Consider the following 112,277-nt stretch of genomic DNA (forward strand, 5'->3'; position numbering starts at 1 on the left):
GAGCACGGTCGCGGGGTCCGGCCAGGTCCCCGCCGGGGCGGACGAGGTGTGCGGAGGCGCGGAGGGGGCGCGATCCGGCTCGCGCATCGCGCCGGGGTCCGTCGCGGCCCCGGACGGCTGCTCCCCCCTGCTGCCGGCCAGCCGCCTCGCCCAGGCGCCTATGCCGCCGCGTCTGGGAGGCTCGCCGGGCAGGAAGGCGTGGCCCCGTCCGTGCGTGGCCCGCGGGTCGGTGCCGCCCTCCTGGAGCGGGTCATGGCCGGCCGGACCGTCGTACGCGCCGGGTGCGGGGCGGTGCTGCTGGTCGCCGGCGGGGAGGCCGGACGCCTCCGCGCGCGCGACCCGCAGATGTCCCTCGCCGTCGGGCGTGGTCGCCAGCGGGGGCGTGCGGGTGCCGTGCGCGAGCCGGAGCGTGGACTCCCCGAGCCGCAGCAGGGCGCCCGGCCCGAGCCTGACCGGCCGGTCGTGGACGTCCTCGCCGTCCAGCGAGGTGCCGTTGGTGGAGCCCAGGTCGGTGACGGACACCCGGCCGTCGTCGGCGACCGTCACCGCGCAGTGCAGCCGGGACACGTCGGGATCGTCGAGGGGTACGTCCGCCTCGGCGGACCGCCCGATCCTGATCCGGCCGCCGTGCAGCAGATGGACCCCGCCGGCATCCGGTCCCGCGACCACGTGCAGCTGCGCGGGGACGGCGTCGTCCACCGCCTCGTCCTCGCCCGGCACCTGGAGGGAGAGCACCGCGCCGTCCACCAGGGGCGGCTCGCCGAGGGCGCAGCGCTGCGGGTCGAGCCGCTCGCGCCCCGCGTACAGCACGGTGGCCCCGGTGCCCTGGGAGCCCTCGGGGCCCGAGACGGCCGCGGCGAGGCCCGAGGCCACGGCCGCGAGGGCCGTCCCCGCGGGGGCGGTCACGAGCACGTCACAGCCGCGCGCCGGGGTCTGGCCGCTACGCGGCGCGAGGACGGTCAGCCGGATCTGCATCGCCGTCAGCGGTCCCTTCTGCGCGGGGGTGCCCGGCAGGGGAAATGCCCTGTGATTCCCCCCACCCGGCACGGACGCGTCGTCCCGTACAGGTCATCACGGAGCGTGAGGCTCCCGACCCCACGGTTCCGTGCTCCAGGCATCCTCGCACCTGCCGCTGACAACACGCCCGGCGGTGGCCGCCAAGTGATCTTGATTGGCCGAGTGTGCGTGCATAAGTGCCTGCTTGGTCCTGTCGCGAGAGTGCTGCACACTCGTTCGGCAACCAACTCTTCCGTGGTGACGTCTTCCGGCGAACACGGGGCAGAAGGTCCCGGGACGACCCGGCCGGTGCCCCGTACGGCGGCACTAGAGTGGGCCGGAACATCCGGCGGGCCCCGGGGGACCGCGAGCACAACGATCAGCAGGGAGCGCGTGACGTGCGGCCAGTCGGCAGCAAGTACCTGCTCGAGGAGCCGCTCGGACGCGGCGCCACGGGCACCGTCTGGCGAGCCCGCCAGCGGGAGACCGCGGGCGCCGAGGCGGCCGTCGCCGGGCAGCCCGGCGAGACCGTCGCGATCAAGGTGCTCAAGGAGGAGCTCGCCAACGACGCGGACGTCGTGATGCGGTTCCTGCGCGAGCGCTCCGTGCTGCTGCGGCTCACCCACGCGAACATCGTCCGCACCCGGGACCTGGTCGTCGAGGGGGATCTCCTCGCCCTGGTGATGGACCTGATCGACGGTCCCGATCTGCACCGGTACCTCCGTGAGAACGGTCCGCTCAGCCCGGTCGCCGCGTCGCTGCTCACCGCGCAGATCGCCGACGCGCTGGCCGCGAGCCACGCCGACGGGGTCGTGCACCGTGATCTCAAGCCCGCCAACGTGCTCCTGGACGAGCGCAACGGCGAGATGCGCCCGATGCTCACCGACTTCGGCATCGCGCGGCTGGCGGACTCCCCGGGCCTGACCCGGACCCACGAGTTCGTCGGCACGCCCGCGTACGTGGCGCCCGAGTCCGCCGAGGGCCGCCCGCAGACCTCCGCCGTGGACGTCTACGGCGCGGGCATCCTGCTGTACGAGCTTGTCACGGGCCGCCCGCCCTTCGCGGGGGGCACCGCGCTCGAGGTCCTGCACCGGCACCTCAGCGAGGAGCCCAGGCGCCCCGGCAACGTCCCCGAACCCCTCTGGACGGTCATCGAGCGCTGCCTGCGCAAGGACCCCGACCAGCGGCCCAGCGCGGTCAACCTCGCCCGGGCCCTGCGTACGGTCGGCTCCGGCATCGGCGTGCACGCGAACTCCGCGCAGATCGCGGCGGCCGAGGGCGTGGGCGCCCTGCTCGCGCCCGACCCGGCGCCCGCCGCCGTCCCCGACACCCCGGGCGCGGCCGACCCGACGCAGGTCCTGCCGAGCAACGCGGGCTCGTACGACCCCGCGGCCCCGACCAGCGTGATGCGGCAGACCCCCGGCGGGGGCGGCCAGGCCGACCCGACCGCGATGATGCCGCCCGTGCCGTCCGGCCAGCCCCGTCCGGACGAGCCGCACCCCTGGCAGTCCCAGCTCCGGGCGGCGCGTGACCGCAACGAGCAGACGCAGGTCCAGTACCTCGACCCCAGCCAGGACCCGCTGCGCCGCCGCCCCCAGCGCCAGCAGCCGCAGCAGGACCGTCAGCAGCCTCCGCGGCAGCAGCCGCAGCAGCAGCGTGCCCAGCAGTACCCGCCGCAGCAGCAGCCCCAGCGCTACCAGCCGCAGCAGCAGCGGCCCCAGCAGCCGCCGCAGCGCCAGCAGTACGCGCCTCCGCAGCAGCCCCCGCCCCAGGCGCCGGCACCCCGCCAGCCCAGGCAGCGCAGCGCCAACCCGATGCGCATCCCGGGCCTCGGGTGCCTCAAGGGCTGCCTCTTCTCCGTGGTGCTCCTGATCGTCGCGGCCTGGCTCGTCTGGGAACTGACGCCGCTTCAGGACTGGATCGCCCAGGGGCAGAGCTTCTGGGACGCCATAGGGGACGGCATCGACAAGGTCACCGGCTGGTTCGAGGACCTCGGCGGCAGCGGTTCGGGCGGCACGACCGGTCAGTAACGACCTCAACTCTGTTTCTTTGTCGACTTCCACGGGCCCAATTCGCCCGCGGAAGCGCAGGTTGGCACCGTCCGGGGCACGCAGCACCCCGTTCGCCGCGTAACTTTGTCGACCGGGGGTCAACGCCAGCCGCTGAGGGAGCAGTCTTGGCACGGAATATCGGCAGCCGGTACACCGCCCACCAGATCCTGGGGCGCGGCAGCGCCGGCACGGTGTGGCTCGGAGAGGGGCCGGAGGGCCCGGTCGCCATCAAGCTGCTCCGCGAGGACCTCGCGTCCGACCAGGAGCTCGTGGGCCGCTTCGTGCAGGAACGCACCGCGCTGCTCGGGCTCGGCCACGCACATGTCGTCGCCGTGCGCGACCTCGTGGTGGACGGCACCGACCTGGCGCTCGTGATGGACCTCGTACGGGGCACCGACCTGCGCACCCGTCTCGACCGTGAGCGCCGTCTCGCGCCGGAGGCCGCCGTGGCGATCGTCGCGGACGTCGCCGACGGCCTGGCCGCCGCGCACCGGGCCGGAGTGGTCCACCGCGACGTCAAGCCGGAGAACATCCTGCTCGACATGGAGGGCCCGCTCGGCCCGGGCGGATCGCATCCCGCACTCCTCACCGACTTCGGCGTCGCCAAGCTGATCGACACCCCCCGGCGCACCAGGACCACCAAGATCATCGGTACGCCGGACTACCTGGCCCCCGAGATCGTCGAGGGGCTTCCCCCGCGCGCCGCCGTGGACATCTACGCCCTCGCGACCGTCCTCTACGAGCTGCTCGCGGGCTTCACCCCGTTCGGCGGCGGCCACCCCGGCGCGGTGCTGCGCCGCCACGTCACCGAGACGGTCGTCCCGCTCCCCGGCATCCCCGAGGAGCTCTGGCAGCTCCTGGTGCAGTGCCTGGCCAAGGCCCCGGCCTCCAGACTCCGCGCCTCCGAGCTCGCGGCCCGCCTGCGGGAGCTGCTGCCGCTCCTGGCCGGGATACCTCCGCTCGACGTCGACGAGCCGGGCGGCGGAGACGAACCGCAGGGCTACGACGAGCGGCAGTACGGCCTCGCCCCCGAGGAGGAGCCCCGCCGCCGCGGCGCGGTCCCGCTGGTGCCGGGGGCGGCTCCGGACTCCAACCGGGACACCCACACGAGCATGCGCGTCCCCGCCCCCGACGAGCTCTCCGGCGGTGCCCTCGGCACGGCACGGGCTCCCCGGGCCCCGGGCCGCCCGCGTCCGGGCTCGGCGCGGAACCGGTCGGCGGCCGTGCGTAAGCGCAGGGTCACGCTGGGCGTGGCGGCGGTCGCGCTGTGCGCGGCGATAGGGGTGGGCGGCTGGTTCGCCGCGAGCGGCGACGACCCGGGCCAGGCCCCCGAGGACACCCGGAACTCGGCGCCGACGGCCCCCTGAGGGCTGCCCGGCGCGAGCCGCGGACCGGGGGAGGGACAGGTTCACTCGTCCAGCCGTTACGCTGGACCCGTGGCAGTCGTCGATATTTCCGAAGAGCTGAAGTCCCTCTCCTCGACCATGGGGTCGATCGAGGCCGTCCTGGACCTCGATGCGCTGAGGGCCGACATCGCCGCGCTCGAGGAGCAGGCGGCGGCCCCGTCCCTCTGGGACGACCCGGAGGCGGCACAGAAGATCACCAGCAAGCTTTCGCACCTCCAGGCGGAGGTCCGCAAGGCCGAGGCCCTGCGGAGCCGTATCGACGATCTCGGAGTCCTCTTCGAGCTCGCCGAGGACGAGGGCGATGCCGACACGATGGCCGAGGCCGAGACGGAGCTCGAATCCGTCCGCAAGGCCCTCGACGAGATGGAGGTCCGCACCCTCCTCTCCGGCGAGTACGACGCGCGTGAGGCCCTGGTGACCATCCGGGCCGAGGCCGGCGGCGTCGACGCGGCGGACTTCGCCGAGAAGCTCCAGCGCATGTACCTCCGCTGGGCCGAGCGGCACAACTACAAGACCGAGGTCTACGAGACGGCGTACGCGGAGGAGGCCGGCATCAAGTCGACCACCTTCGCCGTCGAGGTCCCGTACGCCTACGGCACCCTCTCCGTGGAGCAGGGCACGCACCGCCTGGTGCGCATCTCCCCGTTCGACAACCAGGGCCGGCGCCAGACCTCCTTCGCGGGTGTCGAGGTGCTGCCGGTCGTCGAGCAGACCGACCACGTCGAGATCGACGAGTCGGAGCTCCGGGTGGACGTGTACCGCTCCTCGGGTCCCGGCGGCCAGGGCGTCAACACCACCGACTCCGCGGTGCGCCTGACCCACCTGCCGACCGGCATCGTCGTCTCCTGCCAGAACGAGCGCTCGCAGATCCAGAACAAGGCGTCCGCGATGAATGTCCTCCAGGCGAAGCTCCTCGAGCGCCGCCGTCAGGAGGAGCAGGCCAAGATGAACGCGCTCAAGGGCGACGGCGGCAACTCCTGGGGCAACCAGATGCGTTCGTACGTCCTGCACCCGTACCAGATGGTCAAGGACCTGCGCACGGAGTTCGAACTCGGCAATCCCGAGGCGGTCTTCGGCGGAGAGATCGACGGTTTCATCGAGGCGGGTATCCGCTGGCGCAAGCAGAGCGAGAAGTAGTACTCGCGGCAGGCTTCCGAAGGCCCGGACAGGATTTCCTGTCCGGGCCTTCGGCTTCCCACCGTGGGTCGGCAACAGGGGAGTTGGGGGGAATGTGTGGCGAATGCGTCACAGTCGTGATTCCGAATAGCCGTCAAGAACGCCCATAGCGGCGCGAATACCGCTGGAACGTCCTTGACGTGGTCGGTGTCTCTGGACAGGGTGCTAGGGCAGCACACGTATGTCTGGGACAGGTGTGAACGGGGGGCGGGATGACCACGGTGATGCGTGGCCCTGCGAGACGTGCGACCGCGCATGCCCCCGCAGGGCCGAGGACCGCATATGGCTGCTCCATCGACGAGACAGCTACTGGGGGTAGCAACAGATGACGAAGAAGACGCGGATCCGCGTCGCGCGGATAGCCGCCGGCGCGGTTATCGCAGCGGGTGCCTCGCTGACGGCCGCGGGTGCGGCCCAGGCGTCCGGCCTGAACCTCGGTTTCGGTGTGGACTCCGCCGATTCCAGCAGCAGCAAGAGCCAGTCCGGCGACGACGTCCTCGGCGGCCTGCTCGGCGGCGGTGACAGTGGTGCCGGTGGTGTGGACGGCGGCGGTGACAGCGGTGCCGGCGGCGTCGACAGCGGCGGTACGACCGACGGTGGCACGACGGATGGTGGTGCGACTGACGGCGGTGCCACTGACGGTGGTGCGACTGACGGCGGTGCCACGGATGGTGGTGCGACTGACGGCGGTGCCACGGATGGTGGTGCGACTGACGGCGGTGCCACGGATGGTGGTGCGACCGACGGCGGCGCGACGGACGGTGGCACCGATGGTGGTGCGACCGACGGCGGCACCGACGGTGGTTCGACCGATGGTGGTGCGACCGACGGTGGGTCCACGGGCGGCACGGGCTCCACGGGTGGCGGCGAGGACCCGTCCTACCCCGACACCGACGACAACACCGACACGGACAGTGTCGGCAACCAGCCGGTCGAGCAGGGCAAGGGCAAGGACGAGCTCGCCGAGACCGGTGCGGCCGAGACCACGTTCCTGCTGCTCGGCGCCGCCACGATGATCGCGGGCGGCATCGGCTTCCGCATCCTGCCGCGCCTGGCGGGCGGCGGCCGCACGGCGGCCTGACGCCTCTGAGCGCACGCTGAAGGGCCCGGGAGAGCCTTCATGGCCTTCCCGGGCCCTTACCGCGTCCGGACCGCTCAAGCGGCCGTACGCGCACGCCTCGGGGCATGCTGAGCCCGGGGAATCGCTCCCGGCTCAGACGGCCTGGTGCGCGAGCAGGGCCAGGGCGGCCACCAGGACCACCATCAGAGCTATCAGCATCGCCGGGCTGAGCCCCGCGAACATGCCCTGCTCCTGCATGCGCTCCCGGCTCGCACGGCAGACATGGCAGCGGCCCTCACTCACGGGCGCCGCGCAGTTCGCGCACACCAGTCGGTCATAGGTCATGCGCAGTCCTCCTCCCGCGCGGCGGAGCCGCAATTCACGTTCTCTCCGCACAACGCTCAGGGAAACGCAACCGTTCCCTCTACCACTGTGCCAGCTCGGGGCGATTTCGGCGCGGCCCGCCGGACAAGGTCCGGCACGCCCCGTTTCGTTCCCTGTCGCGTTCCGTCACAAATCCCTCATTGACGGACGCCGACTGCACGCGCTCACCCGGGTCGCGTATGGTCACGCTCACCTACCCCCGGCCGACCGTGGTGCATCCGTGATCCGATTCGACAACGTCTCCAAGACCTACCCGAAGCAGAGCCGCCCAGCTCTCCGGGACGTCTCACTCGACATCGAGAAGGGTGAGTTCGTCTTCCTGGTGGGCTCCTCCGGCTCCGGCAAGTCCACCTTCATGCGGCTCATCCTCCGCGAGGAGCGCGCCAGCACGGGCATGGTCCACGTGCTCGGCAAGGACCTCGCGCGGCTGTCCAACTGGAAGGTGCCGCAGATGCGCCGCCAGTTGGGCACCGTGTTCCAGGACTTCCGTCTCCTGCCGAACAAGACCGTCGCGGAGAACGTGGCCTTCGCGCAGGAGGTCATCGGCAAGCCGCGCGGTGAGATCCGCAAGGCGGTGCCCCAGGTCCTCGACCTCGTCGGGCTCGGGGGCAAGGAGGACCGGATGCCCGGTGAGCTCTCCGGTGGTGAGCAGCAACGTGTCGCGATCGCCCGCGCGTTCGTCAACCGGCCCATGCTGCTGATCGCGGACGAGCCGACCGGAAACCTGGACCCGCAGACCTCCGTGGGCATCATGAAGCTGCTGGACCGGATCAACCGGACCGGCACCACCGTGATCATGGCGACCCACGACCAGAACATCGTCGACCAGATGCGCAAGCGCGTCATCGAGCTCGAGCAGGGCCGTCTGGTGCGTGACCAGGCACGAGGCGTCTACGGCTACCAGCACTGAGAGGGCCCGGCGGCTCGGCCCGCCGGCCCTCCGCGCCTCTGCACGAGCATCGAGTACTGAAAGGACGCCATGCGCGCCCAGTTCGTCCTGTCGGAGATCGGGGTCGGTCTTCGTCGCAACCTCACGATGACCTTCGCCGTCGTGGTCTCCGTCGCCCTCTCGCTCGCCCTGTTCGGCGGTGCGCTGCTGATGCGCGAGCAGGTCAGCTCGATGAAGACCTACTGGTACGACAAGGTCAACGTCTCGATCTTCCTCTGCAACAAGAACGACGCCAAGGACGTTCCCAAGTGCGCCAAGGGCGCCGTCACGGCCGAGCAGAAGAAGGAGATCAAGGCCGACCTCGAGAAGATGGAGGCCGTGCAGAAGCCGGTCCTCTTCGAGACGGTCGACGAGGCGTACAAGCACTACCAGGAGCAGTTCGGCGACTCGCCGATGGCCGGGAACATCACGCCGGACCAGATGCAGGAGTCGTTCCGGGTCAAGCTGAAGGACCCGCAGAAGTACAAGGTGGTCGCGACGGCCTTCGCGGGCCGTGACGGGGTGCAGTCCGTGCAGGACCAGCGGAGCATCCTCGACAACCTCTTCGGGTTGATGAACGGCATGAACGTCGCCGCGCTCTTCCTGATGGGGCTGATGCTGGTCATTGCGCTGATGCTCATCGTGAACACCGTCCGGGTGTCGGCGTTCAGCCGGAGGCGCGAGACGGGCATCATGCGGCTGGTGGGGGCCTCCGGTTTCTACATCCAGACCCCGTTCATCATGGAGGCCGCCTTCGCGGGGCTGATCGGCGGTGTGCTCGCCTGCGTCCTGCTGATAGCCGCCCGGTACTTCCTGATCGACGCCGGACTCGCGCTCCAGGAGAAGCTGAACCTGATCGACTTCATCGGCTGGGAGGCGGTGCTGACGAAGCTTCCGCTCGTCCTGGCGATCGGCCTGCTGATGCCCGCCGTTGCCGCTCTGTTCGCTCTGCGCAAGTACCTGAAGGTGTGACGAGCGCCCCGTCGCGCTTACGGCCAACGGGCCGTGAGCGGACGGGGCGTTGTCCTACACTCGGCCCCATGACGGGCCATACGCACCATTTGAAACCCCGCGGTTCTCGCCGCGGGGCGGCCCTGACGTTGGTGTTCGCGGGCGTGCTCGCCACCGCGGCCGCCACCGGCTCCCTGCCCCGGGACGAGAGCGGCGGCACCGAGATAAGGGCCCGTTCGGTGTCCTCCACCGTCGGTTCCGTGGACCGCGAGGAGATCGCCACCGCGGCCGCCGACGCCGAGGCCGACGGCAAGTCCGGGACCGAGGCCGCCGAGGAGGTCGTCAGCCGCAGCGGCGACCGCTGGGGGGCGGTCTACGACGAGCGGGAGTACGAGGAGCTCGAGCAGGCGCTCGGAGGCTCGTACACCGGTGTGGGGATCTCCGCCCGCCGCTCGGCACGCGGCGAGGTCGTCGTGACCGGGGTCAGGGCCGGGAGTCCCGCCGCGCGGGCGGGCGTGCGCAAGGGCGATCAGCTGCACAGCGTCGACGGCCGCCGCGTCGAGGGGCGCCCGGTCGCCGATGTGGTCGCGCTGCTGCGCGGCGACCGCGCCAAGGCGGCCGAGGGGTCCGCGGTGGTCCTCGGGCTGAGCCGGGGCGGTCACCCCTGGACCACGACCCTGCACCGCGCGCGGCTCAGCACCGACCCCGTCTCCGTCCGGCGCCTCGGCCGGGACGAGTCGTCCGCCGTACTGATCAAGGTCGCCGCCTTCACCCGGGGCACCGGCACCGCGGTCCGTGACGCGGTCGACCGCGCACCCGGGGACGCGGGCATCCTGCTGGACCTCCGGGCCAACTCGGGCGGTCTGGTCACCGAGGCCGTCACCGCCTCCTCCGCCTTCCTCGACGGCGGCCTCGTCGCCACCTACGACGTGCACGGGAAGCAGCGCGCCCTCTACGCCGACCCCGGCGGAGACACCGAGCGGCCGGTGGTCGTCCTGGTCGACGGGGGAACGATGAGCGCCGCCGAGCTCCTCACCGGCGCCCTGCAGGACCGCGGCCGGGCAGTGACCGTGGGGTCACGTACCTTCGGCAAGGGCTCCGTCCAGATGCCGAGCAGGCTTCCGGGCGGTTCGGTGGCCGAGCTGACCGTGGGGCACTACAGGACGCCGGCCGGGCGCAGCGTCGAGGGAAGCGGCATCACGCCGGACGTCGGGGCGGGTTCCGAGGCCCTGCGACGGGGCGAGTCGGTATTGAGTGGCCTCGGGGGTGGGTCGTAGTGCGAAAATGACCGCACTATGGCCAAGGAAAAAGACACCGGGCGCAAGATGATCGCCCAGAACAAGAAGGCGCGGCACGACTACCACGTGCTCGACACCTACGAGTGCGGTCTCGTGCTCATGGGCACGGAGGTCAAGTCGCTGCGGATGGGCAGGGCGTCGCTGGTCGACGGCTTCGTCCAGATCGACAACGGCGAGGCGTGGCTGCACAGCATCCACGTCCCCGAGTACGCGCAGGGCACGTGGACCAACCACTCCGCCAAGCGCAAGCGCAAGCTGCTCCTGCACCGGGCGGAGATCGACAAGCTGGAGTCCAAGTCCCAGGAGACCGGCCATACCATCGTGCCGCTCGCCCTGTACTTCAAGGACGGCCGGGTCAAGGTCGAGATCGCGCTCGCGAAGGGCAAGAAGGAGTACGACAAGCGCCAGACGCTGCGCGAGAAGCAGGACACGCGGGAGACGAACCGCGCGATCTCGGCGGCCCGCCGGCGCCAGCGCCACGCCTGACACGTGGCTCCCCCGGGAGCCCACGGGAATACAGTGGCATCGGCGTGCGTCGTTCACGTACGATGGGCCCTGCACCTCACAGCGGGTGCGCGCATTGAAAAATCAACATGGGGATGATCGGTTTCGACAGCGGATGTCGAAGCAGGGGAAGCGAGTCGAGGAAGCGGCAATGATCTCGTAAACCATATGTCGCAACCAATAATCGCCAATTCCAAGCGCGATTCCTCCGCCTTCGCCCTTGCTGCCTAATTAGCAGCTAGCGAAGACTCTGCGGAGTGTCAGCCCGGGGGTGATCCCGACCCGGATCCTGGCATCAACAAGGGATCTAAACTTCTGAGCCCGGTCACGGGGTTCTGAAGGAAATCAAACAGTGACTGGGCCTGTCGGAGGCTTGTTCGCGTGACCTCCGGGGCCGAGAAAAGCGTAGCGAACTGCACTCGGAGAAGCCCTGGTTCCGCACCGTTGGACGCGGGTTCGATTCCCGCCATCTCCACAATTCCCATGTGAACGAGGACCCCGTTGCCACCGGCAGCGGGGTCCTCGTTCGTGTGCTTGCCCGCCAGGCGCGGTTCCGCGTCGGGCGGGCGCTCTCCGGCAGGGCGTGGCCAAAACTTTTCCCGGCTTCCGTCGACCGGGCGCCGTGCGTGTCGGTGACGCGGCTCCCCCGTACGCGGGGCGGATTCCCCGGATCGCCAACTCGGCGCTCTCTAGCACCGTTTCGTCACCGATGCGTCACCATTGGTGAACAACAGGTGATACCGGAGTCGGTGCCGCCGCCGTGCGCTACATTCAGTGCCTCGGGTGCACGGTGGCGAGCGAAGCCCGGCCGGGGTGGGGGCCCTGTCCGACAGCTGTATTCCAGCCATTCGCGCGCACCCGTCTCATTGAGTGGGGGAAGTGCGAACACCTGTGGAAAATTGGCGCGAAGGTACCCGAACAGGGCACACGCATGAGCCGAACGACGTCACCGTCCAGCTGGACGGGCTGGGGCGTCAGCTGTCCGAACTACCGGTCGAACCCGGCCCCCCGGATCCGTCCGACGGTCCGGTCTTCGTCGACGAGAGCGGTCGCCGCAGCAAGACGTACCGGCGTGTCGGCTGGGTGCTCGCGGCGATCTGCGCCGTGTACGCGGTGACCCTCGTGGTCGCCGTCCTCGGCGGGAACTCCGCCGCTCCCTGGCTTCCGCTCTCCGGCCAGGAGGAGAAGAAGCACGCGGAGGACGTCGAGGTACGGCCCGCGCCGAGCGACGGCGTGGTGTCCGAAGCCCCCGGGGCGACACCCGGCGCCACCGCATCGGTCTCCGCCGGCGCGACGGTCCGGCCCTCGGGCACGGCGTCCGCCTCCGTCTCCGCGAAGCCAGGCGCGAGCGCCTCGGCCTCGGCCGCCGGCAAGCCGGCCCGGGGGAACTCCTCCTCCGCCCCGGCGCCGAACCCTCCGGTCACCGTGCCGACGACCGGCGAGCCGCCGGTGACCTCCAGTCCCGAGCCGCCCGTGGAGGAGTCCTCTCCGGCGTCCCCGGAACCTTCGGAATCCCCGGTGCAACCACAAGAAGGCGCTCAGTAGATGACAACCCCCGTCGTACGGGGCAGGCACAACCGGAAGAAGAAGCGGACCGCCCGGCGCAGGCTTCCCATGCGCTACCTGCTTCCCTCGCTCCTCCTTGTGGCCCTGCTCGCCATGCTCATGCTGCGCGGTTACGTGCACAGCGAGATCCTCGCCGACCACCGCGTCCAGGCTCCGGCCCCCACCGACCAGGTGCCGGACGAGATCCTCGAAGGCGGTCCGGTCATCGACGCCCGCAAGGCGGGTGAGGACGCCAAGACCCTCCGGATACCTGACCGCAAGATCGTCCTGACGTTCGACGACGGCCCCGACCCGGTCTGGACCCCGCGGGTCCTGGACGAGCTGAAGAAGTACCACGCCCACGGCGTCTTCTTCGTCACGGGCACCATGGCCTCGCGCTATCCGGCGCTGGTGAAGCGGATGGTCGACGAGGGCCACGAGGTGGGGCTGCACACCTTCAACCATCCCGACCTCTCGTTCCAGTCCACCAGTCGCATCGACTGGGAGCTCTCCCAGAACCAGCTGGTGCTGGCGGGTGCCGCCGGCGTCCGCACGTCGCTGTTCCGGCCGCCCTACTCCTCGTTCTCCGACGCCATGGACAACGAGTCCTGGCCGGTCACGCAGTACATCGGCAGCCGCGGCTACCTCACCGTCGTGAACAACACCGACAGCGAGGACTGGAAGCGGCCCGGAGTCCACGCGATCATCGAGCGGGCCACGCCGAAGCACGGCAAGGGCGCCATCATCCTGATGCACGACTCCGGAGGCGACCGGTCCCAGACCGTGACCGCCCTGGGGAGGTTCCTGCCGAAGATGCAGGAGCGGGGCTACGACTTCACCAACCTGACCTCGGCGCTCGGAGCGCCCAGCGCGCACACCCCCGCCACCGGCCTCGCGCTCTGGAAGGGCAAGGCCTTCATCGGGGCGGTGAAGATCTCCGAGAACATCACCGGGGTCCTGGTGGTCGGCCTCGCCGCCATCGGTGTCCTGGTCATGGTGCGATTCGGTCTGATGCTGCTGCTGTCCTTCCTGCACGCCAGGAAGGTGCGCCGTAAGAACTTCAGCTGGGGTGAGCCCTTCACCCGCCCCGTCTCGGTCCTCGTACCCGCGTACAACGAGCGGGAGTGCATCGAGGCCACCGTGCGTTCGCTGGTGGCCAGCGACTACCCCATCGAGGTCATCGTCATCGACGACGGCTCGACGGACGGTACGGCCGACCTCGTCGAGGCGATGTGGATCCCCAACGTCCGCGTCGTGCGGCAGCGCAACGCGGGCAAGCCCGCGGCACTCAACAACGGCATCGCGAACGCCCGTTACGACATCGTCGTGATGATGGACGGTGACACGGTCTTCGAGCCGTCCACGGTGCGGGAGCTCGTCCAGCCGTTCGCGGACCACCGGGTCGGCGCGGTCGCGGGCAACGCCAAGGTCGGCAACCGGGACTCGCTGATCGGCGCGTGGCAGCACATCGAGTACGTGATGGGCTTCAACCTCGACCGGCGCATGTACGACCTCCTGGGCTGCATGCCCACCATCCCCGGTGCCGTGGGCGCCTTCCGCCGGGACGCGCTGGACCGGATCGGCGGCATGAGCGAGGACACCCTCGCCGAGGACACCGACGTCACCATGGCGCTGCACCGCGACGGCTGGCGTGTGGTCTACGCGGAGAACGCCCGCGCCTGGACCGAGGCACCCGAGTCGGTGCAGCAGCTGTGGTCGCAGCGGTACCGGTGGTCGTACGGCACGATGCAGGCCATCTGGAAGCACCGCCGCGCCGTCGTCGAGAAGGGCCCCTCGGGCCGGTTCGGCCGGGTGGGACTGCCCTTCGTCTCCCTCTTCATGGTGGTCGCGCCGCTGCTGGCGCCGCTCATCGACGTGTTCCTGCTGTACGGACTGGTCTTCGGCCCGACCGGCAAGACGGTCGCCGCCTGGTTCGGCGTCCTGCTGGTCCAGGCGGTGTGCGCCGCCTACGCCTTCCGGCTGGACCGGGAGCGCATGACCCACCTGATCTCCCTGCCGCTCCAGCAGGTCCTCTACCGGCAGCTGATGTACGTCGTGCTGCTCCAGTCGTGGATCACCGCTCTCACCGGCGGCCGGCTGCGCTGGCAGAAGCTGCGCCGTACCGGCGTGGTGGAGGCGCCCGGCGGTACCCAGACCCGGCGCAAGGACACGGACAGGGACCGGAGGCCGGTGGCATGACATCTCAGGACCGGACACGCCGGTACGACACCGGGTACGACGGACACGACGACGCCTCCTGGCAGTCCTCCGGCACCACGTGGGCGCCCCCGCCCCAGCAGGGCGGGGCGTTCCCCGAGGCCGCCCCCGCGTACACCGCCGCCCCGCCCGCACCCCGCACCCCGGCCGCCCCCGTCCCCGCCCCGTCGGGCGGCGACGGGCGGGCCACCGGTGCCGGTGCCGGTTCCACCACCGGCGCGGCGTCCCCCGCCAGGCCGGGCCGGGACCGCTACCTCGACCTGCTCAGGGCCGTGGCGCTGGTCCGGGTCGTCTGCTTCCACCTCTTCGGATGGGGATGGCTGACCGTCGTCTTCCCGTCCATGGGCGTGATGTTCGCCCTGGCGGGGTCGCTGATGGCGCGTTCGCTGAGCCGCCCGGCCGGGAGCGTCGTCCGCGGACGGCTGCGCAGGCTGCTGCCGCCGATGTGGCTGTTCGCCCTGATCGTCGTGCCGGCGATGTTCGCCCTGAGCTGGAAGCCCGTGCGGGAGGAGGGGCTGTGGTGGTTCATCAAGCTGGGCAGCTACATCCTCCCGCTGGGATCCCCGCCCTACCCCGAGGAGAGCGGATCCGCCGGGGGCTGGCTGGAACTGTCCTGGGCGGACCAGGCCGCGGGGCCGCTCTGGTACATCCGGGCGTACCTCTGGTTCGTCCTCGCCTCGCCCCTGCTGCTGAAGGCGTTCCGCAGGCTGCCGTGGGTGACGATGCTCGCCCCGGTGGCGCTGACCGCCGTGATCGGCACCGGTCTGGTGACGGTGCCCGGCACGTTCGGTGAGGGCCTCGTCGACTTCGCGGTGTTCGGGGCCTGCTGGGTCCTGGGCTTCGCCCACCACGACGGCCTGCTGAAGCAGATCCCGCGCTACCTCGCGGTCTCGTCCGCCGCGATCGTCATGGGCTTCGGCCTGTGGTGGGCCTCCGGGCACCTCACCGCGGAGGGCTGGAACCTGGACGAGATCCCGCTCGCCCAGGCCACCTGGTCCCTCGGCTTCTGCGCGATCCTCCTGGTCTACTCGCCGTCCTGGCAGAAGCTCCCAGGCCGGTTCGCCGCGTGGGACAGCCTGGTCACGCTGGCCAACAACAGGGCCGTGACGATCTACCTCTGGCACAACCTGCTGCTGATGGCCTCCGCCCACCTCGTGGACCAGCTCTGGGCCGTCCCGTGGTTCGGGGACACCTTCGGGACGTACATAGAGCGCTCGTACGAGGTGCTGGTCCTGATAGCGGTCTGGCCGCTGATAGGGCTCGCGATCATGGCGTTCGGCTGGGTCGAGGACGTCGCGGCCAAGCGGCGCCCCCGCCTGTGGCCGAACGGCGCGGACCGCGGGCGCCGGGCCTGACGGCCCCCCGGGGTGCGGTGAGCCGGGCTCACCGCACCCCCTCGCACCGAGTGAGAGCAAGGTTGCGCACCGGTCACCTCACGGCACCGCGTCGAAACGCGGACTCCCTAGCGTCGGCATGACAACACCCCGACCCGTGTGGAGGCGCGTGATGGCCGGTCGTTGGATCGAGCAGTGGGACCCGGAGGACGAGACCTTCTGGCGTGAGACGGGCGAGAAGGTCGCCCGCAGGAACCTGTGGTTCTCCGTCCTCTCGGAGCACATCGGATTCTCCATCTGGTCCCTGTGGTCCGTGATGGTCCTCTTCATGGGCCCGGAGTACGGGGTCGACCCGGCGGGGAAGTTCTTCCTCATCTCCACCGCCACTCTGGTCGGGGCCATCGCGCGGGTTCCCTACACCTTCGCGGTCGCGCTGTTCGGCGGGCGCAACTGGACCATCTTCAGCGCGCTGTCGCTCCTGGTGCCGACCATCGCCGCGTTCTGGGTGATGGAGCCGGGCACCTCGTACGGCACCTTCCTCGCCGTCGCCGCGCTCACCGGGATCGGGGGCGGCAACTTCGCCTCCTCGATGACCAACATCAACGCCTTCTTCCCGCTGCGCAAGAAGGGCTGGGCCCTCGGGCTCAACGCCGGCGGCGGCAACATCGGCGTACCGGTCGTCCAGCTCATCGGCCTGCTGGTCATCGGCACCGCCGGTGCGACCCACCCGCGGATCCTGCTCGGGGCGTACATCCCGCTGATCCTGGTGGCGGCACTCGGCGCGCTGACGCGGATGGACAACCTCCGGCCCGTGCAGAACGACACCGGGGCAGCGCTCCAGGCCGTCCGTGAACCGCACACCTGGCTGATGTCGGTGCTCTACATCGGCACCTTCGGCTCGTTCATCGGCTACAGCTTCGCCTTCGGCCTCGTCCTGCAGACGCAGTTCGGCCGCACCCCGCTCCAGGCGGCCTCGCTCACCTTCATCGGCCCCCTCCTCGGGTCCCTGATCCGGCCCGCCGGCGGCCTGCTCGCCGACCGGTACGGCGGTGCGCGGATCACCCTGTGGACCTTCGCGGCGATGGCGGCGGCGACCGGGGTCGTCGTCTACGCCTCCGGCATCGAGTCGCTGCCCGTGTTCCTCGTCGGCTTCATCGCCCTCTTCGTGCTGACCGGACTGGGCAACGGCTCCACCTTCAAGATGATCCCGGGCATCTTCCACGCCCAGGGAATCGCGAAGGGACTGCGTGGCGAGGAGGCCGCCGCCTACGGCCGACGCCTCTCCGGAGCCTCCATGGGGCTCATCGGGGCGATCGGCGCCCTGGGCGGCCTCGCGATCAACCTCGCGTTCCGCCAGTCCTTCGCGGCCTCGGGTACGGGAACGGCGGCCTTCTGGTGCTTCCTCGCCTTCTACGCCGTCTGCTTCGGCCTCACCTGGGCGGTATACCTTCGGCGTACGGAACAGGTGGCCGCGAAGCCGCAGCTCAGCTACGCCGAGGTGTGAGCACGGACACAGGGTGTCGCAGGACGTAACGGGCGGGAAATACGGGAGAACCGAGACTGTCACGAGGCGTTGACAGTCTCGGTCCTCCGCATCATCGAGCAACAGCGGGACGAGAGCCGGGTATCACGCCATGCACGACGACGACGCACAGCACGGGCCCCTGGCGGGCTTCACGGTCGGGGTGACCGCAGCCCGTCGCGCGGAGGAGCTGGCAACGCTCCTCACGCGCCGCGGTGCCTCGGTGCTGCACGCCCCCGCCCTGCGGATCGTGCCGCTCGCGGACGACAGCGAACTCCTCGCCGCCACCAAGGAACTGATCGACGACGCCCCCGACATCGTGATCGCGACGACGGCGATCGGCTTCAGGGGCTGGGTGGAGGCCGCCGACGGCTGGGGCATCGGCGACGGACTCCTCGACCTGCTCCGGGGAGTCGAACTCCTGGCCCGCGGCCCCAAGGTCAAGGGCGCCATCAGGGCGGCCGGACTCACCGAGGCATGGTCGCCCCAGTCGGAGTCGATGGCCGAGGTCATGGACCGGCTGCTGGAGGAGGGGGTGTCCGGCCGCCGGGTCGCCCTCCAGTTGCACGGTGAGCCGCTGCCCGGCTTCGTGGAGTCGCTCCGGGCGGCCGGCGCCGAGGTCGTCGGCGTACCCGTCTACCGGTGGATGGAGCCGGAGGACATCGCCCCGCTCGACCGCATGCTCGATATCACGGTCGCCCGGGGCCTGGACGCCGTCACCTTCACCAGTGCCCCCGCCGTGGCCTCCTACCTGAACAGGGCGGAGGCCCGCGGGATGCTCCCCGAGGTGCTGGACGCCCTGAGCCACGACGTCCTGAGCGCCTGCGTGGGGCCGGTCACCGCCCTGCCCCTCCAGGCCAAGGGGATCGACACCGTCCAGCCGGAGCGCTTCCGGCTCGGCCCGCTCGTCCAGGTGCTCTGCTCCCAACTGCCCGCCCGTGCCCGCACGCTGCCCGTCGCCGGCCACACGGTCGAGATCCGGGGCCACGCGGTGCTGGTGGACGGGGCGCTGCGCCCGGTGCCCCCGGCCGGTATGGCGCTGCTGCACACCCTGGCCCGTAGGCCGGGCTGGGTCGTCTCCCGCGCCGATCTGCTGCGGGCCCTGCCCGGCAGCGGCACGGACGAGCACGCCGTGGAGACCGCGATGGCCCGGCTGCGCACCTCCCTGGGGGCTCCGCGACTGATCCAGACGGTCGTCAAGCGGGGGTACCGGCTGGCGCTGGACCCCTCCGCGGACTCCAAGTACGACGGTTCCTGACGGCCGGTCCCGGACGCCCCCGCGTGGCCGGGACCCGGCCCCGGTACGGTGCCGGGATGATCGACGACAGCCATCCCCTGGCCGAAGGGGTCCGTCTCAGGCCCGCCGCTCTCGGTGACGCCGCCTCGTTCGCGGTGACCCTGACCCGCAGCCGCGCGTACATGCGGCGCTGGGACCCCGTGCGGCCCGAGGCCTTCTACACCACGGAGGGCCAGACCCGGAGGCTGACCGGACTCCTGGCCGACCGGGACGCGGGGCGCGCCATGCCCTGGGTGCTGGCCGACGAGGAGGACCTGGTCGTGGGGGCGATGACCCTCGCCTCCATCGAACGCGGCGCGTTCCACAACGCCCGGCTCGGCTACTGGATCGATGTGGACCGGGCCGGCCGGGGCCTGGCCACCGCGGCCGTCAACCGAGTCTGCGAACTGGCGCGTGACGGGCTGGGACTGCACCGGATCGCCGCCGGGACCGTCGTCGACAACGCGGCCTCCCAACGGGTCCTGGCCAAGGCGGGGTTCGAGCTCTACGGCACCGCGCCGCGCTATCTGCACATCAACGGCGCCTGGCGCGACCACCGGATGTTCCAGCGGATCCTGCACGACGGTCCTCCGGAGAGCTGAACCACCGTACGGCACCCGCCGGGAGGGGTTCCCGGGCGGGCGGGATGTGGGCACTCTGGGGGGTGACTCTCCTCCCTGGGGGTGACACGCCATGACGGCGGGCACAGAGGGCACGGCGGGCACCGAGGGCGCCTCCAGGCGGTTCGACTCCGGCAGGCTCTGCCTGGATCTGATCGCGACCGCCCCGGCGACGCCCGGCGGGCGCGAGCGGCTGGACTCACCCGCACACCTCGCCGACTGGCTGGTCACCTCCGGGCTGGTCCCGCGCGGGACCGGTCTCGGGGCGGTGGACGTGACCTGGGTGGCGCGCTTCAGACGCCTGCGGGCGCTGCTGGACCGGCTGATGGGGGCCCAGCTCGCGGGCCGCAGGGCCGACGACGCACTGGCACGGGTCAACACACTGGCGGCGGGGGCCCCGCCGGGCCTGCGGGCCGTCCGAGGGCAGGGCGGGACACTCGTACGCGCGCTGAGCGCCGACCCCGCGTGCGGGGCCCTGCTCGCGGCGGTCGCCCGGGACGCGGTTGACCTCCTGACGGACCCGGACGCGCGGGCCGGGCTGCGCCGCTGCGAGGGGGACGAGTGCAGCCGGCTCTACCTGGACACGTCACGGGGCTCGCGCCGCCGCTGGTGCTCCAGCGAGGTCTGCGGCAACCGGGAACGGGTGGCCCGGCACCGGCGCCGCACGAAGGCCGCGCCGTGATCCGGAGTGACGCCGGCGGTCCCGGAACGCCTTCCGTGAAAGGAAGTTGCCCCGAATCTGAATGAACCACGCCCCGCTTACGTACCGATGGCCACAGAGCTCGACAAGGTCTCGACCGGGAGGTGCGGGTGCGTAAGGATGCGGCCGTGGCCGATGACCGTCCGCGCAGGGCACGGCATCGTGGTGTGCCTTCGCGTCCTCACTCCGCGGTCCCCGAAGAGGAGTTGATGCGGGCGCTCTACCGCGAACACGCCGGCCCCCTGCTCGCCTACGTGCTCCGTCTGGTCGCCGGCGACCGCCAGCGGGCCGAGGACGTGGTGCAGGAGACGCTCATCCGCGCCTGGAAGAACGCCGGTTCGCTCAACCGGGCCACCGGCTCCGTCCGACCCTGGCTGGTGACGGTCGCCCGGCGCATCGTCATCGACAACCACCGCAGCCGGCAGGCCCGGCCGCGCGAGGTCGATCCGTCGCCGCTGGAGGTCATTCCCGCGGAGGACGAGATAGACAAGGCACTGTGGCTGATGACGCTGTCGGCGGCGCTCGACGATTTGAGCCCCGCCCACCGGGAAGCATTGGTCGAGACGTACTTCCGGGGCCGTACGGTCAACGAGGCGGCAGAGGTCCTGGGCATCCCCAGCGGCACCGTACGGTCCCGGGTGTTCTACGCGCTGCGCTCGATGAAGCTCGCACTCGAGGAGAGGGGGATCACGGCGTGAACGACGACGAATGGGAAGCGTTCGGACACCGGCCGGCCGGTCCCCGTGTACCGGCGGACCCCCCGGGGCGGCCCCCCGGATTCCCGCCCGGGGAACCGGGGCACGACGGTGCCGCCGGCTACGCGCTGGGCATCCTCGACGACGCCGAGGCGAGGGCCTTCGAGGCGCACCTCGACGGCTGCGCGCGGTGCGCCGCCCACCTGGACGAGTTCGCCGGGATGGAGCCCCTACTCGCGGCGCTGGCCGGGACGCCGGAGGCGGTACCGCGCGCCCCGGTCACTCCCGCGCCACGGATGCTCGACGGGCTGGTGGACGAGGTCGCCCGGAAGCGGTCCCGGCGGCGCAGGCGCGCCCGTTACCTGGTCGCGGCCGCGGCGGTCCTGGTGATCGGCGGCCCGGTGGCCGCGGTCACCGCCACGGGCGGTGACGAGAGCGGCCGGCGGACCGAGGCGGCCGACCCGCATCCCACCAGCCCCGCCGAGGACGCGTTCTTCCACCACATGGAGGAGAAGCGACAGGCCACCGACCCCGTGACCCGGGTGGACGCCACGGTCGGTCTGGAGGCCAAGACCTGGGGTACGCACACGGTGCTGGAGCTGAAGAACGTCAGCGGCCCGCGCAAGTGCAGTCTGGTCGCCGTGTCGAAGGCGGGCGACGAGGAGGTCGTCACCTCCTGGTCGGTGCCGAAGTGGGGCTACGGCATCCAGGGCTCCGCCCACGAGAGCGGGCAGCACCCGCTGTACGTCCACGGCGGCACGGCGATGGCGCGCGGGGAGATCGACCACTTCGAGGTCCGCACCTTCGACGGCGAGCGGCTGGTGGAGATCGACGCGTAAACGCGACCTGGGCGGCAGGTGCGCCCGGGCCCTCCTTTCGCGTACGGTTGACGGCTGCCCGATGCACGTCAGAAGGGGGCCTCGGTGGCCGCGCAGGATGCCGCTGTCGATTCGTTGCGGGACCGGGAGATCGGTGCCGAGCAAGAACATCTGGACCGGGTCTACCGCCGTCTCGAAGAGAAGATCGACGAGGCGGAATTTCTCATGCGGGACGCCGGCAAACGGGGCCAGGTAGGCACCCCGGGCGCGCTCGCCGAACGGGATGCCCAGGTCTTCCGCGCCGGGGTGCATCTCAACCGTCTGAACAACGAGTTCGAGGACTTCCTCTTCGGGCGGATCGACCTGCTTCGGGGCAAGGACGGCGAACGCGGCCCGGACGGCGCCTTCACCTCCGTCGAGGCGGCCGACGACGCGGTGGGGGAGGACAGCACCGCGCAGATCGCGGAGACGCTCCACATCGGCCGTATCGGAGTCCTCGACTCCGACTACGCGCCGCTGGTCATCGACTGGCGGGCACCGGCGGCCGCGCCGTTCTACCGTTCGACGCCCAAGGAGCCCGGCCGGGTCGTCCGACGCCGGGTCATCCGCTCCAAGGGCCGCAGGGTCCTCGGGGTCGAGGACGACCTCATGCGCCCGGAGCTGACCGCCTTCCTCGACGGCGCCGCGCTGCCCGTCATCGGTGACGGGGCGCTGATGGCCGCGCTCGGCCAGGCCCGCAGCCACACCATGCGCGACATCGTCTCGTCGATCCAGGCCGAGCAGGACCTGGTGATCAGGGCGCCCGCCGCCTCCGTCACCGAGGTCTCCGGCGGACCCGGCACCGGCAAGACGGCGGTGGCGCTGCACCGGGCCGCCTATCTGCTGTACCAGGACCGCCGGCGCTACTCGGGCGGCATCCTCGTCGTCTCGCCGACCCCGCTCCTGGTCGCCTACACCGAAGGGGTGCTGCCGTCGCTCGGCGAGGAGGGCCAGGTCGCGATCCGCGCCGTCGGCTCGCTCTCCGACGAGGCCGCAGGACCGGAGGGGGCGACCGTCTACGACGAGCCCGCCGTCGCCCGGATCAAGGGTTCGTCCCGGATGCTCCAGGTGCTGCGCAAGGCCTCCCGGGGCGCCCTCGAACAGTCCGCGCCCAGGCCCGCCGCCCAGGCGGGGCAGCTCGCCCTCGGGGAGGAGGAGGCCGGTGGGCCGGGCACGCCCACCCGGCTGCGTGTGGTCGCCTTCGGGGCCCGGCTGGAGCTGGAGGCCGACGAGCTCCGGCGGATCCGGCACAACGTCCTCGGCGGTACGGCCCCGGTCAACCTGCTGCGCCCGCGCGCCCGCAAGCTCCTCCTGGACGCCCTGTGGAACAAGTCGTCGGGCCGGGGGCGCTACACCGATCCCGAACTGGCGGCGGAGCTGCGCTCGTCGTTCGACGAGGACGTGTCCACCGAGACCCCCTTCCTCACCTTCCTGGACGCCTGGTGGCCTGAGCTGACCCCGCGCCAGGTGCTGGTGGCCATGGCCGACGAGCGGCGCCTCGGCAAGTGGTCCCGCCGGATCCTCAACCAGGGTGAGGTGCGCCGCCTCGCCCGTTCGCTGAGACGGCTGGACGCGGCGGGCGGCGGCCCGCTCTCCGTCCACGACGTGGCGCTTCTGGACGAGCTCCAGACGCTGCTGGGCAGCCCGGCACGTCCGAAGAAGAAGCGCGAGTACGACCCGCTGGACCAGCTCACGGGGCTGGAGGAGCTGATGCCGCAGCGCGAGGAGACGCAGCGCGAGCGGGCCGAGCGGCTGGCCGCGGAGCGCACCGAGTACGCGCACGTCATCGTCGACGAGGCGCAGGACCTGACGCCGATGCAGTGGCGGATGGTCGGACGCCGTGGTCGGCACGCGACCTGGACGATCGTCGGGGACGCCGCCCAGTCCTCCTGGTCCGATCCGGACGAGGCGGCCGCGGCCCGCGACGAGGCGCTCGGCAACCGGCCGCGGCGCCGGTTCACCCTCACCGTGAACTACCGCAACCCGGCCGAGATCGCCGAGCTGGCGGCCAAGGTGCTGGCGCTGGCCATGCCGGGGATGGAGTCCCCGTCGGCGGTGCGTTCGACGGGTGTGGTGCCGCGCTTCGAGCGGGTGCGGGACGGCGATCTCGCCTCGACCGTGCGGGAGGAGGCCCGCAGGCTGCTGGCGGAGGTCGACGGCACCGTCGGTGTGGTCGTCGCGATGAACCGCAGGGCCGAGGCGGCCGCCTGGCTGGCGGAGCTCGGGGACCGGGTCGTCGCGCTGGGCAGCCTGGAGGCGAAGGGGCTGGAGTACGACGCCACGGTGGTGGTCTCTCCCGCGGAGATCGCCGACGAGTCCCCGGCCGGGCTGCGCGTGCTGTACGTGGCTCTCACCCGTGCGACGCAACAGCTCACCGTCGTCTCCGGCGAGCGCGACATGCCGGACGAGGACGGGGTTCCGGACCTGCTGCGGGACTGAGACCGCGGAAGGCGGCCGCGCGTGCGGAGGACTTCTCCGAGTCAACACGTCGCACAGGAATCACTTCTCCGGGGTGTTTGTTAGCCTGGTGGCGGCACCGGTTCGATCCAAGCCCCCGGGCCCAACCTTCGTCGCTACGAGCGACCACTTGCCGCGAGGCGAGCATGGCGGGCCGGTGCCACCTGAGTGAGAAGACAGACCCGCGTCACCTGCTGGTGGCGCGGGTCTGTTTCTGTTTCCCCGGGTGCCCCGTCCGTGCCCGCACGGGGCACCCGGGACGTGGCCGGTTCGGGCCCGTCGGTTCGCACAGCCGTTTTCACAGCCTTCCGGGGTTACGTACAACCGCCACTTCTCGTATGGTGGAAAAAAGTTTCCGAAAGGTGGCAGTCATTACCTGCTACCGGCCGGTAGGTGCGACCATCGGAACGCACGTACGGGGCCCCCGGGCCATCCGCGTGCGGCAACGAAGCTCAGGAAAGCGAAGGACTCGGCCATGGCAACGGCGCCCAGCGTCTCGTACTCGATGACGGTCAGGCTGGAGGTGCCCGCGAGCGGCACAGCGGTCTCCCAGCTCACCACGGCCGTGGAGTCCTCCGGTGGCTCGGTCACCGGCCTCGACGTGACCGCTTCCGGCCACGAGAAGCTGCGGATCGACGTCACGATCGCGGCCTCCTCCACCTCGCACGCGGACGAGATCGTCGAGGGGCTGCGCGACATCGAGGGCGTCATCCTCGGCAAGGTCTCCGACCGTACGTTCCTGATGCACCTCGGCGGCAAGATCGAGATGGCGTCCAAGCACCCCATCCGCAGCCGTGACGACCTCTCGATGATCTACACCCCCGGTGTGGCGCGCGTCTGCATGGCCATCGCCGAGAACCCCGAGGACGCGCGCCGTCTGACCATCAAGCGGAACTCCGTCGCCGTGGTGACCGACGGCTCCGCGGTGCTCGGCCTGGGCAACATCGGCCCGATGGCCTCGCTGCCCGTCATGGAGGGCAAGGCGGCCCTCTTCAAGCGCTTCGCGGGCATCGACGCCTGGCCGATCTGCCTGGACACCCAGGACACCGACGCCATCGTGGAGATCGTCAAGGCGATCGCCCCCGGCTTCGCGGGCATCAACCTGGAGGACATCTCCGCGCCCCGCTGCTTCGAGATCGAGGCGCGACTGCGCGAGGCCCTGGACATCCCCGTCTTCCACGACGACCAGCACGGCACCGCCATCGTCGTCCTCGCCGCCCTGACCAACGCCCTGCGCGTGGTCGGCAAGGGGATCGGCGACGTACGGGTCGTCATGTCCGGAGCCGGCGCCGCCGGCACGGCCATCCTCAAGCTGCTCATCGCCGCCGGCGTGAAGCACACGGTCGTGGCCGACATCCACGGTGTGGTGCACGCCGGCCGCGAGGACCTGGTGGACGCCACCCCGGACTCCCCGCTGCGCTGGATCGCCGACAACACCAACCCGGAGGGTGTCACCGGCACCCTCAAGCAGGCCGTCGTCGACGCCGACGTGTTCATCGGCGTGTCCGCCCCCAACGTCCTGGACGGTGACGACGTGGCGGCCATGGCGGAGGGCGCCATCGTGTTCGCGCTCGCGAATCCGGACCCCGAGGTGGACCCGGCGATCGCCCGCGAGACGGCTGCCGTCGTGGCCACCGGCCGCTCCGACTTCCCGAACCAGATCAACAACGTGCTGGTCTTCCCGGGTGTCTTCCGCGGTCTGCTGGACGCCCAGTCCCGCACCGTCAACACGGAGATGATGCTCGCCGCCGCGCGCGCCCTGGCCGACGTCGTCGCCGAGGACGAGGTGAACGCCAACTACATCATCCCCTCGGTCTTCAACGACAAGGTCGCCGGAGCGGTCGCGGGCGCCGTCCGCGAGGCGGCCAAGGCGGCCGGGGTCGCCGAGGCCGCGGGCGACCCGGCGTAGCATCCCGCACCGCGCCGTCGGCGGGGGCCGGCCACGGCTCCCGCCGACGGCGCCCCCGCCCGCGTACGGGCGTGTCCGTACGGCTTCGTACGGCGCGTCGCGGGTCGCGGCGTCCCAAACGCCCCTTTAGGGTGGGCGGGCAGCGAGCCCCGCAGGCCCTGCATCCGCTGCGTACCGCTCCGACAAGTCGACGGAACGTCATCACGGCCACGTGGTGGTGGTTTTCGTATGACGTCGGGGGGTCCGGATTGGCGTTAGCGCCGCAGGTGGGGGCAGGATGCGTATTCGGGCGCGAGGGTCTGACATCAGACCCGGGTCCGGGGACTGTCAGAGGGCCCTGGCAGCATCGGCTTCGATCTCACGCCTCACAGGCAAGAAGAACACGGGAGTACAAACATGAACCGCAGTGAGCTGGTGGCCGCCCTGGCCGACCGTGCCGAGGTGACCCGCAAGGACGCCGACGCCGTTCTGGCCGCCCTCGCCGAGACCGTCGGCGAGATCGTCGCCAAGGGCGACGAGAAGGTCACCATCCCCGGCTTCCTGACCTTCGAGCGCACCCACCGTGCCGCTCGCACCGCTCGTAACCCGCAGACCGGCGACCCGATCAACATCCCGGCCGGCTACAGCGTGAAGGTCTCCGCGGGCTCGAAGCTCAAGGAAGCCGCCAAGGGCAAGTAAGTCCCCCGAGGCGTCAGGAAGGGCGGCCGTCCCCCACCGGGGCGGCCGCCCTTCGGCGTACCCGGGCACCCGTACGGGGCGTTCACCGTTCCGCACAGCGGCCGTGCGGGCGTTGAGAGGCTGGCTGCGGCCTTCGCGGCGCGCTGCCCGGCCCCCGGGAGGCGCGGCGCCTCGTTCGGCCCTGTACGGGCGTTCTGCGGCCCGTGCCCCGGTTGCCGGTCCCGTGCCCTCACGCGTCCGGCCCGGAAGGCGGGCGGTGACGTGCGGTCACCGGGCGGGGGAGCGGGGAGCGACCACGGCACAAGACCGCCGCCCCGGCGTCCGTACGGTGTGTACGGGGCCGGGGCGGCGGTCTTCACGGGTGGTGCGGGTGCGCAGTGCTGTGTGCGGCAGCGCTGTGCGCGCCGGGGCGCGTACGCCTCAGACGAGCGAGCCGCCCGGCAGCTCGACCTTCGCGCCGAGCTTCTCGAGCTTCTCCATGAAGTTCTCGTATCCGCGGTTGATCAGGTCGATGCCGTGCACCCGGGACGTGCCCTGGGCGGCCAGGGCGGCGATCAGGTACGAGAACCCGCCGCGCAGGTCGGGGATGACCAGATCCGCGCCCTGGAGCTTCGTCGGACCGGACACGACCGCCGAGTGGAGGAAGTTCCGCTGGCCGAAGCGGCAGTCCGAGCCCCCGAGGCACTCGCGGTACAGCTGGATGTGCGCACCCATCTGATTGAGCGCCGAGGTGAAGCCGAGCCGGGACTCGTAGACCGTCTCGTGGACGATCGAGAGACCGGCGGCCTGCGTCAGGGCCACGACCAGCGGCTGCTGCCAGTCGGTCTGGAAGCCGGGGTGGACGTCCGTCTCCAGGGCGATCGCGTTGAGCGCGCCGCCCGGGTGCCAGAAGCGGATGCCCTCGTCGTCGATCTCGAAGGCGCCGCCCACCTTGCGGTAGGTGTTGAGGAAGGTCATCATCGAGCGCTGCTGCGCGCCGCGCACGTAGATGTTGCCCTCGGTCGCCAGGGCCGCGGAGGCCCAGGAGGCGGCCTCCAGCCGGTCCGGGATGGCCCGGTGGGTGTAACCGTCGAGCTTGTCGACACCGGTGATCCGGATGGTCCGGTCGGTGTCCATCGAGATGATCGCGCCCATCTTCTGCAGGACGCAGATGAGGTCCTCGATCTCCGGCTCGACGGCGGCGTTGGACAGCTCCGTGACGCCCTCGGCGAGAACTGCGGTCAGCAGCACCTGCTCGGTGGAACCCACCGACGGGTACGGCAGACGGATCTTGGTGCCGCGCAGGCGCTGCGGGGCCTCCAGGTACTGGCCGTCGGCGCGCTTCTCGATGGTCGCGCCGAACTGGCGGAGCACCTCGAAGTGGAAGTCGATCGGCCGGCCGCCGATGTCGCAGCCGCCGAGACCCGGGATGAAGGCGTGCCCGAGCCGGTGCAGCAGGGGGCCGCAGAACAGGATCGGGATGCGCGACGAGCCCGCGTGGGCATCGATGTCGGCGACGTTCGCGCTCTCGACGTGCGACGGGTCGAGGATGAGTTCGCCCGGCTCGTCGCCGGGCCGGACGGTCACGCCGTGCAGCTGCAGGAGCCCGCGGACGACCCGCACGTCGCGGATGTCGGGCACGTTGCGCAGTCGGCTGGGCCCGCTGCCGAGCAGCGCGGCGACCATTGCCTTCGGCACCAGGTTCTTGGCGCCTCGGACGCGGATCTCGCCCTCCAGCGGGGTTCCGCCGTGGACAAGCAGGACATCGTCTGTGCCGGTCATGTATCTCGCGTTCCGGAGTGGTCGGGCAGGGGGCCATCAAAAGGGTAATGGGCTCCGGCACCCCTTCAGTAGGCCGCCCGGCGCGGGACGGACAACCTGAACGCGGCCCGATACGTTCCGCTCGCCCCGCCTTGCGGAGGGTCACCGTCCCGCCCGGCCCTTCCGGACCCCTGCGGGCGTGCGCTCCCCGCGTGCCCGGCGCGCCTCCGTACGCCCTGAGCTGCGGACGCGCCCCCGCGGCGAGGAGACCGGGCGCCCGGTCCCCGCGGAGGGCGGGAATGCGGGATCATCTGTGCCATGACGGAGGTGTCCTCGCTCACAGGACGGCTGCTCGTGGCCGCGCCCGCCCTGGCGGATCCGAATTTCGACCGTGCGGTGGTGCTGCTCCTCGACCACGACGAGGAGGGCTCGCTCGGCGTGGTCCTGAACCGCCCGACCCCGGTCGGCGTCGCGGACATCCTGGCCTCCTGGGCCGGGCTGACCGGTGAACCGGACGTCGTCTTCCAGGGCGGCCCGGTCTCCCTGGACTCCGCCCTCGCGCTCGCGGTGATCCCCGGGGACGAAGGCCCCCTGGGGTGGCGAAGGGTCCACGGGGCGATCGGCCTGGTCGACCTCGAAGCCCCTCCCGAGCTGCTCGGAGCCGCCCTGGCCTCGCTGCGGATCTTTGCCGGATACGCCGGCTGGGGGCCCGGCCAGCTGGAGACCGAGCTCACCGACGGCGCCTGGTACGTGGTGGAGTCGGAGCCGGGCGACGTCTCCTCGCCGCACCCCGAGAATCTCTGGCGCGCGGTTCTGCGCAGGCAGCGGAGCGAGCTGGCGATGATCGCCACGTATCCGGACGACCCTTCGCTGAACTGATGCACGGAGCTTTCAGTACGCTTGGCAGTTATGAGCACTCTTGAGCCCGAGCGCGGGGCAGGTACGGGGACCCTCGTAGAGCCGACGCCGCAGGTGTCGAACGGCGACGGCGACCACGAGCGCTACGCCCACTACGTCCAGAAGGACAAGATCATGGCGAGTGCCCTCGAGGGCACTCCCGTGGTCGCACTGTGCGGCAAGGTCTGGGTCCCGGGGCGCGACCCCAAGAAGTACCCGGTCTGTCCCATGTGCAAAGAGATCTACGAGTCCATGGGCGCCGGAGGCGACAAGGACAAGGGCAAGGGCAAGGACGGCGGCAAGAAGTAGCCCGCCCGGCACCCTTTTACCTCTCCCCGTTTCCCGCCTGACCTGACCTGACCACGGCCCCCGGGGCACGCCACGACGCGTGCCCCGGGGGCCGTCCGCATGTCCGGGCGGGGTCCCACAGGTGCGCGTCGCGCGGGCCGCTCCGCGTGGTCACAGAGTGGTAGAGACCACTTGTCGGAGCGCGGACGCCCCCTTAGTCTCCTGCAAGTTGTGCAGAACGAAACGTCCGTTGCAAGGAATGCAACGATTGACCGGTAGGGGTCCCGGATGAAGCTTTCTGCCCGAATCGCCGCTCCGGCCGCGGCACTTGTGCTGGCGGGAATCACCGCCACCGCGTGCGCGCCGCAGACCTCCGACACCAGTTCCAAGGGGGACGGCAAGACCGGCACGCTCCGCGTCTGGCTGTTCCAGGAGGTCGGCAACAAGCCCAAGGAGAAGGTCGTCGACGCCGCGGTGGCCGAGTTCGAGAAGGCCCACGAGGGGGCCGAGGTCGAGGTCGAGTACATACCCGTCGACACCCGGGCCCAGCGCGTCAAGGCCGCCTTCAACGACCCGAAGAGCGCCCCCGACGTCATCGAGTACGGCAACACCGACACCGCCGGATACGTCAAGGACGGCGGACTGGCCGACGTCACCGAGGAGTTCGGGGCCTGGGACGAGGCGAAGGACACCGACCCGACCGCCAAGCAGTCCGTGACGGTGGACGGCCGGATCTACGGGGCGCCCCTCTTCGTCGGCGTGCGCGCCCTGTACTACCGCACCGACGTCTTCGAGGAGCTCGGCATCGAGCCGCCCAAGTCCCAGGGCGAACTGATCACCACCGCGAAGAAGATCCACAAGGAGAGGAAGGACCTCTACGGCCTCGCCGTCGGAGGCGCCTACACCTACGGGGCGATGCCCTTCATCTGGGCCAACGGCGGCGAACTCGCCGGCGAGACCGGGGTCACCTACAAGTCCGCCGTCAACAGCCCCAAGGCCCGCAAGGGCATCGAGGCCTACACCTCGCTCTTCGGCGACGACAACTGCCCGGCCGCCAAGTGCGCCTCCATGGGCGGCAACGCGACCGTCACGGCCTTCGCCTCCGGGAAGGCCGCCATGGCCATCGGCGGCGACTTCAGCCACGCGGCGGTCGAGGCGGGCTCGGTGAAGGGCAGGTACGCGGTCGTGCCGCTGCCCGGGGTCGCCGAGGGCTCGATCGCCCCCGCCTTCGCCGGAGGCAACAACATCGGTGTCCTCAAGAGCAGTTCGCACCGCACCCTCGCCGTCGACCTCATGAAGTCACTGGCCGGCAAGAAGACGCAGGCCGCGATGTTCGACGCCATGGGATTCCTGCCCACGTACACGGACGTCCTGGACAACGCCGCGAAGAAGGAGCCCTTCGTCGGCCCCTTCGTCCGGACGCTCGACGCGGGAGCCAAGTTCGTCCCCGCCTCCCCGGCCTGGGGCCAGATCGACGCCTCGCTGGTGCTTCCGACCATGTTCCAGGAGATCGTCAGCGGCCGTAAGGACGTGGCCGCCGCCTCGGACGACGCGGCGAAGAAGATGGACGCGGCGTTCGCCGAAGCGGGCTGACCGATGACCGCGGACACCACACTGCACAAGGCCCCCGCAAGTGCCGGGGCGGGCGGGGAGCGCCCCCGCCCGCCCCGCCGCCGGCCGGCGTCACCCGCACGGCGCTCCGGCTGGACACCCTGGCTCTACCTGCTCCCCGCGCTCGTCCTCCTCGGCGGACTGCTCGTCTACCCGATCTATCAACTGGGCCTGATCTCCTTCCTGGAGTACACCCAGGCCCAGGTCAGCGGCGGCGAACCGACCACCTTCCAGGGCTTCGGCAACTACGCCACGCTCTTCGGGGACAGCCAGTTCTGGCAGGTCCTCCTCTCGACGGTGCTCTTCGCCGCGGCCTGCGTCCTCGCCACCCTCCTCGTCGGCTGCGCCCTGGCCGTCCTGCTCACCCGCATCCGCGCCCTGCCCCGGCTCGCGCTGATGCTGGCCGCACTCGGCGCCTGGGCGACACCGGCGATCACCGGATCGACCGTCTGGGTCTTCCTCTTCGACCCGGACTTCGGCCCTATCAACAAGGTGCTGGGGCTCGGCGACTTCTCCTGGACCTACGGGCGCTGGAGCGCCTTCGCCCTGGTCCTCCTCGAAGTGCTCTGGTGCTCGTTCCCGTTCGTGATGGTGACCGTGTACGCCGGCATCAGGGCGATCCCCGCGGAGGTGCTGGAGGCCGCCTCGCTCGACGGCGCCTCCCAGTGGCGGATCTGGCGGTCGGTCATGGCACCGATGCTCCGGCCGATCCTCACCGTCGTCACCATCCAGTCGGTCATCTGGGACTTCAAGGTCTTCACCCAGATCTACGTCATGACCGGCGGCGGTGGCATCGCCGGACAGAACCTGGTGCTCAACGTGTACGCGTACCAGAAGGCGTTCGCCTCCTCGCAGTACAGCCTCGGATCGGCCATCGGCATCGTGATGCTGCTGATCCTGCTGGCCGTGACGCTGGTGTACCTGCGCCTGGTGCGGCGGCAGGGGGAGGAACTGTGAGCCCACGCACGCTTCTGCGCGTCCGGCGGCCCGGACGGCTCGCGGCCGAGGCGGCCGCCCTGCTGATCGCCGTCGTCGTCGCCTTCCCGCTGTACTGGATGGTGCTCTCGGCCTTCAAGCCGACGGGCGAGATCCAGTCCACCGAGGCCCGGCCCTGGACCCTCGCACCGTCCCTCGACTCGTTCCGCAGGGTCTTCGAACAACAGGACTTCGGGCGCTACTTCCTGAACAGCCTGGCCGTCGCGGGCACCGTGGTCGTCGTCTCCGCCCTGATCGCCTTCCTCGCCGCGACCGCCGTGACGAGGTTCCGCTTCCGCTTCCGCACCACGCTGCTGATCATGTTCCTGGTGGCGCAGATGGTGCCGGTGGAGGCGCTGACCATCCCGCTGTTCTTCCTGATGCGCGACGTCGGCCAGCTGAACACCCTGGGTTCGCTGATCCTCCCGCACCTCGCCTTCTCGCTGCCGTTCGCGATCTGGATGCTGCGCGGCTTCGTCAAGGCCGTACCGGAGGCCCTGGAGGAGGCCGCGTACATCGACGGGGCGAGCCGCACGCGCTTCCTGTGGCAGATCCTCTTCCCGCTCGTCTTCCCGGGCCTCGTGGCGACCAGCGTGTTCTCCTTCATCTCGACGTGGAACGACTTCCTGTTCGCGAAGTCGTTCATCATCAGCGACACCTCCCAGTCGACGCTTCCGATGGCGCTGCTGGTCTTCTTCAAACCCGACGAGAACGACTGGGGAGGGATCATGGCGGCCTCGACGGTGATGACCATTCCCGTGCTGGTCTTCTTCGTCCTCGTACAGCGGCGCCTGGTCTCCGGACTCGGCGGCGCGGTGAAGGACTGACATGCACGACCTGATTCCGGCACCCGCACGCGTGGAGGGCGAAGGCCGCCGCGGCTTCGTCCTCGACGAGGCCACCACCCTCACGGCGGGACCCGGCACCGAAGGCACGGAGCGGTGGCTCCGCAGCACCCTCGGGGCCGCCTTCGGCCTGCGGCTCGCTCCCGGGGCCGTGGACGCCGAAGGCGCCGCGAGCGACCCGAACACCGTCGAACTGCGCGTCGACCCCTCGCTGGAGCCCGAGGGCTACCGGCTGGTCGTCTCGCCCGCGTGGGGCGTACGCATCACCGGAGGGAGCGCGGCCGGTGTGTTCTGGGGCGCGCAGACGCTCCGTCAGCTCCTCGGGCCCGAGGCCTTCCGCCGCGCTCCCGTCGGCGTTTCGGGGCCCAGGGGCCTCGCCGCCATGGAGATCGAGGACGGTCCCCGCTTCGGCTGGCGCGGGATGATGCTGGACGTGGCCCGGCACTTCACGCCCAAGGAGGGCGTGCTGCGCATGCTCGACCTGCTGGCCGCCCACAAGCTGAACGTCTTCCACTTCCACCTCACCGACGACCAGGGCTGGCGGGTGGAGATCGAACGCCACCCCCGGCTCACCGAGGTCGGCTCCTGGCGTGCTCGCTCCAAGCACGGCCACCGTGCCTCCGAGCTCTGGGACGAGACCCCGCACGGAGGCTTCTACACCAAGGACGACATCCGGGAGATCGTCGCCTACGCCGCCGAGCGGCACATCCGGGTGGTCCCCGAGATCGACATCCCGGGCCACTCGCAGGCGGCGATCAGCGCCTATCCGGAACTGGGCAACACCGACGTCGTCGACACCTCCGCGCTCTCCGTGTGGGACACCTGGGGCGTCAACCCGAACGTACTCGCGCCCACCGACAACACCCTGCGGTTCTTCGAAGGGGTCTTCGAGGAACTGCTCGAACTCTTCCCCGCGGACACGTCGCCCTTCTTCCACATCGGCGGCGACGAATGCCCCAAGGACCAGTGGAGGCAGTCCCCGACGGCGCAGGCGCGCATCGCGGAGTTCGGTCTGGCGGACGAGGACGAGCTCCAGTCCTGGTTCATCCGGCACTTCGACCGCTGGTTCGCCGACCGCGGACGCCGGGTCATCGGCTGGGACGAGATCCTGGAGGGCGGCCTCGCCGAGGGAGCGGCCGTGACCTCGTGGCGCGGTTACGGGGGCGGGATCGCCGCCGCCGAGGCCGGGCACGACGTGGTGATGTGCCCGCTGCAGCAGGTGTACCTGGACTACCGCCAGGCCGACGGGCCGGACGAGCCGATGCCCATCGCGTACGTCCGCACCCTGGAGGACGTCTACCGCTTCGAGCCCGTGCCCCCGGGCCTCTCCGAGGAGGCGGCCCGTCATGTGATGGGGACCCAGGCCAACGTCTGGACCGAGGTCATGCAGAACCAGGACCGCGTCGACTACCAGGTCTTCCCCCGCCTCGCCGCCTTCGCCGAGGTCGCCTGGTCCCGTCTCCCGGCCCCCAGGGAAAGGGACTTCGCCGGGTTCGAGCGCAGGATGACCGCCCACTACGCCCGCCTCGACGCCCTGGGCGTCGCCTACCGGCCGCCCACGGGCCCGAAGCCGTGGCAACGCCGCCCCGGTGTCCTGGGCCGCCCGATGGAGGGGCCGCCCCCGATCGCGTGACCGGTGCTCCGGAGTCCGGCCGGGGGAGATGAGTAAGTCGTACGAATCTCCTGAAGGGTGGCAATTCGTACGTGCGGCAGATGCGCTGCCAAAGGCGACTTTTCCCCTGGCCGGGGACGGAAGCACCCTTCGCGGACCCTCGCGACGGGCAGCCCGGAAGATGTGCCAGAGTTGCCACGTCCCGGCCGTGAGCACGTACCGTACGGCGGACAGGCGGGACTGCCGGGACACCGGGAAGGGGCAGCTGGGTTGACCACGCACGCACCGCAGGCCATGCGGTCGGTGATGCTGCCGGCCTCGCTCGACGAGGCCGTGGCGGCTCTCCGCGCCATGCCCGCCGCCGTACCGGTGGCCGGCGGCACGGACCTGATGTCGGCGGTCAACAAGGGCCTGCTGAGGCCCTCGGGGCTGGTCGGCCTCAGCCGGATCAGCGAACTGCGCGGCTGGCACTACCAGGACGGCCACGCCCTGCTCGGGGCGGGCCTCACCCACGCGCGCATGGGCCGCCCCGACTTCGCCGCGCTGATCCCCGCGCTGGCCGCGTCCGCCCGGGCCGCGGGTCCGCCCCAGATCCGTAACGCCGGAACCCTCGGCGGCAACATCGCCGGCGCCGCCCCCACGGGCGACACCCTGCCGGTCCTGGCCGCGCTGGAGGCCGAGCTGGTCATCGCGGGCGCCGAAGGGGCGCGCCGTGAGATGCCCGTCTCGCACCTCCTCGCGGGCCGCGAGATGCTCGAACCCGCGGAGCTGATCGCCTTCGTCCGGGTGCCCCTCCTGCACGCCCCGCAGGTCTTCCTCAAGGCGACCGGGCGCACCGGTCCCGGCCGGGCCACCGCCTCCGTCGCGATCGTCCTGGACCCGGCCCGGCGCGGGGTGCGCTGCGCGGTCGGCGCGATCGCGCCGATGCCGCTGCGGCCGCTGGAGGCCGAACGCTGGATCGCCTCACTGATCGACTGGGACGGTGAGCGGGGCCTGGCCCCCGACGCGCTGGCCGCCTTCGGCGAGTACGTCGCGGCCGCCTGCATCCCGGACCAGGCACCACCGGACGACGGCGGAGAGGCTCCTCCGCTCTCGCCCGCCGTACTCCACCTGCGGCGCACCGTCGCCGCGCTCGCCCGACGCGCACTGGGGAGGGCACTGTCGTGACCAACGAGGAGAACCCGGAGCACGGTCGGCAGCCCGACCCGTACGCCGGCTGGGAGCCGACCCCGCAGGGCGGCGAGTACGACGCCGAGGCGACCGCCTTCGTCCACCTGCCCCCGGAGGACCTCGCGGGCCTCGGGAACGACCCGCTGGCCGCCCCGGGCCACAGCTACGTCCCGCCGATGATCCTGCCGCTGACCCCGGCGGCGGGACTCGACCCCGCGGCGACGGGTAGCTGGGTCGTGCAGACGCAGGGGCAGCAGGAGCGCGCCGCCCACCGGCAGGAGGACGCCCCGGAGGCGGTCCACTGGCCGGACCCGAACCAGCCGCAGGACCCTTACCAGCAGCCGTACCCGGACACCTCGCAGTACGCGCAGACGTCGTCCACGACCGCCCAGTGGAACTTCACCGCCGCCGTCCCGCCCGAGCCCGAGCCGGTGCCGGAACCGGCTGGACACACCGGCCAGTGGACGATCCCGGTGGCCGACGGCGACCTCCCGGACGAGTCCGGCGAGTTCTCAGCCTCGGCGATGGCCTCGTCCTGGTACACGGAGACGCCCCCGGCCACGCTGCCGGGCGGAGCCCCCGCCCCCTGGGCGGCCCCGGAACCGGAGACCGGGCCGGCCGCCGAGGAGACCCCCGGGACCCCCGGCACCCCGGCCGAGCCGGAGGAGGCGCCGGTCGCTCCGGCCGCTCCCTCCCCGGCCGTCCACTCCTCACCAGTCCACTCCTCGGTCGTCCACTCGGAGCCCGAGGAGGACCGCCGGGCCCCGGAGGCGGCCGACGCCCCCGACGCCCCCGACGACCTTCACGCCGAGCCCGACGGCACCGACCCGGAGCGCCCCGAGACTCCGGCCTCCGAGACGACCCCCTCGGAGGACCCCGCCACCGGGGAGCCCGCGCCGGAGGCCGGTACGGCCGAACCGCATGAGGCCGACGCCGCGCACCTCCCCGGGCACGCCGACGAGCCCGCCCCGACCGCCCTGCCCGGCGGCCCCAGCGAGCACCCCTCCGCCTCGTACGTCCTGCACGTCAACGGCGTGGACCGGCCCGTGAGCGACGCCTGGATCGGGGAGTCGCTGCTCTACGTGCTCCGCGAGCGGCTCGGGCTCGCCGGGGCCAAGGACGGCTGCTCGCAGGGCGAGTGCGGCGCCTGCAACGTCCAGGTCGACGGCCGCCTCGTGGCGTCCTGCCTGGTCCCCGCCGCGACGACCGCCGGCAGCGAGGTCCGTACCGTAGAGGGACTCGCGGTCGACGGTGAACCCTCCGACGTCCAGCGGGCCCTGGCCGAGTGCGGCGCCGTCCAGTGCGGCTTCTGCATCCCCGGCATGGCCATGACCGTGCACGACCTCCTGGAGGGCAACCACGCCCCCAGCGAGCTGGAGACCCGCCAGGCCCTGTGCGGCAACCTCTGCCGGTGTTCCGGCTACCGGGGTGTGCTAAACGCCGTACGCGAGGTCGTGGCGGGCCGGGAGGCCACCGCGGAGGCGGCGCTCACCGCCACCGACGACGCCGAGCCGCGCATCCCGCACCAGGCCGCCCCGGGCGCGGGCAGCGCCCAGGCAGACGAGGGAGACGTCCGGTGAGCACCGTGCCGTCCCCCGCACGACCGGTCACCCCCACCAGCAGCCGCAGCGCGGCGTACGACAAGGAGGCGGCGTGACCAGCGACGCAGCCACCGCGACCAGCACCCCCCTCGCGCCGGCGCCGCCCGAGGCCACCGGCCCGGACCAGGAGCGGCCCGCGCTCGGACTGGGCACCTCGCTGCCGCCCGCCGACGCCCGCGCGAAGACCGAGGGCACCTTCCCCTACGCCGCCGACCTGTGGGCCGAGGGCCTGCTGTGGGCCGCGCTGCTGCGCTCGCCGCACCCGCACGCGCGCATCCTGTCCATCGACACGACGGCCGCCGCCGGCATGCCCGGCGTCCGCGCCGTCGTCACCCACGAGGACATCCCCGGGGACGGCGCCTACGGCCGCGGGGTCGTCGACCGCCCCGTCTTCGCCTCCGACCTCGTACGTCACCACGGGGAGGCCATCGCCGCGGTCGCCGCCGACCACCCCGACACCGCCCGGCTGGCCGCCGCGGCGATCATCGTCGACTACGAGGTCCTCGAACCGGTCACCGACCCGGAGAAGGCCTTCGCCGCCGAACCCCTGCACCCCGACGGCAACCTGATCCGCCACATCCCGCTCCGCTACGGCGACCCGGACACCGTGGGCGAGGTCATCGTCGAGGGCCTGTACCGCATCGGCCGCCAGGACCCCGCCCCGATCGGCGCCGAGGCCGGCCTCGCCGTCCCCCGGCCCGACGGCGGCGTCGAGCTGTACACCGCCTCCACCGACCCGCACACCGACCGGGACCTGGCCGCCGCCTGCTTCGGACTGGACCCCGAGCGGGTCAAGGTGGTCGTCACCGGCGTCCCCGGAGCGACGGGCGACCGGGAGGACCCGGGCTTCCAGATCCCGCTCGGCCTGCTCGCCCTGCGCACCGGCTGCCCCGTCAAGCTGGCGGCCACCCGCGAGGAGTCCTTCCTCGGGCACGCCCACCGCCACCCCACACTGCTGCGCTACCGCCACCACGCGGACACGGACGGCAGGCTGGTCAAGGTCGAGGCGCAGATCCTCCTCGACGCGGGCGCGTACGCCGACGCCTCGTCCGAATCCCTCGCCGCGGCCGTGGCCTTCGCCTGCGGCCCGTACGTCGTCCCGCACGCCTTCATCGAGGGCTGGGCGGTCCGCACCAACAACCCGCCCTCGGGGCACGTGCGAGGCGAGGGTGCCCTGCAGGTCTGCGCCGCCTACGAGGGCCAGATGGACAAGCTCGCCGCCAAGCTGGACATCGACCCGGTCGAGCTCAGGCTGCGCAACGCCATCGCCACGGGCGACATACTCCCCACCGGACAGACCGTCACCTGCCCCGCCCCCGTCGCCGAACTCCTCGACTCACTCAGGGACTTCCCCCTCCCGGTGCTCCCCAAGGACGCTCCGGAGGACGACTGGCTGCTCCCCGGCGGTCTGGAAGGCGCCGGGGAACCCGGGGCGGTCCGCAGGGGCGTGGGCTACGCCCTGGGCATGGTCCACATGCTCGGCGCCGAGGGCGCGGACGAGGTCTCCACGGCCACGGTCCGGGTCCACGACGGTGTGGCCACGGTCATCTGCGCGGCCGTCGAGACCGGCCAGGGCTTCACCACCCTCGCCCGCCAGATCGTCCAGGAGACCCTGGGCGTCGAAGAGGTGCACGTGGCGGCGGTCGACACCGACCAGCCCCCCGCCGGCCCCGCCACGCACGGGCGCCACACCTGGGTCTCGGGCGGCGCGATCGAGCGGGCCGCGAAGATGGTCCGTACCCAGCTCCTCCAGCCCCTGGCCCACAAGTTCGGCATGTCCACCGAGCTCCTCCAGATCGCCGACGGCAAGATCACCTCGTACGACGGGGTGCTCTCCACAACCGTCACCGAGGCGATGGACGGCAAGGAACTCTGGGCCACCGCCCAGTGCCGCCCGCACCCCACCGAGCCGCTGGACGAGGCGGGGCAGGGCGACGCGTTCGTCGGCCTGGCCTTCTGCGCGATCCGCGCGGTCGTCGACGTCGACATCGAACTCGGGTCCGTCCGCGTGGTCGAGATGGCCGTCGCCCAGGACGTCGGCCGCGTCCTCAACCCCGCCCAGCTGGCGACCCGTATCGAGGCGGGCGTCACCCAGGGCGTCGGCGCGGCCCTGACGGAGAACCTCCGTACCGCCCGCGGGATCGTCCGCCACCCGGACTTCACCGGGTACGCCCTGCCGACCGCCCTGGACGCCCCGGACATCCGGATCGTCAAGCTCGTCGAGGAACGCGACGTGGTCGCCCCCTTCGGCGCCAAGGCGGCCTCCGCGGTCCCGGTGGTCACCTCTCCCGCGGCGGTGGCCTCCGCGGTACGCGCCGCCACGGGCCGCCCCGTCAACCGCCTCCCGATCCGCCCGCAGGCGGCGGTGGCGGCGACGCCGAAGGGCTGAGGGGCCTCGGCCGCCGGTAGACGGATCGAGGCAACGCCGAGGCGCCGGGCGGATGTTCCGCGCCGGCGCCTCGGGCGCGGCTCTCCGCGCTCTCATCTCGCGGCGAGGCTACTCACAGGCTGCAGACTGCTCGACGGCCTTGGTGTAGTCGACGATCAGGCGCTTCATGACCGTCTGGTCGTCGGTTCCGGAGTCGGAGACCTGAACCACCGCGTAGAGGTTCTGTTCAGGGTGCTCCGGCGACGTGCAGGAAGAGGTCTTGCCGACGCCGGCCTTCCCGGTGTAGACGAAGCGCCCGTCGTCCGACAACGTTCCGCCGTCCATGCCGGCGTATCCCTCCGAGACCATCGCCGTGGTGTCCCTTTCGTTCCACCATGATTGGGTGAGGCTCAGGGCAGCCTTGCCGTCCACGGTCACGTCGCAGCGTGTCGCTCCGCCGCTCAGCCTCGACTTTGCCGACGCGATGGAGTCACCACCCGGCAGCACGGCCTTCACCAGTGCAGGGTCCACGGGGGTTCCGCACAGCGAAGTGGGCACGGTGTACGCCTTCTCGGGCGTGTCGTCGCCGGAGCACGCCGACAGGCTGGACGTGAGAACGACGGTGACCGACAGGGAGACCAGCGTGCCAGTGAACCGGTGACGTCGGAGAGATGCACGGGCAGACAACGTGAGCAGCCTTTCGAGGTTCGGACAGGGAGCGACGCGGCGGGACGCCGTCCTTGGACAGTCGATCAGATGTCCGTCTTCAGGTGTGGAGACATGTGCGCGGTGTTGACGCCTGCTGCGCGGAAGCCCTCCTGGGCGGCAGCGCGCGCCTTCTCATCGAGGCTGTCGTCCATCACGTCATCACGGTGGTGCGCCTTCGCCGCGTTCTCCACGGCCGACTCGGTGTACCCCGAGTTCTGGTCGTTGCCGCTCTCCCAGTACTCGCCCATGACCGGGCCCGCGTCGTCCTTGGCGTGCCCCTCTGCATCCTGGAAGAGGGCTTCGAGGACCATGCTGCTCACGGTCCCCGCCACGCCGCCTGCAACTGCACCGCCCACAGGGCTGGCGATGAACGACGTACCGACGCCGATGCCCGTCCCGATCCCTCCGGAGATCGCGTTCTTCCACTGCCCCACGGACTGGTCGAACTCCTTGTCGGACTCCTCGGCGGGCCCGGCGACCGCCTCCTGGCGGCCGATGGCGAGCGTGCCGGACACTTCGCCAGAACCGTGAGCAACCTGCTCGATGGTGAACTGCGTGTCATTGGAGTACCGCTGATCGGCTGCCAGATCCGGGTTCAGGTGGTAGTCCATGAGGTTCGCCATGTAGGCCTTGTTGGCCACCTCCACGGCGGCATACCCCTCGGGGTTCTGTCCCACAGTCAGCAACAGGGCGTTCACATCACGGTGGTTGAGCGTGGCGGAGCTGCCGGCGACGGGGAACAGCTTGTTCGTGTCCTCGTCCTGGTCGTCGGTCATGGCCCGGTTGATGTCCGGCAGGTACTCCGATGTGATCTGCCCGATGCTGTCGGACATGTAGTTGTACTTCGTGAGCCGTTCGTTGTCGTCCGAGACGGAGGCCACGAGCGATTCGAACAGCTTGGTCTGCCCCTCGTTGTGCGCGGGCGTGTCCGCCGTCGGCAGCTCGCCCGCAGGGTGCCCGGTCGTGGCGGCCTCCAGAGCGAGGGCGAGATTGTTGCGGCCGGTGATGTCGTCGTCGCCCTTGAGGTTCGTCTCCTGCGGCCACTCCCGCTCCTCGAAGAGGTACTGGAAGTTGGAGAGTGGGACCTTCCCGTTCTTGCCGTTGCCGTCCGTGTCGCGCTCGAAGGGGGAGTCGTCCTTGGAGACATACTCCTCGTTGAAGAAGTCGGTCGCCGCGTCAGGGCTGTTGGACAGACCCTTGAGGTAGCCGGTCAGCGGGTCGTCTCCGCTGTCGTCACCGATCCTGTTGAGCCACGGGTCCATGCCCATGTGCTGCCACGCCATGTTGGCGTGCTCGCCGTTGCCGGTGAGCTTGCGTTCCGTCTCCATGAGCTTGGTGCCGTAGCTCTTGAGGAACTGGTCGTCGTAGTCGCCGGTCCGCATCAGGTTGCTCATGACCTGGAAGCCCATGGGGCCGCCGCCGTCCCGTCCGATGGGCTGGTCGCCGAGCTTGATCATGTTGCCCTTCCAGCTCGTCATGTCGGCGGAGTCGCTCTGCGTGGCGGTGGCGAGCGTCATCCCGAGATTGCGCTGGAGGTCGTCGAACTTGTCGACCCGTTCCTGGCCGAGGGAGGGGTTCATGGCTGGGTCGTTGATGCCCTGCCAGAACTCGAGGGTCTTCTTGGGGCCGAGCTGCGTGGCGAACCGCTCGGAGAACAGCGGATCGTCCTTGTACTTCTCCAGGCCGTTGTTGATCCTGTCGAAGTCGGCGGGCGTGAGGTCCTCGGGATTCTTCGCCGCGATCTTGGCGAGGTCCTCAGCCGCCTGGACCGCTTCCGCCGCAGAGTCGCGGTCCTTGTAGTTGGCGTCCGAGAAGCCCATTCTGGCCTGGTCGGCTATCGCGGTCAGCACCTTGCTCGCCGACTCGTCGCTCTCCGAGGCGTTCTTGAGGATCGCCTGTACCTCGTCGCGCAGCGCGGTGACATCGCTCTCGCTGTGGTCCGGCACGGTGGTGCCCCGGGCCGCCCGGTCAGGGTGGATGTTCATGGTGACGGTGAAACCGCCGCCGCCCGTGCTGGTGACGGTCAGATTCTTCTTCTGACCCCGGCTGATGGCGGCCTCGAGATCCTTCTTGTACTGGCGCAGCTCGTCCCGAGTGTCCGTGAGGATCTTGTGAATGGTGTTGGCCTGTGTGTGGGCATCTCCGAACTCGCCGGCTGTCTTGCCGACGAATTCCTTGGTGACCTGGGCGTTCAGACCGGTCCAGTCGGCCGAGTTGGCGGCCTTGTGCAGCCCGTCCTCGGCTTGCCTCTTCAGTTCGACGAGGTGCCGTACGAGCAGGCCCCAGTCCGAGACGGCCTCGTCGAGCGTGGTGAAGTTGGCGAAGCGCAGCGCGTTGAGATCCATGAGGTGTCGTTTCTCCTGTATGACTCTGTGGTCGCGCCGTTACTTCTTGGGCTCGTACGCCGGGTTCTTCTTGCCCGGATCACCGACCCGTTCGTCGAATCCGGCATCCAGGGCGTCGATGCTGCTCACCGCCCGGTGGATGTAGGCCTCGTCGCCGGCATGCACCTTTTTGGTGACCTGCATGTGGTTGGAGATGTGGGCACATGCGTCCATGAGCGACTTCAGCTGCTCGTCCCACCGGGTCGACACATGCTTGAGCCCGCCGCCCAGCGCGAAGCCCTGACCACTCAGATCACCGGCGGCCTTGTCGCTGCTGGGAACGGCCACCCGGGCCTTGTTCCAGAGGTCGTTGTAGAGGCCGTGGGCCTGGCTACCGATCTTCGCCAGATCGCTGTGCCCCACCTTGAGATCACCCGTCTGCCCAGGCAGAGCCGCAGAGCCCCCGCCTCCGGGGTCGAGTTGGTTCAACTGCATTCCGGTCGACCGCCGGTCGGCGGCCTGCGTCTTCAGTTGCTCCCACTCGTCCCATGCCATGGGTGACCCTTCCCCCGTCTGCTTGTCCTGCGCCGGCGTGCCCCGGTGGGCGTCCAGGCCCGCAGGCCAAGCTAGCAACCCCTCAGGATGTCTTCTTGGGCGGAGCCCGAACCCGGAGCCCTGGTGTGTGCATCTTGTGGAGAACTCGGCGGAATCGTCGGGGCGAGGTTGAACGATCCCGCATGCGGTCCGCCAGGGAACCGGCCCATCGGGACCGGACGCGTCCGTACGATCCTCGGTGAGGTGAGAGAGCCGACAACGACGGGAGACTGCTCATGCAATGGCCGGCCCGACAGGAGTTCGACCGTGTCGCCGGACGACAGCAGAGCTGGGGGGCGGGCCTGCTTGTGGTGTCCGCAGCCCTTTTCCTCTGGTTGGGGTACTTGCTGATGATCCCGTTCACGGTCCACGACTATCAAGATGAAATCGCCTGCGAGGCGCCGGTGTTCTACGACAGCGAGAGCACCTCGTACAGCCAGGGTGCGGGGAAGCTTTGCAGCGCCGAGCGGGACTGGCCGGAACTCCTCGGGCTCGGACTTCTTGCCGTGCCGCCGGCTGTCGCGGGCGCGGCACTGTTCACGAGCGGGAGCGCACGCAAGCGGGCGAGTTCCCATGTCTTCCGAATCCTCGAGATGCAGGAGTCCCAGGAGCGCGCCCGGCAGAGGGCTCAGCCGAAACCCTGAGTGTGGGGCCCAAGTACGAGGCGCCCGGCGATCGAGACGGGGAACTGGCCGGTGCGGCCCCCGGCACGAGGATGACAGCCACCCCCGCACATCGGGGGTGGCCGTTGCCTTCCGCTGGAGACCGTGACCGGATTCGAACCGGTGTAACTCGAGTTGCAGTCGAGCCCCTGAGCCTCTCGGGCACACGGTCGGGGTGTGTCGCTGGGGTGTGTCGCTGGGGTGTGTCGCTTCCCCCTGTGCTCACGACCGTACGGCCCGGACCCGGCGACGCCAACAGATCTCCGACCGTCGCAATACGACTGCCATACGCCGTTCATGAACGGCGCGCGCGTTCCACGGTTCCTAAACTAATGAGCAGGAGTGAGTCCTGGGCCCATACCTCGTCACTGTGGACGTCCCGGACGGTGACCTCGGCGCTCGGCCCCCGAGTCTCGGGCCCCGAGCGCCGAATGTGGCCTGTCACTCGTTCGGGGCGTCGGGGGAGGCCTGCGGGCCGACGCTTGAGCTTCGGGCTTCGAGGGCTGAGACACGAGGGCCGAGGTTCGAGCGGTGTTGTTCATCCGGGAGGTAGGTAAAGGCTTTTGGGAAACCTCCCCTCCCTCCCGCCCCGTCACGGCCAGCAAGTATGACTAATCGTGATCGAGTTGCAGCAGAGAGTCGCCGCTGTCTACGGTGCCCACAACGAGACGACCCCGACACGGTGTTAGCCGCACCGGCCGGGGTCTGACCCAAGATCGCTTACCCAAGAAGGACGATCTCGTGGCTACCCAGCAGATTAGCTCCGCCCGGCCCGCTCCCGCAGGCTCGCGCCCGTACCGCAAGGCGCACACCGGCTACGGCAAGCGGACCATCCCGGCCCAAAGCCCTTCCGGTGCAGGCGCCTTCGCCTATCTGCCCGAGCGCGAACGCTACGTTGCCGGGTACATCGACCACCTGCCCGACGGCGCCGCGATGGACATCAAGTCGCTGGCCAAGGACCTGCCCCTGTACGGCCAGATGGCCATCGGCAGCGCGCTGCGCGCCCTCGCCGTGGCCGGGCACCTCCGCCGGGTCCGCTGCCGGGTCGAAGGGGACGGCCAGTGGCGGTGGGTAACGCTCACCTACTGGTCCCGCATCGCCCACGACAACGAGTGGTGGGCCGCCGGACTCGCAGGCGAGCAGGCACCCGACCCGGCCGCCGAATCGGCGGACGTACCCCAGCAGCGCACACCGGCCGTACTCCAGCAGCGCACACCGGCCGTGCCTCAGCAGCGCACACCGGAGCTCCCCAGCCACGAGCCGCACATGCCTCAGGTGCCGCAGGCCGAGCCGAGCGCGGAGGCTCCGGCTGTCGCGCCCCCGTCCCTCGCCTACCTCGCCCTCGCCGGACTCGGCCGCAGCGAACCCCGCCTGGCGCTCTCCGCCGCCGACTGCGCCGCGCTGGAACCGCTCGCCGCCGCCTGGTTCGCGCGGGGCGTCAGCGCCGACTACCTGACCTCGGCGCTCACCGCCGGCCTGCCCGAACGCATCGGATCACCCATCGGCCTGGTACGCCGCCGCCTCACCGACAAGATGCCGCCCCACCTGCCCGCAGCACCCGCACCGAGCCAGGGTGGCCTCCCCGGCAGCCCCGCCCGAAGCGTCCTGGTCGAGTGCACCGACTGCGGACGCCCCGGACCGGCCGAAGCGCTCCCGGACGGCCTGTGCCGTCCCTGTACGACCGCGAACCAGCCGGCGGAACCGTCAGGGGGTGCCGCAGCCCCGGCGGAGGTCGAACGCGACGTCCCTGCCCTCGTCGCGAGCCTCCGGAACCTGATGCGCACCCCCTGAGCGGTCCGGCGTCGGCCACGCGCGGGAATCCGCCGGGGCGAGTTGCGCGATCACCAGCCCGTACAGCAGCTTGGTCGTCGATGCTGGAGTCGAGGATCTGGATGCCCCAGCCGGGATGGTGAGGTGCGGGCGGTCCAGAGCTCGAACTCCAATGCCGTGTCAGGCAAGGTTCGTCCTGTGCTGATCGTTGAGTTGGTGCCTGGTAGCGTCCCTCTCTTCGGCTGGGGCAGCCTGCTGGAGTCCTGACGGGACGCATGGTGAATTCTCCGGATGACAGTCTTCTTGGCGCTGCGACAACGCGGGTCGCGAAGGTCTTCGGCGGTATGACGGCACAAGCCGGTGAGGCCGGATGCGGCCGGTGTTTCGATGAGGGCGAGGTCGAGCTGCTGCGGACTCCTGACGTCCCGCTCCCCGCGGACCTCGTCCGCAGGGTCGCGCGGAAGGATCCCTTCCACTGGGACGACCGGTCCGCGATCATCCGTCGGGTTCTGCCGCAACTCGTCGTGGTACTCGCCGAGGGCGAGACCGAGTCCGACCTCATGGCCCGTGGACTGGCCGCGGCGGGTTGGTCGCACTGGCCCCGCGAGCAGGCTGGGGCTGTGACCGGATTCCTGGACGCATGGTGGACGCAGACCCTGAGGACGAAGTCGCCGCCCACTTCAGCGAGTGCGGTGTTCGAGAGCTGTGTGACCGCGAGTTCCTCGGTCGCCCCGTGGCTCGCCCGCTGGGAGGCTGAGATGTGCCCGATCGCCCGCCGTCACCTGGCAGACAGCCTGGACCGGTGGCGGGAGGAGTTGACGTCCGACGACTCGCCCTTCACATGGTGGTGGGGCACAGAGGCGGAAGAGCAGGCCGCCTGGCAGGAAGTGAAGCGGTGGCTGGCCGTTCAGGCTCGGGCGATGTGAGCCCGGAAGGGCTGGTGCCTGACCGCAGCCATGGACTCCGAACCGCCCGATTCAGGCGATATTCGGCCTGGTGGCATCTGTGCGAAAGCACGGCCGGGGGCGGCGCCCGCACCGGGTGGGTGCCGTCGCCGCCCCTCTGCGGCGGCTCGCGGACGTACGACCAAGGTCTCACCACCCATACCTCCACCGACAGGGTTCATCCGTGGTTTAGGCCCTTACCCTGAATCCCATGTCTGCCCTGGAACCCCGTGACGCCGAGGTCACCGCCGCCCTCGTCGAGACCACCGTCGAAGAACCGGCGGAAGGCGTTCTGGGCCGTACCTACCGGGCGCTCAGCGTCGGCATCGTCTCCGTAGTCCTGCTCATCGCGTTCGAGGCGACCGCGGTCGGCACCGCCATGCCCGTGGCCGCCAGGGAACTGCACGGCATCCCGCTCTACGCGTTCGCCTTCTCCGCGTACTTCACCACCAGCCTCTTCGCCATGGTCCTCTCCGGGCAGTGGGCCGACCGGCGGGGGCCGCTCGCCCCGCTCGCCACGGGTATCGGCGCCTTCGGTGCGGGGCTGCTGCTCTCCGGCACGGCGGCGAACATGCTGGTGTTCATCCTGGGCCGGGCCGTCCAGGGCATCGGCGGCGGGCTCGTGATCGTCGCGCTGTACGTGGTGATCGGGCGGGCCTACCCGGAGCGGATCCGGCCGAGCATCATGGCCGCGTTCTCGGCCGCATGGATCGTCCCGTCGGTCGTCGGCCCGCTCGCCTCGGGGACCGTGACGGAGCACCTCGGCTGGCGCTGGGTCTTCGTCGGCATTCCGGTCCTGATCCTTCTGCCGCTGGGCCTCGCGCTGCCCGCCATCCGCCGGATGGCGGGCGGACCCACGGACGCCTCGGCGGCGGCGGAACCGTTCGACATGCGCCGCCTCCGGCTCGCCCTCGGTATCTCGGCGGGCGCCGGGCTGCTCCAGTACGCGGGGCAGGAGCTGAGGTGGCTGTCGCTGGCGCCGGCGCTGGCGGGTGCCGCGCTGCTGGTCCCCGCCGTACGCGGGCTCCTTCCGCGAGGGACCATGCGCGCGGCGCGGGGCCTGCCCGCGGTGATCCTGCTGCGGGGGATCGCCGCCGGTTCCTTCATCGTCGCGGAGTCGTTCGTACCGCTGATGCTGGTCACCCAGCGCGGGCTCTCCCCGACACTGGCCGGGCTCTCCCTCGCCGCCGGCGGTCTGACCTGGGCGCTCGGCTCGTACGTACTGGCCCGGCCGCGGCTGGAGCCCCACAAGGGGGCCCTCATGGTGGCCGGGATGGTCCTGGTGACGCTCGCGATCGTCGCCGCCCCGAGCGTCCTGATCGAGGCCGTACCGGCGTGGACCCTGGCCCTGATCTGGGCGGTCGGCTGCTTCGGGATGGGCATCGTGATCGCCTCCACCAGCGTGCTGCTGCTGAAGCTGTCGGCGCCGGAGGAGGCGGGAGCCAACTCCGCCTCCCTCCAGATCGCCGACGGACTGTCCAACGTGCTGCTGCTCGCGGCGGGTGGGGCCGCCTTCGCCGCGCTCGGCGGCGGCGCGGTGGGCGCGGCCGCGCACGGGGCGGTGGGCGGCGGTACGGCCGCCGCCCACCCGGGCGCGTTCACGGTGGTCTTCCTGCCGATGGCGGCGGTGGCCGCGGTGGGGGTGTGGGTCGCCACCCGGGTACGGGCGGCCCCCTGATCGCCGCCGGTTCACGCGGCTGAGCCCCGCAGGCCCACGAGCGTTGGTCGCGCCCCGGGCGCCGCTCACCCCGGGGCCAGGCGGCTGAGGCGCTCCCACGCCCGGTAGTGCTCCTCCTGCGCCCGCCGCAACTCCATGACCTGGTCGAAGGACTGGCTGCCGACGATCAGCCGCCGGGGCGGGTCCGGCATCGACGCCACTTCCATGACGACCGGGGCGGCGGTCTCCGGCGCGGGTGACACGGCGTCGCCCCACATGGCCTCCATCTCGGTGCGCAGCGGCTGGTATCGCTCCTGCGGTTCGGTGGCCGTGGTGCCGGTGGTGAAGAGGCCGGTGTCGTAGCCGCCCATCTGCAGGACGGTGACCTTGACGCCGAACCGTTCCACCTCCATGGCCAGCGCCTCGCTGACCGAGTCGAGCGCGGCCTTGCCCGCGCCGTAGAAGCCGACGGTGGCCATGCCGCCGCCGCTGCCCATCGAGGTCACCTGGAGCAGGCGCCCTCCGTCCCGGGCGGCTCGCAGATGGGGCAGGACGGCCTGCGCGACCCACACGGCGCCGAAGAAGTTCACGTCCATATGGGCCCGGATCTGCTCCTCGCCGGCCTCCTCGACCATGCCGTAGAGCATTCCGCCGGCGTTGTTGACGACCACGTCCAGCCCGCCGAACGCGGCTGCCGCGCGCTCCACGCCGTCGAACACCTGCCGGCGGTCGGAGACGTCCAAGGAGAGCGCGACCAGGTGGTCCGGGTACTTCTCCGCCAGGTCCTCCAGGGAACTGACGTCGCGGGCGGCCGCCACCACCCGGTCGCCACCCGCCAGGGCGGCCTCGGCGAAGGCCCTGCCGAGCCCGCGGGAAGCGCCGGTGATGAACCAGACTCGTGCGTCGGTCATGTCTTCTCACTCCCAGTAAAGGAGACGGTTCGTCTCGTTTCGGGAAGAGTACGGCGCCGTCGACGGCTTGGCAATACGGTGCGTCTCGTTTCGCTAGAGTGGTCCCATGCGAACCGAGAAGGGGCCGGACCACTCCCGGCGCAAGGAACGGTCCCGGCAGGCGATCCTCGCGGCGACCCGCGCCCTGGTCGCGGAGGAGGCGTACGAGAAGGTCACCGTCGAGGGCATCGCGGCCCGCGCGGGTGTCGGCAAGCAGACGATCTACCGGCGGTGGCCCACCAAGAGCGCGGTCGTCTTCGCCGCCCTCCTGGATCTCAGCCAGGACGCGGACACCTCCTCACTCGCGCTCCCGGACACCGGCGACATCTCGGCCGACCTCAAGCTCGTCCTGCGCGCCACGGTCGAGGAATTCAACGACCCGTCCTTCGACCGGCTGGTCCGCGCCCTCAACACGGAGATCGCGAACGACGCCGAGCTGGCGGCCGAGTACCGCGAGAAGCTCGACCGGCCGCTGGAGGACGCAAAGAGGGCGCGCCTGCGCAGCGCCCAGCAGGCTGGTCAGCTCGCTCCGGACGCCGACCTGGGCCTCGTTCTGGCGATGCTCTACGCGCCCCTCTTCCAGCGCTGGCTGCACCGCACAGGCCCGCTGACCGCCGATTACGCCGACGCCCTCGTCGACGCCACCCTCAGGGCCTTCGCCCCCTGAACCGGGAGCCGTCGAAGGCCCCGCGTCTCCCGGCCGGCCTCCGCTGTGAGGCCGGTCTCAGCGCCGGGGTCGCCACGGTTGGTCGTACCGGGTTCCGCTCCGCACGCCGGTAGGGTGGCCCGGTTGTCGTATCGCGTGCGGGCCGCTTCCGGGCCGCACGGCCAGCGCCCCACGTACCCGAGTGCCCCGAACCGGAGACCGTGACTACTACCGCCTCCCACCACCTCTCACCCGCCTTTCCCGGCCGCGCCCCCTGGGGTACGGCCGGCAAGCTGCGAGCCTGGCAGCAGGGCGCGATGGACAGGTACATCCAGGACCAGCCGCGCGACTTCCTCGCCGTCGCGACCCCCGGCGCGGGGAAGACCACCTTCGCGCTGACCCTCGCCTCATGGCTGCTGCACCACCACGTGGTGCAGCAGGTCACCGTCGTGGCGCCGACCGAGCACCTCAAGAAGCAGTGGGCGGAGGCGGCCGCCCGCATAGGGATCAAGCTCGACCCGGACTACAGCGCCGGACCGCTGAGCAAGGAGTACCACGGCGTCGCGGTCACCTACGCCGGTGTCGGCGTACGCCCCATGCTGCACCGCAACCGCTGCGAGCAGCGCAAGACCCTGGTGATCCTCGACGAGATCCACCACGCCGGTGACTCCAAGTCCTGGGGCGAGGCATGCCAGGAGGCATTCGACCCGGCCACCAGGCGCCTCGCGCTCACCGGCACCCCGTTCCGCTCCGACACCAACCCGATCCCCTTCGTCGCGTACGAGGAGGGCAACGACGGCATCCGCCGCTCCTCGGCCGACTACACCTACGGCTACGGCAACGCCCTCGCCGACGGTGTCGTCCGCCCGGTGATCTTCCTCAGCTACAGCGGCAACATGCGCTGGCGCACCAAGGCCGGGGACGAGATCGCCGCACGGCTCGGTGAGCCGATGACCAAGGACGCCATCGGGCAGGCCTGGCGCACCGCGCTCTCACCCACCGGGGACTGGATCCCCAACGTGCTGGCCGCCGCCGACAAGCGGCTGACCGAGGTGCGCAAGGGCATCCCCGACGCGGGCGGGCTGGTCATCGCCACCGACCAGGAGTCGGCGCGCGCCTACGCCAAGATCCTCAAGTCGGTCACCGGCGAGAAGCCGACCGTGGTCCTCTCCGACGAGAAGGCCGCGTCCAAGAACATCGACGCCTTCAGCCACGACACCTCGCGCTGGATGGTCGCCGTCCGCATGGTGTCGGAGGGCGTCGACGTCCCGCGCCTCGCGGTCGGCGTCTACGCCACGACGATCTCCACCCCGCTCTTCTTCGCCCAGGCCGTCGGACGTTTCGTACGGTCACGCAGGCGCGGCGAGACCGCCTCGGTGTTCCTGCCGACCATCCCCATGCTGCTCGACTTCGCCAACGAGATGGAGGTCGAGCGCGACCACGTCCTCGACAAGCCGAAGAAGGGCAGCGACGAGGAGAACCCCTTCGCCGAGGAGGACCAGCTCCTCGCCGACGCCGAGAAGCTGGAGGACGAGGAGACCGAGGACCAGCTGCCCTTCGAGGCGCTGGAGTCCGACGCCGTCTTCGACCGGGTGCTCTACGACGGCGCCGAGTTCGGCATGCAGGCCCACCCGGGCAGCGAGGAGGAGCAGGACTACCTCGGCATCCCCGGCCTCCTCGAACCCGACCAGGTGCAGCTGCTGCTCCAGAAGCGGCAGACCAGGCAGATCGCGCACAGCAGGCAGAAGCCGGCCGAGGAGGCCGACCTGCTGGAGAAGCCGGCCGAGGGGCGGCCCGTCGTCACCCACAAGAAGCTGCTTGAGCTGCGCAAGCAGCTCAACACCATGGTGTCGGCGTACACCCACCAGAGCGGCAAGCCGCACGGGGTGATCCACAACGAACTGCGCCGGGTGTGCGGCGGCCCGCCCAGCGCCGAGGCGACGGCCGGGCAGATCCAGGACCGGATCAAGAAGGTCCAGGAGTGGGCGACCCGGATGAGGTGAGGCGGACGCCACGGACGGCCCCGGTGCGCGGACGGTGAGATTCGTCCGTGCACCGGGGCCTCGCTGTCATCCGGCCAGGGCGTCCGGGACCTCGGAAGGCAGCTTCGCCTGCGCGGCGCAGCCGAGTTCGTCGGCCATGGCTCGGGACGCCGCAGTGAGGACGGTCATCTGGTCCTTGTCTGTACTGTCGGGTGCGACCTGGCTTTTCGTCACGGTGATTTTCGCCCTTATGTACGGAGTGGTCTTCTCCTCGTCCCCCTTCGTGGGGCAGGAGAAGACCAGCGTGGCCCCGCCGCCTTGGTGCGTGACCGCGAACCGGCCCAGAGGGTAGACCGACAGGTCGTCCGTGGGCACCTTCTTCGGATCCGCATGGCTGGTCCTCGCTTCGAAGTCGATGGTGAGCACCGGGAAGTCGCTGTCGATTTTGTACGGCTGGCACTGGTTGCGGTCGCCCAGGTCGTCGTGGAGACGCTTCGCGGCGAGCGGAAGGGAGAACGCGTTCGGATCTCCGTTCGCCTGGGAGCCGTCCAGCTCCGTGAAACGGTCCGCCCCGCTGATGCGCTCCAACGCGGACGCTCCTGAGGCCCCCAAGGCTCCGTCGCAGATCTGAGACGGAGCGAGTCCCTCCGCCTCCTCGGAGCCGGTGTCGCTGCATCCGGAGACCACGGTGACGACCAGCGCTCCACAAAGGGCCAAACGAACCGTAGCCCCCATGGAGGCGAAGTCCTTCATGTGCATGACCTTCCGTCGCATGATCAGCCCTTGAACGGGGCACGCCCGCGGTAGTCGTTCTGACTCGATCCCAGGTCGTACCCGTTCTCGATGTCCTGCGTCCAGTCCTTGAAGTCCGTCGAATCTCCCAGCTCGGGGTTCTCCTTCAGGTACGCCTCGTAAGTACTGCCGAGCTGTTCGGTCCCCTTGTTGTAGAACTCCTGACTCGTCGCCTGCGACTTCTCCGTGGCGTCCTGCTCAGCGTCCTCGATACTCTTGTCGACCTCGTGGCCGATGAACGTATTCACCATGTCACCGACGGTGTCAGCTGCCATGGGGGCTACGACCAGTGCGGCGGCAGTGGAACCGGGCAGAGGGATGGCTGCGATTCCGCCTCCGACGACCACCCCGGCGCCCAGCTTGACCCAGTCTCCGGAGCGCCCGAGAGACTTGTTGGCCTGTTCGGCGTCATCCTTGTACGTCGTTTCGGCCTGCTGCACGCGTGAGTGGTCCAGGATGCCGCGTGCCTCGGCACCCGTCGTCATGGCGTCGTGAGCGTTGTCGATGTTCCTTTCGCTCGTTGCCGGGAACGCGTCCAGCGCGCTGAGGGTGTAAAGGTGCTGCGCAGCTGAGACAACTCCATGGGATGTCTCGTTCTGGCCCAGCACGCTCAGGAAGTTGACAGCGCCCTCGTTGCCGAAGTTCGCCCGCCCGGCGTACTTCGCGGGGTAGGCGGAGTCGTCCAGGGCGTGGTTGCCGATTCCCGACAGGCTGTAGTCGATGTCGTCGATATACGCCGCGCCCATCTTGCCGAGGCTGTCGGCCAGCTCGGACTGCTTGTGCAGCATTTCCGGGCCCTTCTCGCTCCCGTACAGATAGGCCACCTGCTCCATGACCCCTGCCGTAGCAGCAGTACGGTGGTCTCCGCTGCCTGGATGCAGGGGGTCTTTGCCGGTCATCGGGTCGGCGTCGTACGCGTAACCGGTAGTGGCGGACTCCAGGGCGTGGCCGAGTGAGTCCTTGCCGGCGTTGAACTTGTCGTCGCCGTCACCCGTAGGATCCGCCAGCCAGATACGGTCCTGGGTGAGGTACTTGAGGTGCTCGTTGACCTCGCCGTCCTTGTTGACGGAGTCACCCGCTCCCTCCGGCTGGGCAAAGAACTGGGTAGAAGCCTCCGGGTTGTGCCCCAGAGCCTGCATGAAGCCGGTCATCGGGTCGCGGCCTCGGTCGTTCTTGTCCCAGAAGTTGAGGTCGCCCTGGTTCCAGTTGTTGACCCAGGGACTCATGTCCTCGACGTTGCGTTCCTTGTCGTACGCGATGAGTTTGTCGCCGTAGGAGTTGAGGAACTGATCGTCGTAGTCGCCGAAGCGCATGAGGTTGCTCATGACACCGAAGCCGGTGGGGTCGTTGGCATCGTCGATACCGAGCCGGTCCGGACCCAGCTCCACCATCTTCTTTTCCCAGCCCTGCATCTTGTCGCTGTCGGAGAGAGTGGCGGTGCCGAGGGTGATGCCGAGGTTCTTCTGCAGTTGCTTGGCCTGCTCGTAGAACTTCGGGTCCCTGCCCATGCCCTGGTACGGGTCGGCGACTCCCGCGTAGAAGTCGAGAACCTTCTTCGGCTCCACCTGGGTGGCGAATCGCTCGGCGAAGAGCGGGTCGTTCTTGTAGGCGGCCAAGGTGGTGTTCAGGGAGTTGAGCTCGGTGAGCGTGACGTCGTGGGGATCCTTCTTGAGGATCTTGGCGGCCTTCTCCGCCTCCTCCACGGCCTTGGCCGCTGAGTCCCGGTCCGCGTAGCTGGCGTCGGAGAAGCCGTACTTCGCCTGGTCGACCAGGAGTGTGAGCACCTTGGCGGCCGAGGTGTCGCTCTCCGTGGCCTTCTTCAAGATGTTCTGTATCTCGTCCCGGTAGGCATCGACATCCTGCTGGGTGTGCTCGGGCACCGTGGTGCCCTTCGCTGCCCGGTCGGGGTGGATGTTCATCGTGACGGTGAAGGAGCCCTCGCCGGTGTCCCGCACGGTGAGGTTCTTCTGGAGCCCGCGGTCTATGGCCGCGTTCAGCTGGGTGCGATAGCTGACCAGTTCACCACGGGTGTCAGTGACGATCTTCTTGATCGTCTCGGCCTGGGTGTAGGCATCGGCGAACTCGCCCGCTGTCTTGTCCACGAAAGCACGGGTGACGGTGGCATTCTCTCCGGCCCAGTTCGCCTTGTCGGACTTGGCCTTCAGGTCGTCCTTGGCGTCTTCCTGAAGAACCTTCAGTTTTGCGACCATCTGTTCCCAGTCGGTGATCGCCGCATCGAGATCCGAGAAGTTCGCGAAGCGCAGGGAGTCGAGATCCATCAGTTCCCGGACCTCTCGTCGAAGCCCTTGTCGAGTGTGTCGATGTTGCTGACCACCGTGGCTATGTACGCCTCGTCGCCGGCGTGGGCGCCCTTGGTGTAGTCCAAGTGGTTCGAAATGTGGGCGCAGGCGTCCAGCAGGGAGCGGACCTGGTCGATCCAGCGTGAGGCCACGTGGTCGAGGGCACCGCCCAAGGCGAACGTTTCCGTCTTCAGGGTTCCGGCTGCCTTCTGGGTGGAGGCGCGGGCGTGGTCACCGGCCTTCTCGAGGTCGCCGTACATCCGGTAGGCGACGTTGCCGATGGACGCCAGATCCTTCTGATTGACCTTCAGGTCGCCTTGAGGTGTGGGCCCGCCTCCGGCCTCCGGCGGCACCTGGTTCAACCGCATGTGCGCGGATCGCCTCTCCGCTGCTTCGGATTTCAGCTGTTCCCACTCATCCCATGCCATTCAAGGCCACCCTCCCCGTGATGTGCCGAGCCGTGTCGCGCCGGTCGTACGACAGTCGTACATCAACCGGGGTGAGACAGGCTAAGCGTCGGGGTCGTGGTCGGCGATTGTGGCTCATTCGATGCGGTGTTCGCCCGGGGTGTGAGCTACGGCGGCAAGGGTGTGCACCCCTAGATGTGGGTCCCGGCGCGCGTCGCCCGCTGGGGCGTGAGCGTGAGGGCCTAGCGCCCCCGGGCGAGAATTTTTTCGCGACCGTTCTTCACGATGGGTTAACAGCCGTTCACGAAAGTTCTACGGAGCGTTGCGCGGAGTCACCCGACGTGAACGCGCGTAGATGTTCGCGTTCCGGACGGTCTGCCGCTGACCGGCGGTTATGTGGCGCGCGTTCGGAGGGAGACCGGATTCTGGACGAGGTCTTCCGCTCAGCGAACCCTCTCGCTAATGTCCCCGAAACATGAACGCCCCGTGGCAATGTGGCCGCGGAGCGCAGCCGGTGCCATGGCCAGTCGGCGGCCTCTCGGTGCGTCGCGCCGTGGGACCGGCGCCGACGGACCCGCCAGAGACAACCGCCCCGCTTCACCACGAGGGAGAGGGCGTCGTGACCGCGGAGACTTCCCAGACGCTCGACAGAGGACTGCGCGTCCTCAAGTTGCTCGCCGATACCGATCACGGCCTGACCGTCACCGAGTTGTCCAACAAACTCGGGGTCAACCGCACCGTCGTCTACCGCCTGCTCGCCACCCTGGAACAGCACGCCCTCGTCCGGCGTGACCTGGGCGGCCGGGCGCGGGTGGGGCTCGGCGTCCTGCGGCTGGGCCGACAGGTGCATCCCCTCGTCAGGGAGGCGGCGCTGCCCGCGCTGCGTTCCCTGGCCGAGGACATAGGGGCCACCGCCCACCTCACCCTCGTCGACGGGTCGGAAGCGCTCGCGGTCGCCGTGGTCGAGCCGACCTGGACCGACTACCACGTGGCCTACCGGGCCGGTTTCCGCCACTCCCTGGACCGGGGCGCAGCGGGCCGTGCGATCCTCACCGCCAGGCAGAAGACGGTCGACCACCCGGGCTACACCCTCACCCAGGGCGAACTCGAAGCCGGTGCCTGCGGGGCGGCCGCCCCGCTCGTCGGGGTGTCGGGTGTCGAGGGAAGTGTCGGCGTCGTCATGCTCGCCGACGCCGTGCCGGAGCGGGTCGGGCCCCGGGTCCTCGACGCGGCCCGTGAGGTCGCCGACGCGCTGCGTTAGACCGGTAAGGGCGGTCAGGGCGCGGTCCGGGCGGACCGCGCCGGCGGTTAGATTGGGCGGGTGGCCATTCGTCTCTCCCGCCCCCGCTTCCTCGCCGTCTGCGCGCTGCCCGTCGTCGCGCTCTGCGCCACGGCCGCCTTCGCGCCGCTGCCGTTCACCGTGGCGCAGCCGGGCACCACGGCGGACGTGCTCGGGGACGACAAGGGCAGGCCGGTCATCACGATCAAGGGCGCCCCGACCCGCCCCACCGACGGTGAGCTGCGGATGACGACCATCCTGGCGACGAGCCCGACGGCCGACGTCGGCATCGGGGACATCGTCGACAGCTGGTTCCGCACGGACCGGGCGGTCATGCCACGCGACTCGGTCTACCCGACCGGCGACTCCGAGACGGAGATCGAGCAGCACAACCTCCAGGACATGGCGAAGTCGCAGAACGCGGCCGTCGACGCCGCGCTCGGGTACCTGGACCGGAAGCCCGGCTCGGTGGACGTCACCCTCCACCTCGCCGACGTCGGCGGGCCCAGCGCGGGACTCTTCTTCTCCCTGGGCATCATCGACAAGCTGGACGGCAACGGCTCCGGCGGTGACCTGACCGGCGGCCGCACCGTCGCCGGGACGGGCACGATCGACGCCGACGGCACCGTCGGCGCGGTCGGCGGTGTCTCCCTCAAGACCCAGGCCGCCCGGCGCGACGGCGCCACCGTCTTCCTCGTACCCAAGGCCGAGTGCAGGCAGGCGGAGGCCGAGCGTCCCGAAGGGCTGCGGCTGATCCCCGTCACGACACTGAAGAGCGCGGTGTCCTCGCTGCGGGCTCTGGACGAGGGCGGCAAGGTCCCGAGCTGCTGACATCGGAGCCCGGTGCGTCCATCCCCCGCCAGGCGGGGAGGGCCGACGGGATCGGAACGTCGCGGGGCGGAAGACCGCTGGTCCACCAGGCCTGACAACGCCGGGGCCCGCACCGCGTGCTGCGGTGCGGGCCCCGGCGAGGGTCGTTGAGGGGGTGCGCTCAGTTCTCCTGGATGAATCCTTCCTGCACCAGCCAGTCCAGGGCGACCTCGTGCGGGTCCTCCCCGTCCACGTCCACCTTGGAGTTGAGCTCCTGGGCGAGCGGGGTGGTCAGCTTCTTGGTCACCGGGGCCAGCAGTTCGGCGATCTCGGGGTACTTCTCGAGCGTCGCCGTGTGGATCAGGGGAGCGGCGTTGTAGTTGGGGAAGAACTGCTTGTCGTCCTCCAGGACGTCGAGGTTCATCGCCTTGATCCGGCCGTCCGTGGTGTACACCTCGCCCAGCAGGCAGCCGCCCGAGTTCACCTGGGTGTAGATGATCCCCGCGTCCATCTTCTTGATGTTCGCGGCAGGCAGGTTCATCCCGTAGTGCTTCTGCATGCCGGGAAGCCCGTCGTCACGCGAGGCGAACTCGTTCTCCACGCAGACGGTCACCGCCTTCGGGTCCTTCTTCGCCAGCGCGGCGACGTCGGACAGGTTCTTCAGGTGGTACTTGGCGTTGTTCTTCTTGCTGATCGCGAGGGCGTAGGTGTTGTCGAGCGTGGACGGCGGCAGCCAGGTCACCCCGTTGCCCTTGTCCTCGTCGCGTACCGCCTTCCACTGGTCGTACGGGTCGACGATCGGCTTGGCGTGGCCCAGGTAGGTGATCCAGGCCGTGCCCGTGTAGTCGTAGAGCGCGTCGGCGTCGCCCTTGACGACCGCCTCACGCGCGCTGATCGAACCCGGCAGGTTCGTCCGGTCCAGTACCTCCGCGCCGGCGGCCTTGAAGACCAGTCCCATGATCTGGCCGAGGATGATGTTCTCGCTGAAATTCTTCGAGGTCACCGTCAGCGAGGCACCCTTGAGGGGCTGCCCCTTGCCGATGGACCCCGGTTCCACTTCGTCCACCATCGGTGAACCGCTCTTCAGCCCGCACCCCGTGAGCAGGAGGGCGAGCGCGGCCACCGATGCGAGGCCCGTGCGTATCCTCATGCTTCCTCCAGCCCGCGCGGCGTCAGCCACAGTTCGACCAGCGAGGCCAGCCAGTCCACCAGCAGCGCCAGTACCACCGTCAGGACGGATCCCAGGATCAGCACGGGCATGCGCTGGGTCTGGATCCCCGAGGTGATGAGGTCGCCGAGCCCGCCGCCGCCGCCGAAGGTGGCCAGCGTCGCGGTGCCCACGTTCAGTACGAGGGCCGTACGGACGCCGGCCAGGATCAGCGGGACCGCGAGCGGCAGCTCGACCCTGGTGAGTGTGCCCATCGGGGACATGCCGATGCCCTTGGACGCCTCGACGAGCGTCGGCTCGATCGCGTTCAGGCCGGCGACCGTGTTGGAGAGCACCGGCAGGACGGCGTAGATCACCATGCCGGTGATGGCCGTCGAAGGCCCGATGCCCAGCCAGATGACCAGCAGGGCCAGCAGGCCGATCGCGGGGGTGGCCTGGCCGATGTTGGCGATGGCGGTGACGACCGGGGCGGCCTTGCTGATCCCGCGGCGGGTCAGCGCGATGCCCAGCGGGATCGCGATGATCAGCACCCAGAAGGTGGAGATCGCGGTCAGCCTGACGTGCTGCCACCAGCGGACCTGCACGTTGTCGCCCGCCAGTGAGTTCTCCGCGATCGAGTCCAGCTCGACGTTGGAGATCCACAGGTACGTCACCACGAGCACGACCGCGCAGACGGCCGGTACGACGACGAGCTTCTTCCAGGTGATGCGGCGGGCCGGTGCGGACGGCGAGGTGGGTTCCGTCTCCTCGTCGCGGAAGGCCTTGCCGCCCACATCGTGCTCGCCCGGTGGCCGTTCCCCCTTGGGAGGAGCCTGATGACTGGGGGTCACAGTCCGCCGTCACCCCCCTCCAGCTCGTGCTCCGTGCGGTGGGCGCGCAGCGTCTCCAGGTCGTGCTCGTGCTCCATCGCGGTGAGCCGGTCGGCCTCCAGGAGCTCGTGCACGGAGTCCATCAGGGTCTGCATGTCGACGACGCCGATGAACTCACCGCGCCGCCCCGTCACGGCGACCCGGCCGCCGCTGTCGGTGAGCACGGCCTCCAGCGCGTCGTGCAGCGTCGCGTCGGCGGTCACCGTGTCGTGCACCAGCTGTCCTGCCCTGGCCAGCGAGCCCTTGGCACGCATCAGGTCTCCGCGCCGCAGCCACTTGTAGGGGCGGTTGTTGCGGTCCAGCATCAGCAGCTCGTTCTGCCGGCCGTCCCGCAGCTTGTCGAAGATCGACTGGAGAGGGTCCTCGACCGTCACCGTGGGGAACTCGGCGATGCCGACGTCCCGTACCCGGGTGAGGTTGAGCCGCTTCAGCGCCGCGCCCGCACCGACGAATCCGGAGACGAAGTCGTCCGTCGGGTTGGTGAGGATCGCCTCGGGGGTGTCGAACTGCGCGATGTGGGACCGCTCCCGGAGCACCGCGATGCGGTCGCCGAGCTTGATGGCCTCGTCGAAGTCATGGGTGACGAAGACGATCGTCTTGTGCAGCTCGTGCTGGAGCCGGATCAGTTCGTCCTGGAGGTGGTCACGCGTGATCGGGTCGACGGCGCCGAACGGTTCGTCCATCAGCAGCACCGGCGGGTCCGCGGCCAGCGCCCGCGCCACACCGACGCGCTGCTGCTGGCCTCCGGAGAGCTGGCGCGGGTAGCGGCCGTGGAACTCCCGGGGGTCGAGCCCGACCAGGTCGAGCATCTCCTCGACGCGGTCCTTCACCCCGGACTTCGACCAGCCGGTCATCTTCGGCACCAGGGCGATGTTCTCCGCGACCGTCATGTGCGGGAAGAGACCGGAGGACTGGATGGCGTAGCCGATCTTCCGGCGGAGCTTCACCGGATCCATGTCGGTGACGTCCTCGTCGTTGATCCTGATCCGCCCGGAGGTCGGCTCGATCAGCCGGTTGATCATCTTCAGGGTGGTGGACTTCCCGCAGCCCGAGGGGCCGACGAGGATGACCGTCTCACCTGCCTTGATGTCCATGGACACGTCGTCCACGGCGGGGGAGGGGCTGCCCGGGTAGGACTTGGTGAGGTTCTCCAGCTGGATGGTCGCGCCGGAGGTGCTGGCCGGGCGGGCCGGGGTGGCGTCCGCGGGCGTGGTGACGGTCTCAGGCACGGATCCCCCTGGGGATGGTGAGCCGCCCGAGCAGTACGTACGCGGCGTCGAAGAGCAGAGCGAGAATGACGATGCCGACGGTGCCGGCGAGGACCTGGTTGATGGCGTTGGCGCTTCCGAGTGAGGCGAGGCCCCGGAAGATCTCGTTTCCGAGTCCGGGGCCCGAGGCGTAGGCGGCGATCGCGGCGATGCCCATCAGCATCTGGGTGGAGACCCGGATGCCGGTGAGAATGGGCGGCCATGCGAGGGGAAGTTCGACTTTCAGAAGCCGACGGGTACGGGACATGCCGATGCCCTTCGCCGCGTCGACGAGGGCGGGGTCGACCCCGCGCAGCCCGACGATGCAGTTGCGGACGATGGGCAGCAGCCCGTAGAGGGTCAGGATGATCACGGTGGGCGGGACCCCCAGACCGACCAGGGGGATCAGCAGACCGATCGCGGCGAGCGACGGAATGGTGAGGATCGCCGAGGTCGACGTGATCGCGAGCGACCCGCCCCAGTTGCTGCGGTAGCTGACCACGCCGATCAGAACGCCGAGCAGGGTCGCGATGACCATGCACTGGAAGACGGCGCTGGCGTGTTGATACGTGTCAGTGAGCAGTTGTTGGTGGCGGGTGCCCAAATACTCCCAGAAGTTCACATGGTGCTCCGTAGGCTCAGTCGGTGTCCCCTGCAGCCTGCTCAACCAGCGGGATAATACGCAGGGGCACCGGGTTTTCCATGACGATCGCCGTGGAGGCCCGGACAATCCCATCAAAGCCGACCACCAGGTCGATCACCCGCTGGAGATCGGCGTTGGAGCGGGCCACGAGCCTGCAGAGCATGTCCCCGTGGCCGGTCGTGGTGTGCAGCTCCAGCACCTCCGGTACGCCACTCAAGTGGGCCCGTACGTCAGAGCCTTGGCCCTGCTTGATCTCCAGCGTGGCGAACGCGGTGACCGGGTAGCCGAGGGCGGCCGGGTCCACGTCGGGTCCGAGGCCCCGGATGACGCCATTGGACTGAAGACGGTCGAGCCGGGCCTGCACCGTGCCGCGCGCCACACCGAGCCTCCGTGACGCCTCGAGTACACCGATACGGGGCTCCCGGGCCAGCAGCACGATGAGCCGGCCGTCGAGTCGATCGATCGCCATGGTCCGCCCCCTGATGGTCAGCCTGTACAGATAGCCCGCTCATCCTCGCGTCTCACTGGACAGATTGACCAGGGCATCAGCGAACTGTTGCGCACCTTGCGAAGCGGCGGGAACCTTCGGACATGACTGAGACTGTGCACACCACCCCCGACACCGCCCGGCAGGCCGACCCCTTCCCGGTCAAGGGAATGGACGCGGTGGTCTTCGCGGTGGGCAACGCCAAGCAGGCGGCGCACTACTACTCGACCGCCTTCGGCATGAAGCTCGTCGCCTACTCCGGACCGGAGAACGGCAGCCGGGAGACCGCGAGCTACGTCCTGACGAACGGCTCGGCCCGCTTCGTCCTCACGTCCGTCATCAAGGCGTCCACCGAGTGGGGCACCTTCCTCGCCGACCACGTGCACGCCCACGGCGACGGCGTGGTCGACCTGGCCATCGAGGTCCCCGACGCACGCGCCGCCTACGCCTACGCGGTCGAGCACGGCGCCCGGGGCATCACCGAGCCCCACGAGGTCAAGGACGAGAACGGCACCGTCGTCCTCGCGGCCATCGCCACCTACGGCAAGACCCGGCACACGCTCGTCGAGCGCGGCGGCTACGACGGCCCCTACCTCCCCGGCTACGTCGCGGCGGACCCGATCGTCGAGCCGCCGGCCAAGCGCACCTTCCAGGCGGTCGACCACTGCGTCGGCAACGTCGAGCTCGGCCGGATGAACGAGTGGGTGGCCTTCTACAACAAGGTCATGGGCTTCACCAACATGAAGGAGTTCGTCGGCGACGACATCGCCACCGAGTACTCCGCCCTGATGTCGAAGGTCGTCGCCGACGGCACGCTCAAGGTGAAGTTCCCGATCAACGAGCCGGCGATCGCGAAGAAGAAGTCGCAGATCGACGAGTACCTGGAGTTCTACGGCGAGGCAGGCGTCCAGCACATCGCCCTCGCCACGAACGACATCGTCGCCTCCGTCCGGGCCATGCGGGCCGCGGGTGTGCAGTTCCTGGACACCCCGGACTCCTACTACGACACCCTGGGCGAGTGGGCGGGAGAGACCCGGGTGCCCGTGGAGGTCCTGCGCGAGCAGAAGATCCTCGTCGACCGTGACGAGGACGGCTACCTGCTGCAGATCTTCACCAAGCCGGTCCAGGACCGGCCGACGGTCTTCTTCGAGATGATCGAGCGCCACGGCTCGATGGGCTTCGGCAAGGGCAACTTCAAGGCCCTGTTCGAGGCGATCGAGCGCGAGCAGGAGAAGCGCGGAAACCTCTGACGGATCCCGTGGCCGGGTGACCCCGGCCCCGCGGGCACGTGCTCCCCGGCCGCCGCTGCGCCGGCCCTACGGGCGGACGACGCGGAACTCAGTACACCTGTGCCGGGGAGCCCCGTACCGAACGCGGGAGGACCGCCCGAAGCCCCGGGCGGTCCTCCCGCGTTCTGCTGTCGTCGGTTCCGTCACCCCTGAGGACTCGCCGAAGCCCCCGTCCGTGGCGCGCCGGCGGACGGGGAGGCGGACCGCGAGGGCTTCGGGGCGGGCGAGGCGTCCGCCGCCGGCTCGTCCTCGGCCTCCGGCGACGGCGACGGCGCGGGAGCGGACGGCGCCGCCGTGGGCTCGGGGGCCGGGTCCTGGGAGGGCGGCAGGATCTGAGCCGGTCCCCCCTCCGCGGGCTCGCCCAGCGCGTCCAGCGCCTCCCGTGCCAGCGGGGCCGCCAGCGGCGAGAAGCGCGGGTCGGTGCGGAGCGCGTCCTGGAGGTGCCCGCGGGCCGGGCCGTCCTGGCCGAGGGAGCTCTCGATCACGCCCAGGTGGTAGGAGTACGAGGCGTTCCGTACGCCGGTCTCCACCGCCCGTTCCGCGTACTGCATCGCCTCCTCGCTGTGGCCGGCCCGGTGCAGGGACCAGGCCAGGGTGTCGGCGACCGCCGCGCTGCGGCGCTGCCCCTCCCACGCGGTGCGCATGAGGTCCACCGCCGCCTCCGGGTCGCCGTGGTCGGCCTCGAAGCGGGCCTCGGTCAGCGACTCGTCCACCCCGGAGGTCCTCGCCTGCGTCAGGAGGCCGCGGAGCCGGGTGTACTGCGTGCGGGCGTCACCGTCCAGGTCGAGCGACTCGTAGAGCTCGCCCAGTTCGAGCACGTACGCGGGGCGCGGCAGCTTCGTCGTCACCGTCCGGTAGTCCACCAGCGCCTCGTCCGCCCGGTCCAGGGCGACCAGGGCGCGTGCCCGGCCCGCGAGGGAGGTGAGGCTGGAGCGGTCGGTGCGCAGGGCCGCGTCGTACTGGGCGAGCGCCTCCTCCGGCTCCCCGCGCTCGGCGGCCAGCATGCCCAGCCGGTTCAGCGCCTCGGCCTTCTCGGTGGGGGTGGCGGCCCGGTCGGCCGCCTCCTGGGCCGTGGCGAGGGCGTCCTCGCGCCAGCCCTGGTTGCGGTACACCTCGGAGGTCCTGGCCAGGGCGGGGACGCCCTTGCGCAGGGAGGCGAACTTCTCCGCGGCCTTGGCGGCCGACGCGTACTCGCCGAGTCCCTCGTAGGCGTCGATCAGCACCGGGTAGGCCGTCCAGTTCTTCGGCTGCCGGGCACGGACCGTCTCGCCCCACCTCTTGGCCGCGAGGAAGTCGTTACGGGCGTTGGCGAGTGTCGCGAGCCCCACCCAGGCCCCGGTGTTGCCGCGCTCGCCGGGCTGTGCGGCCAGCGAGCGCTGGAGCGCCTGCTCGGCCCGGGTGTAGTAGGAGGCGTCCGCCGAACGCCGCCCCCACTCGACGTACGCGGTGCCGAGCACCGCCCAGGACGGGGCGTCCGCCGGATGCGTCTCCACCCACTTCTGCCGGTCGCCGATGAGCGCGGTCAGGTCCGACAGGGACGCCGGCGAACCTGCCGCCGCGGCCGCCTCGGCCCGCGCGACGGGCCCCGCCACGGGCGGTGCGGCCTTCTCGGCCTCGTCCGGTACGGCGATGACCGCGCCGGCCACGAGCACGGCGCCCGCCACCGCGCCGAACGCCGCCCGGCGCAGCGTGGTGCGCATCGGCGCGGGGGGCGGGGGGACGGCCGTCGCACCCTGGGGCGGCAGGGTGGAGGGGAGAGGCTCCGGGATCTGCTGCGACTTGGCATCCATGGCCATCACTCTGCGTCAGTACGAAGATCACATCGTGGTGCCGGAAGGGTGACGCAGACGGGTTCACACCATTGGCCCCGGGTGACAGGCTTGGATCATGGATGATCTTCTCGAACGACTGCGCGCCGGACTCCCGGCCGAGGCGCTGATCACGGACCCCGACGTCACCGCCTCGTACGCCCACGACATGGCGAGCTTCTGCGAGGCCGGCACCCCCGCCGTCGTGGTGCTCCCGCGCACGGTCGAAGAGGTCCAGCACGTGATGCGGACCGCCACCGCCCTCCGGGTCCCGGTCGTGCCCCAGGGCGCGCGGACCGGTCTCTCGGGTGCCGCGAACGCCTCCGACGGCTGCATCGTGCTCTCGCTGGTGAAGATGGACCGCATCCTGGAGATCAACCCGGTCGACCGCATCGCGGTCGTCGAACCGGGCGTCGTCAACGCCACGCTCTCGCGCGCGGTGAACGAGCATGGCCTCTACTACCCGCCCGACCCGTCGAGCTGGGAGATGTGCACGATCGGCGGCAACATCGGCACGGCCTCCGGCGGCCTGTGCTGCGTGAAGTACGGGGTGACCGCCGAGTACGTCCTCGGCCTGGAGGTCGTCCTGGCCGACGGGCGGCTGCTGAACACCGGACGGCGCACCGCGAAGGGCGTCGCCGGCTACGACCTCACCCGTCTCTTCGTCGGCTCCGAGGGCAGCCTCGGCATCGTTGTCAAAGCCGTCCTCGCCCTGCGCCCGCAGCCGCCCCAGCAGCTCGTGCTCGCCGCCGAGTTCCCCTCCGCGGCCGCCGCCTGCGACGCGGTGTGCAAGATCATGGAGCGTGGGCACACCCCGTCACTCCTCGAACTGATGGACCGTACGACCGTCCGTGCCGTCAACGCGATGGCGTCCATGGGCCTCCCCGAGTCCACGGAGGCGCTGCTCCTCTGCGCCTTCGACACACCCGATCCGTCCGCCGACCTCGCCGCGGTCGGAGAGCTCTGCACCGCGGCCGGGGCGACCGAGGTGGTGCCCGCCGAGGACGCCGCCGAGTCCGAACTCCTGCTGCAGGCGCGCCGGCTGTCGCTCCCCGCACTGGAGACCGTCCGGTCCGCCACGATGATCGACGACGTGTGCGTGCCCCGCTCCCGGCTCGGCGCGATGATCGAGGGGACCGCCGCCATCGCGGAGAAGTTCGGGCTGACCATCGGTGTCTGCGCCCACGCGGGCGACGGCAACACCCACCCCGTCGTCTGCTTCGACCACACCGACGCCGACGAGTCCCGCAGGGCGCGCGAGTCCTTCGACGAGATCATGGCGCTCGGCCTCGAACTGGGCGGCACCATCACCGGCGAACACGGGGTCGGTGTCCTGAAGAAGGAATGGCTCTCCCGCGAACTGGGCGAGGTGGGCGTCGAGGTGCAGCGCGGCATCAAGGCCGCCTTCGACCCCCTCGGACTCCTCAACCCCGGCAAGCTCTTCTGACGTCCGCACGCAACGGCTCAGCCCTCGCCGTCCTGCTGTTCCTCCTGCGACCAGGGGTCGCTCAGCCACAGGTCGTCGGCCGGCAGAGGGGTGAGCAGTTGCGCGAGGGCGTCCTCCAGCCCGAGCAGCGTGCTCTCGGTCCCCGGCGGGACGATCCGCAGGGTGCGCTCCGTCCACGCCGACACCGCGACCGACGGCAGTTCCAGCAGCGCGTTGCCGTCCGGTGAGGTGAGGGCGACACAGATGACGCCCCGGTCGTCGACCTTGGCCGGCCAGATCCGCACGTCCCCGTGTCCGCACGGCCTGAACACCCCTTCCACCAGCAGCTCCCGGGCGAACGTCCAGTGCACGGGCGTCTCCGAGCCGATGTGGAAGGTGACGTGCACGGCGTACGGGTCGTCGGTGAAGTACGACAGCCGGGCGGGCACCGGGACGGACCGCTCGGGCGACAGGACCAGCTTGACTTCCAGCTCGCGTTCCACGGCGTTCTGCATGCGGGTGCACGACCTTCCGATACTCGTAGGGGCCGGTCCCTCGACCGGTCCGCACAAGGAGAGAGCGCCCTCCCCGACGTCTATGACGCGACTTCCCAGAAAATCTTCTCCGGACCCTGAAAGTGGTCCAAACGTCAGGACAGGCCCGGGGGCGCTCGGAGGTCTGATAGATGTGGACCCTTGTATTGAGGCCCGCCGGCCTGAGGCCACGAAGAGATACGGGACCACGGTGATGAGCGCCCCAACCCCGGCACCCGGTGACGAAAGCCCCCGCGAGGGTTACTACCCCGACCCGTCCATCCCCGGATACGTCCGGTACTGGAACGGCGCCTCGTGGGTCCCCGGCACGAGCCGGCCCGCGCCCCAGCAGGAGGGGACGACCCCCGCTCCGGTGTCCGGTACCGCCCAGGGACAGGCACCGTCGTCCGGCGCCGCCCCCTCCTCCGCCCCGGCCGCGGTGTCCCGCACCGCTCCGGTGGACGAGACCGGGCCGATGTACCTCGACGAGGTCGACGAGACGGGTCGCGGCGACGAGGACCACATGGCCCCCGGCCGCTCCCTGCCCGCCTCCGCCTGGCAGGCGGACACCTCCCGGCAGACCGGCTTCGGCGGCGAACGCGACAACCGGGTCTCGTGGGGCGGCGGCCCTGACCCCCGTACGCCCGAGCCCCGCGGACAGGCCCCCGCCGTTGCCGGCCGGCCCGACGGCTCCCCGGCGGACGCCGGACGCCCCGCCGCCCATGACCCCGCGCGCGGCGCACTGCCCGGCATGCGCGGCGGCGACGAGGTTCCCGGCGGCACGGCCTCCGCCCGTACCGGGGACGGCTCCACCGGCCGCCCCCCGTCCGAAGGCACCGTCACGATCCGGGCGGTCGGCCCCGGCGGTGAGGCGCGGACCCCGAAGCCGCGCGACGAGGCCTCCGCACTCGGCGAAGGCACCATGGCGATCCGCGCCGTACAGCCCGGCTCCACCGCACAGCCGCCCGCACGCACCGCACCCGCCCCCCAGCCCCAGGCGCCCGCACCCGTCCCGCCGCGGTCCCAGGCCCCCGCGCCGCACACACCTCTGACGCCCGGTCCGGGCGGAGGATCCGCCTCCTGGCCGCAGCAGGCCCACCAACTGCCCGCCCCCGCGCCGCGTACCGGTCCCGCGCAGGCACGGCCCCCGCAGCCGGGCGCGGGACCCGAGCAGCAGCCCGTGGTGCCCTGGAAGCCGCCGGTCGACGATCCCTTCCAGCAGCTCGCCCGGTCCCAGGCGTCCGCCAGACCCGCCGGGCTCGGCAAGCGGTTCGCCGCCCGGCTGGTGGACACCGTCGTCCTCGGGGCGCTCGTCGGCGCGGTCGCCGTGCCCCTGGTCACCCGGGCGACGGAACACATCGACCGGAAGATCGACGCCGCGAAGCTGTCGGGGGAGACCGTCACGGTCTGGCTCCTGGACTCCACCACGGCCTCCCTCCTCGGCGGTGTCCTCGCCGCCTTCCTGGTCCTCGGCCTCCTCCTGGAGGCGCTGCCCACCGCCAAGTGGGGCCGCACACTGGGGAAGAAGCTCCTCGGCATCGAGGTCCGGGACATCGAGTCCCACGACTCACCCGGCATGGGCGCCGCGCTGCGCCGCTGGCTGGTCTACGGGGTGCTCGGCCTGCTGCTCGTCGGAGTCGTCGGCGTGCTCTGGTGCCTGATCGACCGTCCGTGGCGTCAGTGCTGGCACGACAAGGCCGCGCGCACCTTCGTCGCAGGGTGAGACCGGTCTGCCGGCAGGCGTGCTGACGCCCCGTACGCCCGTGTGCTGACGCCCCGTCCCCCGAAGGGACCTCAGCCGTTGCGGGCCCCGGCGGGCCGGGGTGCACTGCCCCCATGAGCAACGTGCCGCCGCCCCCGCCGCCCGACGACGACCCCTTCTCGAAGCGGCCGCCCCAGGGCGGTTCCCCTCACGACAGCGGACCGCCGCCTCCGCCGCCGCCGGGCGACCCGTACGGCGGCGGGGGCCCCTACGGCGGTGCGGATCCTCTGGCGGGCATGCCGCCGCTGGCCGAACCCGGCAAGCGGATCCTGGCGCGGCTGATCGACTTCCTCATCATCTCGATCCCGCTGTACCTGATCTCGCTGCCCTTCGGCGGGGCGGTCGACGTCACCGCGGAGGACGGGGAGGACTTCGGCAACGCCGTCGGCGACGCCTACAGCGGGCACCAGCTGGTCTGGTCGCTCATCGGGCTGGTCGTCTACGTCGCCTACGACACCTACTTCACCCACAAGGACGGCCGGACGCCCGGCAAGCGACTGCTGAAGATGCGCGTCGCGATGCTCAACGACGGGTCGGTCCCCGACACCAGCTCGTCGCTGATGCGCGCCGTCGTGCTCTGGGTCCCGGCGCTGCTCTGCTGCCCCTGTCTGTGGTGGCTCATCAACATCGTGCTGATGTTCACGGACAAGCCCTACCGGCAGGGGCTGCAGGACAAGGCGGGCAAGACGGTGGTCGTCTCCGTCCCGGACGTTCAGCGACGCGAGGTCTGACCGCCGACGCGCTCCCGGCGGGCGGCGCGCTCCATGTCCTCGGCCGTGCGGTGCGCCCGGACCGCGATCGTGGGTGCCGCCGTCGTCGGGGCGGCGGCCGCCCGGCCCGGCAGGGCCAGTGCCACCAGCAGTCCCAGGACCATCGAGACGGCGCAGACGACCACGACGCCTGGGCCCGATTCCACGCCGAGGAGCAGCAGCAGGACCAGAGCGGAGACGACGACGGTGGCCGAACCGGAGAAGTACTGTGCGGCAGTCGGACGCGGCATGGCGATTTCCGTCCTCGGGGCGTCAGTTGGGGAGTCTCTCGACACGTTCGCACTGTCGGTCGACTCTACGACGGTGGATGCCCGGGAGGAACGATTAGTAAGCGTGACCTAACCCACGGTACCGGTGCACGGGGGGCGCACGGAGTCACGCGGATGCCCGGCGGGGTCTTCGGCGCGCCGGTCGGAGGCCGCAGTTCCGCCGACAAGGTGTCCGGATATCGGAATTCGGCTCCCGCATAGTGCACTTGGCCTGTGCAAGTCAAGGTCTGTCTTTTCTCTCACAACTCCGATCGAATGTCGTCACTTGTGACGCGTTCAATCGCGCGCGGCCCCATACCCACCACCCGGCCGCGGACGCGAACGCCGGGGAGGACTGCATCAAGTGACCACTCAGAGACGGGCGCTACGCGCCACCGCGGTAGCCGTGGCGCTGGCCGCCACCGCCGCGACGGCGTCCACCTTCGCCACGGCCCAGGCGGATGACAAGGCACCGGGATCCGGGGCCTCCGTCGTCGACCGGCGCGACCCCGCGCCGGTCAAGGCGCAGGAGCACGACCTGGAAGGCCCCTTCAGCAAGGAGCAGGACGCCCAGCGGCAGGCCGCCCTGGAGCAGGTCCTGTCCGGGGACAAGAAGGTGACCACCCGCGGCGGCTCCAAGGTCGTACAGCTCGGCAGGAGCAAGTACGTCGAGCTCGGCCGCGAGAAGACCGACAAGATCTTCACCATCCTCGTGGAGTTCGGCGACAAGGTCGACGACACCACGATGTTCGACCCCGACGGAGACGGCCCGAAGCCGCCCGTCAAGAAGTACGGCGGGACGCCCGGCCCGCTGCACAACCAGATAGCCGAGCCCGACCCGGCGAAGGACAACAGCACCGCCTGGCAGGCCGACTACAACCAGGCGCACTTCCAGGACCTCTACTTCGGTGAGGGCAAGGGCAAGGAATCGCTCAAGACCTACTACGAGAAGACGTCCTCCGGGCGCTACTCGGTCGACGGCGAGGTCTCGGACTGGGTCAAGGTCCCCTACAACGAGGCGCGTTACGGCTCCAACTACTGCGGCTCCACCAACTGCGCCAACGTCTGGGACACCGTCCGCGACGGCGTCAACGCCTGGGTCGCCGACCAGAAGGCCAAGGGCCGCACCCTGGACCAGATCAAGGCCGACCTCGCCCAGTACGACCAGTGGGACCGTTACGACTACGACGGTGACGGCAACTTCAACGAGCCCGACGGCTACATCGACCACTTCCAGCTGGTCCACGCCGGCGAGGACGAGTCCGCGGGCGGCGGCGTCGAGGGCACCAACGCCATCTGGGCACACCGCTGGTACGCCTACGGCACCAACGCCGGAGCGACGGGCCCCGAGGGCAACAAGGCGGGCGGCGCCGAGATCGGCGACACCGGCATGTGGGTGGGTGACTACACCGCGCAGCCCGAGAACGGCGGCCTGGGCGTCTTCGCCCACGAGTACGCCCACGACCTCGGCCTCCCGGACCTCTACGACACCTCCGGTGGCGGCGAGAACTCCGTAGGCTTCTGGTCCCTGATGTCGGCCGGTTCCTGGCTCGGCACCGGCGACGGCCAGATAGGCAACCTCCCGGGCGACATGACCGCCTGGGACAAGCTCCAGCTGGGCTGGCTCGACTACGCCACGGCCAAGGCCGCGACGAACTCGGTCCACAAGCTGGGTGTCTCGGAGTACAACACCAAGGACAAGCAGGCGCTGGTCGTCGAGCTTCCCGACAAGGAAGTCACCACCACGGTGACGAAGCCCGCTCAGGGCTCGAAGCAGTGGTGGAGCGACATGGGTGACGACCTGTCGAACACCCTGACCCGCTCGGTCGACCTGACCGGCAAGACGTCTGCCTCGCTGGACCTGTCCGGCTGGTACGACATCGAGGCCGACTACGACTACCTCTACACCGAGGTGTCCACCAACGGCGGCACCAGCTGGACCGCGCTCGACGGCACCGCCGACGGCAAGGCCATCCCGCGCGACGCCAGCGACAAGCCGGCCCTGACCGACGTCTCCGGCGCGTACAAGAAGCTCTCGTACCCGCTGGACGCCTACGCCGGCCAGAAGATCGACCTCCGCTTCCGCTACCAGACGGACGGCGGCGCGGGCGGCAAGGGCTTCACCGCCGACGCCATCACCGTCACCGCCGACGGCGCGGTCCTCTTCTCGGACGACGCCGAGGGTGACGACAACGGCTGGACCAGCAAGGGCTTCTCGCGCATCGCGGAGTCGTTCACCAACGACTACCCGCAGTACTACATCGCCGAGAACCGCCAGTACGTCTCGTACGACAAGACCCTCGAGGTCGGCCCGTACAACTTCGGCTTCACCACCACCCGCCCCGACTGGGTCGAGCACTACTCGTACCAGAACGGTCTGATGGTGTGGCTCTGGGACACCTCCCAGAAGGACAACAACACCTCGGTCCACCCGGGCCAGGGTCTGATCCTTCCGGTGGACTCGCACGCCAAGCCGCTGAAGTGGACGAACGGCTCGCTCCTGCGCAACAAGATCCAGCCGTTCGACGCGCCGTTCAGCTGGTACCCGAACAAGGGATTCACGCTGCACAACGCGGACGTGGCGCTGAAGATCAAGCCCTCGCTGGGAGTCCCGGTCTTCGACGACCGCAAGGGAACCTACTGGTACGAGGAGAACCCGACCGGAAGCGTCAAGGTTGCTGACACCAACACCCGGATCACCATCGTCAACGAGCCGCTCAGCGGCTCGACGATGACCGTGAAGGTCGGCCCCTCGGGCAAGTAGTCCGAAAAACGCCTGGTCAAACCATGATCGGCCGTCGCCCTCTAGCGGGGTGGCGGCCGGTCGTGTTTAGGTGCGTCCTACCGATCCTTATTGACACGAAGTCTTACGGGGGAGCGCGAAGCATGGCAGGCGGAGGTTTCTGCAGGTTGCCGGGCGGCACCGTGGTCGTGGCGCTGGCTCTGCACGGTCCGGCGGACGATGCCGGTCCCGGGGCGCCCGTACGGGTGCTCGTACACGCGGCGAACCGGGCGCGCGCCCTGACCAGGCTGCGCAACCTGGGGCTGCGGGCGGTCTACCTGCGGGGCAACGCCCAGCCGCCCACCCCGGACGAGATAACGGCCGTCCTGCACCACCCGGACGGGCTGCTGTGGCGCCGCACGGCCTCCCCGGCCGGCCAGGAGCTCTGGCACCCGATACGGGCCCTGCTGGGGACCGCCGGATACGCGGGCCCCGCCCGGCCGGCGGCCTAGGTGCACCGCACTCGGCGGACTCCCGCCCATCAGCCGCGTCAACAACGCTTCGGGTCAATACACCTAGGCCGTGAGGGCCGCAGGGGAGTCTCAGACGACCGGCTTGCCCGTCAGCTCCACGCCGGCGGTCCGCAGCTCCTCCAGGGCCCGTTCCGTGGTCCCCTCGGCGACCCCGGCCGTCAGGTCCAGGAGCACCTGCGTGGCGAAGCCCTCCCGGGCCGCGTCCAGGGCCGTGGCCCGCACGCAGTGGTCCGTGGCGATGCCCACCACGTCGACGGCGGTCACGGAGCGGTCCCGCAGCCACTGCGCGAGGCCGACACCGTTCTCGTCGACGCCCTCGAAGCCGCTGTAGGCAGCCGCGTAGGCGCCCTTGTCGAAGACGGTGTCGATCGCGCCCGAGGCCACCGCGGGAGCGAAGTTCGGGTGGAAGCCCACCCCCTCCGTGCCGGCCACGCAGTGCGGCGGCCAGGAGTGCTCGAAGTCGGGGGAGGGGGAGAAGTGGTCACCCGGGTCGATGTGGTGGTCACGGGTGGCCACCACATGGCTGTATCCCGGCTGGGCGGCACCGATCAGGTCGGTGATGGCGGCGGCGACATCGGCGCCGCCCGCCACCGCGAGGCTGCCGCCCTCGCAGAAGTCGTTCTGAACGTCGACGACGATCAAGGCGCGATGCATGACGGGTGTCCTTCGATGGGGGCCGTGTGTACGAGGAGGGACGGGCGGGGACGCCACCGAGCCTAGAGACTCGGCGCACCCTGCGGGAGGGGGCATGCGGGCCGGCTCTCGCGCCGGGCGCGGCGCGGCCCTCTCACAGGTACTCGGTGGGCAGCACCGGTTCGCCGCGGGACAGCTGCATCGCCGACATCGGCAGCCCCGCCCGCGCCGCGACGTGCCGGTCCCTGGCCGCCTCCAGCGGCTCCCGGCCGACCACCTCGCCGCCCCTGACCAGCTCCACCTGCAGCTGTCGGCCCTCCAGCTCCGTCGGGACCTCCCCGCTGCCGATCACCTCGGCCTCGGCGACCCCCGCCGCGTCCAGCCGGCGGGCCGCCCACTTGCGGCCGCCACGGGACGACTTCGCGCCCAGCGACTTCTTCACCACCGGGAGCAGCGGATCGGCCGGATCGGCGGACCGGGCACGCGCCACCAGCTTGTAGACCATCGAGCACGTCGGGTGCCCGCTCCCGGTGACCAGCTGGGTGCCGACCCCGTAGGAGTCCACGGGCGCCGCGGCCAGCGAGGCGATCGCGTACTCGTCCAGGTCCGACGTCACCACAATCTTCGTCTCCGTGGCGCCCAGCTCGTCCAGCTGCTGGCGCACCCGGTGCGCGACGAGCAGCAGGTCGCCCGAGTCGATGCGTACGGCGCCGAGTTCGGGCCCCGCGATCTCCACCGCCGTGCGCACCGCCTCGGCCACGTCGTAGGTGTCGACCAGGAGAGAGGTCCCGCGGCCCAGCGAGTCCACCTGGGCCCGGAAGGCGTCCCGCTCGCTGTCGTGCAGCAGGGTGAAGGCGTGCGCGCTCGTACCCACTGTGGGGATGTTGTAGCGGAAGCCCGCCGCCAGGTCCGAGGTGGTGTGGAAGCCGCCGATGTAGGCGGCACGCGCCGACGCCACCGCCGACAGCTCGTGGGTCCGCCGGGCGCCCATCTCGATCAGCCGGCGGCCCCCCGCGGCCGCCGACATCCGGGACGCGGCCGCGGCGATCGCGGAGTCGTGGTTGAGGATCGAGAGGATCACGGTCTCCAGCAGCACGCACTCGGCGAACGAGCCCTCCACCCGCAGCAGCGGCGAGCCGGGGAAGTACACCTCGCCCTCCGGGTAGCCCCAGATGTCGCCGCCGAAGCGGTAGTCGGCCAGCCAGTCCACGGTCGCCGCGTCGACGATCCGCTGGTCACGCAGGAAGCCGAGCATCTCGTCGTCGAAGTGGAAGTTCTCCACCGCGTCCAGCACCCGACCGGTACCCGCGACGACGCCGTAGCGCCGCCCCTCGGGCAGCCGCCGGGTGAACGCCTCGAAGACGGAGCGCCGGTCCGCGGTGCCGGCCTTCAGGGCCGCCTGCACCATCGTGAGCTCGTACTGGTCGGTGAAGAGCGCGGTCGACGGCACACCGACCCGTCGCCCAAGGTCCGCTGAGTTCATGCCGGGGATGCTACTCCCTATTCGTCAAAGTGACGAGATGGGGGCGCCGTTTGTGCGCGGGCCCCGCACTGGTGGCAGCATGGGGTAGGTGAGCGTTGCTGCCCCCGTAGAGATCGAACGTCCCGAATCGGCCGAGGAGACCTTCGCCGTCCCCGAGCCCGACGTCCCCTGGGTGACGCTGGTGCACAACGATCCGGTCAATCTCATGAGCTACGTGACGTACGTCTTCCAGGCCTACTTCGGCTACTCCAAGGACAAGGCGCACAAGCTCATGCTCGACGTCCACCAGAAGGGCCGCGCGGTCGTGTCCAGCGGCAGCCGCGAGGAGATGGAGCGCGACGTCCAGGCCATGCACGGCTACGGGCTCTGGGCCACGCTGACCCAGGACCGCAACTGACCCGACCGCTGCTCCTCCGTCCGACCCACCCATCGGAGAATCCATGGCCGGCCACTTCGAGGCCACCCCAGGCGGCGGCGCGTCCGTCGCCCTCGACGAGGTCGAGATCGCCATCCTGCGTTCCCTCACCGTCCAGCTGCTCGAACTGATCGGCCCCGGCGACCAGCCCGCCGAAGGCGAGGACCCCCTCGCGGCGCTCTTCGCCGAAGGACCCAGCGAGCCGCCCTCCGACCCCGCCCTCGCCCGGCTCTTCCCCGAGGCCTACGGCGACGAGGACAAGGAGACGCGCGAGGCGTCCGCAGAGTTCCGCCGCTTCACCGAGAACGACCTGCGCAGCCGCAAGCGCGACGACGCCCTCGCCGTCGTACGCACGCTCGACGCCCTCCAGCCGGTGACGGACGGCGGCGCGGTCCTCGCCCTCACCCCCGGCGAATGCCACCACTGGCTGGGCTCCCTCAACGACCTCAGGCTCACCATCGGGACCCGCCTGGAGGTGTCCGACGAGGACGAAGGGCAGGACGGCGCGCTCTACCGCCTCCCCGACAGCGACCCGCGCAAGCCGATGGTCATGGCCTACCTCTGGCTCGGCGCACTCCAGGAAACACTCGTCGAAACGCTGATGCCCGACTGAGCCCGAAGCGTTCGCTCAACGGATCCTCAAATCCGAATAACGATCCCGTCATGGGGATCGTCTTCTTTGCTGCACCTGGAAACACTTGTCCGCTTTTTCCTGTGGCGTGCGCCACAGGAAGTCCGGTGGCGTCGCCCGGCCCCCGTGATAAATCTTCACGACCGCCCGGGGACGCCACCCCTGTCCCCGGGGGCGCCACAGACCGGCCGAACGCCGGAGGCACTCCATCCATATCCGGGGGGATCAGGACCTGATCCGCTGCCGAAGGCGGCGCGGATCGGCGTGGAGAAAGGCGCACCACCATGACATCGGCGAAGGTCGACAAGGGGCAGCAAGGCGGCCGGGACGCCGTCGACGCCCCGGCGGGCGAGGGCTACCAGCGTGGCCTCGGAGCCCGCCAGATCCAGATGATCGCCATCGGCGGAGCCATCGGAACAGGGCTCTTCCTCGGCGCCGGCAAGGCCATCGACAGGGCCGGACCGAGCCTCATCCTGGCCTACGCCATCGCCGGCCTGGTCATCTTCTTCATCATGCGCGCCCTCGGCGAACTCCTCATGTACCGACCGGTGTCGGGATCGTTCTCGGAGTACGCGCGCGAATTCCTCGGCCCCTTCTTCGGATTCGTCACCGGCTGGACCTACTGGCTCTTCTGGGTCGTCACCGGAATCACCGAAGTGACCGCCGCCGCCACCTACATGACGTATTGGTGGGACATTCCGCAATGGCTGTCCGCGCTGGTGTTCACCTTCATCCTGTACGGCGCCAACCTGATCTCGGTGAAACTCTTCGGCGAGCTCGAGTTCTGGTTCTCGATGGTCAAGGTCACCGCCATCCTCGGCATGATCCTCATCTGCGCCGGCGTACTCACCATCGGCTTCTCCGACGCCGGTGACACCGCGACCGTCTCCAACCTGTGGAACGACGGCGGCTTCTTCCCCGAAGGCATCGGCGGCACGCTGATGACCCTCCAGATCGTGATGTTCGCCTTCCTCGCCGTCGAACTCGTCGGCGTCACCGCCGGCGAGTCCAAGGACCCCAAGACCGTCCTGCCCAAGGCCATCAACACCGTGCCCTGGCGCATCGCCGTCTTCTACGTCGGCGCGCTCATCATGATCCTCTCCGTGGTCCCCTGGAGCACCTTCAAGCCCGGCGTCTCCCCGTTCGTCGCCGCCTTCCAGGAGATGGGCCTCGGCATCGGCGCCGCGATCGTCAACTTCGTCGTACTGACCGCCGCGCTCTCCTCCTGCAACTCCGGCATGTACTCCACCGGACGCATGCTGCGCGACCTCGCGCTCAACGGACAGGGCCCCAAGGTCTTCACCAAGCTCACCAAGACCGGCCTGCCGTTCACCGGAACCACCTTCTCCGCCGCCCTGATGCTCGTCGGCGTCTGGATCAACTACCAGTGGCCCGGCGACGCGTTCAACTACGTCGTCTCCTTCGCGACCATCTCCGGCATGTGGGCCTGGATCATGATCCTCGTCTGCCAGATCCGCTACCGCGCCAAGGCCGACCGCGGAGAACTGCCCCAGTCCTCCTTCAAGGCCCCCGGAGCACCCTTCACCAGCTGGTTCGCCCTCGCCTTCATCGGCCTCGTCATCGTCATGATGGCCGTCGACAAGGACGCCAGGATCTCCCTCTACTGCGCCCCCGTGTGGGCGCTCCTGCTCGGCGTCTCCTACCTGGTGCTCCGGGCCCGCAACCCCGACAACGCCGCCTTCAGCAAGCGCTGACCCGCGCCACGGCGCCCGCGGGACACCGGCCGCCCCAACGGCCCTGTCCGGCATACGGGCCCCCACGTACCACTCCTCGGTACGCGGGGGCCCGTCTGCTTATCCTGGCGCCATGCTGACCCTTACCCAGGCCCTCTACGACCAGATCGTCGCGCACGCCCGCGCCGACCACCCCGACGAGGCGTGCGGTGTCGTCGCCGGACCCGCCGGCACCGGCCGCCCTGAACGCTTCGTCCCCATGCTGAACGCCGCGCGCTCGCCCACCTTCTACGAGTTCGACTCCTCGGACCTGCTGAAGCTCTACCGAGAGATGGACGACCGCGACGAGGAGCCGGTGATCATCTACCACTCCCACACCGCGACCGAGGCCTACCCCTCCCGCACCGACCTCACCTACGCCAACGAGCCCGGCGCACACTACGTCCTGGTCTCCACCGCGGACACCGACGACGCCGGCCCCTTCCAGTTCCGCTCGTACCGCATCGCGGACGGAGAGATCACCGAGGAAGAGGTCGAGGTCGTCGACGCCTACCCGACCACCGTCTGAGGCCCGCGGGCGGCTCCGGGACCGTCCACAAGCGACACATGCCCGAATGGCGAACGCTCACCATCCACCATGTGGGATCACACTCCGAATCCGGGGTGGGGAATCGATACGATGAGCGCATGGTTCCCCATGACGTGAGCGACAAGACGCCGGGCATGCTGCTCGTCGCGCGGCTGCACGTCGACCTGTGCAGGCTCTCCAGCGCGATGTGTCCCGCTGCCGCCTGCCCGTGAACCGCACGGCCTGAGCCGCGGTCCGAGCGCCACCACGTACGCACCACCCCGCGCGGGGGCAAGCAGACGCGCGCCCCACGCCCTCCCCGCTTTCGACAGGAGCCCACGCCATGGCCATCGAGGTCCGCATCCCGACCATCCTCCGCACCTACACCGACGGCGCCAAGGCCGTCGAAGGCACCGGGGACACCCTCGCCGACCTCCTCGCCGACCTGGAGACCCGCCACAACGGCATCCGTGAGCGCATCGTCGACGGCGACCAGCTCCGCCGCTTCGTGAACGTCTACCTCAACGACGAGGACGTCCGCTTCCTCGACGGCATCTCCACCAAGCTCGCCGACGGCGACAACGTCACCATCCTCCCGGCCGTCGCCGGCGGAATGCGCTGATGCGGTACGACTCCCCGCTCGCGGTCGTCGGCAACACGCCGCTGGTCCGCCTCCCACGCCTGTCCCCGTCCGAGGACGTCCGGATCTGGGCCAAGCTGGAGGACCGCAACCCCACCGGCTCGATCAAGGACCGCCCCGCGCTCCACATGGTCGAACAGGCGGAGAAGGACGGCCGCCTGACCCCGGGCTGCACCATCCTCGAACCCACCAGCGGCAACACCGGCATCTCACTCGCCATGGCGGCCAGGCTCAAGGGCTACCGCATCGTCTGCGTCATGCCGGAGAACACCTCGCAGGAACGGCGCGACCTGCTCACCATGTGGGGCGCCGAGATCATCTCCTCACCCGCAGCCGGCGGCTCCAACACCGCCGTACGCGTCGCCAAGGAACTCTCGGCCGAACACCCCGACTGGGTCATGCTCTACCAGTACGGAAACCCCGACAACGCCGGCGCCCACTACGCCACCACCGGCCCCGAGATCCTCGCCGACCTCCCGTCCGTCACCCACTTCGTCGCCGGACTCGGCACCACCGGCACCCTCATGGGCGTCGGCCGCTACCTCCGCGAGAACAAGCCCGACGTCGCCGTCGTCGCCGCCGAACCCCGCTACGACGACCTCGTCTACGGCCTCCGCAACCTCGACGAGGGCTTCGTCCCCGAGCTCTACGACGCCTCCGTACTCACCACCCGCTTCTCCGTCGGCTCCGCCGACGCCGTCACCCGCACCCGCGAGCTCCTCCAGCAGGAGGGCATCTTCGCCGGCGTCTCCACCGGAGCCGCACTCCACGCCGCCATAGGCGTCGGCAAGAAGGCCGTCAAGGCCGGAGAAACCGCGGACATCGTCTTCGTCGTCGCCGACGGAGGCTGGAAGTACCTCTCCACCGGCGTCTACACCGCACCCACCACCGAAGCCGCCATCGAGACCCTGCACGGCCAGCTCTGGGCGTAGGGACTTTCGAAGCCCGGGGAGGCGCGGGGTGGGACGACCATCCCGCCCCGCGCCTCCCGCACGCTCAGCCCAGCCCCCGCACCCGGCCCCACACCGACGGATCCAGATCCCCCGCCTTCCGCCGGAAACCCGACACCGCGACGTCCCGGAGCTCATCCGTCTCCAGGAAGCTCATCCGCCCCCGGGCATCACCCACCGCACCCGGCGGCAACGCGATCACCCCCGGCCGCTCCGCGTGATGCTTGCTGGTGATCTTGGCGACGACCGCCGTGCCACCCCGCACCGACAGCACCAGACACGGCCGGTCCTTCGAACCAGGCCCGTCCTCGAACGGCACATCCGCCCACCAGATCTCCCCAGGCCGAGGAACCCCGTGCGGCCCGCCCTTCTTCCGCTCCGGAGCCCGCCCCGGCGGACGCGTCCGGCCCCCAGGACGCCTCGGCCCACGCCCACCACGACCCCGCCCGTCGGACACCGCAGCGACCACGGCGAGCAGGACCACAACGACCAGGGCAACCCACCACCACGTGTTCATCACCCGACCGTACCCGCACCCCGCCACCACCCCGCCTTCCATCGAACCGGTGACACCACAGGTGAGTTCCCCCACAACGGCAGGCCACGGAGGAGCGACCACCGGTTTCGCGCCTTACGCTCGACGGACCGCACGAACCCTCCCCGTCCCGCTGCCACGGAGGTTCACGCTCCATGAAGCTCACCGTCGTCGGCTGCTCCGGCTCGTTCCCCTCCACGGGTTCGGCATGCTCGAGCTACCTCGTAGAGGCCGACGGCTTCCGGCTGCTCCTCGACATGGGCAACGGCGCCCTCGGCGAGCTGCAGCGCCACGTAGGTCTCTACGACCTCGACGCCATCTTCCTCAGCCACCTCCACGCCGATCACTGCATCGACATGTGCGCGTACTTCGTCGTCCGCTACTACCGCTTCGACGGCGGACGGCCCCAGGCCATCCCCGTGTACGGCCCCGAGGGAACCGAGCAGCGGCTGACCACCGCCCACGCCGACACCCCCTCCGACCACGCGATGGGTGAGGTCTTCGACTTCCACACCCTGAAGTCCGGGTCCTTCGACATCGGCCCCTTCTCGGTCCGCACGGAGAAACTCTGCCACCCCGTCGACACCTTCGGCATCAGGATCGAGCACGGCGGCCGCACCCTCGCCTACTCCGGCGACACCGGCACCTGCGACGCCCTCGCCGAACTCGCCGAAGGCAGCGACCTGTTCCTCTGCGAGGCGTCCTTCGTCCACGGCAAGGAGGACATCCCGGACCTCCACCTCAACGGCCGCGAAGCAGGCGAGTACGCCGCGCGCGCCGGGGCCGGACGCCTCATCCTCACCCACATCCCGCCGTGGACCGACGCCGAACGCAACCTCTCCGACGCCCGCGAGGTCTACGACGGCCCGGTCGAGCTGGCGGTGCCGGGCGCGGTGTACGAGGTCTGAGCTCCGACTGCCTCCAGGTACGACGAAGCCTCCTCCTCCCGCACGGCGGGAGGAGGAGGCTTCGTCGTTGCGGCGGGGAAGTGTTACTTCGCCTCGGCCTTCTGGAGCTCGGCGAGCTCCTCGTCGGACTCACGGCCCGGCGTCGGAAGGTTGAACTTCGTGATCGCGAAGCGGAAGACCACGTAGTAGACCACCGCGAAGCAGAGGCCGACCAGGACCAGCAGCCAGGGCTTCGACGCGATGCCGAGGTTGAGGCCGAAGTCGACGAGGCCGGCCGAGAAGCCGAAGCCGTCCTTCATACCGAGCGCCCAGGTCAGAGCCATCGAGACACCGGTGAGCACCGCGTGGATCGCGTACAGCACCGGGGCGATGAACATGAAGGTGAACTCGATGGGCTCGGTCACGCCGGTGACGAAGGAGGTCAGCGCGAGCGAGAACATCATGCCGCCGACGACCTTGCGGCGCTCCGGGCGTGCGCAGTGCACGATCGCGAGGCAGGCCGCCGGAAGGGCGAACATCATGATCGGGAAGAAGCCGGTCATGAACTGCCCGGCGTTCGGGTCACCCGCGAGGAAGCGGGCGATGTCGCCGTGGGCGCCGTTGTACTCGCCGGCCTGGAACCACGGGAAGGAGTTCAGCAGGTGGTGCATGCCTACGGGGATCAGCGCACGGTTGGCGACACCGAAGATGCCCGCGCCGACAGCGCCGGAACCGACCAGCCACTCACCGAAGTTGTGCAGACCCGTGCCGAGGACCGGCCAGATGAGACCGAAGATGATGCCGATGACCAGACCCGCGAAGGCGGAGAGGATCGGGACCAGACGGCGGCCGCTGAAGAAGCCCGCCCAGTCGGGCAGCTTCGTCCGGTAGAAACGCTGGTAGATCAGGGCCACGACTATGCCCATCACGACACCGCCGAGCACACCGGCGTTGACCGGGGCGTCGTTCATGACGATCTTGCCGTCGGTGACGCTCGCGACCTGCGGCAGGTTGCTGTCGGTGAAGGTGGCGAGCACCTTCTGGAAGACCAGGTAGCCGGTGACCGCAGCGAGCGCCGTCGAACCGTCCGACTTCTTGGCGAAGCCGATCGCGATGCCGACGGCGAACAGCAGCGCCATGTTGTCGAGGATGGCGCCACCGCCGGCCGCCATGTAACCGGCCAGCTTCGTGATCACGGTGGGGAACGACTCGCGGCCGAGCATGTCGGCATTGCCGAGCCGGACCAGCAGGGCCGCCGCGGGCAGGACCGCGACCGGCAGCATGAGGCTGCGGCCGATGCGCTGCATGACAGCCATCACGCCGGCGCCGCGCTTCTTCGCGGGAGCCGCCGGAGCGGTGTCCGTACTCATCAACTTCCTCCAGTAGGCAAGGCGCCGCCAGGGGACAGGGGTAAAGAAAGGGGGCGGCGACTCGAGGAACGCGGCGGCAGAGACGGCCGCGTGGTCTGGACCACTCAGTGGTGTAGACCAGTTTTAGCACGGTGAGGGTTAGATAAGGAACCTGCAATTCCTCACACTCTGCGCCGTGGTCCCACCACCACCCTGGGTGACGCACGAAAGCCCCCGGACCAGTGGTCCGGGGGCCTTGCCGAGCGGGCGGACGACCTCTACTTCGTGAGGTCCTCCTCCGTCCTCTGCTCCTCCTCCACGGGCTCACGCCCCGGGGTCTGGAGATTGAACTTCGTGATCGCGAACCGGAAGATCACATAGTAGATCACCGCGAAACACAGCCCGATCGGGATGATCAGCCACGGCTTCGTATCCAGATGCCAGTTGACGACGTAGTCGATCAACCCCGCCGAGAAGGCGAACCCCGCGTGCACCCCGAACGCCCACGTGACCCCCATCGACACACCCGTCAGGATCGCGTGCACCCCGTACAGCACCGGCGCCACGAACAGGAACGAGAACTCCAACGGCTCCGTCACACCCGTCACGAACGACGTCAGAGCCACCGACAGCATCAGCCCCGACACCTCCTTACGCCGCTCCGGACGCGCGGTGTGCGCGATCGCCAGAGCCGCCGCCGGAAGGCCGAACATCATGATCGGGAAGAAGCCCGAAGTGAACTGCCCGGCAGAGGGGTCCCCGGCGAAGAACCGGGAGATGTCACCCTGCACCGTGCCGCCGTCACCCGTGTACTCGCCCGCCTGGAACCAGAAGAACGTGTTCAGGAACTGGTGCATCCCGATCGGGATCAGCAACCGGTTCGCGAAACCGAAGATCGCCGCACCCCACGCACCCAGATCGATCAACTGCTTCGCGAACCATGTCAGCGCGTCACCCACCGGCTGCCACAACAACCCGAAGAGCGTCCCCAGGATCACGCAGATGAACGCCATCAGGATCGGCACCAGCCGACGGCCGTTGAAGAAGCCCAGCCAGTCCACCAACTTCGTACGGTGGAACCGCTGCCACACCACAGCCGTCAGCAGACCGATGATGATCCCGCCCAGCACCCCCGGATTCTGCGGCTCCCCGTCCGGCAACGCCTCTGTCACCGTCCCGTCCACCGGGAACGCCGTCAGCACACCCCGGTAGACCAGGAAACCCGCCACCGCCGCCAGCGCCGTCGAACCGTCCGCCTTCTTCGCGAACCCGATCGCCACACCGATGCAGAACAGCAGCGGCAACCCCAGCTCACCATCGAGGATCGCCCCACCACCGTTGAGCAGCACCTTCGAGACCTTGTCCCAGAAGGCACCGTCCAGTACCGAGTCGATGAGATTGCCGAGACTGACGAGCAGCCCCGCCGCGGGCAGCACCGCCACCGGCAACTGCAGGCTGCGCCCCACCTTCTGCAAGCCCTGGACCGGCCCGTTCCACCACTTGCGCTGCGGTGCAGCCGCCGCGTCGGAGCTCATCGGCATCCTCCCGGAACACGTAGGGTTTGGCGGTCGTCCGAAACTGGTGTAGACCAGTCGCGATACGGTTCGGAGCACTGCCCACATGACAGAGCGCCGGTGATCGTCATCATTGGGGACCGCACGTTCACCCGCCCGTGAAGTTGGGCCAACCGTGCGTTACCGTGACGAAACGGGACCCATGGCGGGCCGCCCCGCACACGCACAGACCAGGGAGAAGGACATGGCCAGCAAGGCAGAGAAGATCGTCGCCGGCCTCGGCGGTATCGAGAACATCGACGAGATCGAAGGCTGCATCACCCGCCTCCGCACCGAGGTCCACGACCCCAGCAAGGTCGACGAAGCCGCGCTCAAGGCCGCCGGAGCCCACGGCGTCGTCAAGATGGGCACCGCGATCCAGGTCGTCATCGGCACCGACGCCGACCCCATCGCCGCCGACATCGAAGACATGATGTGACCGGCTGACCCAGCCGGCCCACCCCTGAGGCCCACACCCCAGTCCCACGCGCAGGCCCCGCTCCGCCCCCGACCGGACAGGAGCGGGGCCTGCCGTGCACCCGAACGGACCCGGCCGCATCAGCCGCTGGTGCCACGGCAGGCAACGTTCGCCCCGTCGCGACGCCCGGCACTCCCCCAAGCTCTTCGAGCAGGGGGGTCCCCCACTCGCCGCACCGGCCGAAAGCCCAAGTACGTCCAGTACGAGGGCTTCCGGCCGGCACGCCGATAGCACGCACCGAACGCCGCTCCTTGACGGGCAAACGTTGCCTGCCGTGGCACTAGGCTCGACACCATGTCTCGCATCGACGGCCGCACCCCCGAACAGCTCCGCCCCGTCACCATCGAACGCGGATGGAGCAAGCACGCCGAAGGCTCCGTACTCATCTCCTTCGGAGACACCAAGGTCTTCTGCACCGCCTCCGTCACCGAAGGCGTCCCCCGCTGGCGCAAGGGCAGCGGCGAAGGCTGGGTCACCGCCGAATACTCCATGCTGCCCCGCTCCACCAACACCCGCGGCGACCGCGAATCCGTCCGCGGCAAGATCGGCGGCCGCACCCACGAGATCAGCCGCCTCATCGGCCGCTCACTCCGCGCAGTCATCGACTACAAGGCCCTCGGCGAGAACACCATCGTCCTCGACTGCGACGTCCTCCAGGCCGACGGCGGCACCCGCACCGCCGCCATCACCGGCGCCTACGTCGCCCTCGCCGACGCCATCACCTGGGCCCAGGGCAAGAAGATCATCAAGCACGGCCGCAAGCCCCTCACCGGCACCGTCGCCGCCATCAGCGTCGGCATCGTCGACGGCACCCCCCTCCTCGACCTCTGCTACGAGGAAGACGTCCGCGCCGAGACCGACATGAACGTCGTCTGCACCGGCGACGGCCGCTTCGTCGAAGTACAGGGCACCGCCGAAGCCGAACCCTTCGACCGCACCGAGCTCAACGCACTCCTCGACCTCGCCACCGCCGGCTGCACCGACCTCGCCAAACTCCAGGAAGAGGCCCTCGCCCGCACACTCGGCGAGTAAAGAAGCAACCAAATACGCAGCACACGGCGTCATGACGGATACGGGCGCACGGGTCGAACCGTGCGTCCGTCCACGTATCCGCCCCGGGGAGGGACCGCACCATGGCCACGCGCCGACACCACCGACGCCGCACCGCACTCGCCGTCACCGCCACGCTGCTGACGCTGACCGCCGCAGTCGGCTGCGGCGCCGTCGACAAGGCCCTGGACTGCGTCCGCACCGCCGACGCCATCGCCACCAGCGTCGACAACCTCCAACAGGCCGTCTCCAACGCCTCCGACGACCCCACACAGGCATCCGAGTCCCTCGACCAGATCGACAAGGAACTCAAGGACCTCGGCGACACCACCGACAACGCCGACCTCAGCAAAGCCGTCGACGACCTCCAAGCCGGCGTCACCAACGTCCGCGACTCCATCGAGAGCGGCGACGCCACCCCCGACATCACCCCCGTCACCGACGCCGCCACCGAGATCGGCAAGGTCTGCACCCCCTGACCCGGGGACGGCACCCCCTCCCGGCCGGGCGGATAATCGGGGCATGACGCGCTTGATCCTCGCCACCCGTAACGCCGGGAAAATCACCGAACTCCACGCGATCCTCGCCGACGCGGGCCTCACCCACGACCTCGTCGGCGCGGACGCGTACCCCGACATCCCCGACGTCAAGGAAACCGGCGTCACCTTCGCCGAGAACGCACTCCTCAAGGCACACGCCCTCGCCCAGGCCACCGGCCACCCCGCAGTCGCCGACGACTCCGGCCTCTGCGTCGACGTGCTGAACGGCGCCCCCGGCATCTTCTCCGCCCGCTGGGCCGGCACCCACGGCGACGACCAGGCCAACCTCGACCTGCTCCTCGCCCAGCTCTCCGACATCTCCGACCCGCACCGCGGCGCCTACTTCGCCTGCGCCGCCGCCCTCGCCCTCCCCGACGGCACCGAACGCGTCGTCGAAGGCCGCCTCACGGGCACCCTGCGCACGGTCCCGGCCGGCACACACGGCTTCGGCTACGACCCGATCCTCCAGCCCGACGACGAGACCCGGACCTGCGCGGAGCTCACCCCGGCGGAGAAGAACGCCATCAGCCACCGCGGCAAGGCCTTCCGGGCCCTGGTGCCGGTGGTGCGGGAGCTGGTGAGGTGACGCAAGCATGAAAACGGCCTGCGAATCGAGCTTCGATTCGCAGGCCGTGTCGGTGCGGCGGAAGGGATTCGAACCCTCAAGCCGTTTCACGGGCCACAGATCCTAAGTCTGCTGTGTCGCCAGTTGCACCACCGCCGCTCGCCGGTGTCATCCTACCGGGCGAGGAACCGGGTTCGGCGAGTCTCCTTCGTGTGCTGCCCCGAGTGAGCCTCCTCTGCACCATGTAGTGGTGACGGCATGGCAGTTCGGGCACAGGAGCCGAAGGTTCTCGGCGCGGTCGTCGCTCCAGTCGCCGTTGATGTGATCGATCTCCAAAGTAATCGGCTTTCCGTGCCAGATCGGGCCGCTCTCGCAGATATCGCACCTTGTGGGTACACCGATCTCGAAGAGGGCCCGACGTAGCAGTGCGGTCTTGGTACGCCGTCTTCCGTCGTGCCTGACCAGCAGATCAGAGGCGTGCCTTGTGCGTGTCGTCGCAGGTTTGCCGCGCTGGTGTGCCTGACCGAGGAAGTGCGAGGTCGAGATGCCTAGTTCCGCGACCCACTGACGCACCAGGTTCCGCTGCTGTTTGTTGTCCCGGCGTCCGAGTCTGCGCAGCAACTCTGCCAAGGAGTGGGAGTTCGCCACGGCTCGGCGGAACTCCTCCTGGTCCGCACGCGATCTGACGGTATCCGTGTCCGGGTTTCGCCGACTCATCGTGCATGCCTGCCTTTGGCGCGACCTCGATATGTATCAGTGGCTGAATGGCAGTTGGGACACAGGAAGCGCAGATTCTCCAGGCGGTTGTCGCGCCAGTTCCCGTTGATGTGATCCACTTCGAGGGGGAGCGGTCGTCCACGCCAGATCGGTTCAATTTTGCACAGGGCGCAGCGTTCCGTGACACCGAGTGCTGTCATGGCGGCCTTGAGGCGGATGCCTGGAACTCGACGGGCGTGTGGGGAGGTGTCCTCGACCAGCCACTCCTGCGGTGTCCGGCGCCGCTGCGGCACTCCCGCTCTGGATCGCGGGGCGAAGTGAGAGGTGTCGATCCCGTACGCCTTGATGCGTCGGCTGATGTTGGTGTGGTGGCCGCCCACGGCTTCCAGCCCCAGGTGGTGGAGTACCTCGTACACACTCGTCGACGCGGCCACCGCTGGCTTCAGGATTTCTTCGGTCCATCGAGCACCTTCGCGTGTGAAGTGCCGGGTGTCGATGTCCATCTTCTTCATGCGTGCGAGGAGGTATGACCGCGTCGGACTTTTCGGTTCCACCCCGAGCTTGGTCAGGGCCTCCGAAAGCGTCTGCGATGACGAAGCCGCCTCTGCGAGGCGTTCTCGCGTGTACGGGCTCACCGGCATGTCCTCTCCCCATCCGGCCGCGCGTTCGCGGCCTCGTACGGAGCAACGAACCGGTAATCGGATGGTCACGTCCGAAATCCGATGAGATGCGGAAGGGCCCGTACCGCTTCAGGAAGCGGTACGGGCCCTCTGCGTGGGGACGGGGTCAGAACTTCGGGTCCGGGCTCTGGGCGTGGACCAGTTCCGCCGCCTCCTCCTCCGTCTCCACCGAGGGCGGGGAACCGGTCAGCGGCTTGTTGGCGGTCTCCTTCATGCAGGCCACCGCGATCACGCCGACCAGGGCGGCGGCCATCGCGTAGTAGGCGGGCATGAGGTTGGAGCCGCTCCAGCTGATCAGTGCGGTGATGACCAGCGGGGTCGTGCCGCCGAAGATCGAGGCGGAGAGGTTGTAGCCGACCGACAGGGAGCCGTAGCGGACGTTGGTCGGGAAGAGGGCCGGGAGGGCGGCGGACATGGTGCCCAGCATGCAGACCAGGGAGAGGCCCAGCATCAGCATGCCGATGATGATCGCCGCGATGCTGCCCTGGCGGATCAGGAGGAAGGCCGGCAGCGACAGGACCAGGAAGCCGATCATCCCGGTCATCAGCAGCGGCTTGCGGCCGAAGCGGTCGGAGAGCTTGCCGAACTGGCTGATGATCAGCATCAGGAAGACCATGACGCCGAGCAGGATGAGCAGTCCGTGGGTCTCGCTGTAGCCGAGTTCGTCCGAGAGGTACGTCGGCATGTAGGACAGCAGCATGTAGTCGGCGATGTTGTAAGCGCCGACGAGGGCGATGCAGAGGATCAGGGTCGGCCAGTACTGGCGGAAGATCTTGGCGAGGTCGCCCTTGGCGGTGGACTCGACGTGGTCGGCGGCCTCGGTGGCGTGCGCGGTGCCGCCTTCCAGCTTCTGGAAGGCGGGGGTCTCGTCGAGGCGGAGTCGCAGGTAGAGGCCTACGAGCCCGAGGGGACCGGCGACGAGGAAGGGGATGCGCCAGCCCCAGGACTCCATCTGGCCGTCGTCGAGGATGGCGTAGAGGGCGGTGACGAGGCCCGCGGCGCCGACGTAGCCGGCGAGGGTGCCGAATTCGAGGAAGCTGCCGAAGAAGCCGCGGCGCTTGTCGGGGGCGTACTCGGCGATGAAGGTGGACGCGCCGCCGTACTCGCCGCCGGTGGAGAAGCCCTGGAGCATGCGGAAGAAGATCAGCAGGACGGCGGCCCAGACGCCGATGGTGCCGTGGGAGGGGATGAGTCCGATCGCGAAGGTGCCGATCGCCATGAGGATCATGGTGAGGGCGAGGACCTTCTTGCGGCCGATCTTGTCGCCCATGGGGCCGAAGAACATGCCGCCGAGGGGCCGGACGAGGAAGGCCACGGCGAAGGTCGCGAACGACGAGAGGAGCTGGGTGGTGTCGTTCCCGGAGGGGAAGAAGACGTGCCCGATGGTGACGGCCAGGTAGGAGTAGATGCCGAAGTCGAACCACTCCATGGCGTTACCGAGTGACGCCGCTTTCACCGCGCGCTTGACCGCCTGGTCGTCGGTGACCGTGATGTCGGTCCGACGGAGCCGGGGGTTCTGGCGCTTCCGGATGGCCCGGAAGAGCGCGGGGTGGCGTTTGACCGCTTCAGGGTCGGCCGCCTGCTGGGGGTCGGAGGCCGCCATGGCCGGTTCCTTTCGTCGAACAGTGTGTTCCAGGAAAGGCTTCTGCGCAGTCATGGCGGTTGCAAACCGAATCAGCGGTCGATTGCGACCTCGGTCACATCCATTTCGGCCAAGATCGGCCGGAAGGGGTCAGATGCCGAGGTCCTTGATGATCTTGGCGACGTGTCCGGTCGCCTTGACGTTGTAGAGGGCCTTCTCCACCTTGCCCTCTTCGTCGACCACGATCGTGGAGCGGATGACGCCTGTCACCACTTTGCCGTAGAGCTTCTTCTCGCCGTACGCGCCGTAGGCCTCCAGGATCTCCTTGGAGGGGTCGCCCACCAGTGTGACCTTGAGGTTCTCCTTCTCGCGGAACTTCGCGAGCTTCTCGGGCTTGTCGGGGGAGACGCCGATGACGTCGTACCCGGCGCCGGTGAGGAGGTCGAGGTTGTCCGTGAAGTCGCAGGCCTGCTTGGTGCATCCGGGGGTAAGCGCGGCGGGGTAGAAGTAGACGATGACCTTGCGGCCCTTGTGGTCCGCGAGCGAGATCTCGTTGCCGTCGGCGTCCGGAAGGGTGAAGGCGGGTGCGGTGTCGCCGGTCTGGAGTCGCTCGCTCATTTTTCTCCTCGAGTGGCACGTGGGCTGTGTGGCACCGAGCGTAATAGGGGGTGCCGCCGGGTGCGGGGGCGGCCGAGCTGACAGACTGTCGATGAAGGTTTACCCGACGACGACCACGGAGGCGGCGCAGTGTCGGATACCAGGACCCCTGCGCAGATCGAGGCGGACATCATCAGCCGGCGTGAGCAGCTGGCTGTGATGCTGGACGAGATCGGGGTGCGGGTGCACCCGAAGACGATCATGGGTGACGCGAAGGCGAAGGTCGCCTCCACGGTGGACCGGACCGCCGGGCGGGCGTATGTCGCGGTGAACCGTTCGGTTTCGGATGTGAAGGCGCAGTTCGTGACGGAGGACGGTTCGCCGCGTATGGGGCGGGTGATTCCGGCCGCGCTGCTCCTGGTGGGCGGGGTGGTGCTGCTGACGGCGACGTCGCGGTCGTCGGGGTCCTCGCGTTCGTCGCGGTGTGGTCGGCGTAAGAGTCGCTGACTGCGGGTTCCTGGCGGGCCCTGGGGCGTGTGGGTGGCTCCGGGGCAGGTAGGTTTCGGGGCGTGAGCGACAACGGCATGAGCAAGACCGACGACAAGCTGCCGATCCGGATGCTGCACGACCGTGTGCTGGTCCGGTCGGATTCGCCCGAGGGCGAGCGCCGGTCGGGCGGCGGCATCCTGATTCCGGCGACTGCGGCTGTGGGCCGGCGTCTGGCGTGGGCCGAGGTGGTCGCGGTCGGGCAGAACGTGCGGACCGTGGAGGCGGGTGACCGGGTGCTGTACGACCCGGAGGACCGTGCGGAGGTCGAGGTGCGGGGTGTGGCGTACGTGCTGATGCGTGAGCGGGATCTGCACGCGGTGGCGGCGGACCGTTTCGAGGGTTCGGTGGATTCGACGGGGCTGTATCTGTAGGCAGCTGTGGGTGGGGTGGCCTGGTGACCGTTGTCACCAGGCCTTTTCGTTTTTTGTTGCTACGGTGGAGGCATCCCGACGAGACGCGCCGTACCGGGTTTCCGTAAAGACGACGCACCCGTGTTGTTCGCGTGATCCGTCGTGGAGGTGCCGTCGTGGCGTGGGTTCTGTTGATAGTCGCCGGTCTGCTGGAAGTGGGCTGGTCGATCGGGATGAAGTACACCGAGGGGTTCACCCGGCTGTGGCCGAGTGTGGGTACGGGCCTCGGGATCGTGGCCAGCATGGTGCTGCTGTCGCAGGCGGCGAAGACGTTGCCGATCGGTACGGCGTACGGCGTGTGGGTCGGGATCGGTGCTGCTGGGGCGGCGGTGCTGGGCATGGTGGTGCTGAACGAGCCGGTGACCGCCGCCCGTATTTTCTTCGTGTGTCTGCTGCTGGTGGCCGTGGTGGGGCTGAAGGCGACGTCCGGGCACTGACCGGTCAGGGGCGGCCGGGACCTTGGTGGTCCTGGCCGCCTTCGTCGTCGTGGTGGTCCTGGTGGCCGGGGTCCGCGTCGGCGGGGCGTTCTTCGCCGGGGCGGGGTTCTGCCCGGCGGGTGTCGTGCGCGGGGCGGAGGACGGCGGGCTGCTGGACGCGGGGTGCGCCTCGTGGGGTGTCGGCGGGTTTGGCCGGTTTGGCGGTCCGGGAGGGGTGGGGGGCTCCGGGGACCGGCGGGGTGTCGCCGGTGGTGTCCGGTGTGCGGGTGCCGTCCTGGTCCTCGTCGGATTCGCCGGTGCCGCGTTCCTGGCTGTCGCGGGTCTCCGAGCCGTCCCGTCGTTCGCGTCGTTCCTCGCGGTCGCGGCGGCCGTCGGTGTTCTCGGCTTCTTCGGTGTCGTCGCCCTCGTCGGTTCCGCCGCTCTCGTCGGGGTCGGGTTCCTCGGGGCCTTCGTCGGCGTGGAGGTCGAAGGCCTTCACCGGGGTGCCTTCGAGGGCGGCCCGGGTGTAGGAGGCCCAGGTCTGGGCGGGGGGGCCGCCGCCGTTCATGCGGCCGAGGCCGAGTGCGCCGTAGAGGGGTTTCTGGACGCCGGTCTTGGGGTCCTGGCCCATGACGGTGATGACGGTGGCGAGGTCGGGGGTGTAGCCGGCGAACCAGGCGGCCTTGTCCTCCTCGGCGGTGCCGGTCTTTCCCGCGGCGGGGCGGCCGGCGGCAGAGGCGGCGGTGCCGGTGCCGCCGTCGACGACGCTGCGCAGGACGGAGGTGGTGGTGTCGGCGGCTTCGCGGCTGATGGCGCGGCGGGTGGTTCTGGCGGGGATGTCGATGTCCTCGGCGTTCTTGCTGACCTTGGAGACGAGGGTCCAGGGGCGGTGTCTGCCGTGGTCGGCGAGGGTGGCGTAGGCCGATGCCATGTCGACGGTGCTGGCGGTGGCGGGGCCGAGGGCGATGGAGGGTGAGGCGGTGAGGTCGGGGGTGTTGGCGGGGATGCCGAGGGAGATGGCGGTGTTCTTGACCTCTTCGGGGCCGACGTCCTGGGCCATCTGGGCGTAGACGGCGTTGACGGATTTGTCGGTGGCTTCGCGGACGGTGATGGAGCCGTAGTCGACGTCGTCCTCGTTGGCGGGGGAGTAGTCGGTGGGGCCGGTGGCGGCCACGACGGTGCGTTCGTTGTCGCCGTTGTAGTGGGTGTTGGGGGTGATGGGTTTGTCCTTCTGGGTGGTGGACCCGTTGGCGAGGGCGGAGGCGAGGACGAACGGTTTGAAGGTGGAGCCGACCTGGTAGTCGCGGCGGGTGGCGTTGTTGACGAACTGCTGGGTGTAGTCGATTCCGCCGTAGAGGGCGACGACGTGGCCGTTGGAGGGGTCGATGGAGGTGCCGCCGGCGCGGACGATGCGGTCGGTGTCGCGGTCGTCGCTGGTCTTGGAGAGGACGTTCTCCTCGACGGCTTCGACGAGGGCGTCCTGGTTCTTCTTCTGGAGTGTGGTGGTGATGCGGTAGCCGCCGGTGGCGAGGGTCTTCTCGTCGACGATGTCGTTGGCGGCGAGGTAGTCCTCGACGGCGTTGACGATGTAGCCGCGTTGTCCGGAGAGGGCGGTGGCGGGCTTGGCCTTGTCGGGGACGGGGAAGGTCATGGTCTTGCGCTGGGTCTCGGTGAGCCAGTGGTGTTCGACCATGCCGTCGAGTACGTAGTTCCAGCGGGCGAGTACGGCTTTCTTGTTCTGGGGGTGGGCGACGACGTCGTAGGAGCTGGGGGCGTTGAGGAGGGAGGCGAGGTAGGCGCCTTCTCCGGTGTCGAGGTCTTCGACGTCCTTGCCGTAGTAGGCGTGGGAGGCGGCCTGGATGCCGTAGGCGTTGCGTCCGAAGTAGCTGGTGTTGAGGTAGCCCTCGAGGATCTCGTCCTTGCTCTGTTCGCGGTCGAGCTTGATGGAGATGAAGAGTTCCTTGGCCTTGCGGACGAGGGTCTGTTCCTGGCCGAGGTAGTAGTTCTTGACGTACTGCTGGGTGATGGTGGAGCCGCCCTGCCTGCCCTTTCCGGTGGCGGTGTTCCAGCCGGCCCGGATGGTGGCCTTGATGTCGATGGCGTCCTCGGAGTAGAAGTCCCGGTCCTCGGCTGCGAGTACGGCGTGCTGGATGGGGCGGGGGATGCGGCGGAGGGGGATGTTCTCGCGGTTGATCTCGCCGTCGCGGGCGATGACGGTGCCGTCCTTGTAGAGGTAGACGTTGGACTGGGCGGTGGCGGCGGCGTTGGCGGCGGGGATGTCGATGAGCTGGTAGCCGGCGATGAATCCGCCGACGAGGAGCAGTGCGAGGAGGACGACTGCGGCGAGGGTCATGCGCCAGGTGGGGATGGCGCGGCGCCAGCCGGTGCGCTTGGGCCGTTTGGAGCGCTTTGTGCGCTCTTTCGGTTCCTGTGCGCCGTCCGGGTGTTCGGCGTCCGTGGCGGGGGCCGTTGCCGAGGGGTCTCGGGGTGCCCATCCCTCGGGGCCCTGCTGACCAGGGTCTCCGCTGTGCTGCGGTGGCTCTTGGCTCATGACTGTGGAGGCTCCTCGACTGCGGATGATTTTCCTATAGTGCACTTTTCGGGCGGAGAACCCCGGGATCCCTCACGGAGAAATGGGGTCGCGGCGGCGTCTCGCCGTGCACTAACGTCGTGCCCTTTGGCGAGGACGAGGGGGACGCGGTGCGGCTCTATGCCGTGGTGGCGGCGGGTGGGTTCCGGCGGTACGCCACCTATCGGGTGGCGACTCTCGCGGGTGTGTTCACCAACACCGTCTTCGGTTTCATCATGGCGTACACCTACATCGCCCTGTGGGACGAGCGCCCGCACCTCGGCGGCTATGACGTGTCGCAGGCGGTGACCTATGTCTGGCTCGGGCAGGCCCTGCTGATGACCAACGCGATGCTGGGCGGCGGTTTCGAGGACGAGTTGATGGAGCGCATCCGTACGGGTGACATCGCCGTCGACCTGTACCGGCCGGCCGATCTGCAGCTGTGGTGGCTGGCGGGGGATCTGGGGCGGGCGGCGTTCCATCTGCTGGGGCGGGGGATCGTGCCGATGGTGCTGGGGGCCCTGGCCTTCGACCTCGCTCTGCCGTCCTCCGCGTGGACGTGGCTGGCCTTCCTGGTGTCGGTGGCGCTGGGGGTGGTGGTGAGTTTCGCGGTGCGGTTCCTGGTGGCCCTGTCGGCGTTCTGGCTGCTGGACGGGGCGGGGGCGATGCAGATGGCCTGGCTTGCCGGGCTGTTCTTCTCGGGGATGCTGCTGCCGCTGAACCTGTTCCCGGGGCTGCTGGGCGAGGTGGCGGGCGTGCTGCCGTGGTCGTCGCTGCTGCAGGTGCCCGCCGACGTGTTCCTCGGGACGTACCGGGGCGGGGATCTGCTGGGCGCGTACGCGTTCCAGGCGGGCTGGGCGGTGGCTCTGCTCCTGGCGGGGCGGCTGCTCCAGTCGGTGGCGACCAGGAGGGTGGTGGTCCAGGGTGGCTGAGGCCGGGGCCGGTCGGGTGGCCGTCGTGGAGCGGGTGGCCGCGCCCGGTGAGCGTTCGCGGCTGGTGGAGGGGGTGCGGGCGTACGGCCTGATCGTGGCGATGTGGGTGCGTTCGACGATGGCGTACCGGGCGTCGTTCGTGATGACGGCGCTGGGCAACTTCGTGGCGACCGCGTTCGACTTCGTGGCGATCATGCTGATGTTCTCGCACGTCGACGCGCTCGGCGGGTTCACCCTGCCGGAGGTGGCGTTGCTGTACGGGGCGTCGGGGACGGCTTTCGGGCTGTCGGACCTGGTGCTGGGGTCGATGGACCGGCTGGGCCGGCGGGTGCGGGACGGCACGCTGGACACGCTGCTGGTGCGGCCGGTGCCGGTGCTGGCGCAGGTGGCGGCGGACCGGTTCGCGTTGCGGAGGCTGGGGCGGATCACGCAGGGGCTGCTGGTGCTGGGGTACGCGCTGCTGACGCTGGACATCGCGTGGAGCCCGCTGAAGGTGCTGATGCTGCCGCTGATGGTGCTGAGCGGTGGGGCGATCTTCGGGGCGGTGTTCGTGGCGGGTGCGGCGTTCCAGTTCTGGGCGCAGGACGCGTCGGAGGTGCAGAACGCGTTCACCTACGGGGGGACGTCGTTGCTGACGTATCCGCCGTCGGTGTTCGCGAAGGAGCTGGTGCGGGGGGTGACGTTCGTGGTGCCGCTGGCCTTCGCGAGCTGGCTGCCGGCGCTGTACGTGCTGGGGCGGGACTATCCGCTGGACCTGCCGGAGTGGGTGGCGTTCCTGCCGCCGGTGGTGGCGGTGGGGTGCTGGGTGCTCGCGGGTATGGCGTGGCGGGTGGGGCTGCGGTCGTACCGCAGCACGGGAAGCTGAGGAGTGGGCGTGGACGGGATGGACTTCATCGAGCTCGACGGCGTGGAGAAGGTCTTCGAGGTGCGCCGCCGGACGGGTTTCATGCGCCGGGAGCGGCGTGAGGTGCGGGCGGTCGACGGCATCAGCTTCCGGGTGGCGCGGGGGGAGATGGTCGGTTACATCGGTCCGAACGGGGCGGGGAAGTCGACGACGATCAAGATGCTGACGGGCATCCTGACGCCGAGCGCGGGCCGGCTGCGGGTCGCGGGGATCGATCCCAGCAGAGAGCGTACGCGGCTGGCGCACCGGATCGGTGTGGTGTTCGGGCAGCGGACGACGTTGTGGTGGGATCTTCCGCTGAGGGATTCCTACCGGCTGATGCACCGGATGTACCGGATTCCCGACTCCCGCTTCCGGGAGAACCTGGACCGCTGCGTGGAACTGCTGGATCTCGCACCGCTGTTGGAGGTCCCGGTGCGTCAGCTGTCGCTGGGGCAGCGGATGCGGGGCGATATCGCGGCGGCGCTGCTGCACGATCCGGAGGTGCTGTACCTGGACGAGCCGACGATCGGGCTGGATGTCGTCTCGAAGTCCAAGGTGCGTGGTTTCCTGCGGGACTTGAACGCGGAGCGTTCCACGACGGTGCTGCTGACCACGCACGATCTGCAGGACATCGAGCAGTTGTGCAAGCGGGTGATGGTGATCGACCACGGGCGTCTGGTGTACGACGGTGCGCCGGCCGCGTTGCACGAGGTGGGGGAGAGCGAGCGGACTCTGGTCGTCGATCTGGAGCGGGAGCTGCCGCCGATCGAGCTGGGGTCCGAACTTCCGGTGCGGGTGGTGAAGGTGGAGGGGCCCCGGCAGTGGCTGGCGTTCCCGGCGGCGATGTCGGCCGCGCCGCTGGTGGCGCGTATCGCGTCGGATTATCCGCTGGTCGATCTGTCGGTGCGTGAGCCGGACATCGAGTCCGTGATCGCGAAGATGTACGTGTCGGATCCTGCTCTCTAGGCCCGTCCCCCGGGGGCTCTATAGGGTGCCGGTATGACAAGTGAGAGCCCGGACATGCGTGCCTCCGACGCGGAACGTGAGCGGGTCGCGGAGACCCTGCGGGAGGCTGTGGCCGAGGGCCGTCTGGAGATGGACGAGTTCGAGCAGAGGTTGGACGCGACCTACAAGGCGCGTACGCACGGGGAGTTGGAACCGCTCGTCAGGGATCTTCCGGTGCCGGGCGCGCTCGCCCGTCCGGCTGCGGGTGCGATGGCCGGGCGCAGTGGGTCGTCGGCCGAGTGGTCCTCGCGGATCGGGGGGACGCAGACCTCGTCGGGTGCGTTCGCCTTCTGGGGCGGGTTCAGCCGCAAGGGGCGCTGGACGGTGGGGCCGAGGTTCACCGCTTTCGCGATGTGGGGTGGTGGTGAGATCGATCTGCGTGAGGCCCACTTCGCGGAGCGGGAGGTGGTGATCCGCTGTTTCACGATCATGGGCGGGATGCAGGTGACCGTGCCACCGGACCTCAACGTCGAGGTCGGTGGGATCGGCATCATGGGCGGTTTCGGTGAGCATTCCAAGCTCGACGAGGAGCCGGAGCCCGCTCCGGACTCGCCGCGGGTGCGGGTCGTCGGCTTCGCGCTGATGGGCGGGGTCGGTGTGGAGCGCAAGCGGACCAAGGCGCAGAAGCGGCGGCTGCAGGAGGAGCGGCAGCGGCTGCGGGGGCCGGGCTCGGGGGACGGGCGCAAGGAGCTCGGCTGAGTCCTGTGCCGTATGTGTCGGGGTCGCCCGGGCGCGGATCGGTCCGCGCCCGGCTGTCCGGGTCAGAAGGAGTCGGACTTCGGGGTGCCGTCCACGGTGGAGAGGTCGATGGCGTGTCCCAGGGCCTGGTAGCCGGCGTCGTTGAAGTGCAGGTGGTCCCCGGAGTCGTACTCGGGCAGGATCCTGTTGGGTGCGTAGGGGTCGCGGACTGCCCGGTCGAAGTCCACGTAGGCGTCGAAGATGCGGCCGGAGCGGATCTCCGCGTTGACCGCCTGGCGCACGGCGTTGCTCTCGGGTGACCAGGAGGGGTAGCCCTGGAACGGCGTCAGGGTCGCTCCGACCACGCGCAGTCCGCGGGCGTGGGCGCGCTCGGTGAGGGCGCGGAGTCCGGCGGTGATGTGCCGGGGGTCGGTCTCCCGGGGGTACTGCTGCACGTCGTTGATGCCGAGCGCGATGATCACGGTTTTGGCCCCGCTGACGGACAGGACGTCGCGTTCGAAGCGCCGGGTCGCGCTGAGGCCGCCGAGGTTGGCGACGCCCTGCAGGGTGCGCGGACTGTCGATCAGCAGGCGGTTGCCGGCGATGCCTTGGTTGGCTATGCCGTAGGTGTGCCGGAGGCGGTCGGCGAGTACGTCGGTCCAGCGGGCGTCGGCGTCGGTGGTGGAGCCGGTCCCCGCGGTGAGGGAGTCTCCGATGACGACGATCGCGCCGGGTGACGTCTTGTTGCGGACGTCGACGGCTGTCAGGTAGCGCCACCGGGTGGTGCTCCAGGTGCCTCGGGTGTCGGCGAGGTAGGACGTCTGGTGGGTGTTGGGGTGCTGGGTGACGGCTCCGGTGGCGTAGGGCGTGCGGAGGGTGACCTCGAGGTCGGAGTCGGGTGCCACGGGGACGACGACAGGGTCGCTGACGACCTGTCGGCCCGCGGCGATGGTGACGGTGGGGGAGCCGCCGAAGGTCACCCGGCGGGTGTTGACGCCGACCTGGTCGATGACGAGCGGGGCGGAGCCGAACAGGTTGGAGAGGGTGATGCGGGCGGCGTCGCCGCCGACGCTGGTGTGCACGATGTTGCGGACGGTGCTGCCGGGGTAGCCGCGTCCGGCGTTCGGCTCCGCGCTGACGGGGGCTCCGGTCCAGGTGGCGACCCACGTTCCGGCCGCGGCGGCCGGTGCGGCGGGGTTGCGGGCGGCGGCGTGTGTCTCGCTCCCGCCGAACGGCTGCGACCGGTCGTTGACGACCAGTGACGTGCCGTACGCGGCGACGGCGGCGAGCACGGCGGTGCCCGCGGCGAGGGCGATGGGCAGGGCGTACCCCTGGCGCCTTGGCATGTGCGGTGTTTCTCCTTGTGGTGTCCGGCCCGGAGTTCGGGTCACTCTCATGATGCGACAGGTCCCGGGGAACTCGGAGTGCGGCCCGGGAGTAGGTGAAGTAGGGACAATGCGTACGGCACGGTCTCAGGCGTACGCGGACGGGTGGAGCGGATGGAACAGGACGCGGGACAGGGGACGGGGTCCGGGGCCGAGGCCCGGGGGCGGCCGGGGCGGTCTCTGGGCGGCTTCTCGTACACCGCCGCCGACGAGGAGAAGCAGCGCGGTGTGCGCCGTATGAAGACCACCGCCACGGGTCTGCTCCTGCTCGTCGCGCTCGTGTACGTCCTCGCCACCTGGGCGGAGAACTCGGGTGTGGGCGGCTGGCCGGGCTACGTCGCAGCGGCTGCCGAGGCTGGGATGGTGGGTGCGTTGGCGGACTGGTTCGCCGTCACGGCGCTCTTCCGGCGTCCGCTCGGTCTGCCCATTCCCCACACTGCCATCATTCCTACCAAGAAGGACCAGTTGGGGGCATCCCTCGGTTCCTTCGTGGGCGAGAATTTTCTCTCCGGAGACGTCGTTCGTGACCGAATTCACGCTCTGGGCGTCGGAAAACGGGTCGGTGCGTGGCTGGCGGAGCCGGAACACGCGGACCGGGTCACCGCTGAGCTGGCGACCGCGCTGCGCGGCGCCCTGACGGTGCTCAGGGACTCCGATGTGCAGGCGGTGGTCGGTGAGGCGATCACCCGTCGGGCGGACGCCGCGGAGATCGGTCCGGGCATGGGCAAGATGCTGGAGCGGATCGTCGCGGACGGGGGGCACCGCAGGGTGGTCGACCTCGTCTGTGTGCGGGCGCACGACTGGCTGGTGCTGCACGGCGACTCCGTGATGGACGCGGTGCAGGGCGGGGCGCCGGGGTGGACGCCGCGGTTCGTCGACAAGCGGGTGGGGGAGCGCGTCTACAAGGAACTGCTGCGCTTCGTCACGGAGATGCGGGACATGCCGGGCCATCCGGCGCGTGGCTCGATCGACACGTTCCTGACGGATTTCGCGGCCGATCTCCAGACGGACTCGGACACCCGGGCGCGGGTGGAGCGGCTGAAGTCGGAGATCCTGGGGCGCGGTGAGGTCCAGGACGTCATCGCGTCGGCCTGGTCCTCCGTCAGGTCGATGATCCTCTCGGCGGCGGAGGACGAGCGGAGCGAGCTCCGGCTGCGGGCCAGGGCGTCGCTGATGTCGCTGGGTGCCAGGCTGTCCACGGACGAGCGGCTGCAGGGCAAGGTGGACGGCTGGCTGGAGGACGCGGCGGCGTACGTCGTCACGAGGTACCGCGCGGAGATCACGTCGCTGATCAGCGACACCGTGGCCGGGTGGGACGCGCGGCAGACGTCGCGGAAGATCGAGGCGCACATCGGCCGCGACCTGCAGTTCATCCGGATCAACGGCACCGTGGTGGGTGCGCTGGCCGGTCTGGCGATCTATTCGGTGTCGCACGCGCTGGGGGGCTGACCCGGGAGCGCGTGCCCCGTCCTGTCGTACGGGCGCGCCCCCGGGACCGCGGGGAGTTGTCTCTCAGTACGCACCCGCGGGCGCGTGTGTTCAATCCCCCGGGAGCGGATTTCTTGCCGACGGCCCTCAGGCGGAGCGCCGGGTGACGGCCCAGGAGGTGGCGGCCATCGCGCCCGCGACGGTGAACACGGCGGGCCAGGCGCCGACCTTCTTGGCGAGCGGGTGGGAACCGGCGAACGCGGCGACGTAGGCGACCGTCAGCCCGGTGGCCGCGGGGGCGCCTGCCTGCCGGTTCCATCCGTGGGCGGCGACGGCTCCGGCGGCGGCGAGGGCGGCCCCGCCGAGGGGGCGCTTCCGCGTCCAGCGGGCGATCGCGTATCCGCCGACGAGACCGCTCGCCGCCACCGCCGCTGCCGGAACCTTCGCCATGGCCGTCATCCTCGCTTCTCACGTTTCCCGCCCCGGCCTCGTCGGGCCGGGGACCTCGTGGATCCGAGGATAGGCCGCCCGCCCCGAGGCGGGGCGGGCGGCCTATCCTCGGGGCCTGTGTGTCAGTCCGTGCCGAGCTCCATCGCGGCGCGGTCCAGCAGCTCGTCGTCGGCGGAGACCGCGCCGCGCGAGGCGATGGCCTGGGCGCCGCCTTCCGGCATGGCTCCGATCAGGCCGGTCGCGGCGGCCTGGGCGGCGCCGATCAGGGAGGGCTGCGTCGTGCCGACGAGGCCGAGACCGGCGAACTGCTCGAGCCGGGCACGGGAGTCGGCGATGTCGAGGTTGCGCATGGTGAGCTGGCCGATGCGGTCCACGGGACCGAACGCCGAGTCCTCGGTGCGCTCCATGGAGAGCTTGTCCGGGTGGTAGCTGAAGGCGGGGCCGGTGGTGTCGAGGATCGAGTAGTCCTCGCCGCGGCGCAGCCGCAGGGTGACCTCGCCGGTGACGGCCGAGCCGACCCAGCGCTGCAGCGACTCGCGGACCATCAGGGCCTGCGGGTCCAGCCAGCGGCCCTCGTACATCAGCCGTCCGAGGCGCCGGCCCTCGTTGTGGTAGTGGGCGAGGGTGTCCTCGTTGTGGATCGCGTTGACGAGGCGCTCGTAGACGATGTGCAGCAGGGCGAGGCCGGGGGCCTCGTAGATGCCGCGGCTCTTCGCCTCGATGATGCGGTTCTCGATCTGGTCCGACATGCCGAGGCCGTGGCGGCCGCCGATGGCGTTGGCCTCCATCACCAGGTCCACGGCGGACGCGAACGTCTTGCCGTTGATCGTGACCGGGCGGCCCTGGTCGAAGCCGATGGTGACGTCCTCGGTCTCGATCTCGACCGAGGGGTCCCAGAACCGGACGCCCATGATCGGGTCGACGGTCTCCACACCGGTGTCGAGGTGCTCCAGGGTCTTCGCCTCGTGGGTGGCGCCCCAGATGTTGGCGTCGGTGGAGTACGCCTTCTCGGTGCTGTCGCGGTAGGGCAGCCCGTGGGCCACCAGCCACTCCGACATCTCCTTGCGGCCGCCGAGCTCGGTGACGAAGTCGGCGTCGAGCCACGGCTTGTAGATCCGCAGGTGGGGGTTGGCCAGGAGGCCGTAGCGGTAGAACCGCTCGATGTCGTTGCCCTTGAACGTCGATCCGTCGCCCCAGATCTGTACGTTGTCCTCGAGCATCGCCCGGACCAGCAGGGTGCCGGTGACGGCGCGGCCGAGCGGCGTGGTGTTGAAGTACGCGCGGCCGCCCGAGCGGATGTGGAACGCGCCGCAGGCGAGCGCGGCCAGGCCCTCCTCGACCAGCGCCGCACGGCAGTCGACCAGGCGCGCGACCTCGGCGCCGTAGGCCTTCGCCCGACCGGGCACCGACGCGATGTCGGGCTCGTCGTACTGGCCGATGTCGGCGGTGTAGGTGCACGGGACGGCACCCTTGTCGCGCATCCACGCGACCGCGACCGAGGTGTCGAGGCCGCCCGAGAAGGCGATGCCGACGCGCTCGCCGGTGGGCAGGGAGGTGAGAACCTTAGACATAGGAAGAGTATGCACTCGATGGTATGGATATGCAAATGCCCATGCGGGTGACCGGGTGGGGGTGTGCGCCCGGCCGGTATCGGTGGGGTGTACATGCGTTTACCCTGAGGGTGAACGTGTGTACACCCTCCCTCCCGTTACGGAGTCCCGATGACCGAGGCCACCACGGACGCCGCCCCTCACCCCCGCCTCGCCGTCGGGGTGCTGGCCTTCTGCGGCGTCGTGGTCGCGATCATGCAGACGATCGTCGTCCCGCTGCTCCCACACATACCGGACCTCACCGGCGCGACCCCCGAGGCCGCCAGCTGGCTGGTCACCGTCACCCTCCTCACCGGCGCGGTGTTCACCCCCGTGCTCGGCCGGGTCGGCGACATGTACGGCAAGAGACGGGTTCTCCTCGCCTCTCTCGGCGTCCTCGTCGTGGGATCGGTGCTCTGCGCCGTCAGCTCCCACATCGGCGTCCTGATCGCCGGCCGCGCCCTGCAGGGTGCCGCCATCGCCGTCATCCCCCTCGGCATCAGCATTCTGCGTGACGAGCTCCCGCCCGAGCGGGTGCTGTCCGCCGTGGCCCTGATGAGCTCCACGATGGGGATCGGCGCCGCCGTGGGCCTGCCGATCGCGGCCGTCGTCATCGAGAACTACGAGTGGCACACCATGTTCTGGGTGTCCGGTGCCATCGGCCTCCTCGACTTCCTCCTGGTGCTCCGCCTCGTACCGGAGTCCCCGCTGCGCTCCCGGGGCCGCTTCGACACGCTGGGCACGCTCGGCCTGACCGGTGCGCTGGTCTGTCTGCTGCTCGCCGTCACCCAGGGCGGCAGCTGGGGCTGGACCTCACCCCTCACGCTCGGCCTGCTTGCGGGGGCCATCGTGATCGCCCTGGTCTGGGGCGCCTACGAACTGCGGGTGCCCACCCCCATGGTCGACCTGCGGGTCTCGGCGCGCCCCGCCGTGCTGTTCACCAACGTCGCAGCCCTGCTGATCGGCTTCGCCTTCTACGCCAACTCCCTGGTCACCGGCCAGATGGTGCAGGAACCGAAGGCCACCGGATACGGGCTCGGTGCCTCGATCGTCGTCAGCGGCCTCTGCCTGCTCCCCGGGGGCGTCACGATGGTGCTGCTCTCTCCGGTCTCCGCCCGGATCTCCGGCAAGTACGGCCCGAGGACCAGCCTCGCCCTGGCCTCCGTGGTCATCGCGGCCGGTTACGTGGTGCGCTACTTCACCAGCCACAGCCTCTGGCTGATCGTCGCGGGCGCCACGGTCGTCTCGGCCGGCACCGCGATCGCGTACTCCGCGCTCCCCGCACAGGTCATGAGGAGCGTCCCCGTCGCCGAGACGGGCGCCGCCAACGGCCTCAACACCCTCATGCGGTCCATCGGCCAGGCCTTCTGCAGCGCCACGGTGGCGGCCGTACTCGCCAACATGACCTTCCTCGCCGCCGGCCGTGAGGCCCCCACCCTCGGCGCCTACCAGCTCGTCTTCCTGATCGCCGGAGGCGCGGCGCTCCTCGCCCTCGCCGTGACGCTCTGCCTGCCCGGGGCCGGTGAGCGTGCGGGTACGGTCGGGGGTGAGCGCAGGAGCAGCGCCCGTACGCGGGCGATGCCGATCGAGGAGGGTGCATGACGGCCCGTACCGACCGCGCCGCCGCCGAGGCGGCGGACGCCGGGCCGGCGGCCCCCACCGGCAGGGACGCGATCCTGCTCGCCGCCCGCAGGGCCTTCACCCAGCGGCCGTACGCGGACGTGACCATCCGGGCCATCGCCGCGGACGCCGGGGTGAGCGCCGCTCTCGTGGTGAAGCACTTCGGCCGCAAGGAGGAACTCTTCAACGCCGTCGCCGACTTCGGCCCCGCCGCGGACGAGCTCTTCGACGCCCCGCTGGACGAGCTCGGCCGCCACATGGTGCTCACCGTCGTGCGGGTGCGCAGGGCGCAGCGCGGTGACCCGCTGCTGCGGGTCGTCTTCTCCCTCGGCAACCAGGACGAGCGCTCCCTGCTCCGTGAGCGCTTCCGCGAGCAGGTCACCGCGCGCCTGACGGGCCGGCTGCCGGGCCGGGACCGCGCCCTGCGCGCGGAACTGATCGCGGGTCACCTCCTGGGCCTGGGGGCCACGCTCAGCCTCCACCGCGAGGGTGCGAGTTCCCGCGCGACCGCGGAACACCTCGCGGACCTGTACGCCCCCGCGCTCCAGCGCCTGGTCGGGAGCTGAACGGTCCCGAGCGGTATGGTCTGGTCCAACTGACGAGGGGGGCCTCCATGCTGATCCGTAACGGCCTGCGTGCCGCGATACCCGCCATGGTCCTGGGGGTGGTGCTGGCGGGCTGCTCCGCGGCGACCACCACCGACGGGCCGGGCGGCGACGTGCCGTACGTCGCACCCGAGAAGGCCGAGGCCGCGGCCAAGGCGGCGGCCTCGGCCGAGGCGACGCCCACACCGACGGAGGAGCCCCCGATCCAGGCGGCCACGGGCCCGGTCCGGGTTCGGGACGCGTTCGCCGGGCTCCAGGCGACCTACCAGGACGGCTGCAAGCCCGGCGACGGCAACTGCGCCTACTTCCTCGGGCGCGTGGCGGACGAGCTGGACGGGCTCGACAAGGCGATGAAGGCGGACGGGAAGGGCCCCGGGCACTTCCCCGAGCCCATCGCCTGGATCGGAACCCTGCGTACCGCCCTGAAGGGCGATCTCGGGGTCGACAACCTGGAGAAGCACCGCACGCTGCTGCTGGGCACCCGCGACAAGATCAACACCTGGATGCAGGACCACCCGGAGGACTACCGCTGAACTCGGGCCCGCTCACCGGACGCCCGCCTAACGCGGCAGCCGTCCCCCGGGTGACCGGGACACGGCTGCCGGGCTTCGCGAGTCACTACTCGCAGGCGACTCCGTCGCCGTCCCGGTCCAGGTGCGAACCGTAGCCCGGGTCGCCCCGGTGGATGGGCGCGGCTCCCGCGGCGCGCACGGCGGAGCAGTTGGCGTAGTAGGTGCTGCTCCCGCCGCCGGAGCTCCCACCGGACGAGCCCCCGGTCGAGCCCCCGGATGAGGACCCTCCGCCGGACGAGCCTCCGCTCGACGATCCGTAGGGCTCGCAGCCGACTCCGTCGCCGTCGCGGTCCAGGTGCGACGCGTACCCGGGGTCGCCCCGGCGTACGGGGGCCTTGCCGGCGGCCCGTACGGCGTCGCAGTTCGCGTAGTGGACGGCCGGCGCGGCCGGAGCCTGGGCCGTGGTCTTCGGCTTCGGGGCCTTCGGCGTCGGAGTCGGTGTGGGCGTCGGTGTCGGCGTGGGGGAGGGGCTGGGGGCGGAGACCGTGATCCGCACCAGTGCGCTGTCCTGGGCCGGGCCCTCGCCCTTCGCCGGTTTCACCGCGACGGTGTACGTGAACTCGTCCTCGCCGGAGTAGCCGTCCGTCGGGGTGTAGACGAGGGTGGTGCCCTCGACCGTGACCGTGCCGTGCGGCGCCGGGCTCTCGGCGGACAGGGTGAGCTCGGCCGGGCGGTAGGTGTCCAGGAGTGGCGCCTCGGTGTCGTCCTCCCTGGTCACCAGGTCGTTGGACAGGGCTTCGATCTCGATCTTCTGTCCGGCGTCGGCCTCCGCCGTGTCGTCGGTGAGTGCGAGCGCCTTGGTGCCCGTGGCCGAGGGTGAGCCCTCGGCCGCCACCGCCTTGGCGTCCGAGCCCGCGTCGTCCCCGCCGGAGCAGCCGGTCAGAGCCAGCGCGAGAGCCGCGGCCCCCACCGACAGCCTGATCCGGTTCCGCGTCACGAACGTCTTCATGTGCCCCCCCCAAGATGTGCCTTCGTGCGTGTGCGTACTGCCGTGCCTGATGTGCGGCCGACAGGTGATGCTGGCACCGGTGCGTCGTCGTCAGGCCCGATTCGGCCGCACGGAAGCGAAGTTGTGACGAAAGTGTGAAGTCCAGGTGTGTGAGGTGTGGGGCTTCCGCCGTCGTGGCCTGTGCGTGAGGCCGGCTCTCCGTCGCTCTCGCGAGGGGTGTTGGCCGATTAACTCCCTCTGGAGGAAGCCCCTTTGTCGATTGGATGAGGACACACACCGGTTCACGAGCACCTTGCGAGGGTTCACTCATGTCGAACGGAATCGTCCGACTGCGGCGCCTCGGCGCGGCGTTGATGGTGAGCGGCCTGCTCTCCGTACTGTCCGGCGGCCCGGCCGTCGCGGCGCCGGCCGCCGAGGCCAAGGTCGTCTCCTGGGGCGGGAACAACGATTACGGCGAGGGCACCATTCCGGGCGAGCTCAAGTCGGGGGTGGACGCAATCGACGGTGGCTCCTTCCACGGCCTCGCGTTGCGGGACGGCAAGGTCCTTGGCTGGGGGCAGAACTTCCAGGGCCAGTTGACGATGCCTGCCGCCACCCAGTCGGGTGTGGCTGAGATATCCGCCGGAGCACGGCACAACCTGGCGCTCAAGGACGGCGGGGTGATCGCCTGGGGCAGCGACGAGTACGGCCAGACCGAGGTTCCGGCCGAGGCCCTGTCCGGGGTCGACGCGATAGCGGCCGGAGGGTCGCACAGCCTGGCGTTGAAGGACGGCGAGGTCATCGCCTGGGGATCCACCCACAACGGTGCGACGGCCCTGCCGGCCGAAGTCCGTTCCGGGGTCACGGCGATCGCAGCGGGAGACAAGACCTCGTTCGCCGTGAAGGACGGCAAGGTCATCGCGTGGGGTGACAACTACTTCGGGCAGATCGATGTGCCCACCGAGGCGCTGTCCGGGGTCGACGCGGTCGACGGCGGCCTGTACTTCAGCATGGCGCTCAAGGACGGCAAGGTCATCGCCTGGGGTGACAGCCGCTACAACCAGATCGCCGTTCCGGAAGAGGCCCTGTCCGGGGTCGACGCGATTGCTGCCGGTCAGTGGTTCAGCGTGGCGCTGAAGGACGGCAAAGTCATTTCCTGGGGCTACGGGCAGAACGGCGGAACGCCCCCTGTCGGGGTGGAGTCTGGCGTCATCGCCATCGGAGCGGGCCCGAACTCGGGCTATGCCGTGAAGCGCTGAGTGGGTGCTGCCCATGAGGCTGAGGTCCCGAGATCCGACCTCACCGGCTCATGGGCAGCCCTCAGGTGCCGCCGCCCGACGACTCCTCACGTCATCGCCTGGATGCCGATCACGTCGAGCAGTCCCAGCCGGGCGGCGGCCTCACTCCCGGGTTCCGCCGTGTACGCGACGACCCGCAGGTCGCTGCCCGGGGCGACCAGCACGTCGCAGTCCAGGGTGATCGGGCCGACGTCCGGGTGGACGATGGTCTTGGCGGCCGACTCGTGGACGCCGACGATGCCGGAGTCCCACAACTCGGCGAAGCGCCCGCTCTCCTCCCGCAGGTCCCCGACCAGGGAGCGCAGCCCCTGGTCGGCGGGGTACCGGGCGGTGGCGGCCCTCAGGTCGGCGACGATCGCCGCCTCGAACTCGGACCGCTGCTCAGGGGTGGGCCGCGCCCGGCCGTACCGGCCGGTGAAGTGGCGCCACGGGATGCTGCGTTCACGTCCGCGCAGCGCGGATGGGTCGCCGAGGAGTGCCGCCCAGGGCCGGTTCCACTCGACGAGGTTCCAGGCGGCGTCGTGCACGCTCATCGGTGCGGCGTCCAGCCGGTCCAGCAGTCGGCGCAGTCCTGGTGGGACGTGCGAGGAGATCTGGCCGGGGCCGGGTTCGGGCTGCCCCGCCAGGCGGTACAGATAGGTGCGTTCGGCCTCCGAGAGGCGCAGGGCACGGGCCAGCGAGGACAGGACCGGCGGGGAGGGCGAGGTGGCCCGGCCCTGTTCGAGCCGGGTGATGTAGTCCACCGACAGGGAGGCCAGCTGGGCCAGCTCCTCGCGACGGAGTCCCACGGCCCGCCGCACCCCGCCCGCGGGCAGACCCACGGTGGCCGGAGAGATCCGGTCGCGCCAGCCGTGGAGTGCCCTGCCCAGCTCGTTGGAGCCCGGCCCCGTCGCCGGGGACTTCGCCGGTGCCTTCGCCGGGCCGGACGACTTCTGCTCCGATGTGCTCACCGTTCCAGTATCCGCACGCTGCCCCCGGACAGCCTGGTACTGGCAGTCCACCCGCTGGGGCGGGTACTGCCTGTACCGCGCGCGAACGAGCACGCTGGTGACATCGCCGGCAGAGCGCCGCATCAGGACCACGGGAGCACTCCATGACCACCACCCTCATCACCGGAGCGAACAAGGGACTCGGCTACGAGACCGCGCGCCGTCTCGTCGAGGCAGGCCACACCGTCTACGTCGGGGCGCGCGACGTCCGGCGCGGGGAGGAGGCGGCGGCGCGGCTCGGAGCGCGTTTCGTCCAGCTCGACATCACCGACGAGGAGTCCGTCCAGGCAGCCGCCGACTTCGTCACGAAGGACGCGGGCCGGCTCGACGTCCTCGTGAACAACGCGGGGATCGTCGGTGTCCGCAAGCCCATCGGGGAGACGAGCGGCGCGGACATGCGGCGGACGTTCGAGACCAATGTGTTCGGCGCCGTGCGCGTGACCAGGGCCTTCCTCCCGCTGCTGGAGGCCGGGACCGAATCGGTCGTGGTGAACGTGGCCAGCGGCCTCGGCTCGCTGGCGGCCACCAACGACCCGGACCGGATCGAGTACACCGTCGCCTCCCTCGACTACACCTCGTCGAAGACCGCACTGATCATGGTGAACTCGCAGTACGCCAAGGCCTACCCGGGCATCAGGTTCAACGCGGTGGACCCCGGCTACACCGCCACCGACCTCAACGGCAACAGCGGCCACAACACCGTGGAGGAGGGGGCGGACATCATCGTCCGCATGGCGCTCATCGGCCCCGACGGCCCGACCGGCGGCTTCTTCGACGCGGAGGGCGTCGCCGCCTGGTGAAGCCGTCACCCGGAGGCGACGGACGGAATTTCGCTGGTCCGGAGCCCGGCCGGACTCGTACGGTACGCCGGTGAACACACAGCCGCGCCTCGAAAAGGTGACCCCGGACAACGTCCTCGCCGCGTGCCGGCTGGAGGTCGCACCCGAGCAGGCACGCTTCGTCAGCCCGGTGGCCCGTTCCCTGGCCGAGGCCTACGCCGACCCGGAGACCGCCTGGCCCCGGCTGGTCTACGACGGCGACAGGCTCGTCGCCTTCGTGATGGCCTTCCTCGACGTCCGCTTCGACCCCGAGGATCCCGACGACCGGCCGCGTTCGGGCCTCTGGCGGCTGGCCGTCGCGGCCGGGGAGCAGGGCAAGGGCTACGGCCGCTTCGCGGTGGACCAGGTGTGCGAGGAGATCCTGCGGCGCGGCGGCCGACGCGTGACGGTGACGTGGGGCGAGGGCGAGCACGGCCCGGAGGACTTCTACCTGAGGCTCGGGTTCCGGAAGACCGGGGAGATGAGCGAGGACCAGGTCGTCGGCGAGCTGGACCTGCCCCGCCGGTGACCACCACGGCCGGAACGCCTCCCGCACCCGGCGGGTGATCCACATGCGGACCCGCCCAGGGGGCGCGAGGATCGGGGTACGGGCGGTGGCCCGGGCCGCGCCTCGGCCCCTCTCGGGTCGGTTTCTCCCTTCCAGGCGCACCGGTCCGCCTCCCGGCCATGCCGTCAGGGGGGTCTGGAGGTACCGGATGCCGCGGCCCCTGTGGACCGGAGCGATCAGCTTCGGGCTGGTCACCATTCCGATCAAGGTGGTGTCCGCCACCGAGAACCACTCGATCTCCTTCCATCAGTACCACCGGGAGGACATGGGCCGGATCCGCACCCGCAAGGTGTGCGAGATCGACGGCCAGGTCCTCTCCCAGGAGGAGATCGGCAAGGGGTACGAGGTCGCCAAGGACCGCACCGTGCCGGTCACCGACGAGGAACTCGACCGGATGCCGCTGCCAACGGCGAAGGCCATCGAGATCGTCGCGTTCGTCGACGCCGACGGCATCGATCCCGTACGGATCAGCGACAGCTACTACCTCGCCGTCGACGGCCAGGTGGCGGCCAAGCCGTACACCCTGCTGCGCCGTGCGCTGGAGCGGAGCGACAAGGTCGCAGTGGCGAAGTTCGCCTGGCACAACCGTGAGCGGCTGGGGCTGCTGCGGGTGCGGGAGGACGCGATCGTGCTGCACTCGATGCGCTGGCCGGACGAGATCCGCAGCCCCGAGTCGCTCGCCCCCCGGGAGACCGAGCTGGACGAGGACGAGGTCCAGCGGGCCGTACAGCTCACCGAGAGCATGGCCCTCGACGACATCTCCGGCTTCCGCGACCGGTACCGGGACGCGCTGGAGGAGCTGCTCGCGGCGAAGTCCGAGGGCAAGGCGCCTCCGGCGGCACCCGGGGAGGCGGAGGAGGAGCCGGGCAAGGTCATGGACCTGATGGCCGCGCTGAACGCCTCGGTCGAGCGGGCGAAGGAGACGCGCGGCGAGGACGCGACCGTGCACGAGATGACACCCGGGAAGCCCCGTACCCGGAAGAAGGCGGCCCCGGCCGCCAAGAAGAGCACCGCGAAGAAGACGGCCGCGAAGAAGAGCACCTCGAAGAAGACGGCGGCGAAGAAGAGTGCGGCACGGAAGCGGACCGCCTCCTGAGAGAGGGCCGGGCGGTCATCCGATGTCGTCCGGCGCCAGGTCGGGCCGCAGCCGGTGCCAGGACGGCTGGCGCAGCCGTCCCGCCTTCGTACGCGTCGAGTACCGCACCTCCCCGACCAGCCGCGGCAGCACCCAGTGCGCCCCGGCGACCGGGGGCGTCTCGTCGAAGGGGCAGCGGTCGACGGCGGCTACCCGGAGCAGCTCGGCCAGCCTGGTCCGCTCGGCGTCGCTCCACCCCGTGCCGACACTGCCCGCGTAACGCAGCCCGCCCGGGTGGCGTTCACCGACGAGTAGCGCCCCCGGCAGGCCGCCCAGCCGCCCCCGGCCCGGTACCCACCCCCCGACGATCACGTCCACGGTGCGGGCGTGGCGGATCTTGATCCAGGTACGGGCGCGGACCCCGGGCTCGTAGACCGAGCTCAGCCGCTTCGCCACCACCCCTTCGAGGCCGGCCTCCCGCGTCATGGTGAGGGCCTGTTCGCCGTGGCCGACGACCACCGAGGGCGTCGACCAGTGCGGCCCGTCCAGCCCGAGCGCCTCCAGCGCGGCACGCCGCTCCGTCCAGGGCTGGTGTACGAGGCTCCCCGACCGCAGGAACACAAGGTCGAACAGCACCAGTTGGGCGGGGACCCGCTGTGCCATGCGCGCAGCCTTCGCGGGGGAACCGGAGAGGCCCATCCGCGACTGGAGCCGCTCGAAGTCGCTGCGCCCCTGACCGTCCAGCGCCACGATCTCGCCGTCCAGCACCGCGGGTACGCCGCCGAGCGCGGGACCGAGCGCGGCCAGCTCCGGGTAGGCCGGGGTGATGTCCGCCCCGGACCTGGCCAGCAGCCGGACCGATCCGTCGCCCGGCAGGTAGGCCATGGCCCGCTGGCCGTCCTGCTTCACCTCGTACGCCCACTGCTCGTCCACGGCGGGCGGCGGCAGGGAACCGGGGGT

The 112,277-nt window shown here is 70.2% G+C and carries 104 protein-coding genes, 2 tRNA genes, 1 other RNA gene and 1 riboswitch (2 of these 108 cut by a window edge); of the genes, 71 read left to right on the forward strand and 36 right to left on the reverse strand.

Translation table 11 applies throughout. The features are described 5' to 3' along the window. Positions 1-975, reverse strand: the 5' end (the start) of a protein-coding gene (locus ACGFNN_RS00210) for an FHA domain-containing protein (protein ID WP_393551430.1). Its footprint begins 2,277 nt before the window's first position; 975 of the gene's 3,252 nt are visible here — the first part of the coding sequence; its start codon is at positions 973-975; its stop codon lies off the left edge, out of view. Between the two features lie 419 nt (positions 976-1,394). On the opposite strand from ACGFNN_RS00210, the gene ACGFNN_RS00215 reads away from it, so the two are divergent. The 4 genes from ACGFNN_RS00215 to ACGFNN_RS00230 all read left to right on the forward strand — a co-directional run bounded on the left by ACGFNN_RS00215 (position 1,395) and on the right by ACGFNN_RS00230 (position 6,710). After that, positions 1,395-3,026 carry a serine/threonine-protein kinase gene (locus ACGFNN_RS00215; protein WP_393551432.1) on the forward strand — a complete coding sequence of 544 codons (1,632 nt, stop codon included), beginning with the start codon at positions 1,395-1,397 and terminating at the stop codon, positions 3,024-3,026. Between the two features lie 146 nt (positions 3,027-3,172). Beyond that, positions 3,173-4,414 carry a serine/threonine-protein kinase gene (locus tag ACGFNN_RS00220; protein WP_393551434.1) on the forward strand — a complete coding sequence of 414 codons (1,242 nt, stop codon included), beginning with the start codon at positions 3,173-3,175 and terminating at the stop codon, positions 4,412-4,414. A 69-nt stretch (positions 4,415-4,483) separates the two neighbouring features. After that, on the forward strand, positions 4,484-5,590 hold the full coding sequence (prfB, locus tag ACGFNN_RS00225; protein ID WP_393551436.1) for a peptide chain release factor 2: 1,107 nt from the start codon (positions 4,484-4,486) through the stop codon (positions 5,588-5,590). A 364-nt stretch (positions 5,591-5,954) separates the two neighbouring features. Continuing rightward, positions 5,955-6,710 carry a hypothetical protein gene (locus tag ACGFNN_RS00230; protein WP_393551438.1) on the forward strand — a complete coding sequence of 252 codons (756 nt, stop codon included), beginning with the start codon at positions 5,955-5,957 and terminating at the stop codon, positions 6,708-6,710. A 132-nt stretch (positions 6,711-6,842) separates the two neighbouring features. On the opposite strand, the gene ACGFNN_RS00235 is transcribed toward ACGFNN_RS00230, so the two are convergent. After that, entirely contained in the window at positions 6,843-7,034 is a 192-nt protein-coding gene (locus ACGFNN_RS00235) for a hypothetical protein (RefSeq protein WP_393551440.1), read from the reverse strand. Between the two features lie 259 nt (positions 7,035-7,293). On the opposite strand from ACGFNN_RS00235, the gene ftsE reads away from it, so the two are divergent. The 17 genes from ftsE (at position 7,294) to ACGFNN_RS00320 (ending at position 26,564) form a co-directional block, all read left to right on the forward strand. Continuing rightward, complete coding sequence (ftsE, locus tag ACGFNN_RS00240; RefSeq protein ID WP_362546851.1) at positions 7,294-7,983, forward strand: cell division ATP-binding protein FtsE; 690 nt, start codon at positions 7,294-7,296, stop codon at positions 7,981-7,983. 69 nt (positions 7,984-8,052) lie between these two features. After that, a complete protein-coding gene (gene ftsX / locus ACGFNN_RS00245) occupies positions 8,053-8,973 on the forward strand; it encodes a permease-like cell division protein FtsX (protein ID WP_393551442.1) in 921 nt (306 codons plus the stop codon). A gap of 68 nt (positions 8,974-9,041) precedes the next feature. After that, positions 9,042-10,229, forward strand: a complete 1,188-nt coding sequence (locus ACGFNN_RS00250; protein ID WP_393551444.1) for a S41 family peptidase — start codon at positions 9,042-9,044, stop codon at positions 10,227-10,229. An 18-nt stretch (positions 10,230-10,247) separates the two neighbouring features. Next, positions 10,248-10,736: an SsrA-binding protein SmpB gene (gene smpB / locus ACGFNN_RS00255; protein ID WP_362668066.1), complete on the forward strand. Its 489-nt coding sequence runs from the start codon at positions 10,248-10,250 to the stop codon at positions 10,734-10,736. Between the two features lie 109 nt (positions 10,737-10,845). Continuing rightward, positions 10,846-11,232, forward strand: a transfer-messenger RNA (tmRNA) gene (ssrA, locus tag ACGFNN_RS00260). Between the two features lie 413 nt (positions 11,233-11,645). Beyond that, complete coding sequence (locus ACGFNN_RS00265) at positions 11,646-12,299, forward strand: hypothetical protein (protein ID WP_393551446.1); 654 nt, start codon at positions 11,646-11,648, stop codon at positions 12,297-12,299. After that, complete coding sequence (locus ACGFNN_RS00270; protein WP_393551448.1) at positions 12,300-14,498, forward strand: glycosyltransferase; 2,199 nt, start codon at positions 12,300-12,302, stop codon at positions 14,496-14,498. Beyond that, positions 14,495-15,871 carry an acyltransferase gene (locus tag ACGFNN_RS00275; protein WP_393551450.1) on the forward strand — a complete coding sequence of 459 codons (1,377 nt, stop codon included), beginning with the start codon at positions 14,495-14,497 and terminating at the stop codon, positions 15,869-15,871. The genes ACGFNN_RS00270 and ACGFNN_RS00275 overlap by 4 nt, the downstream gene beginning before the upstream one ends. A 151-nt stretch (positions 15,872-16,022) precedes the next feature. Continuing rightward, entirely contained in the window at positions 16,023-17,354 is a 1,332-nt protein-coding gene (locus ACGFNN_RS00280) for a nitrate/nitrite transporter (RefSeq protein WP_393551452.1), read from the forward strand. A gap of 130 nt (positions 17,355-17,484) precedes the next feature. Beyond that, complete coding sequence (locus ACGFNN_RS00285) at positions 17,485-18,630, forward strand: uroporphyrinogen-III synthase (RefSeq protein WP_393551454.1); 1,146 nt, start codon at positions 17,485-17,487, stop codon at positions 18,628-18,630. Positions 18,631-18,686: 56 nt separating this feature from the next. Then, complete coding sequence (locus tag ACGFNN_RS00290) at positions 18,687-19,250, forward strand: GNAT family protein (RefSeq protein ID WP_362668079.1); 564 nt, start codon at positions 18,687-18,689, stop codon at positions 19,248-19,250. Between the two features lie 91 nt (positions 19,251-19,341). Then, positions 19,342-19,950 carry a CGNR zinc finger domain-containing protein gene (locus tag ACGFNN_RS00295; RefSeq protein ID WP_393551456.1) on the forward strand — a complete coding sequence of 203 codons (609 nt, stop codon included), beginning with the start codon at positions 19,342-19,344 and terminating at the stop codon, positions 19,948-19,950. A gap of 122 nt (positions 19,951-20,072) precedes the next feature. Next, on the forward strand, positions 20,073-20,666 hold the full coding sequence (locus ACGFNN_RS00300; protein ID WP_362546818.1) for a sigma-70 family RNA polymerase sigma factor: 594 nt from the start codon (positions 20,073-20,075) through the stop codon (positions 20,664-20,666). Next, positions 20,663-21,502: an anti-sigma factor family protein gene (locus ACGFNN_RS00305; RefSeq protein ID WP_393551458.1), complete on the forward strand. Its 840-nt coding sequence runs from the start codon at positions 20,663-20,665 to the stop codon at positions 21,500-21,502. Before ACGFNN_RS00300 ends, ACGFNN_RS00305 begins: the two co-directional genes overlap by 4 nt. An 84-nt stretch (positions 21,503-21,586) precedes the next feature. Then, positions 21,587-23,959 carry a HelD family protein gene (locus ACGFNN_RS00310; RefSeq protein WP_393551460.1) on the forward strand — a complete coding sequence of 791 codons (2,373 nt, stop codon included), beginning with the start codon at positions 21,587-21,589 and terminating at the stop codon, positions 23,957-23,959. Between the two features lie 493 nt (positions 23,960-24,452). Beyond that, on the forward strand, positions 24,453-25,886 hold the full coding sequence (locus tag ACGFNN_RS00315; RefSeq protein WP_362668088.1) for an NAD-dependent malic enzyme: 1,434 nt from the start codon (positions 24,453-24,455) through the stop codon (positions 25,884-25,886). Between the two features lie 396 nt (positions 25,887-26,282). Then, positions 26,283-26,564 carry an HU family DNA-binding protein gene (locus ACGFNN_RS00320; protein ID WP_003968811.1) on the forward strand — a complete coding sequence of 94 codons (282 nt, stop codon included), beginning with the start codon at positions 26,283-26,285 and terminating at the stop codon, positions 26,562-26,564. Positions 26,565-26,984: 420 nt separating this feature from the next. Here ACGFNN_RS00320 and murA read toward each other — a convergent pair whose 3' ends face one another. Further along, complete coding sequence (gene murA, locus ACGFNN_RS00325; RefSeq protein ID WP_006124927.1) at positions 26,985-28,325, reverse strand: UDP-N-acetylglucosamine 1-carboxyvinyltransferase; 1,341 nt, start codon at positions 28,323-28,325, stop codon at positions 26,985-26,987. 297 nt (positions 28,326-28,622) lie between these two features. Here murA and ACGFNN_RS00330 point away from each other — a divergent pair, with 297 nt between their 5' ends. From ACGFNN_RS00330 to ACGFNN_RS00370, 9 genes are all read left to right on the forward strand, one after another. Further along, on the forward strand, positions 28,623-29,183 hold the full coding sequence (locus tag ACGFNN_RS00330) for a YqgE/AlgH family protein (protein WP_362668091.1): 561 nt from the start codon (positions 28,623-28,625) through the stop codon (positions 29,181-29,183). 30 nt (positions 29,184-29,213) lie between these two features. After that, the gene (locus ACGFNN_RS00335) at positions 29,214-29,510 is read left to right on the forward strand and encodes a DUF3039 domain-containing protein (protein ID WP_362546802.1); all 297 of its coding nucleotides are present in this window, start codon (positions 29,214-29,216) and stop codon (positions 29,508-29,510) included. 267 nt (positions 29,511-29,777) lie between these two features. Continuing rightward, entirely contained in the window at positions 29,778-31,082 is a 1,305-nt protein-coding gene (locus ACGFNN_RS00340) for an extracellular solute-binding protein (protein WP_393551463.1), read from the forward strand. Between the two features lie 3 nt (positions 31,083-31,085). Continuing rightward, positions 31,086-32,057: a carbohydrate ABC transporter permease gene (locus ACGFNN_RS00345; RefSeq protein WP_393551465.1), complete on the forward strand. Its 972-nt coding sequence runs from the start codon at positions 31,086-31,088 to the stop codon at positions 32,055-32,057. Continuing rightward, complete coding sequence (locus tag ACGFNN_RS00350) at positions 32,054-32,902, forward strand: carbohydrate ABC transporter permease (protein ID WP_393551467.1); 849 nt, start codon at positions 32,054-32,056, stop codon at positions 32,900-32,902. The genes ACGFNN_RS00345 and ACGFNN_RS00350 overlap by 4 nt, the downstream gene beginning before the upstream one ends. 1 nt (position 32,903) lies before the next feature. After that, positions 32,904-34,553: a beta-N-acetylhexosaminidase gene (locus ACGFNN_RS00355; protein WP_393551469.1), complete on the forward strand. Its 1,650-nt coding sequence runs from the start codon at positions 32,904-32,906 to the stop codon at positions 34,551-34,553. 249 nt (positions 34,554-34,802) lie between these two features. Next, entirely contained in the window at positions 34,803-35,699 is an 897-nt protein-coding gene (locus tag ACGFNN_RS00360) for an FAD binding domain-containing protein (protein WP_393551471.1), read from the forward strand. Next, positions 35,696-37,282 (forward strand): (2Fe-2S)-binding protein, encoded by a 1,587-nt coding sequence (locus ACGFNN_RS00365; RefSeq protein ID WP_393551473.1) that lies wholly within the window; start codon positions 35,696-35,698, stop codon positions 37,280-37,282. The genes ACGFNN_RS00360 and ACGFNN_RS00365 overlap by 4 nt, the downstream gene beginning before the upstream one ends. Positions 37,283-37,355: 73 nt before the next feature. Then, positions 37,356-39,692, forward strand: coding sequence for a xanthine dehydrogenase family protein molybdopterin-binding subunit (locus ACGFNN_RS00370; protein ID WP_393551475.1), 2,337 nt, complete (start codon positions 37,356-37,358; stop codon positions 39,690-39,692). A gap of 108 nt (positions 39,693-39,800) precedes the next feature. Here the strand turns inward: ACGFNN_RS00370 and ACGFNN_RS00375 are convergent, their stop codons facing one another. The 3 genes from ACGFNN_RS00375 to ACGFNN_RS00385 all read right to left on the reverse strand — a co-directional run bounded on the left by ACGFNN_RS00375 (position 39,801) and on the right by ACGFNN_RS00385 (position 43,258). After that, positions 39,801-40,229 carry a hypothetical protein gene (locus ACGFNN_RS00375; protein WP_393551477.1) on the reverse strand — a complete coding sequence of 143 codons (429 nt, stop codon included), beginning with the start codon at positions 40,227-40,229 and terminating at the stop codon, positions 39,801-39,803. Positions 40,230-40,423: 194 nt separating this feature from the next. Next, positions 40,424-42,724, reverse strand: coding sequence for a hypothetical protein (locus tag ACGFNN_RS00380; protein WP_393551479.1), 2,301 nt, complete (start codon positions 42,722-42,724; stop codon positions 40,424-40,426). A 39-nt stretch (positions 42,725-42,763) separates the two neighbouring features. Continuing rightward, positions 42,764-43,258, reverse strand: coding sequence for a hypothetical protein (locus ACGFNN_RS00385; protein WP_393551481.1), 495 nt, complete (start codon positions 43,256-43,258; stop codon positions 42,764-42,766). Positions 43,259-43,533: 275 nt separating this feature from the next. Between ACGFNN_RS00385 and ACGFNN_RS00390 the strand changes: the two genes are divergently transcribed. After that, complete coding sequence (locus tag ACGFNN_RS00390) at positions 43,534-43,941, forward strand: hypothetical protein (protein WP_393551482.1); 408 nt, start codon at positions 43,534-43,536, stop codon at positions 43,939-43,941. 115 nt (positions 43,942-44,056) lie between these two features. On the opposite strand, the gene ACGFNN_RS00395 is transcribed toward ACGFNN_RS00390, so the two are convergent. Beyond that, positions 44,057-44,131: transfer RNA gene (locus tag ACGFNN_RS00395), tRNA-Cys, on the reverse strand. A gap of 569 nt (positions 44,132-44,700) precedes the next feature. Between ACGFNN_RS00395 and ACGFNN_RS00400 the strand changes: the two genes are divergently transcribed. The 3 genes from ACGFNN_RS00400 (at position 44,701) to ACGFNN_RS00410 (ending at position 48,351) form a co-directional block, all read left to right on the forward strand. Continuing rightward, entirely contained in the window at positions 44,701-45,750 is a 1,050-nt protein-coding gene (locus tag ACGFNN_RS00400; RefSeq protein ID WP_393551484.1) for a MarR family transcriptional regulator, read from the forward strand. A gap of 323 nt (positions 45,751-46,073) precedes the next feature. Beyond that, complete coding sequence (locus ACGFNN_RS00405) at positions 46,074-46,655, forward strand: hypothetical protein (RefSeq protein ID WP_393551486.1); 582 nt, start codon at positions 46,074-46,076, stop codon at positions 46,653-46,655. Between the two features lie 229 nt (positions 46,656-46,884). Beyond that, positions 46,885-48,351 carry an MFS transporter gene (locus tag ACGFNN_RS00410; RefSeq protein WP_393551488.1) on the forward strand — a complete coding sequence of 489 codons (1,467 nt, stop codon included), beginning with the start codon at positions 46,885-46,887 and terminating at the stop codon, positions 48,349-48,351. Between the two features lie 65 nt (positions 48,352-48,416). Here ACGFNN_RS00410 and ACGFNN_RS00415 read toward each other — a convergent pair whose 3' ends face one another. Then, complete coding sequence (locus tag ACGFNN_RS00415; RefSeq protein WP_393551490.1) at positions 48,417-49,241, reverse strand: SDR family NAD(P)-dependent oxidoreductase; 825 nt, start codon at positions 49,239-49,241, stop codon at positions 48,417-48,419. 106 nt (positions 49,242-49,347) lie between these two features. Between ACGFNN_RS00415 and ACGFNN_RS00420 the strand changes: the two genes are divergently transcribed. Continuing rightward, positions 49,348-49,947 carry a TetR/AcrR family transcriptional regulator gene (locus tag ACGFNN_RS00420; protein WP_393551492.1) on the forward strand — a complete coding sequence of 200 codons (600 nt, stop codon included), beginning with the start codon at positions 49,348-49,350 and terminating at the stop codon, positions 49,945-49,947. A 200-nt stretch (positions 49,948-50,147) separates the two neighbouring features. Further along, on the forward strand, positions 50,148-51,929 hold the full coding sequence (locus ACGFNN_RS00425) for a DEAD/DEAH box helicase (protein WP_362546749.1): 1,782 nt from the start codon (positions 50,148-50,150) through the stop codon (positions 51,927-51,929). Between the two features lie 66 nt (positions 51,930-51,995). Here ACGFNN_RS00425 and ACGFNN_RS00430 read toward each other — a convergent pair whose 3' ends face one another. From ACGFNN_RS00430 to ACGFNN_RS00440, 3 genes are read right to left on the reverse strand one after another with little or no spacing between them, the layout of a single operon-like run. After that, positions 51,996-52,682 (reverse strand): hypothetical protein, encoded by a 687-nt coding sequence (locus ACGFNN_RS00430; RefSeq protein WP_393551494.1) that lies wholly within the window; start codon positions 52,680-52,682, stop codon positions 51,996-51,998. A 2-nt stretch (positions 52,683-52,684) separates the two neighbouring features. Next, positions 52,685-54,979, reverse strand: coding sequence for a hypothetical protein (locus ACGFNN_RS00435; RefSeq protein ID WP_393551496.1), 2,295 nt, complete (start codon positions 54,977-54,979; stop codon positions 52,685-52,687). Next, positions 54,979-55,428 (reverse strand): hypothetical protein, encoded by a 450-nt coding sequence (locus ACGFNN_RS00440; RefSeq protein WP_365089506.1) that lies wholly within the window; start codon positions 55,426-55,428, stop codon positions 54,979-54,981. The genes ACGFNN_RS00435 and ACGFNN_RS00440 overlap by 1 nt, the downstream gene beginning before the upstream one ends. 598 nt (positions 55,429-56,026) lie before the next feature. Here ACGFNN_RS00440 and ACGFNN_RS00445 point away from each other — a divergent pair. Next, positions 56,027-56,668 carry a helix-turn-helix domain-containing protein gene (locus ACGFNN_RS00445; protein WP_362546740.1) on the forward strand — a complete coding sequence of 214 codons (642 nt, stop codon included), beginning with the start codon at positions 56,027-56,029 and terminating at the stop codon, positions 56,666-56,668. A 60-nt stretch (positions 56,669-56,728) separates the two neighbouring features. After that, on the forward strand, positions 56,729-57,517 hold the full coding sequence (locus tag ACGFNN_RS00450; protein ID WP_362546738.1) for a S16 family serine protease: 789 nt from the start codon (positions 56,729-56,731) through the stop codon (positions 57,515-57,517). Positions 57,518-57,677: 160 nt separating this feature from the next. Here the strand turns inward: ACGFNN_RS00450 and ACGFNN_RS00455 are convergent, their stop codons facing one another. The 5 genes from ACGFNN_RS00455 to ACGFNN_RS00475 are packed head-to-tail and all read right to left on the reverse strand — an operon-like array spanning position 57,678 to position 61,892. Continuing rightward, positions 57,678-58,646 carry a glycine betaine ABC transporter substrate-binding protein gene (locus ACGFNN_RS00455; RefSeq protein ID WP_362546736.1) on the reverse strand — a complete coding sequence of 323 codons (969 nt, stop codon included), beginning with the start codon at positions 58,644-58,646 and terminating at the stop codon, positions 57,678-57,680. Next, positions 58,643-59,494: an ABC transporter permease gene (locus tag ACGFNN_RS00460; RefSeq protein ID WP_393551499.1), complete on the reverse strand. Its 852-nt coding sequence runs from the start codon at positions 59,492-59,494 to the stop codon at positions 58,643-58,645. The genes ACGFNN_RS00455 and ACGFNN_RS00460 overlap by 4 nt, the downstream gene beginning before the upstream one ends. Continuing rightward, positions 59,491-60,762: an ABC transporter ATP-binding protein gene (locus tag ACGFNN_RS00465; protein WP_393551501.1), complete on the reverse strand. Its 1,272-nt coding sequence runs from the start codon at positions 60,760-60,762 to the stop codon at positions 59,491-59,493. The genes ACGFNN_RS00460 and ACGFNN_RS00465 overlap by 4 nt, the downstream gene beginning before the upstream one ends. Then, positions 60,755-61,402, reverse strand: a complete 648-nt coding sequence (locus ACGFNN_RS00470; RefSeq protein ID WP_393551503.1) for an ABC transporter permease — start codon at positions 61,400-61,402, stop codon at positions 60,755-60,757. Before ACGFNN_RS00470 ends, ACGFNN_RS00465 begins: the two co-directional genes overlap by 8 nt. A 16-nt stretch (positions 61,403-61,418) precedes the next feature. Further along, positions 61,419-61,892, reverse strand: coding sequence for an Lrp/AsnC family transcriptional regulator (locus tag ACGFNN_RS00475; RefSeq protein WP_362669855.1), 474 nt, complete (start codon positions 61,890-61,892; stop codon positions 61,419-61,421). A 122-nt stretch (positions 61,893-62,014) separates the two neighbouring features. Here ACGFNN_RS00475 and hppD point away from each other — a divergent pair, with 122 nt between their 5' ends. Next, positions 62,015-63,160 (forward strand): 4-hydroxyphenylpyruvate dioxygenase, encoded by a 1,146-nt coding sequence (gene hppD / locus ACGFNN_RS00480; protein WP_362546722.1) that lies wholly within the window; start codon positions 62,015-62,017, stop codon positions 63,158-63,160. Positions 63,161-63,342: 182 nt separating this feature from the next. Here hppD and ACGFNN_RS00485 read toward each other — a convergent pair whose 3' ends face one another. Next, positions 63,343-64,989, reverse strand: coding sequence for a tetratricopeptide repeat protein (locus ACGFNN_RS00485; RefSeq protein WP_393551505.1), 1,647 nt, complete (start codon positions 64,987-64,989; stop codon positions 63,343-63,345). 97 nt (positions 64,990-65,086) lie between these two features. Between ACGFNN_RS00485 and ACGFNN_RS00490 the strand changes: the two genes are divergently transcribed. Continuing rightward, positions 65,087-66,454, forward strand: coding sequence for an FAD-binding oxidoreductase (locus tag ACGFNN_RS00490; protein WP_393551507.1), 1,368 nt, complete (start codon positions 65,087-65,089; stop codon positions 66,452-66,454). A gap of 17 nt (positions 66,455-66,471) precedes the next feature. Here ACGFNN_RS00490 and ACGFNN_RS00495 read toward each other — a convergent pair whose 3' ends face one another. Continuing rightward, the gene (locus ACGFNN_RS00495; RefSeq protein WP_362546713.1) at positions 66,472-66,948 is read right to left on the reverse strand and encodes an SsgA family sporulation/cell division regulator; all 477 of its coding nucleotides are present in this window, start codon (positions 66,946-66,948) and stop codon (positions 66,472-66,474) included. Between the two features lie 232 nt (positions 66,949-67,180). Between ACGFNN_RS00495 and ACGFNN_RS00500 the strand changes: the two genes are divergently transcribed. Continuing rightward, complete coding sequence (locus tag ACGFNN_RS00500; protein WP_393551509.1) at positions 67,181-68,689, forward strand: RDD family protein; 1,509 nt, start codon at positions 67,181-67,183, stop codon at positions 68,687-68,689. Positions 68,690-68,802: 113 nt separating this feature from the next. After that, positions 68,803-69,459, forward strand: coding sequence for an RDD family protein (locus ACGFNN_RS00505; protein WP_393551511.1), 657 nt, complete (start codon positions 68,803-68,805; stop codon positions 69,457-69,459). Here the strand turns inward: ACGFNN_RS00505 and ACGFNN_RS00510 are convergent. Continuing rightward, positions 69,441-69,728, reverse strand: a complete 288-nt coding sequence (locus ACGFNN_RS00510) for a hypothetical protein (RefSeq protein WP_393551513.1) — start codon at positions 69,726-69,728, stop codon at positions 69,441-69,443. The two genes, ACGFNN_RS00505 and ACGFNN_RS00510, sit on opposite strands and share 19 nt — an antisense overlap. 382 nt (positions 69,729-70,110) lie before the next feature. On the opposite strand from ACGFNN_RS00510, the gene ACGFNN_RS00515 reads away from it, so the two are divergent. Further along, complete coding sequence (locus tag ACGFNN_RS00515; protein ID WP_393551515.1) at positions 70,111-72,510, forward strand: immune inhibitor A domain-containing protein; 2,400 nt, start codon at positions 70,111-70,113, stop codon at positions 72,508-72,510. A 122-nt stretch (positions 72,511-72,632) separates the two neighbouring features. Continuing rightward, positions 72,633-72,980, forward strand: coding sequence for a hypothetical protein (locus tag ACGFNN_RS00520; protein WP_393551517.1), 348 nt, complete (start codon positions 72,633-72,635; stop codon positions 72,978-72,980). Between the two features lie 90 nt (positions 72,981-73,070). On the opposite strand, the gene ACGFNN_RS00525 is transcribed toward ACGFNN_RS00520, so the two are convergent. Both ACGFNN_RS00525 and ACGFNN_RS00530 read right to left on the reverse strand, forming a co-directional pair. Then, positions 73,071-73,655, reverse strand: a complete 585-nt coding sequence (locus ACGFNN_RS00525) for an isochorismatase family protein (RefSeq protein ID WP_362546696.1) — start codon at positions 73,653-73,655, stop codon at positions 73,071-73,073. A 133-nt stretch (positions 73,656-73,788) separates the two neighbouring features. Then, positions 73,789-75,117, reverse strand: coding sequence for a nicotinate phosphoribosyltransferase (locus ACGFNN_RS00530; protein ID WP_393551519.1), 1,329 nt, complete (start codon positions 75,115-75,117; stop codon positions 73,789-73,791). A gap of 88 nt (positions 75,118-75,205) precedes the next feature. On the opposite strand from ACGFNN_RS00530, the gene clpS reads away from it, so the two are divergent. The 7 genes from clpS (at position 75,206) to ACGFNN_RS00565 (ending at position 79,997) form a co-directional block, all read left to right on the forward strand. Next, the gene (gene clpS, locus ACGFNN_RS00535) at positions 75,206-75,514 is read left to right on the forward strand and encodes an ATP-dependent Clp protease adapter ClpS (RefSeq protein WP_031100168.1); all 309 of its coding nucleotides are present in this window, start codon (positions 75,206-75,208) and stop codon (positions 75,512-75,514) included. 43 nt (positions 75,515-75,557) lie between these two features. Then, complete coding sequence (locus tag ACGFNN_RS00540) at positions 75,558-76,145, forward strand: DUF2017 domain-containing protein (protein WP_393551521.1); 588 nt, start codon at positions 75,558-75,560, stop codon at positions 76,143-76,145. Between the two features lie 302 nt (positions 76,146-76,447). Next, a complete protein-coding gene (locus ACGFNN_RS00545) occupies positions 76,448-77,878 on the forward strand; it encodes an amino acid permease (protein ID WP_393551523.1) in 1,431 nt (476 codons plus the stop codon). A gap of 112 nt (positions 77,879-77,990) precedes the next feature. After that, positions 77,991-78,425 carry a M67 family metallopeptidase gene (locus tag ACGFNN_RS00550; RefSeq protein WP_362546683.1) on the forward strand — a complete coding sequence of 145 codons (435 nt, stop codon included), beginning with the start codon at positions 77,991-77,993 and terminating at the stop codon, positions 78,423-78,425. A gap of 119 nt (positions 78,426-78,544) precedes the next feature. Continuing rightward, a complete protein-coding gene (locus ACGFNN_RS00555) occupies positions 78,545-78,658 on the forward strand; it encodes a putative leader peptide (RefSeq protein WP_015577357.1) in 114 nt (37 codons plus the stop codon). 110 nt (positions 78,659-78,768) lie between these two features. Next, a complete protein-coding gene (locus ACGFNN_RS00560; protein WP_385028228.1) occupies positions 78,769-79,047 on the forward strand; it encodes a MoaD/ThiS family protein in 279 nt (92 codons plus the stop codon). Then, entirely contained in the window at positions 79,047-79,997 is a 951-nt protein-coding gene (locus ACGFNN_RS00565) for a PLP-dependent cysteine synthase family protein (protein WP_393551526.1), read from the forward strand. The genes ACGFNN_RS00560 and ACGFNN_RS00565 overlap by 1 nt, the downstream gene beginning before the upstream one ends. 64 nt (positions 79,998-80,061) lie before the next feature. Here the strand turns inward: ACGFNN_RS00565 and ACGFNN_RS00570 are convergent, their stop codons facing one another. Further along, a complete protein-coding gene (locus ACGFNN_RS00570; protein ID WP_393551528.1) occupies positions 80,062-80,532 on the reverse strand; it encodes a type II toxin-antitoxin system PemK/MazF family toxin in 471 nt (156 codons plus the stop codon). A 173-nt stretch (positions 80,533-80,705) separates the two neighbouring features. Here ACGFNN_RS00570 and ACGFNN_RS00575 point away from each other — a divergent pair, with 173 nt between their 5' ends. Further along, on the forward strand, positions 80,706-81,458 hold the full coding sequence (locus ACGFNN_RS00575; RefSeq protein ID WP_393551530.1) for an MBL fold metallo-hydrolase: 753 nt from the start codon (positions 80,706-80,708) through the stop codon (positions 81,456-81,458). Positions 81,459-81,541: 83 nt separating this feature from the next. On the opposite strand, the gene ACGFNN_RS00580 is transcribed toward ACGFNN_RS00575, so the two are convergent. Both ACGFNN_RS00580 and ACGFNN_RS00585 read right to left on the reverse strand, forming a co-directional pair. Next, positions 81,542-82,807, reverse strand: coding sequence for a PTS transporter subunit EIIC (locus tag ACGFNN_RS00580; RefSeq protein ID WP_393551532.1), 1,266 nt, complete (start codon positions 82,805-82,807; stop codon positions 81,542-81,544). Between the two features lie 257 nt (positions 82,808-83,064). Beyond that, the gene (locus ACGFNN_RS00585; RefSeq protein ID WP_362546665.1) at positions 83,065-84,321 is read right to left on the reverse strand and encodes a PTS transporter subunit EIIC; all 1,257 of its coding nucleotides are present in this window, start codon (positions 84,319-84,321) and stop codon (positions 83,065-83,067) included. A gap of 223 nt (positions 84,322-84,544) precedes the next feature. Here ACGFNN_RS00585 and ACGFNN_RS00590 point away from each other — a divergent pair, with 223 nt between their 5' ends. The 4 genes from ACGFNN_RS00590 to rdgB all read left to right on the forward strand — a co-directional run bounded on the left by ACGFNN_RS00590 (position 84,545) and on the right by rdgB (position 86,992). After that, positions 84,545-84,778, forward strand: coding sequence for a glucose PTS transporter subunit EIIB (locus ACGFNN_RS00590; protein WP_014156020.1), 234 nt, complete (start codon positions 84,545-84,547; stop codon positions 84,776-84,778). A 333-nt stretch (positions 84,779-85,111) separates the two neighbouring features. Beyond that, on the forward strand, positions 85,112-85,849 hold the full coding sequence (gene rph, locus ACGFNN_RS00595; RefSeq protein WP_362546660.1) for a ribonuclease PH: 738 nt from the start codon (positions 85,112-85,114) through the stop codon (positions 85,847-85,849). A gap of 101 nt (positions 85,850-85,950) precedes the next feature. Then, positions 85,951-86,346, forward strand: coding sequence for a hypothetical protein (locus ACGFNN_RS00600; RefSeq protein ID WP_393551534.1), 396 nt, complete (start codon positions 85,951-85,953; stop codon positions 86,344-86,346). Between the two features lie 43 nt (positions 86,347-86,389). Then, a complete protein-coding gene (rdgB, locus tag ACGFNN_RS00605; RefSeq protein WP_393551536.1) occupies positions 86,390-86,992 on the forward strand; it encodes an RdgB/HAM1 family non-canonical purine NTP pyrophosphatase in 603 nt (200 codons plus the stop codon). A gap of 53 nt (positions 86,993-87,045) precedes the next feature. On the opposite strand, the gene ACGFNN_RS00610 is transcribed toward rdgB, so the two are convergent. The 5 genes from ACGFNN_RS00610 to bcp form a co-directional block, all read right to left on the reverse strand. After that, positions 87,046-87,130: transfer RNA gene (locus tag ACGFNN_RS00610), tRNA-Leu, on the reverse strand. Between the two features lie 9 nt (positions 87,131-87,139). Further along, positions 87,140-87,688 (reverse strand): HNH endonuclease, encoded by a 549-nt coding sequence (locus tag ACGFNN_RS00615; protein ID WP_393551538.1) that lies wholly within the window; start codon positions 87,686-87,688, stop codon positions 87,140-87,142. Next, the gene (locus ACGFNN_RS00620; RefSeq protein ID WP_393551540.1) at positions 87,685-88,329 is read right to left on the reverse strand and encodes an HNH endonuclease signature motif containing protein; all 645 of its coding nucleotides are present in this window, start codon (positions 88,327-88,329) and stop codon (positions 87,685-87,687) included. The genes ACGFNN_RS00615 and ACGFNN_RS00620 overlap by 4 nt, the downstream gene beginning before the upstream one ends. A gap of 145 nt (positions 88,330-88,474) precedes the next feature. Continuing rightward, positions 88,475-89,971, reverse strand: a complete 1,497-nt coding sequence (proP, locus tag ACGFNN_RS00625; RefSeq protein ID WP_393551542.1) for a glycine betaine/L-proline transporter ProP — start codon at positions 89,969-89,971, stop codon at positions 88,475-88,477. Positions 89,972-90,100: 129 nt separating this feature from the next. Next, on the reverse strand, positions 90,101-90,568 hold the full coding sequence (bcp, locus tag ACGFNN_RS00630; RefSeq protein ID WP_393551544.1) for a thioredoxin-dependent thiol peroxidase: 468 nt from the start codon (positions 90,566-90,568) through the stop codon (positions 90,101-90,103). Between the two features lie 129 nt (positions 90,569-90,697). On the opposite strand from bcp, the gene ACGFNN_RS00635 reads away from it, so the two are divergent. The 3 genes from ACGFNN_RS00635 to ACGFNN_RS00645 all read left to right on the forward strand — a co-directional run bounded on the left by ACGFNN_RS00635 (position 90,698) and on the right by ACGFNN_RS00645 (position 91,943). Continuing rightward, positions 90,698-91,054 carry a DUF3618 domain-containing protein gene (locus tag ACGFNN_RS00635; RefSeq protein ID WP_393551546.1) on the forward strand — a complete coding sequence of 119 codons (357 nt, stop codon included), beginning with the start codon at positions 90,698-90,700 and terminating at the stop codon, positions 91,052-91,054. A gap of 77 nt (positions 91,055-91,131) precedes the next feature. Continuing rightward, on the forward strand, positions 91,132-91,467 hold the full coding sequence (locus ACGFNN_RS00640) for a co-chaperone GroES (RefSeq protein ID WP_362547004.1): 336 nt from the start codon (positions 91,132-91,134) through the stop codon (positions 91,465-91,467). 53 nt (positions 91,468-91,520) lie between these two features. Then, positions 91,521-91,586, forward strand: a riboswitch (guanidine-III (ykkC-III) riboswitch). A 36-nt stretch (positions 91,587-91,622) separates the two neighbouring features. Next, a complete protein-coding gene (locus ACGFNN_RS00645) occupies positions 91,623-91,943 on the forward strand; it encodes a multidrug efflux SMR transporter (protein WP_362546637.1) in 321 nt (106 codons plus the stop codon). Between the two features lie 4 nt (positions 91,944-91,947). Here ACGFNN_RS00645 and ACGFNN_RS00650 read toward each other — a convergent pair whose 3' ends face one another. Beyond that, positions 91,948-94,473, reverse strand: a complete 2,526-nt coding sequence (locus ACGFNN_RS00650) for a transglycosylase domain-containing protein (protein WP_393551548.1) — start codon at positions 94,471-94,473, stop codon at positions 91,948-91,950. 149 nt (positions 94,474-94,622) lie between these two features. On the opposite strand from ACGFNN_RS00650, the gene ACGFNN_RS00655 reads away from it, so the two are divergent. From ACGFNN_RS00655 to ACGFNN_RS00670, 4 genes are read left to right on the forward strand one after another with little or no spacing between them, the layout of a single operon-like run. Continuing rightward, positions 94,623-95,423, forward strand: a complete 801-nt coding sequence (locus tag ACGFNN_RS00655) for an ABC transporter permease (RefSeq protein ID WP_393552860.1) — start codon at positions 94,623-94,625, stop codon at positions 95,421-95,423. Further along, complete coding sequence (locus ACGFNN_RS00660; protein ID WP_393551550.1) at positions 95,416-96,288, forward strand: ABC transporter permease; 873 nt, start codon at positions 95,416-95,418, stop codon at positions 96,286-96,288. The genes ACGFNN_RS00655 and ACGFNN_RS00660 overlap by 8 nt, the downstream gene beginning before the upstream one ends. Positions 96,289-96,306: 18 nt before the next feature. Beyond that, positions 96,307-97,275, forward strand: coding sequence for an ATP-binding cassette domain-containing protein (locus tag ACGFNN_RS00665; protein ID WP_393552863.1), 969 nt, complete (start codon positions 96,307-96,309; stop codon positions 97,273-97,275). Positions 97,276-97,329: 54 nt separating this feature from the next. Then, the gene (locus ACGFNN_RS00670; RefSeq protein ID WP_393552866.1) at positions 97,330-98,013 is read left to right on the forward strand and encodes a DUF1707 domain-containing protein; all 684 of its coding nucleotides are present in this window, start codon (positions 97,330-97,332) and stop codon (positions 98,011-98,013) included. A gap of 62 nt (positions 98,014-98,075) precedes the next feature. On the opposite strand, the gene ACGFNN_RS00675 is transcribed toward ACGFNN_RS00670, so the two are convergent. Beyond that, positions 98,076-99,338 carry an SGNH/GDSL hydrolase family protein gene (locus ACGFNN_RS00675; RefSeq protein WP_393551552.1) on the reverse strand — a complete coding sequence of 421 codons (1,263 nt, stop codon included), beginning with the start codon at positions 99,336-99,338 and terminating at the stop codon, positions 98,076-98,078. Positions 99,339-99,491: 153 nt separating this feature from the next. On the opposite strand from ACGFNN_RS00675, the gene ACGFNN_RS00680 reads away from it, so the two are divergent. Then, on the forward strand, positions 99,492-100,826 hold the full coding sequence (locus ACGFNN_RS00680) for a DUF445 domain-containing protein (RefSeq protein ID WP_393551554.1): 1,335 nt from the start codon (positions 99,492-99,494) through the stop codon (positions 100,824-100,826). A gap of 126 nt (positions 100,827-100,952) precedes the next feature. Here the strand turns inward: ACGFNN_RS00680 and ACGFNN_RS00685 are convergent, their stop codons facing one another. Together ACGFNN_RS00685 and argG are read right to left on the reverse strand one after the other, a co-directional pair. Further along, complete coding sequence (locus ACGFNN_RS00685) at positions 100,953-101,255, reverse strand: hypothetical protein (protein ID WP_393551556.1); 303 nt, start codon at positions 101,253-101,255, stop codon at positions 100,953-100,955. A 122-nt stretch (positions 101,256-101,377) separates the two neighbouring features. Further along, the gene (gene argG / locus ACGFNN_RS00690; RefSeq protein WP_393551558.1) at positions 101,378-102,826 is read right to left on the reverse strand and encodes an argininosuccinate synthase; all 1,449 of its coding nucleotides are present in this window, start codon (positions 102,824-102,826) and stop codon (positions 101,378-101,380) included. 150 nt (positions 102,827-102,976) lie between these two features. Between argG and ACGFNN_RS00695 the strand changes: the two genes are divergently transcribed. The 3 genes from ACGFNN_RS00695 to ACGFNN_RS00705 are packed head-to-tail and all read left to right on the forward strand — an operon-like array spanning position 102,977 to position 105,602. Further along, on the forward strand, positions 102,977-104,446 hold the full coding sequence (locus ACGFNN_RS00695; RefSeq protein WP_393551560.1) for an MFS transporter: 1,470 nt from the start codon (positions 102,977-102,979) through the stop codon (positions 104,444-104,446). Then, the gene (locus tag ACGFNN_RS00700) at positions 104,443-105,030 is read left to right on the forward strand and encodes a TetR family transcriptional regulator (RefSeq protein ID WP_393551562.1); all 588 of its coding nucleotides are present in this window, start codon (positions 104,443-104,445) and stop codon (positions 105,028-105,030) included. The genes ACGFNN_RS00695 and ACGFNN_RS00700 overlap by 4 nt, the downstream gene beginning before the upstream one ends. A gap of 47 nt (positions 105,031-105,077) precedes the next feature. After that, the gene (locus ACGFNN_RS00705) at positions 105,078-105,602 is read left to right on the forward strand and encodes a hypothetical protein (protein ID WP_393551563.1); all 525 of its coding nucleotides are present in this window, start codon (positions 105,078-105,080) and stop codon (positions 105,600-105,602) included. A gap of 85 nt (positions 105,603-105,687) precedes the next feature. Here the strand turns inward: ACGFNN_RS00705 and ACGFNN_RS00710 are convergent, their stop codons facing one another. Further along, complete coding sequence (locus tag ACGFNN_RS00710) at positions 105,688-106,590, reverse strand: excalibur calcium-binding domain-containing protein (RefSeq protein ID WP_393551565.1); 903 nt, start codon at positions 106,588-106,590, stop codon at positions 105,688-105,690. A gap of 308 nt (positions 106,591-106,898) precedes the next feature. Here ACGFNN_RS00710 and ACGFNN_RS00715 point away from each other — a divergent pair, with 308 nt between their 5' ends. Continuing rightward, the gene (locus tag ACGFNN_RS00715) at positions 106,899-107,828 is read left to right on the forward strand and encodes an RCC1 domain-containing protein (protein ID WP_393551567.1); all 930 of its coding nucleotides are present in this window, start codon (positions 106,899-106,901) and stop codon (positions 107,826-107,828) included. 86 nt (positions 107,829-107,914) lie between these two features. Here ACGFNN_RS00715 and ACGFNN_RS00720 read toward each other — a convergent pair whose 3' ends face one another. Then, positions 107,915-108,817 (reverse strand): helix-turn-helix transcriptional regulator, encoded by a 903-nt coding sequence (locus ACGFNN_RS00720; RefSeq protein WP_393551569.1) that lies wholly within the window; start codon positions 108,815-108,817, stop codon positions 107,915-107,917. 143 nt (positions 108,818-108,960) lie between these two features. Here ACGFNN_RS00720 and ACGFNN_RS00725 point away from each other — a divergent pair, with 143 nt between their 5' ends. From ACGFNN_RS00725 to ACGFNN_RS00735, 3 genes are all read left to right on the forward strand, one after another. Continuing rightward, complete coding sequence (locus tag ACGFNN_RS00725; protein WP_362546601.1) at positions 108,961-109,656, forward strand: SDR family NAD(P)-dependent oxidoreductase; 696 nt, start codon at positions 108,961-108,963, stop codon at positions 109,654-109,656. Between the two features lie 70 nt (positions 109,657-109,726). Then, positions 109,727-110,203, forward strand: coding sequence for a GNAT family N-acetyltransferase (locus ACGFNN_RS00730; RefSeq protein WP_393551571.1), 477 nt, complete (start codon positions 109,727-109,729; stop codon positions 110,201-110,203). A gap of 187 nt (positions 110,204-110,390) precedes the next feature. Further along, the gene (locus ACGFNN_RS00735; protein WP_393551573.1) at positions 110,391-111,338 is read left to right on the forward strand and encodes a Ku protein; all 948 of its coding nucleotides are present in this window, start codon (positions 110,391-110,393) and stop codon (positions 111,336-111,338) included. Between the two features lie 15 nt (positions 111,339-111,353). Here ACGFNN_RS00735 and ligD read toward each other — a convergent pair whose 3' ends face one another. Continuing rightward, positions 111,354-112,277: the 3' portion of a non-homologous end-joining DNA ligase gene (gene ligD / locus ACGFNN_RS00740; protein ID WP_393551575.1), read on the reverse strand. 36 nt of this gene lie beyond the right edge of the window; the window shows 924 of its 960 coding nt (coding positions 37-960); its start codon lies off the right edge, out of view — the gene reads right to left on this strand; its stop codon occupies positions 111,354-111,356.

Source organism: Streptomyces sp. NPDC048590 (assembly GCF_043199535.1).
Classification (GTDB): domain Bacteria; phylum Actinomycetota; class Actinomycetes; order Streptomycetales; family Streptomycetaceae; genus Streptomyces.

Coding starts and splice junctions, on each gene's coding strand:
- ACGFNN_RS00405 (WP_393551486.1), top strand. CDS start 46,074: ATGACGGCACAAGCCGGTGAGGCCGGATGCGGCCGGTGTTTCGATGAG.
- ACGFNN_RS00580 (WP_393551532.1), bottom strand. CDS start 82,807: ATGAGTACGGACACCGCTCCGGCGGCTCCCGCGAAGAAGCGCGGCGCC.
- ACGFNN_RS00455 (WP_362546736.1), bottom strand. CDS start 58,646: ATGAGGATACGCACGGGCCTCGCATCGGTGGCCGCGCTCGCCCTCCTG.
- ACGFNN_RS00650 (WP_393551548.1), bottom strand. CDS start 94,473: ATGAGCCAAGAGCCACCGCAGCACAGCGGAGACCCTGGTCAGCAGGGC.
- argG (WP_393551558.1), bottom strand. CDS start 102,826: ATGTCTAAGGTTCTCACCTCCCTGCCCACCGGCGAGCGCGTCGGCATC.
- rdgB (WP_393551536.1), top strand. CDS start 86,390: ATGACGCGCTTGATCCTCGCCACCCGTAACGCCGGGAAAATCACCGAA.
- ACGFNN_RS00640 (WP_362547004.1), top strand. CDS start 91,132: ATGAGCAAGACCGACGACAAGCTGCCGATCCGGATGCTGCACGACCGT.
- ACGFNN_RS00600 (WP_393551534.1), top strand. CDS start 85,951: ATGGCCACGCGCCGACACCACCGACGCCGCACCGCACTCGCCGTCACC.
- ACGFNN_RS00575 (WP_393551530.1), top strand. CDS start 80,706: ATGAAGCTCACCGTCGTCGGCTGCTCCGGCTCGTTCCCCTCCACGGGT.
- ACGFNN_RS00440 (WP_365089506.1), bottom strand. CDS start 55,428: ATGGCATGGGATGAGTGGGAACAGCTGAAATCCGAAGCAGCGGAGAGG.
- ACGFNN_RS00275 (WP_393551450.1), top strand. CDS start 14,495: ATGACATCTCAGGACCGGACACGCCGGTACGACACCGGGTACGACGGA.
- ACGFNN_RS00315 (WP_362668088.1), top strand. CDS start 24,453: ATGGCAACGGCGCCCAGCGTCTCGTACTCGATGACGGTCAGGCTGGAG.
- ACGFNN_RS00500 (WP_393551509.1), top strand. CDS start 67,181: ATGAGCGCCCCAACCCCGGCACCCGGTGACGAAAGCCCCCGCGAGGGT.
- ACGFNN_RS00490 (WP_393551507.1), top strand. CDS start 65,087: ATGGATGATCTTCTCGAACGACTGCGCGCCGGACTCCCGGCCGAGGCG.
- ACGFNN_RS00570 (WP_393551528.1), bottom strand. CDS start 80,532: ATGAACACGTGGTGGTGGGTTGCCCTGGTCGTTGTGGTCCTGCTCGCC.
- murA (WP_006124927.1), bottom strand. CDS start 28,325: ATGACCGGCACAGACGATGTCCTGCTTGTCCACGGCGGAACCCCGCTG.
- ACGFNN_RS00685 (WP_393551556.1), bottom strand. CDS start 101,255: ATGGCGAAGGTTCCGGCAGCGGCGGTGGCGGCGAGCGGTCTCGTCGGC.
- ACGFNN_RS00295 (WP_393551456.1), top strand. CDS start 19,342: ATGACGGCGGGCACAGAGGGCACGGCGGGCACCGAGGGCGCCTCCAGG.
- ACGFNN_RS00495 (WP_362546713.1), bottom strand. CDS start 66,948: ATGCAGAACGCCGTGGAACGCGAGCTGGAAGTCAAGCTGGTCCTGTCG.
- bcp (WP_393551544.1), bottom strand. CDS start 90,568: ATGAGCGAGCGACTCCAGACCGGCGACACCGCACCCGCCTTCACCCTT.
- ACGFNN_RS00680 (WP_393551554.1), top strand. CDS start 99,492: ATGGAACAGGACGCGGGACAGGGGACGGGGTCCGGGGCCGAGGCCCGG.
- ACGFNN_RS00565 (WP_393551526.1), top strand. CDS start 79,047: ATGCGGTACGACTCCCCGCTCGCGGTCGTCGGCAACACGCCGCTGGTC.
- ACGFNN_RS00250 (WP_393551444.1), top strand. CDS start 9,042: ATGACGGGCCATACGCACCATTTGAAACCCCGCGGTTCTCGCCGCGGG.
- ACGFNN_RS00675 (WP_393551552.1), bottom strand. CDS start 99,338: ATGCCAAGGCGCCAGGGGTACGCCCTGCCCATCGCCCTCGCCGCGGGC.
- ACGFNN_RS00590 (WP_014156020.1), top strand. CDS start 84,545: ATGGCCAGCAAGGCAGAGAAGATCGTCGCCGGCCTCGGCGGTATCGAG.
- ACGFNN_RS00665 (WP_393552863.1), top strand. CDS start 96,307: ATGGACTTCATCGAGCTCGACGGCGTGGAGAAGGTCTTCGAGGTGCGC.
- ACGFNN_RS00705 (WP_393551563.1), top strand. CDS start 105,078: ATGCTGATCCGTAACGGCCTGCGTGCCGCGATACCCGCCATGGTCCTG.
- ACGFNN_RS00485 (WP_393551505.1), bottom strand. CDS start 64,989: ATGGATGCCAAGTCGCAGCAGATCCCGGAGCCTCTCCCCTCCACCCTG.
- ACGFNN_RS00355 (WP_393551469.1), top strand. CDS start 32,904: ATGCACGACCTGATTCCGGCACCCGCACGCGTGGAGGGCGAAGGCCGC.
- ACGFNN_RS00555 (WP_015577357.1), top strand. CDS start 78,545: ATGGTTCCCCATGACGTGAGCGACAAGACGCCGGGCATGCTGCTCGTC.
- ACGFNN_RS00560 (WP_385028228.1), top strand. CDS start 78,769: ATGGCCATCGAGGTCCGCATCCCGACCATCCTCCGCACCTACACCGAC.
- ACGFNN_RS00725 (WP_362546601.1), top strand. CDS start 108,961: ATGACCACCACCCTCATCACCGGAGCGAACAAGGGACTCGGCTACGAG.
- ACGFNN_RS00290 (WP_362668079.1), top strand. CDS start 18,687: ATGATCGACGACAGCCATCCCCTGGCCGAAGGGGTCCGTCTCAGGCCC.
- ACGFNN_RS00540 (WP_393551521.1), top strand. CDS start 75,558: ATGGCCGGCCACTTCGAGGCCACCCCAGGCGGCGGCGCGTCCGTCGCC.
- ACGFNN_RS00345 (WP_393551465.1), top strand. CDS start 31,086: ATGACCGCGGACACCACACTGCACAAGGCCCCCGCAAGTGCCGGGGCG.
- ACGFNN_RS00735 (WP_393551573.1), top strand. CDS start 110,391: ATGCCGCGGCCCCTGTGGACCGGAGCGATCAGCTTCGGGCTGGTCACC.
- ACGFNN_RS00385 (WP_393551481.1), bottom strand. CDS start 43,258: ATGGCATGGGACGAGTGGGAGCAACTGAAGACGCAGGCCGCCGACCGG.
- ACGFNN_RS00285 (WP_393551454.1), top strand. CDS start 17,485: ATGCACGACGACGACGCACAGCACGGGCCCCTGGCGGGCTTCACGGTC.
- ACGFNN_RS00715 (WP_393551567.1), top strand. CDS start 106,899: ATGTCGAACGGAATCGTCCGACTGCGGCGCCTCGGCGCGGCGTTGATG.
- ACGFNN_RS00550 (WP_362546683.1), top strand. CDS start 77,991: ATGCTGACCCTTACCCAGGCCCTCTACGACCAGATCGTCGCGCACGCC.
- ACGFNN_RS00340 (WP_393551463.1), top strand. CDS start 29,778: ATGAAGCTTTCTGCCCGAATCGCCGCTCCGGCCGCGGCACTTGTGCTG.
- ACGFNN_RS00545 (WP_393551523.1), top strand. CDS start 76,448: ATGACATCGGCGAAGGTCGACAAGGGGCAGCAAGGCGGCCGGGACGCC.
- ACGFNN_RS00700 (WP_393551562.1), top strand. CDS start 104,443: ATGACGGCCCGTACCGACCGCGCCGCCGCCGAGGCGGCGGACGCCGGG.
- ACGFNN_RS00320 (WP_003968811.1), top strand. CDS start 26,283: ATGAACCGCAGTGAGCTGGTGGCCGCCCTGGCCGACCGTGCCGAGGTG.
- hppD (WP_362546722.1), top strand. CDS start 62,015: ATGACTGAGACTGTGCACACCACCCCCGACACCGCCCGGCAGGCCGAC.
- ACGFNN_RS00335 (WP_362546802.1), top strand. CDS start 29,214: ATGAGCACTCTTGAGCCCGAGCGCGGGGCAGGTACGGGGACCCTCGTA.
- ACGFNN_RS00620 (WP_393551540.1), bottom strand. CDS start 88,329: ATGCCGGTGAGCCCGTACACGCGAGAACGCCTCGCAGAGGCGGCTTCG.
- ACGFNN_RS00280 (WP_393551452.1), top strand. CDS start 16,023: ATGGCCGGTCGTTGGATCGAGCAGTGGGACCCGGAGGACGAGACCTTC.
- ACGFNN_RS00430 (WP_393551494.1), bottom strand. CDS start 52,682: ATGCGACGGAAGGTCATGCACATGAAGGACTTCGCCTCCATGGGGGCT.
- proP (WP_393551542.1), bottom strand. CDS start 89,971: ATGGCGGCCTCCGACCCCCAGCAGGCGGCCGACCCTGAAGCGGTCAAA.
- ACGFNN_RS00525 (WP_362546696.1), bottom strand. CDS start 73,655: ATGCATCGCGCCTTGATCGTCGTCGACGTTCAGAACGACTTCTGCGAG.
- rph (WP_362546660.1), top strand. CDS start 85,112: ATGTCTCGCATCGACGGCCGCACCCCCGAACAGCTCCGCCCCGTCACC.
- ACGFNN_RS00505 (WP_393551511.1), top strand. CDS start 68,803: ATGAGCAACGTGCCGCCGCCCCCGCCGCCCGACGACGACCCCTTCTCG.
- ACGFNN_RS00435 (WP_393551496.1), bottom strand. CDS start 54,979: ATGGATCTCGACTCCCTGCGCTTCGCGAACTTCTCGGATCTCGATGCG.
- ACGFNN_RS00615 (WP_393551538.1), bottom strand. CDS start 87,688: ATGAGTCGGCGAAACCCGGACACGGATACCGTCAGATCGCGTGCGGAC.
- ACGFNN_RS00410 (WP_393551488.1), top strand. CDS start 46,885: ATGTCTGCCCTGGAACCCCGTGACGCCGAGGTCACCGCCGCCCTCGTC.
- ACGFNN_RS00270 (WP_393551448.1), top strand. CDS start 12,300: ATGACAACCCCCGTCGTACGGGGCAGGCACAACCGGAAGAAGAAGCGG.
- ACGFNN_RS00520 (WP_393551517.1), top strand. CDS start 72,633: ATGGCAGGCGGAGGTTTCTGCAGGTTGCCGGGCGGCACCGTGGTCGTG.
- ACGFNN_RS00585 (WP_362546665.1), bottom strand. CDS start 84,321: ATGAGCTCCGACGCGGCGGCTGCACCGCAGCGCAAGTGGTGGAACGGG.
- ACGFNN_RS00530 (WP_393551519.1), bottom strand. CDS start 75,117: ATGAACTCAGCGGACCTTGGGCGACGGGTCGGTGTGCCGTCGACCGCG.
- smpB (WP_362668066.1), top strand. CDS start 10,248: ATGGCCAAGGAAAAAGACACCGGGCGCAAGATGATCGCCCAGAACAAG.
- ftsX (WP_393551442.1), top strand. CDS start 8,053: ATGCGCGCCCAGTTCGTCCTGTCGGAGATCGGGGTCGGTCTTCGTCGC.
- ACGFNN_RS00235 (WP_393551440.1), bottom strand. CDS start 7,034: ATGACCTATGACCGACTGGTGTGCGCGAACTGCGCGGCGCCCGTGAGT.
- ACGFNN_RS00390 (WP_393551482.1), top strand. CDS start 43,534: ATGCAATGGCCGGCCCGACAGGAGTTCGACCGTGTCGCCGGACGACAG.
- ACGFNN_RS00380 (WP_393551479.1), bottom strand. CDS start 42,724: ATGGATCTCAACGCGCTGCGCTTCGCCAACTTCACCACGCTCGACGAG.
- ACGFNN_RS00695 (WP_393551560.1), top strand. CDS start 102,977: ATGACCGAGGCCACCACGGACGCCGCCCCTCACCCCCGCCTCGCCGTC.
- ACGFNN_RS00420 (WP_393551492.1), top strand. CDS start 49,348: ATGCGAACCGAGAAGGGGCCGGACCACTCCCGGCGCAAGGAACGGTCC.
- ACGFNN_RS00230 (WP_393551438.1), top strand. CDS start 5,955: ATGACGAAGAAGACGCGGATCCGCGTCGCGCGGATAGCCGCCGGCGCG.
- ACGFNN_RS00330 (WP_362668091.1), top strand. CDS start 28,623: ATGACGGAGGTGTCCTCGCTCACAGGACGGCTGCTCGTGGCCGCGCCC.
- ACGFNN_RS00475 (WP_362669855.1), bottom strand. CDS start 61,892: ATGGCGATCGATCGACTCGACGGCCGGCTCATCGTGCTGCTGGCCCGG.
- ACGFNN_RS00710 (WP_393551565.1), bottom strand. CDS start 106,590: ATGAAGACGTTCGTGACGCGGAACCGGATCAGGCTGTCGGTGGGGGCC.
- ACGFNN_RS00670 (WP_393552866.1), top strand. CDS start 97,330: ATGCGTGCCTCCGACGCGGAACGTGAGCGGGTCGCGGAGACCCTGCGG.
- ACGFNN_RS00510 (WP_393551513.1), bottom strand. CDS start 69,728: ATGCCGCGTCCGACTGCCGCACAGTACTTCTCCGGTTCGGCCACCGTC.
- ACGFNN_RS00415 (WP_393551490.1), bottom strand. CDS start 49,241: ATGACCGACGCACGAGTCTGGTTCATCACCGGCGCTTCCCGCGGGCTC.